Consider the following 96,229-nt stretch of genomic DNA (forward strand, 5'->3'; position numbering starts at 1 on the left):
ACCTGTTCATCAGCCACGACCTGGCGGTGGTCCAGGCCTTGGCCCATGACTTGATCGTGATGAAGGACGGCCAGGTGGTGGAGCGTGGCCAGACGCAGCAGTTGTTTGCCGCGGCGCGGCATCCTTACACCCGTGAGCTGCTGGCGGCGTCCGGCGTGGCGCCGCTGCCGGCTGGCGCGGGCTGAAAACGACGAATCCCGCCAGGGGGCGGGATTCGTGGATGGCCGGACCTTGCGGGGTCTTAGGCTGGGAACAGCTCGCTCAGTTTCATGGCCAGCATCATGTCGCCTTCGGTGCGCAGCTTGCCGCCCATGAAGGCCTGCATGCCGTCGGTTTCGCCGCTGACGATGCCGTCCAGGGTCTCGCCGTCCATCACCAGGGTGACCTGGGCGTCTGGGTTCTCGCCTTCCTTGAGTTCGCAGGTGCTGTCTTTCACTACCAGCGAGAAGTGCTTGGTGTCATCGATGCGGAAACCGAAAACCAGGTCCAGGCCGGCAGCGGCAGCTGGGTTGAACTTGGCTTGCATGGCTTTTACGGCGTCAGCTACGGAGGTCATGGTTCGATCCTTTTATGGGTGGTTACAGCAAGGGTTCACGGTAAGCCGGGCTCAGCGGAAAGTGATGAGCTCCGGTGCCTTCAACAGTTGCAGGTGCGTATGACCGTTGAAGGAGGCCAAGGACACTTCGCGACCGCGGAACTTCAGCTGGTTGAGCGAAGTGTTGACGATTTGCCAGTTCAGTTCGAAGGCCTGCTGGGCAGGCATCCGGGTGATCAGGTGGAGCAGGGCGGTGATGGTGCCGCCGGAGGTGAACACGGCGATCTTCTGCCGGTTGTCCGCCGCTTCGAGGATCCGCTGCAAGCCACCCTGGACGCGCTCGACGAAGCCCAGCCAGCTTTCCAGCCCGGGTGGGTCGTAGGTGCCGGCCAGCCAGCGCTGGATGATCAGGGCGAAGATGCGTTGGAATTCAGCACGATTTTGCGCGGCGTTGCGCAGGGTGTTCAGCGCCTCGGGTTCCTGGGACAACAGGTCGGGCAGCAATGCGCGGATGATGGCGTCGGCGTCGAACTCGTTGAATGCCGGGTCGATCTCCAGGGCCGGCGTGGCCAGGCCAGCGGCAGCGAGCTGTTCCAGGGTGGCCTGGGCGGTGTGCTGTTGGCGTTGCAGGTCACCGGACAGGCAGCGATCGAAGTTCACTCCGAGGGCGGCCAGGTGATCGCCCAGGACGCTGGCCTGGCGCACGCCGATGGTCGACAGCACGTCATAGTCGTCTGCACCGAAGGAGGCCTGGCCATGTCGAATCAAGTAGATGCTGCCCACGTCCGCGTCATCCCGGCACGTTGAAAGTTTTGCGAGGTTATGAGGATGCCGGTGAGCTGTCAATGAAAAAACATACGCTTGTTTGAAATGATTGTTGGAGCGTGGCTACGCAAGGTTTCGCGACTGGTGGCCGACCGGTCGCGCCGGTATGCTTGGGCCCATTGCGCCGCCGGTGGGTGGCGATCATGCGTAAGGAGTTTCCGTGGAGTTTTTCATCGAGTACGCCAGTTTCCTGGCCAAGACCGTGACCCTGGTGGTCGCCATCCTGGTGGTGCTGATCACCGCTGCCGCGCTGCGCAGCAAGGGCCGGCGCAAGGGAGCCGGGCAGTTGCAGGTCAGCAAGCTGAACGATTTCTACAAGGACCTGCGCGAACGCCTGGAGCAGAGCCTGTTGGACAAGGACCAGCTCAAGGCCTTGCGCAAGGCCAAGGGCAAGGCCGAGAAGAAGCAGAAGAAGCAGGCCGCCGAGGATAAGCCACGGGTGTTCGTCCTGGATTTCAACGGCGATATCAAGGCCTCGGCGACCGAGGGCCTGCGCCATGAGATCACCGCGTTGCTGAGCCTGGCCACGCCCAAGGATGAAGTGGTGCTGCGCCTGGAAAGCGGTGGCGGCATGGTCCACAGCTATGGCCTGGCCTCCTCGCAGCTGGCACGCATTCGCCAGGCCGGGGTGCCGCTCACCGTGTGCATCGACAAGGTCGCGGCCAGCGGCGGCTACATGATGGCCTGCATCGGCGAGAAGATCATCAGCGCACCCTTCGCCATCCTCGGCTCCATCGGCGTGGTGGCGCAGTTGCCCAACGTCAATCGCCTGCTGAAGAAGCATGACATCGACTTCGAGGTACTCACCGCCGGCGAGTACAAGCGCACCCTGACGGTGTTCGGCGAGAACACCGAGAAGGGCCGGGAGAAGTTCCAGGAAGACCTGGACGTCACTCATCAACTGTTCAAGAACTTCGTGGCCCGCTATCGCCCGCAACTGGCCATCGATGAAGTGGCCACCGGCGAGGTCTGGCTGGGCGTAGCCGCCCAGGAAAAACAACTGGTGGACGAGTTGCGGACCAGCGACGAGTACCTGGCCGAGAAAGCCAAGGCGGCCGAGGTATTCCACCTGCACTACGCCGAGCGCAAGAGCCTGCAGGAGCGGGTAGGGCTGGCGGCCAGTGGTTCGGTGGACCGCGTGTTGCTGACCTGGTGGAGCCGTCTGACCCAGCAGCGTTTCTGGTAAGGCTGCGCGAGCTTGCAGTGGGTACGCGCCTTGAGAACTATCGCGGGCAAGCCTCGCTCCTACAACGAAGCTCGAACCCAGGTTTCTGTGGGAACGTGCCCGCGATGACGGTCTAGAAGACGGCCGATGCAAAAAAGCCCTGGAGCGGGAAACCGGTCCAGGGCTTTTTGTTGGCGCAGGCCTAGCGGCGGCGGAACAGCGGCAGTGGCTGGTCCGTGGCGGCCTGGTAGGTCACCGAGAAGTCCTTGAGGCTTTCCAGGGCTTCGTAGGGGTCCTTGTCGGCCCGCAGTGCATAAGCGTCGAAACCACAGCGCTGCAGGTAGAACAACTGGTCGCGCAGTACGTCGCCGATGGCCCGTAGTTCGCCCTTGTAGCCATAGCGATCACGCAACAGCCGCGCGTTGGAGTAGTTGCGGCCGTCGGTGAAGGCCGGGAAGTTCAAGGCGATCACCTGGAAGTTGTGGACATCGGCACCGATCTCTTCGGCTTCTTCGTCCGCATCCAGCCAGACGCCCAGGCCGCCATCGCGGGCCTTGAGGGCGTGGCCGTGGTCGCGCCACAGTGCCAGCGGCACGATCAGGTCGTCGCAGTTGGAGATGCCATCGAGGGTCGCGTCCTTGGGCAGCAAGTGCCAGGTTTCGTCGACGACCTGGTTGTTCTTAATGATTCGCTGCATAGACGCGTTCCTTGAAGAGGTCGATGCCAATACGTTGGTAGGTGTCGATGAAGCGCTCGTCCTCGGTACGCTGTTCCACGTACACGTCGATCAACTTGGAGATCACGTCCGGCATGTCGTCCTGGGCGAAGGACGGGCCGAGGATCTTGCCCAGGCTGGCGTCGCGGCTGGCGCTGCCACCCAGGGAGACCTGGTAGAACTCCTCGCCTTTCTTGTCGACGCCGAGGATGCCGATGTGGCCCACGTGGTGGTGGCCACAGGCGTTCATGCAACCGGAGATGTTGAGGTCCAGCTCGCCGATGTCGAACAGGTAGTCCAGGTCGTCGAAGCGCCGCTGGATGGATTCGGCGATCGGGATCGACTTGGCATTGGCCAGGGAGCAGAAATCACCGCCAGGGCAGCAGATGATGTCGGTCAGCAGGCCGATGTTCGGCGTGGCGAAACCGTTTTCCCGCAGTTCGCCCCAGAGGGTGAACAGCTGGCTCTGCTCGACGTCGGCGAGGATCACGTTCTGCTCGTGGGAGGTACGCAGCAGGCCGAAGCTGTAGCGGTCGGCCAGGTCGGCGATGGCATCGAACTGCTTGTCGGTGACATCTCCCGGGGCCACGCCGGTAGGCTTGAGCGACAGGCTCACGGCGACATACCCCGGCTTCTTGTGGGCCAGGGTGTTGCGTGCGCGCCAGCGGGCGAAACCCGGGTGCTGCTGGTCCAGGGCGGCGAGGGCGGCGTCCTGGTTGTCCAGGGTCTTGTAGTCCGGATCGACGAAGTGCCGGGCCACGCGATGCACCTCGGCCTCGGTCAGGGTGGTCTGGCCGCCACGCAGGTGGACCATCTCGGCCTCGACCTTCTCGGCGAACACTTCGGGAGTCAGGGCCTTGACCAGGATCTTGATCCGCGCCTTGTACTTGTTGTCGCGCCGGCCATAGCGGTTGTAGACCCGCAGGATGGCGTCGAGGTAGCTCAGAAGATCCTGCCAGGGCAGGAACTCGTTGATGAAGGCGCCGACCACCGGGGTCCGGCCCAGGCCACCGCCCACCAGGACCCGGAAGCCCAGCTCGCCGGCGGCGTTGTAGTGCGGCTCCAGGCCGATGTCGTGCACCTCGATGGCCGCGCGGTCGGCGGTCGAGCCATTGATGGCGATCTTGAACTTGCGCGGCAGGTAGGCGAATTCGGGGTGGAAGGTGGTCCACTGGCGGACGATCTCGCACCACGGGCGCGGGTCCACCAGCTCATCGGCAGCGACGCCGGCGAACTGGTCGGTGGTGACGTTGCGCAGGCAGTTGCCGCTGGTCTGGATGGCATGCATCTGCACGGTGGCCAGCTCGGCCAGGATCTCTGGCACGTCTTCCAGGGCCGGCCAGTTGAACTGCACGTTCTGCCGGGTACTGATGTGCGCGTAGCCCTTGTCGTAGTCGCGGGCGATCTTGGCCATCATTCGCGCCTGGCGCGAGTTCAGCTGGCCATAAGGCACGGCGACCCGCAGCATCGGGGCGAAGCGTTGGATATAAAGCCCGTTCTGCAGGCGCAGGGGGCGGAATTCTTCTTCGCTCAGCTCGCCTGCCAGATAGCGTCGGGTCTGATCACGGAACTGCTTGACGCGGTCCTCGATGATCCGCTGATCGTACTCGTCGTATACGTACATATAGGTCCAGTTCTCAGGCTACAGGTGGCTTGCAGGCGCACTCGGCAAATACTGCGGTGAACAGGTTCATCAGGGGACTTTGACTGGCGTCGATCGCGGTCCGTCACCGCCTCCACCTCGTCTTGCCTTCGTTGACGCTCAACACCACCTACGTAAGCAAATCTGCGCGCACGGCCGCGCACTCCGATCGGAGCCGCCGAACGATACCAGTTTGCGGTTATGCGCAAAAGTGAAGTTTTAGTATATGTAAAGAACCAAAACGACTAACGCTAAGGCTTTATCAGTAACCACATTTGTGATGTGGGAAATCCTGGTCTTAACTGTGGGCGTGTCTTTGAGCAGTCACCGATAAAATCCACTAGAGGCGATGCTATGAGCCATCCAACCAAAGCCAGGAAAAGTGACAGCAGTGTCGACGCTTGGGCCATTCTCTTTCTGATCATACTGGTCGTGGGGACGGCCGTGTTCTGGGTCAGCCACCAGTAGTAGAGAGGCAGCGAAGAGCCTGGATTGTCGGACAATCACGACAATTTACCGCTATTGGCCAGCATCTTGCCAGTTATACTGCTGGGATCATTCTGGGGCTCTTTTCGTGATGTTCAAGCTGTTGTGCAAGTGTGTGGTGTGGTTGAGCCTGCCGTTCTGGAGCATGGCTCAGGCGACATCGGTGGTCTTCCTCAATCCGGGCCATTCGACCGAAACCTTCTGGGTCAGTTATTCGCATTTCATGCAGGCCGCTGCGCGCGACCTGGGCATGGACCTGCGTATCCTCTATGCCGAGCGCGACGCCGGCCGGACCCTGGAACAGGCGCGGCAGGTGTTCCAGAGCGAACATAAGCCGGACTACCTGGTGCTGGTGAACGAGCAGTACATCGCCCCGCAGATCCTGCGCTTGTCCCAGGGCACCGGGATCAAGCTGTTCATGGTCAACAGCGCGTTGACCCAGGATCAGCGCGAGTTGATCGGCCAGAGCCGGCACAAGTATTCCGACTGGATCGGCAGCATGCTCGGTAACGACGAAGAGGCCGGCTACCTGATGCTCAAGGAGTTGTTGCGCCAGCATGGCCCGGTGCCTGCTGGGCAGAGCGTCGAGTTGCTGGCGTTTTCCGGTCTCAAGGTCACGCCTTCGGCGCAACTGCGCGAGCAGGGCCTGCGCCGGGCCCTGGCCGAATTCCCGCAGGTGCACCTGCGTCAGCTGGTCTATGGCGAGTGGAACCGTGAGCGTGCCTATCGCCAGGCCCAGCAGTTGCTGCGGCGTTACCCGCAGACCCAGCTGGTCTGGGCGGCCAATGATGAAATGGCCCTGGGGGCCATGAGCGCGGCTCGCGAGCTGGGCCGCAAGCCCGGCAAGGACGTGCTCTTCAGCGGGCTCAACAGTTCACCGCAGGCGCTGCAGGCCTTGATCGATGGGCAATTGTCGGTCCTGGTCGCCGGGCACTTCACCCTGGGCGGCTGGGCCCTGGTGACGCTCCACGACGACGCGTTGGGCCTCGACACCCGGCGCCAGGGCGGGCCGGACTGGCGCTTGCCGCTATTGCAACCGCTGACCCCGGGCCAGGCGCAGCAACTGCTGCGCCTGGGAGACCGTGCAGGGGCCGGGGTGAATTTCCGCGCCTTGTCCGCCCAGGGCAAGCCGGACGGCTATCGCTATCCCTTCGGGTTGCAGTTGCTGCTGCACTAGCGCTTCAGACCCCTGCCAGATGCATCGCCAGCTTGGCGATGCCCAGCAGCACCAGGACGAACAAGGTGGTGAACAGGATACCCAGCGCGATGAAGTGGCTGGGCTTGCCGTGGGTGAAGTCGCGGGCGCGATTCTTCCCGCTTTGTACGCCGAAGGCTGCCGCCAGGACGCTTTGCAGCATTTGCAGGAAGGTCGGTGGCTGGTTGTTGCTTGGATCGTCCATAAATCCCTCGACACGGTTGGGTGTCAACAGAGCATAGACAATACCGGCGGGCATCAGGGGGGGCTGGTGCCCCCTGTACAAGCGGCTGCGATTAGTCGTCGTAGCCCAGGTTCGGCGCCAGCCAGCGTTCGCTCACGGCCAGGTCCTGGCCCTTGCGCTGGGCGTAGCTCTGCACCTGGTCCTTGTCGACCTTGCCCACGGCGAAGTACTGCGCCTGCGGGTGGGCGAAGTACCAGCCACTGACCGCCGCCGCCGGGAACATGGCGAAGTGTTCGGTGAGGAACACGCCGCTGCGCCCGGCCTTGCCTTCGCTGGCCTCGGGGTCGAGCAGGGCGAACAGGGTGCTCTTCTCGGTGTGGTCCGGGCACGCCGGATAGCCCGGGGCAGGGCGGATACCGCTGTACTGCTCCTTGATCAGCGCCTCGTTGTCCAGGTGCTCGTCCCTGGCGTAACCCCAGTACTCCTTGCGCACCTGTTCGTGCAGCCACTCGGCGCAGGCTTCGGCCAGGCGGTCGGCCAGGGCCTTGACCATGATCGAGCTGTAGTCGTCGCCTTTGTCCTGGTAGGCCTTGGCCACTTCCTCGGCGCCGATGCCGGCGGTGGTGATGAAGCCGCCGACGTAGTCGGTCACGCCGCTGTCCTTGGGCGCCACGAAGTCGGCCAGCGACAGGTTGGGCTTGCCGTCGGGCTTGATGGTCTGCTGGCGCAGGTGGTGCAGGGTGGCCAGGGGCTGGCCATGGTCGCCGTAGACTTCGATGTCGTCATGGTTGACCTGGTTGGCCGGCCAGAAGCCGAATACCGCCCGGGCGCTGATGAGCTTCTCGTCGATCAGCTTGTCGAGCATCTCGCGCGCATCCTTGTACAGCGCCGACGCTGCCTCGCCGACCACTTCGTCGGTGAGGATGCGCGGGAATTTCCCGGCCAGGTCCCAGGAGATGAAGAACGGCGTCCAGTCGATGTACTCGGCCAGCTCGCGCAGGTCGATGTTGTCGAGCATCTTCACGCCAGTGAAGGACGGGGTCGTGGCCTGGTAGGCCGCCCAGTCATATTGCGGCTTGGCCGCGATCGCTTGCTGGTAGCTCAAGCGCTCGGTGCGGGCGCTCCGGTTGGCGGTGCGCTCGCGCACTTCCACGTATTCCTGGCGGGTCTTGTCGACGAAGCCGGGCTTGAGTTCCCTGGACAGCAGTTGGGTGGCCACGCCCACGGCGCGGGAGGCGTCGGTGACGTAGATCACCGCGTCGTTGTTGTACTTGGGTTCGATCTTCACCGCGGTGTGGGCCTTGGAGGTGGTGGCGCCACCGATCATCAGCGGCAGGTGGAAATCCTGGCGCTGCATCTCGCGGGCGACATGGACCATCTCGTCCAGCGACGGGGTGATCAAGCCGGACAGGCCGATGATGTCGCACTTCTCGTCGCGGGCGGTCTGCAGGATCTTCTCCGCCGGCACCATCACGCCCAGGTCGACGATGTCGTAGCCGTTGCAGCCCAGCACCACGCCGACGATGTTCTTGCCGATGTCGTGCACGTCGCCCTTGACCGTGGCCATGAGGATCTTGCCCTTGGCTTCGGGCTTGTCGCCTTTCTCGGCCTCGATGAACGGGATCAGGTGGGCCACGGCTTGCTTCATGACGCGGGCCGACTTGACCACCTGGGGCAGGAACATCTTGCCGGCGCCGAACAGGTCGCCAACCACGTTCATGCCGCTCATCAGCGGGCCTTCGATGACCTCGATCGGGCGCGCGCATTGCTGGCGGCACTCTTCGGTGTCCTCGACGATATGGGCGGTAATGCCCTTGACCAGCGCGTGTTCCAGGCGCTTGTCCACTGGCAGCGAACGCCAGGCCTCGTCCTCGACTTCCTTGCTGGCGCCGCCGCCCTTGTAGTCGTCGGCGATGGCCAGCAGCGCGTCGGTGCCTTCCGGAGTGCGGTTGAGCACCACGTCCTCGACCTTGTCGCGCAGGGCCGGCGGGATCTCGTCATAGATCTCCAGCTGGCCGGCGTTGACGATCCCCATGGTCAGGCCGTTCTGGATCGCGTGGTAGAGGAACACCGAATGGATCGCCTCGCGCACCGGGTTGTTGCCACGGAACGAGAACGACACGTTGGACACCCCGCCGCTCGACAAGGCGTAGGGCAGGTGGTCGCGGATGTAGGCGCAGGCTTCGATGAAGTCCACGGCGTAGTTGTTGTGCTCTTCGATACCGGTGGCCACGGCGAAGATGTTCGGGTCGAAGATGATGTCTTCCGGCGGGAAGCCCACCTCGTTGACCAGGATGTCGTAGCTGCGCTGGCAGATTTCCTTCTTGCGCGCGGCGGTGTCGGCCTGGCCGACCTCGTCGAAGGCCATCACCACCACGGCGGCGCCATAGCGCTTGCACAGGCGGGCATGGTGCTTGAACTGCTCGACGCCTTCCTTCATCGAGATCGAGTTGACGATGCCCTTGCCCTGGATGCACTTCAGGCCGGCTTCGATCACCTCCCACTTGGAGGAGTCGATCATGATCGGTACGCGGGAGATGTCCGGCTCACCGGCGATCAGGTTGAGGAAGCGGACCATGGCGGCCTGGGAGTCGAGCATCCCTTCGTCCATGTTGATGTCGATCACCTGGGCGCCGGCCTCGACCTGCTGCAGGGCGACTTCCAGGGCCTCGGTGTAGTTCTCTTCGCGGATCAGCCTGGCGAACTTGGCGGAACCGGTGATGTTGGTGCGTTCGCCGACGTTGACGAACAACGACTGGCGATCGATGGTGAACGGCTCCAGGCCCGACAGGCGGCAGGCCTTGGGGATGTCCGGGATCTGCCGCGGCTTGTACTTGGCCACGGCCTCGGCGATGGCCTGGATGTGCGGCGGGGTGGTGCCGCAGCAACCGCCGATGATGTTGAGGAAGCCGCTGGCGGCGAACTCCTCGACCACCGCGGCCATTTCCGCCGGGGTCTCGTCGTATTCGCCGAAGGCGTTGGGCAAGCCGGCGTTGGGGTGGGCCGAGACATGGGTGTCGGCCTTGGTCGACAGTTCTTCCAGGTAAGGACGCAGGTCCTTGGCGCCCAGGGCGCAGTTCAGGCCCACGGAGATCGGCTTGGCGTGGCGCACCGAGTTCCAGAACGCCTCGGTAGTCTGGCCCGACAGCGTGCGGCCGGAGGCGTCGGTGATGGTGCCGGAGATCATGATCGGCAATTCGACGTTGTCCTCCTCGAACACCTGCTGCACGGCGAAGATCGCCGCCTTGGCATTGAGGGTGTCGAAGATGGTCTCGATCAGGATCAGGTCGGCGCCGCCCTCGATCAGGCCGCGGGTGGCCTGGGTGTAGTTGCTCACCAGTTCGTCGAAAGTGACGTTGCGGTAGCCCGGGTCGTTGACATCGGGAGAGATCGAGCAGGTGCGGCTGGTCGGGCCCAGGACGCCGGCGACGAAGCGCGGCTTATCCGGGGTCTCCAGGGTTTTCGCGTCGGCCACCTTGCGGGCCAGGCGGGCACCTTCTACGTTCAGTTCGTAGACCAGCGCCTCCATGCCGTAGTCGGCCTGGGACACTTGGGTGGCGTTGAAGGTGTTGGTCTCGAGGATGTCGGCCCCGGCGTCCAGGTAGGCTTTCTCGATCGCGCCGATCACGTCCGGACGGGTCAGTACCAGCAGGTCGTTGTTGCCCTTGACGTCGCTGGGCCAGTCGGCGAAACGCTCACCGCGGTAGTCCCGCTCCTCGAGCTTGTAGCTCTGGATCATGGTCCCCATGCCGCCATCGAGGATCAGGATGCGCTCCTTGAGGGCTTGCTGGAGAGCGTGGAGGCGAGTACTGCGGTCGGACATGGGGGCTACCTGGAAAGGCCATTACGGAGGGCGTGGAGAATAGCAAACCTGCGTGGTTTTGCGGCATGCGCCGGTTTTGCATGAATATCGTTCATGTTGGTTCGCCGGGCGGGCCGGTAGAATCGCGACGTTTTTACTTTCGGGACCAGGGACATGCCGTATCGTTTTGCCGTCAGCAGCGTGCTGCTGCTATTGAGTTCACTGTGCATGGCGCAAGGTCCGGCGCCGGCGATTTCCTATACCCGCGACATCCAGCCGATCTTCACCGAGAAGTGCGTGGCTTGCCACGCCTGCTACGACTCGGCCTGCCAGCTCAACCTGGGCAGTGGTGAGGGCGCTGCCCGTGGCGCCTCGAAGGCGCCGGTATACGATGGCGAGCGGAGCAAGGCCCAGGAGCCGACCCGGCTGTTCTACGATGCCAGCGGCAAGGCGGCCTGGCAGAGCCGCGGATTCTATTCGGTGCTCGACGCCCAGGGCAGCCAGGCGGCGCTGATGGCCCGGATGCTGGAGTTGGGGCACCGTACGCCGCTGCAACCCAATGCCAAGCTGCCCAGTGAGATCGTCCTGGGCCTGAACCGGGAAAACATGTGCCCGCAGCCGGCCGAGTTCGACGGGTATGCCGGCGCCCACCCCAAGGAAGGCATGCCCCTGGCGGTCACCGGCCTGACCAGCCAGCAGTACCAGACGCTACAACGCTGGCTGGCTTCCGGGGCTCCGATCGATGAGCAGGGCCTGGCCCCCAGTGCCCGGGAAAGCCTGCAGGTGGTGCAATGGGAAAACCTGCTCAACGCCCCTGGCGCCCGGGAAAGCCTGGTGGCGCGCTGGCTCTACGAGCATTGGTTCCTGGCGCACATCTATTTCGAAGGCGGTGAGCCGGGGCATTTCTTCCAGTGGGTGCGCTCGCGTACCCCCACTGGCCAGCCCATCGACCTGATCAATACCCGACGCCCCAACGACGACCCGGGCACCCAGGTGTACTACCGCCTGTGGCCGGTGCAGGGGGTGATCGTGCACAAGACCCACATCACCTACCCGTTGGGCGCGGCGAAGCTGGCCCGGGTCAAGACCCTGTTCTACAGCGGCGACTGGCAGGTCAACGCCTTGCCCGGTTATGGGCCGGCGCGCCGGGCCAACCCGTTCGAGACCTTCGAGGCGATCCCGGCCAAGGCCCGCTACCAGTTCATGCTGGATAACGCCGAGTACTTCGTGCGTACCTTCATTCGTGGCCCGGTCTGCCGTGGTCAGATCGCCACCGATGTGATCCGCGACAACTTCTGGGCGCTGTTCCAGGCTCCGGAACATGACCTGTACATCACCGACCCGGCCTATCGCGGCCAGGCTACGCCCCTGCTGGCGATGCCGGGGCAGAACGACGATGTCGGCAGCGTGCTCAGCCTGTGGCTGGCCTACCGCGACAAGCGCAACGAGTACGAAGTCCTGCGCCGCGACTCCTACGCCGAGGCCCCGGCGCCCAGTTGGTCGACCCTGTGGGCCGGCAACGACAACGCGCTGTTGAGCATCTTCCGGCACTTCGACAGCGCCTCGGTGACCAAGGGCCTGATCGGCGAGATTCCGCAGACGATGTGGCTGTTCGACTATCCATTGCTGGAGCGCACCTATTACCAACTGGCGGTGAACTTCGACGTGTTCGGCAACGTCTCGCACCAGGCCCAGACCCGGCTGTACTTCGACCTGATCCGCAATGGCGCCGAGCAGAACTTCCTGCGCCTGATGCCCGCCGGCACCCGCGAGGACTTCCTCGACGACTGGTACCAGAACAGCGGCAAGTTCAAGATGTGGCTGGACTACGAGTCCATCGACGACAGCAAGCGCAGCGCCCTGAAGCTGGACGCCAAGGATCCGAAAAAGGATTTCGCCAACCAGTTGCTGGTGCGCTACGGCGAGCTCAATGCCAAGCCGGACCCGATCAACCGCTGCGACAGCGCCTATTGCTCGCGACCCAACATCGACCCGGCCCTGCAGGATGCCGAGCAGGCCCTGAGTCGCCTGGCGTCGCGGCCGGCGGCAGGGCTCAAGGTCATCGAGCAGTTGCCTGAAGCGACCCTGTTGCGGATCCAGGCACCTGGAGGCAAGCGCGAGTTCTACAGCATGCTGCGCAACCGTGCCCACAGCAACGTGGCCTTCATGCTCGGCGAGTCGCTGCGCTACCAGCCGGGCCTGGACACCCTGACGATCTTCCCGGGTATCCTCAGCAGCTACCCGAACTTCATGTTCGACATACCGTCCGCCGAGGTGCCGGAGTTCGTTGCGGCCATGCAGCAAGCCCGCGATGCCGAAAGCTTCGAGAAGATCGTCGAACGCTGGGGCATCCGCCGCAGCCATCCGCAGTTCTGGCAGTACTTCCATGACCAGACCCGCTATCTGCAGGAAACCGATCCGGTCGAGGCCGGGATCATGGACATGAACCGCTACGAGAACCTCTGAGATAGAGCGGTTGCCGTCCCCGGATGCGCAGAGGTGTCCGGGGGCGTGTCAGACCAAGGTCTATCCCGACAAAAACACTAGGACTTTTTCCGTGGCATCGATTGGCGTAAACTGCGCCCACGTCTGCGAGGAACCACCATGAGCGCCATAACCATTACCGACGCCGCCCACGATTATCTGGCTGATCTGCTGTCCAAGCAGAACACCCCGGGGATCGGCATCCGCATCTTCATCACCCAACCAGGGACCCAGTACGCCGAGACTTGCATCGCCTATTGCAAGCCGGGCGAAGAAAAGCCCGAGGACAAGGCCCTGGGCCTCAAGAGCTTCACTGCCTACATCGACTCTTTCAGCGAGGCCTTCCTCGATGATGCAGTCGTCGACTACGCCACCGACCGCATGGGCGGCCAGCTGACCATCAAGGCTCCTAACGCCAAGGTGCCCATGGTCAATGCCGACAGCCCGATCAACGAGCGCATCAACTACTACCTGCAAACCGAGATCAACCCCGGGCTGGCCAGCCACGGCGGCCAGGTCAGCCTGATCGACGTGGTCGAAGACGGCATCGCCGTGCTGCAGTTCGGTGGCGGCTGCCAGGGGTGTGGCCAGGCCGACGTGACCTTGAAGGACGGCATCGAGCGCACCCTGCTCGAGCGTATTCCTGAGCTCAAGGGCGTGCGCGACGTCACCGACCACACGCAGAAAGAAAACGCCTACTACTAAGGCGTTCGCTGCGACACAAAAAAACGGCGCCCCGTGAGCGCCGTTTTTTTATGCCTGGGGCCAAGCCCTCAGGGTCGATAGAGGTGGGCGTGGCCGGCGCGGTACAGCGACGACTCACCGAAGGCATCGCTGGCCAATACCCGGCCCACCAGGATCAGCGCGGTGCGCCGGAAGCCCCTGGCGGCCACCTTGGCGGCGATATCCGCCAGGGTCCCCTGTACCCAGTCCTGGTCCGGCCAGGTGGCCCGGTGCACCACCGCGATCGGGCAGTCGGCGCCGTAGTGGGGCAGCAGTTCGGCAACGATGCGCTCGATGTGGTTGACCCCCAGGTGGATGGCCATGGTGGCGCCATGGGCCGCGAGGCTGGCGAACTCTTCGCCGGCCGGCATGCTGGTCTTGTCCGCGTAGCGGGTGAGGATCACGCTCTGGGAGACATCGGGCAAGGTCAGCTCCGCTCCCAGCAATGCGGCGCAGGCGGCGGTGGCGGTGACTCCGGGGACGATCTCGAAAGCAATCCCCAACTCCCGCAGGCAACGGATCTGCTCGCCGATGGCGCCGTACAGGCTCGGGTCGCCGGAGTGCACCCGGGCTACATCCTGGCCCTGGGCATGGGCTTCGCGGATGACCTCGATGATCTGTTCCAGATGCAGCTCGGCGCTGTTGATCACCCGTACTGCGCTATGTCCCTCGAGCACCGCCTGGGGCACCAGGGAGCCGGCGTAGATGATCACCGGGCAGCGATGGATCAAGCGCTGGCCCTTGACGGTGATCAGTTCCGGGTCGCCGGGGCCGGCGCCGATGAAGTAGACAGTCATGGCAGTGTCCTGTGAAAAAGGGGGGCGAGCGGACTTCATGATGAAGATCGCTCATGATCGAGGGCGGGGATTATCGGTGATTCTAAGGGCAAACAGCCAATGCCAGGGTGGCTTCGGCGGATTTTTGCCGGGGCACCAGCAGTTGCGCCGAGCCTGCTTGCAGGCGTTCGGCCATGGCCAGGGCGGCGCTTTCGGCGACGCCATGGCAGCCGGTACGTTCGAACGCGGCCTGCGACCTGTGGCTCAGGCGCGAGTCGTAGGGCGCCAGCTGGGCACCGCTGAAGAATGCCAGGCGCAGCGATAACTGCTGCGCCAGCTCCAGCAGGCCCGGTTCATCCTGCTTCAGGTCGATGCTGGCCAGGGCCCGTACCTGGCCCAGGTCCAGGCCATGGGCCTGCAGTACCTGGTCCAGCAGGGTGCGCAAGGCGCTGGCCGGGCAGCCCTTGCGACAACCCAGGCCGACCACCAGGGCCGGCTCGGTGATCATGCCCGCTGGCCATTCTCGCCCTTGCGCCGGAACAGCCAGGCGCTGATCAGGCCCAGGGCCAGCCAGAAGGCGGCATTGGTCAATTGCGAGGCAATCTTGAACTGTGCCTCCAGTGCCTCGGGGGCCAGCATCGAATGCACCTCCGGCTGGGGAGCGCCGATCACATGGGGTACGGCGATGATGGCCGCGCCCAGCAACTTCAGCAGCCAGTTGCCGGCGAACACGATCAGGGCCAGGCCCACGGCAGTGGACGCGGCGGCACCGACCCACCAGGTCTGGCGCTGTACCAGGTCGGCCGCCGCCGTGCCGGGCAGTTCCGGTGGCAGGCCTAGGGTGGGGGCCAGGCAGAAGGTGGCGTAGCCGGCCAGGCCCCAGAGCAGGCCCTGGGAGGTGCGGCTCGGTGCGCGCAGGGTGTAGAGGCCTGCCAGCATCAGGGCGAAGCCCACGGCGACCACCAGGTTGCCGCCGGTGGTGGCCAGCACTCGCTGCCAGCCATCCTCCGGTTCCCAGGCTTCTTCGTCGTGGACATGCCCGGCCATGGCGCCCGGGGCGTGTTCATGGACTGCCTCGGTGGCCGGGGCCTTTTCGTAGGTTTCCGCCTGGAGAATCAAGGGGGCGACCCACAAGCTTTGCAGCAAGGTCAGCAGCAGGGCGGCCAGCAGTCCGGTGAAGCCCGCGGTTTGCGCGATACGCTTGATCATCGGGGCAGGTCTCAGTGGCAAGGGAAGGCGGCGCTGTGGCGGGTGTCGTGGGCAGCGTTGTGCACCGCCTCGATATGCGAGAAGCCGGCGAAGTACACCAGGCAGGCACCGAGGATAGAGGCGCCGATGGCGACTACCAGGCGCTGGCCCAGGGTGGAGGTACTGCTGGCGGAATGGCTGGTGCTGCTGATGGTCGACATGGCGCGTTCCCTTGGGTTTGTCGGCGGGGGAGCGGCGCAGGAGAACCCCGCGCGGCGTTCACGCAGGGTTGGCAACAGCGCCCGCCCACCGCGGGTTTGTTATTCGTGTATGGCGGGCCGGTCTCCGGGCTCGCGAGGGACAGGGCGGGTCATGCCATGCCGGCAAGTGTCGCCTTCCCATGCCCGGGGGCACAGTGGATCTGACACTTCGCTCGCTTACCGTTGCGGGGGCAGCACCGGACTGGTCACCGCTGGCAAGCGCGTGATTCACCGGTTTCCCGTTTCACCCTGTGAAGGGCACCCGTAACAAGTTGTGTAGCAAATCATGGGCAAGGGAGCGCCGTCAATTGCCGGCTGGCACGGGAAACCGCCGCATATGCGCATTGACCGTCCTCCGCGCTCTGCGTAGCCTTGCGCCTTCGAGGTTCTTCGGCCGGCGGTCGAAGCTAAGACGGGAACGCGGTAGAAGCCGCGGCTGCCCCCGCAACTGTGAAGGGTTCCATTCCTGCAGGGCCACTGCCTGGCGCACATGACGCCGGTGGGAAGGCACAGGAAGCGTCAGTCCTGGGACTGGCAAGCCCCCAGCCAGGAGACCTGCCTCGACCCAGATTCTCACTACAACCGGGCGGGGTGATCCGGTGGCGAAATCAGCACCTGGCCCACGCCGGGCCTGTCGTCCCGTATGCCCGCCTCCTTCGCCAAAAGGGCATCCGATGAAAACACTGGCCAAACTTCCCGTCACCATCGTCACCGGCTTCCTGGGCTCGGGCAAGACCACCCTGCTGCGGCACATGCTGGACAACGCCCAGGGCCGCCGCATCGCGGTGATCGTCAATGAATTCGGCGAGCTGGGCATCGACGGCGAGATCCTCAAGCAGTGCTCCATCGGCTGCACCGAGGAGGAGGCCAGCGGCCGGGTCTTCGAATTGGCCAACGGCTGCCTGTGCTGCACCGTGCAGGAAGAGTTCTTCCCGGTGATGCGCGAACTGGTGGCCCGCCGTGGCGACCTGGACCATATCCTCATCGAAACCAGCGGCCTGGCCCTGCCCAAGCCCCTGGTGCAAGCCTTCCAGTGGCCGGAAATCCGCAGCGCCTGCACCGTCGATGCGGTGATCACCGTGGTCGACAGCCCGGCCGTGGCCGCCGGCACCTTCGCCGCCTTCCCGGACCAGGTGGACGCCCAGCGCAAGCTCGACCCCAACCTGGACCACGAGTCGCCGCTGCACGAGCTGTTCGCCGACCAGCTGTCCAGCGCCGACCTGGTGATCCTCAACAAGACCGACCTGATCGACCCGGCCGACCTGGCCAAGGTCCGCCTGGAAGTGGCCGAGGAACTGCCGCCGGCGGTCAAGGTGATCGAGGCCAGCAGCGGGCGCCTGCCCCTGGATGTGCTGCTGGGCGTGGGTGCCGGTTCCGAGGAGCACATCGACAGCCGCCACAGCCACCATGACCACCACCATGACGGCGACGATCATGACGACCATGACCACGACGCCTTCGACTCGATCTCCATCGAGCTGCCCGAGGCCGACGAAAGCTTGCTGCTCGATGCCCTGACCCAACTGGTGGTCAAGCACGGCATCCTGCGGGTCAAGGGTTTCGCGGCGATCCCCGGCAAGCCGATGCGCCTGCTGCTCCAGGGCGTGGGCACCCGTTTCGACAAGCACTTCGACCGCAAGTGGGGCGCTGATGAGAAACGCATCACCCGCCTGGTGCTGATCGGCCAGGAACTGGACGCAACCCAGCTGGAAGCGCAACTGCGCGCTGCCCTGGGCGCCTGACCCATGCACCTGCTCAGGACCCAGCCCGGCGGATTCGTGTCGGATGACAACATCGCCGACCTTGGACAAACCCCCGCCGAGCTGGTGATCCTGTGCAGCGGCGACTCCAGCCTGGCGCTGCTGGCCGAGGCCGCCGAGCAACTGCCAGCGGACTACCCCAGCTTTCGCCTGGCCAACCCGATGCAGGTGCAGAACCACGCCTCGGTGGACCTGTACGTCGACCAGGTGCTGCGCCATGCCAAGGTCATCCTGATGTCCCTGCACGGTGGCATCGCCTACTGGCGTTATGGCGTCGAGCAACTGGTGGAGCTGTCCCGGCGCGGGGTGCAGCTGATCCTGGTGCCGGGGGACGACCGGCCCGACCCGGAACTTAGCGACCTGAGCACCGTGTCGGCCGTGGAGCGCGACCGCCTGTGGCAGTTCCTGCGCCAGGGTGGGCGGGACAACGCGCTGAATTTCTACCGCTGCCTGAGCGGCCTGCTGGGGCGCGACTACCCCTGGAGCGAGCCGCAGGTACTGCCGCGCACGGCGCTCTATCACCCGGCCAGGAGCCAGGCCAGCCTGGCGGATTGGCAGGCTCACTGGCAGCCCGGCCAGGCGGTGGCGGCGCTGCTGTTCTATCGCTCGCACTTGCAGGCGGCCAACACCGCATTCATCGATCTGTTCTGCCAGCGCCTGGCGGCTGTCGGTCTCAACCCCTTGCCGATCGCCGTGGCCAGCCTCAAGGAGCCTGGCTGCCTGGCGCAGGTGGAAGACTGGCTGGATGAGACCGGCGCGGGAGTGATCCTCAACACCACCGGTTTCGCCCAGTCCAGCCCCGAGGCGCCGCACCTGCGGCCGTTTCGCCGCGACATCCCGGTGATCCAGGCGATCTGCGCCCAGGACAACGAGCCGGGCTGGCAGGCCAGCGAGCAGGGCCTGGGCCCACGGGACCTGGCCATGCACATCGCCTTGCCCGAACTGGACGGGCGCATCATCAGCCGCCCGATCAGCTTCAAGGACCTGGCCTGGCGCAGCGAGCGCAGCCAGTCGGACGTGGTCTGCTATCGCGGCCAGCCCGAGCGCATGGACTTCGTCGCCCGGCTGGCAAGCAACTGGGTCGAGCTGGGCCGCCTGGACAACCAGCACAAGCGCATCGCCCTGGTCCTGGCCAACTACCCGACCCGCGACGGGCGCATCGGCAATGGCGTGGGCCTGGATACCCCGGCGGCGGCGCTGAACATTCTCAAGGCCTTGCAGGCCGAGGGTTATCCGCTGCCTGGCGAGCTGCCGGCCAGCGGCACCGAGCTGATCCGGCAATTGCTCGGTGGCGTCAGCAACGATCTGGACAGCCTCGACCTGCGCCCTTGCCAGCAGAGCCTGGCCCTGGACGACTACCAGCGTCTGTTCCAGGCACTGCCCGAGGCCAATCGCCAAGCGGTGCTGGAGCGCTGGGGCGCCCCGGAGCAGGATCCGATGTTCCGCAACGGGCGGCTGATGGTCGCCGGCCTGCGCCTGGGCCTGACCTTCATCGGCATCCAGCCGGCCCGGGGTTACCAGGTCGACCCCAGCGCGGTGTACCACGACCCGGACCTGGTGCCGCCCCATGCCTACCTGGCGTTCTATTTCTGGCTGCGCCAGGTCTACGGCGCCCACGCAGTGATCCACGTCGGCAAGCACGGCAACCTCGAGTGGCTGCCGGGCAAGGGCGTCGGCCTGTCGGCCCACTGCTGGCCGGATGCCTTGCTGGGGCCGCTGCCGAACATCTACCCGTTCATCGTCAATGACCCAGGGGAGGGGGCCCAGGCCAAGCGCCGGACCCAGGCGGTGATCATCGATCACCTGATGCCGCCCCTGACTCGCGCCGAGACCTACGGCCCGCTGCGTAACCTGGAACTGCTGGCCGACGAATACTACGACGCCCAGTTGCTCGACCCGCGCCGCGCCCGCGAGCTGCAGCGGGACATCCTGCGCCTGGTGCGCGAGACCCAGATCGACCGCGAGCTGCAACTGGACGGACCACTGGAGGGCGAAGCCGATGCGGCGCTCTGGCTGCCACGGCTGGACACCTACCTGTGCGATCTCAAGGAATCGCAGATCCGCGACGGCTTGCATGTGTTCGGCGAGTCACCAGCGGGGCGCTTGCGCATCGATACCTTGCTGGCCCTGCTGCGCATCCCCCGGGGCGATGGCAAGGGCGCCCATGCCAGCTTGCTGCGAGCCCTGGCCAAGGCCTTCGAGCTGGGGTTCGACCCGTTGGATTGCGCCCTGGCCGAACCCTGGACCGGGCGGCGACCACAGCCCTTGCAACAGCTCAGCGATGCCTTGTGGCGCACCGCTGGCGATGTGCGCGAGCGTCTGGAAATCTACGCCGGGCGCTTGATCGAGGCGGCCTTGCAAGGTCCGGTGGCGCAACTGGACGAAGCCGGCTGGGAGCCGGTGCGCAGCATCATCGAGGGCTTGCGCGAGGTGGTGGCGCCGCGCCTGGATGCCTGTGGCCCGGCAGAGATGCGCGGCCTGCTCGAGGCCCTGCAAGGCCGCTTCGTGCCGGCCGGCCCCAGCGGCGCGCCCAGTCGCGGGCGCCTGGACGTGTTGCCCACCGGGCGCAATTTCTATTCGGTGGATGTGCGCAACCTGCCCACCACCACTGCCTGGCGCATCGGCTTCCAGTCGGCCAACCTGATCCTCGAACGCCATCTGCAGGATCACGGCGATCACCTGCTGCAACTGGGCTTGTCGGTGTGGGGCACGGCCACCATGCGCACCGGTGGCGACGATATCGCCCAGGCCATGGCGCTGATGGGCGTGCGGCCCGTCTGGGCCAGCGGCAGCCAGCGGGTCGACGACTTCGAGATCCTGCCCCTGAGCCTGCTGGACCGGCCCCGGGTCGACGTGACCCTGCGGATTTCCGGGTTCTTCCGCGATGCCTTCGCCAACCTCATCCGCTTGTTCGACGCGGCGGTGCAGGCGGTGGCGGCCCTGGACGAGCCGGCCGACCTGAACCCCCTGGCGGCCAGGGTCCGAGCCGAACGTGAAGCTTTGGAGGCCAGCGGCCTGGACCCGGAAGCGGCGGCGCGCCAGGCCGGCTGGCGGATCTTCGGGGCCAAGCCCGGGGCTTATGGCGCCGGGGTCCAGGGCGCCATCGACGGCCGGTTGTGGCAGAGCCGCGAGGACCTGGCCGAGGTCTACCTCAACTGGGGTGGCTACGCCTACGGCGGCAGCGATGAAGGCACCGCCGCCCGCGAGCAGTTCGCCGCTCGCCTGGGTCGGGTCCAGGCGGTAGTGCAGAACCAGGACAACCGCGAGCACGACCTGCTGGATTCCAACGACTATTACCAGTTCCAGGGCGGCATGCTGGCGGCGGTGGAAAGCCTGGGCGGGGCCAAGGTCGCCAGCTACCACGGCGATCACAGCCAGCCCGACCTGCCGAAGATCCGCAGCCTCAAGGAAGAGCTCAACCGGGTGATCCGTGCCCGGGCGGTGAACCCGAAATGGATCGAGGGGGCCAAGCGCCACGGTTACAAGGGCGCCTTCGAAATGGCCGCGACCCTGGACAACCTGTTCGCCTTCGATGCCACCACCGAACTGCTCGACGACCACCAGTACGCCTTGCTGGCCGATGCCTACCTGCTGGACGACTCGACCCGCGAGTTCGTTCGCCAGCATAATCCCCACGCCCTGCGCGATATGACCGAGCGCTTGCTGGAGGCCCAGCAGCGCGGCCTGTGGCAGGAGCCCGGCGCGTATCGCGAGGCCCTGGAACACCTGTTGCTGGATATAGAAGAAGACTCCTGAGGGCACCTCTGAAAACTACCTGCGTTGTTGTCATCGCTGCGTTAAAAACAGGCTGGTGCGCCAGCCCGGTCAAAATGCTCATTTACTCCTTGTAAACTGCGCTTTTTCGCCTGTTTTGCCTTGCGCTGACTGCCTCGCCTACGTTTCTAGAGGTGCCCTGAGGCGGCGAATGCTGTGCACTCGATCGCGAGCTGGCTCGCGAAATCGTCCTTCGGGACACCCCCGATCCAAGCGAGAACCCCAGATGAGCGACACCCCGCATTTCCCCTTGTCGGCCGTGGTCGGCGCCGATGCCCTGAAATTGGCCCTGTGCCTGACCGCCATCGACCCGAAGATCGGTGGCGTGCTGATCGAGGGGCCACGGGGCATGGCCAAGTCGACCCTGGCCCGGGGGCTGGCGGATTTGCTGGCCAGCGGGCAGTTCGTCACCTTGCCCCTGGGGGCCAGCGAAGAGCGGCTGGTGGGCACCCTGGACCTGGATGCGGCCCTGGGCGAGGGGCGGGCGCAGTTCTCCCCGGGCGTTCTGGCCAAGGCCGACGGCGGGGTGCTGTATGTCGATGAGGTCAACCTGCTGCCCGACCACCTGGTGGACTTGCTGCTGGACGTGGCGGCCAGTGGCACCAACCTGATCGAGCGCGATGGCATTTCCCATCGGCATTCGGCGAAGTTCGTGCTGATCGGCACCATGAACCCGGAGGAGGGCGAGTTGCGCCCGCAACTGCTGGACCGCTTCGGCCTCAACGTGGCCTTGAGCGGCCAGGTCCTGCCCCAGGAACGCGGGCAGATCATCCGTCGGCGCCTGGATTTCGACAATGATCCGCAGGGCTTCTGCAACCAATGGGCCCAGGCCCAGGCCGAACTGCGCCAGCGCTGCCAGCAGGCACGGACGCTGCTGGAAGGTATCGCCCTGGATGACCAGGCCTTGGCGCAGATCACCGAGCGTTGCTTCGCTGCCGGGGTCGATGGCCTGCGTGCCGACCTGGTCTGGCTGCGGGCCGCCCGGGCCCATGCCGCCTGGCGTGGCGCTTCGGCCATCGCCGAGGAGGATATCGACGCGGTGGCGGAATTCGCCTTGCGCCATCGGCGCGGGCAGGCGCCCGCGGCACCGGCGCAGCAACCCCAGTCGCCGGCACCGCAGCAGTCCGGGGCGCAGCGCGAGGCCAGCGAAGGCGCGGGCCAATGGGGTGACATGCCGGCCCAGGCACTGCCCACCGGCGCCCGGCGCGAAGTGCCCAGCTGGCCAAAAAAGCCCTAGGCATCCGTTCCCGCTCTGGCCCGGGGGCGGATGCCAAGCCCCGGCCGGGGCGCCTGGACCAGGGACGACAAGGCCGCAGCCGGGCGGCGAGTTGCGGTCGCATCAACTGGCCCGGCACCTTGCTCAAGGGGCGTCCACGCCTGGTCGAGGACCTGCTGTGGCAACTGCGCAGTCGCACGCCCCATGAGTTGTGGCTGGTGATCGTCGACGCCTCGGCCTCGACGCGCCGGCACCAGGCCCTGAGCGATGCCAAGGGCCTGCTGGCGCAACTGTTCGACGATGCCTACCGGCAACGGGCGCGCCTGGCCTTGCTCACCGCCAGCGGTCGAGCGCCTCGCTGGCAGGTCCAGGGGCTCAAGGCGTCCAGGGACCTGCGGCATTGGCTCGATGGCCTGGGCGCCGGCGGCGGTACGCCATTGCCCCAGGCCCTGGCCGAGGCCCGGCAGTGGCTGGAGCAGCGGCAACGGCGCTGGCCGGCGGAACAGCAGCGGGTGCTGCTGATCACCGACGGGCGCCTGAAGACCCTGCCGCCGGTCGACGCTCTGAATTGTCCGACCCTGTTGCTGGACATCGAGCGCAGCCCGATTCGCCTCGGCCGCGCCCGGGAACTGGCGCAACGCCTGGGCGCCGACTACCACCATATCGACCTGTAGCCCCCAAGCCCCGTGGCTCGTACGAGCCATGCGCAGCCTGCGGCAGCGGCTACACTGCCTGCGCCAATCAAGGGGAGCGACGCCATGCGGGTACTGGTGCACAACGACAAGGACGATTTTCGGGTCAAGGCCTACGCCGGCACCAATGGCGTACTCCTGGCCATGGACCTGGACGCCAGTCGCCGCCAGGGCTTGCTGGGGTTCGCCATCGAAAAGCAGACCGGTAGCAAACCCTGGTTGTTCCTGTTCAACAGCCTGACCTTTCCCGGCAAGACGCACACTTTCCCGCAGTACAACGCCACGCCCAGCGACCAGGCGCCATTGCAGAAGTTTCGCTGGGCCGACTATGCCGTCAGCCCGGGCGCCACCCTCAACTATCGGGTGTACCTGGTCTATGGCAGCGCCGCCGCGCCGCAGTTGGGAGAAATGCTGCCGCTATGCATCACCGCCGACAACGGCCAGCCTCCCGGGCAGCGGGTGATCTTCAATCGCGCGGTGGCCGCCAGCCAGGCGTTCTCGCGCAAGTTTCCCGAACTGGACACTTTGCTCAGCGCCAATAAGAACCTGCCTATCGAGGCCTGGCCAGAGGCGCCCCGGCAATGGCTGGAGAACGGCTTGCTGGAGCAGTTGCTGGGGTTCATCCAGCGCGCCAGCGACGCCACTTGGAGCCTGGATATCGCCATCTACGAATACCAGCTGCCGGCCATTGTCGATGCGGTCAACGCGGCCTTCGATCGCGGGGCCAAGGTCCGGGTGCTGTATCACGCCGGTCCCGGGGACGATGACACGGCGTTGAACCAGGCCAGCCTGCAGCACCTGCCCGAGGGCAGCAAGCGTGCACGGGTGACCCACGCCATCTTCCACGACAAGTTCATCGTCCTCGGCCGCCTGGATGCCGGTGGGCAGCGCCAGAATGTCGCGGTGCTGTGCGGCAGCACCAACTTCACCGCCAATGGCGTGTACCGCCAGGCCAACGTGCTGCACTGCCTGGACAACCCGGACATCGCCGACCGCTACCTGCAGGTGTTCGAGCAGATCTGGGCGGCGCCGGCGGAGGTCGGTGCCACCCGCCAATGGTTGACCCAGCACAACCCCATGCAGCCGGCGGCGGCGCTGTTCGCCGGTTTCTCGCCACGGACGGGGCAGGGCGACCTCGATGAGTTCGTGCGGATCATCAATGGCGCCCGCCGTGACTTGCTGTTCGTCACCGCCTTCGCCTTGCCCGACCGGATCCTCGATGCCTTGCTCGGCCAGCCCCACGACGACGTGTTGCGCTATGGCCTGCAGAACACCGCCAGCCGCATCACCGGTTTCCATGCCGATCGCACGGCGGAGTTCGCCGCCACCGCGTTGCTCAACAACGGCCTGGAAGGCTGGCTCAAGGAAGGCCTCAAGGGGCAGAAGGGCAACTTGCTGGTGCATACCAAGGCGGTGGTCACCGACTTCACCAGCGACGCCCCGGTGATCATCAGCGGCAGCCACAACCTCAGCGTCGGCGCCAGCCAGGACAACGACGAGAACTTCCTGATCATCCGTGGCGACACCGACCTGGCGGACCGCTACGGCCTGGAACTGCTGCGCTTCTACGAGCACTACCGGTTCCGCTACTTTGCCAGGCAGCTGGCGCTCAAGCAGGTCCAGCCCTTGGCGGCGGACGATAGCTGGAGCAACGATTACTACCTCGCAGGCGATTTGCGCATGCTTTCGCGCCTGCGCTTCTCCGGGCGCTGAAGCCAAGGTGTCCAGCCTGGCGGGAAGCTGGCGCAGGTTGCACATCGGCGGGTGACTGCGTAGGTTTCAGCGACTGCGCACAAGGACCCCGCCATGTCTCCGGACCTGACCTCCATCGAGTTGTTCCTCAAGGCCCTGACCCTGGGCAACCTGTCCCGGGCCGCCGAGCAGTCGCACCTGTCGCTGTCGGCCGCCAGCCGCCGGTTGTCCTTGCTGGAGCAGCATTTCAAGGTGGCGCTCCTGGTGCGCACGTCCACCGGAGTGCAGCCCACGCCAGCGGGCCAGGCCCTGGCCGATCACGCGCGGAGCATCCTGCGGGCCGTGGACGTGATGCATGCCGACCTTGCCGACTTCGCCAAGGGGGCCACGGGCCGGGTCAGCCTCTACGCCAACAGTTCGGCCATGAGCCAGGAACTGCCCAGGCAGCTGACCCAATGGAGCGAGCTGCATCCTGGCATTCGCATCGACATTCGCGAGGAGCGCAGTCGCGAGATTCTCCTGGCCGTGCGTGACGGGGTGGCCGACGTCGGCATCGTCACCACCTTGCCTGAGGCGCGGGACCTGTATTTCAAGGCGTATTGTCGCGACCGCCTGTGCCTGATCGTGCCCCAGGGGCATCCGTTCAAGATGAGCCATGCACGCTTCGAGGACCTGTTGGGCTACGACTTCGTCGGCCTGGAGGACAACGCCGCCATTACCCCGCTGATTACCGAGGCTGCCGCCGCCGTGAGCATGCCCTTGCGCCTGCGGGTGCAGGTGCGCAGCTTCGAGGCCGTGTGCCGGCTGATTGCCGCGGGGCAGGGCGTCGGTGTGTTGCCCCAGGGCGCGGTACAGATCTTCCGCAAGGAAATGGACTTGCGTTTTATCGAAATCGATGACCCCTGGGCCGATCGCCAGATGTACTTGTGTCGCCGCCGTGAGCCGCCGTCCCTGGCCAGCCACGCACTGTTCGACTACCTGGCAGGCTTCCAGCAGGACGGGGCAGCGGCCCGTGAGGGCGATCGGTAGCAGCCATCGCTCATCCGGCCTTCGAATTTTTCGAAGGCGGTTTCCGTAATGAGCAATTCCCACTGGCCCGGCTCCGTGGCCAGAATGGGCACGCCTGTCCGCTTGACCTGCCTCGCTAACAACAACACGTCAGACCAGGAGATATGGCTTGTCCAGGATCAATCCCCCTGTAAAACCCGTCCACCGCATCGCGGTGATCGCCGGTGATGGTATCGGCCGCGAAGTGGTGCCCGAAGGCCTGCGGGTGCTCGATGCGGTCGGTCGGCGCTTCGGCATCGATTGGCATTTCGATCATTTCAACTGGTGCAGCGAGCACTACCAGGCCCACGGCAGCATGATGCCCGAGGACTGGGCCGAGCAGATCGGCCATCACGAAGCGATCTTCTTCGGCGCCGTGGGAGCCCCGGATATCGTCCCCGACCATGTGGCGGTCTGGGACTCGCTGCTCAAGATCCGTCGCCAGTTCGACCAGTACGTCAACATCCGCCCCGTGCGCCTGATGCCCGGCGTGCCCTGTCCGCTGGCCGGGCGGGTGCCGGGCGACATCGACTTCATCGTGGTGCGGGAGAACACCGAGGGCGAGTACTCCAGTGTCGGCGGGCGCATGTGGCCGGGTACGCCTCGGGAGATCGCCTTGCAGGAGTCGGTGTTTTCCCGGCATGGCGTCGACCGGGTGCTCGAGTACGCCTTCGAACTGGCCAGCCGCCGGCCTCGGCGCAACCTGGTGGCGGCCACCAAATCCAATGGCATCGCCATCACCATGCCATTCTGGGACGAGCGCCTGGACGCCATCGCCAAGGCCTATCCCGAGGTCGCCAGCCGCAAGTTCCATATCGATATCCTCTGCGCGCACTTCGTCCAGCATCCGGACTGGTTCGATGTGGTGGTGGCCTCCAATCTGTTCGGCGACATCCTTTCCGATCTTGGCCCGGCCTGTACCGGCACCATCGGTATCGCCCCCTCGGCCAACCTCAACCCTGAGCGGCTGTATCCCTCGCTGTTCGAACCCGTGCACGGCTCGGCGCCGGACATCGCCGGGCTGGGCGTGGCCAACCCGATCGGCCAGATCTGGTCGGCAGCGTTGATGATCGAGCACCTGGGGCAGGGCGACGAGCTTTACCAACGGGCGGCCGCCGCCGTCGTACAAAGCATCGAGAGCGTACTCGCAGACGGTCCGCGTACCCGGGAAATGGGCGGTACCGCCAGCACCGTGGAAGTCGGGCGTGCCATCGCCGAATGCCTGGAGGGGAGCTGAACATGCAGCACAGACACTACATCGACAACCAATGGCAGGCCTCGTCCTGGAGCGAGGACATCCCGGTACTGGACCCCAGTAGCGGCGCCACTTATGCCCGCATCGCCCGGGGCACCGCCGAAGATATCGACCTGGCGGTGAGCGCAGCACAGCGGGCCCTGGGGGAGAACTTCGACGGCCCCTGGGGCGCTCTTTCGGCCCTGGAGCGCGGGCGCTTGCTGGCCCGTCTCGGTGCCGCGGTGCTGGAGCACCATGAGCAGTTGGCGCAGATCGAGGCCCGGGATACCGGCAAGGCGCTCAAGGTGGCCCGGGCCGATGCCACGGCCCTGGCGCGCTACTTCGAGTACTACGCCGGCGCTGCCGACAAGCTTCACGGCCAGACCTTGCCCTACCAGGCCGGTTACACCGTGCTGAGCGTGCGCGAGCCCCATGGCGTGACCGGGCACATCATTCCCTGGAACTACCCGATGCAGATCTTCGGGCGCAGCGTCGGCGCGGCCCTGGCCGCAGGCAATGCCTGCGTGATCAAGCCGGCCGAGGACGCCAGCCTGTCCCTGCTGCGGCTGGCGGAACTGGCCGCCGAGGTCGGGTTTCCCAAGGGCACGGTGAACGTGGTCAGCGGTTATGGCCATGAGGCCGGCGCAGCCCTGTGCGCTCATCCCGGGGTGGCGCATATTTCCTTCACCGGCTCTACCGGTACCGGCGCCCTGGTAGCCAAGGCCGCCGCCGAGCGCCATTGCCCGGTGACCCTGGAGCTGGGCGGCAAGTCGCCACAGATCGTCTTCGCCGACGCCGACGTGGAGCGCGCATTACCGGTATTGATCAACGCCATCGTGCAGAACTGCGGGCAAACCTGCTCCGCCGGCAGTCGCCTGCTGGTGGAACGCAGCTTCTACGAGCCCCTGCTGGAGCGCCTGGCCCAGGGTTTCAGCCAGTTGCGCGCCGGCCCCTCGGAGTTGGACCTGGACATGGGGCCGCTGATCAACCAGAAGCAGCTGCGACAGGTGCGTGAGTTCGTGCGCGAAGCCGAGGCCGCGGGGATTCCGGTGGCGGCCCGTGGCGTGGTAGTGCCCGAGGCTGGCAACGCTGGTTTTTTCCAGGAGGCCGTGCTGTTTCGCGATGTACCGGCCGACAGCCGCCTGGCCCGGGAAGAGGTCTTCGGCCCGGTGCTGGCGGTCATGCCTTTCGAGGACGAGGCCCACGCCATCCGCCTGGCCAACGACAGCGCCTTCGGCCTGGTGGCCGGGGTCTGGACCCGTGACGGCGCGCGCCAGATGCGCATGGCCCACAAGCTGCGCTGCGGCCAGGTGTTCATCAACAACTATGGCGCCGGCGGTGGCGTCGAGTTGCCCTTCGGAGGGGTCAAGGCCAGCGGTTATGGCCGGGAAAAGGGCTTCGAGGCACTGCTGGGCTTCACCACCTTGAAGACCATCGCTATCCGTCACGACTGAAAGCCGCCACCGCGGCACACAACAACAAGATCAGGAGTCACTCCCATGCGTCTAGCCAACAAGACAGCCATCGTCACCGGCGCCGGTTCCGGTTTCGGCGAAGGCATCGCCAAGACCTTCGCCCGGCAAGGGGCGCAAGTGATCGTCGCCGACTTGAATGCCACGGGCGGCCAACGGGTGGCGGACGAGATCCGTGCCGCCGGGGGGCAGGCCCATTTCGTCCAGGTCAATGTGGCCGAGGACGCCAGCGTCGCGGCGCTGTTGCGCGACACCCTGGAGCAGTACGGGGGCCTGGATATCGTGGTCAACAACGCCGGCACCACCCACCGCAACCGGCCGATGCTGGAGGTGGACGAGGCCGAGTTCGACCGGGTGTTCGCGGTCAACGTCAAGAGCATTTACCTGAGTGCCAGGCACTTCGTCCCGCATTTTCGCGGGCAGGGTGGCGGGGTGTTCGTCAACATCGCTTCCACCGCGGCGGTCCGGCCGCGGCCCGGGTTGGTCTGGTACAACGGCAGCAAGGGCGCGGTGGTGGTGATCAGCAAGACCATGGCCGCCGAGCTGGGGCCGGACAATATCCGGGTCAATTGCGTCAACCCGGTAGTGGGCGCCACGGCTTTGCTCAGTGAGTTCATGGGCGTGCCGGACACCCCGCAGAACCGCGAGAAATTCATGGCTGGCATCCCCCTGGGACGCTTCTCCACGCCCCAGGACGTGGCCAATGCCTGCCTGTACCTGGCCAGCGATGAGGCGGCCTTCATTACCGGCACCTGCCTTGAAGTCGATGGCGGACGTTGTGTATAGAGAGCATCCGGCGGTACCCACCCAAGCTACGGAGTGCAATCGATATGTGCGGGATCGACAACAACAACCAGCCCAACACCGCGAAACTCCTCGAAGGCCTGCCCAGGAATTGGGGCAAGTGGGGGCCTGACGACGAGGTCGGCGCCCTCAATTACCTGCAGCAGGCCGAGGTGTTGCGTGGCGTTGCCGCGGTGCGCCAGGGCAAGACCTTCACCCTGCAAGTGCAGATCGGCCATCCCGGTGGCGATCCCATGTGGCCGGCGCGCAGCCCGTCCATGCGCTTCAATACCCTGGATCGCAGCCACTACCAGGCCGGCAAGCAGCCCTCGATGACCGGTGGCGCCGAGTACTGCGACGATGTGATCTTCATGCAGTTGCAGGGCTCGACCCAGTACGACGCCCTGGGCCATGCCTGGTACGACAACCAGTTGTGGAACGGTTACGACGCCAACACCACGGTGGGCGGCATGGCCAAGGCCAGCGTGCTGCCGATCGCCGAGCGCGGGATCGTGGGGCGTGCGGTGCTGATCGACATGGCCCGCCACCGGGGCAAGAAGTACCTGGGCCGTGGCGAGACCTTCGACCACCGGGACCTGCTGGCCGCGGCCAAGGCCCAGGGCGTGGCCATCCAGAAGCGCGACATCCTGATCATTCGCACCGGTTCCATGGGTGCCTTCTACGAGTACGGCAAGACTGAGTTCTTCAAGGACCTGGTGGAGCCGGGGCTGACCTACAGCCGTGAGCTGGTGGAATGGTTCGACCAGATGGAGATCCCCAACCTGGTGACCGATACCATCGCCAACGAGGTGATCACCGACCCGGCGTCGGGGGTGCAGATCCCGCTGCACTGCGCATTGATGCGCAACCTGGGCATCGCCTTCACCGAGATCGTGCTGCTCGAGGACCTGGCCGAGGACTGCGCGGCCGATGGCCAGTGGACCTTTCTCTACACCGCCGCGCCGTTGAAGATCGTCGGTGGCAGCGGCGCCCCGGTAAACCCGGTGGTGATCAAGTAGCGCCAGCAAGGTGCTGGAGTCCGGGCGACCAAGGGTTTACCCTGCCGCCCGTTTTCCACCACCGATATGGATTTTCGACCTGTCATGAGCGATACCTGCCCGCCAGACTGTGCCCATTGTTCTCCCGACGTCGCTCATGAAACCGCCCACCGCGCCGTGCTCGATGCCCTGCAAGTCATGGGGGCCCACCCCGAGGCCGACGAGGACCGGATCGTCGAGCTGCTGCAGGAGCGGGGCTATTCGCCAATCGTGGCCGAAAAACTCAACGCCTTCGTGCCTGCGGCCCTGAGCTGGCCCATGCTCAAGCGCCTGGGGGTGGCATCCTTCGCCGGGCATTTCATCGTCTATGACGACAACGACGAAGAGGTACAGGTACCGGTTGCAAGCCAGCATTACTTTACCGCCGCGCTGACCCTGGCCTACTGGACCGTCGAGCAGGGCTTCACCGCCGAGTTGTCCAGCAGCACTTACCAGTTGGTCGCCGGCCGCAGCGCCGAGATGGATGCGGTGAACCAGATCCTGCACGAGGGTGGCAGTGTGCGGGGGGCCAGGGTCGGCCCGTTGCGATTGTTGCGCATCAGTGCCAGCCAGATGCTGGCCTAGCGCCTCAACCGATGAAGATGATCTTCGACACCAGCTCCGCACTGTTCTTGGCCTGAAGTTTCTTCATCAGCCGGGCGCGGTGCACTTCCACGGTGCGATGGGAGATGCCCAGCCGGCGCGCCACTTCCTTGCAGGTCAGGCCATTGACGATATGCAGGGATATCTCCCGTTCGCGTGGGGTCAGGCGGATCGACGGCGCCGGCTGGCGATCCAGGCGCTCGAAGTGCCAGACCATCAGTTCGAACGGGTCCAGCGGGGTCAGGGAGAACCCCTGGGCCCGGGCCCAGAACACCTCGCCATTGCGATGCTGCATGAAGCGTTCGTCGCTGTAGGAGTCGCTGGGGCCGCTGCGCAGCCAGTGTTCGCTGCGCTCGCCAATGCTCTGGTAGTCGGCGTGCGAGGGATACAGGAGCAAGGTCAGGTGGTTACGCAGGTGCTCGCGTTCATAGCCGAACAGGCGAACGAAGGCCTGGTTGCAGTCCAGGATCCGTCGGTGCCCGGTGATCAACTGCGGTGCGGGGGAAACCTGGAAAGCCAGGCGCTCGAGGTCCTGGAATCGCTGGGTATGTAGGGTCATTGGGCATCCTGCCTCAAGGGGGTCAGCGCACTTGCCGCGGGGCGGGCACTACTTACAGAAGTAGGTAGTTGCCCCAACTAGCTTGGGATTCGGGCGCTGGATCATTCTATGGAATCCTCGCTTCAAGGACAGAAGAAAATCACCATGACCCACGATTCCGTATCCATCGTCGCCGCCGCCCACAGTCCTTTCGGTCGCCTGGACGGCCTGAACCTCGAAGACCTGATCGTCAAGGTCACGCGCGAAGCCCTGGCGGACGCCGAGATCGACGCCGCCGAGATCGACGCACTGTTTCTCGGCCACTTCAACTCCGGCCTGGTCCCGGATGGTTTTCCCGCCTCGCTGATGCTCCAGGCCGATCCGCAATTGCGCTTCAAGCCCGCCACCCGCTTCGAGAACGCCTGCGCTTCCGGTTCGGCGGCAATCCAGGCCGGGATCAACGCGATCCGCAGTGGTGCCGCCGAACTGGTGCTGGTGGTGGGGGCGGAGAAAATGACCAGCAACAGTACCGCCGAGGTCACCCGGGCCCTGGCCGGTGCCGGTTACCAGAACGATACGCGGGAGGCTGGCCTGAGCTTCGCCCAGTTGTTCGGCCAGGTGGCGCAGCAGTACACCGAGCGCTACCACAGCCCGCTGGCCTCGATGGCGGCGATCGCGGTGAAGAACCACGCCAACGCCATGGCCAACCCCCTGGCGCAGATGCACCGGTTGATGGACTTCGAACACTGCAACAGCGTCTCCCAGAGCAACCCGCTGATCGCGCCGCCGCTGCGCCTGACCGACTGCTCGCTGATCAGCGACGGTGCGGCGGCGATCGTCCTGGCCTCGTCCCATCGCGCCCGCTCGATGCGGCGCCAGGTAGCGATTCGCGCCATGGTCCAGGTCAACGACCTGCTGCCCATGGCCAGTCGCGATGTGCTGGCCTTCGAGGGGCCGCAGCGGGCGATCCATGGCGCGCTGCGCGAGTCCGGGGTGACCCTGGGCGACCTGAGCTTCGCCGAGGTCCATGACTGCTTCACCATCGCCGAACTGCTGATCTACGAGGCCATGGGCCTGGCGCCCAAGGGCGAAGGGCACCGCGCCATCGACGACGGCATCGTGCGTCAGGGCGGGCGCCTGCCGGTGAACCTGTCCGGCGGGCTCAAGGCCAAGGGGCACCCGGTGGGGGCCACGGGGGTGTCGATGCATGCGCTGGGCTTTGCCCAGCTGGTCGGCGAACCCATTGGCCTGGGCGTGCCCGGCGCGGAATTCGGCCTGCTGTTCAACATGGGCGGCATGGCCGTGGCCAACTATGCCAGCGTGCTGCAAGCGGTCAGGACCTGAGGATGAATATCGCCCAATGGCTGCTCGACGCGGCCCAACGCTGGCCGCAGCGCGCGGCGCTGTTCGAGGGTAGCCGGCAGGTTGCCGACTACCAGGCGTTTGCCGCCAGGGCCCGCGACCGGGCCCTGGAGCTGCGCCAACAGCATGGGATCGTTCCCGGCGAACGGGTGGCGCTGCTGTTGAAGAACAGCTGCGCCTACCTCGAGCTGCTGTACGCCATCTGGTGGAGCGGGGCGGTGGCGGTGCCGATCAACCACAAGCTGCACGCCCTGGAGGCCGCCTGGATCGCCGGCAATGCCGGGGCACGCTTGATCTACACCGACGACGGCCGGGTCTTCGACGGTGCGTCGTTGCCAGAGGGCTGTCGCGAGCTGGCGGTAGCCGCGGCCCTGCCTGCGGAGGCGCCAGGTGCCGAGCTCCTGGAACCCTGCCCGCGACAGGACAGCGACCTGGCCTGGCTGTTCTATACCTCCGGCACCACCGGGCGTTCCAAGGGGGTGATGCTGTCCCACGGCAACCTGCTGGCCATGTCCCTGTGCTACCCGCTGGATGTCGACCCGGTCTCGGCGGACGACGCGGTGGTCTACGCCGCGCCGTTGTCCCATGGCGCCGGGTTGTACAACTTCATCCACGTACGCTGTGGCGCCCGGCACGTGGTGCCGGCGTCCCGGGGCTTCCAGGCGCAGGAGCTGTTCGAGCTGGCGCAGGAGCTGGGACAGGTCAGCCTGTTCGCCGCGCCGACCATGGTCAAGCGCATGGTGGAGCAGGCGCGGCAGCAGGGGTACGCCGGGCAGGGGATCAAGACCATCGTCTACGGCGGCGGCCCGATGTACCTGGCGGACCTGACCGCGGCCCTGGATACCTTCGGCCCACGACTGGTGCAGATCTACGGCCAGGGCGAATGCCCGATGACCATCACCGCCTTGTCCCGGGAGACCATCGCCGACCGTGACCAGGCCGACTGGCCGGCCATCGCCGCTTCGGTCGGGCGGGCCCAGGCCTGCGTCGAAGTGCGGGTCCTGGATGCCTCGGGTCAGCCCCTGGCGCCCGGCGAACCGGGAGAGATCGCCGTGCGCGGGGCGCCGGTGATGCAGGGCTACTGGAACAATCCGCAAGCTACCCAGGCCGCCCTGGTAGACGGTTGGCTGCGTACCGGCGATGTGGGTTTCCTCGATGGGCGGGGTTACCTGACCCTGACCGACCGCTGCAAGGACGTGATCATTTCCGGCGGCAGCAACATCTACCCGCGGGAAGTCGAGGAAGTGCTGATGCAGCACCCCGGCGTGTTCGAGGTCTGCGTGGTAGGCGAGGCCGACGCCGAGTGGGGCGAGTCGGTGGTGGCCTTCGTGGTCGCGCGCTCACCGGCGAGCCTCGATGAACTGGCCCTCGGCCAGTGGTTCGTGGAACGCATGGCCTCGTTCAAGAAGCCGCGCAAGTACCTGTTCTGCGCCGAGCTGCCGAAGAACAGCTACGGCAAGATCCTCAAGACCCGCCTGCGCCAGTGGCTCAAGGACCCTTCCCAGGCCCTGGCCGAGTTCTGACACAAGGTTTTTTCATGGATAGCACCACGACAGGAGTCCCCGACATGGGCGTGCCACCTTCCAACCCCCGGCGCCAGCGGCGCCGGGCCTTCATCGGCGCCACTTCCGGCCACTTGATCGAGTGGTACGACTACGGCGTCTACGGTTTTCTGGCCCTGTACATCGGCAAGGCCTTCTTCGTTTCCGACGACCCCACCAGCAGCCTGCTGGCGAGCTTCGCCGCCTTTGCCCTGAGTTTCTTCATCCGGCCCCTGGGCGGCCTGTGCTTCGGTCCCCTGGCCGACAAGATCGGCCGGCGCAAGACCCTGATCACCGTGCTGGTGCTGATGTCCGCTTCCACCTGCCTGCTGGGCCTGCTGCCGACCTACGCCAGCATCGGTATCGCCGCGCCGATCCTCCTGATCCTGATCCGCTGCGTGCAGGGCTTCTCCGCCGGGGGCGAGATCGGCACCATCACCAGCTTCATTTCCGAGTACGCCGGCCCGGGCCGCCGGGGTTTCGCCACCTGCTGGCTGATGGTCACCGCCGTGCTCGGGCTGTTGCTGGGCGGTGCGGTGGCCAATGGCATGACCTGGACCCTGGGCGCCGAGGTGATGCAGGACTGGGGCTGGCGTATCCCGTTCCTGATCGCCGGGCCATTGGGCGTGATCTCGCTGTACATCCGCCTGAAGCTGGAGGACAGCCCGGAGTTCCTGGCCCTGGTCGAAGCGGGGCAGACATCCAAGGCGCCGCTGCGCGAGGTCTGGCAGTGGAAGCGGGCGATCGCCCTGGTGTTCTTCATCATTACCCTGCACAGCTCGATCTTCTACCTGGTGCTGACGTTCGCCTCGACCTACATGTCCAACACCTTGAAGTTCGACAGCGGCACCACCTTGCTCTACGTGTTCGTCGCCAGCCTTGCCGCGGCGCTGGTGATGCCTTTCGGCGGCGCCTTCACCGACCGCTACGGGCGCAAGCCGTTCCTGATGGTGATCGGCGTGCTGGCGACCCTGGCCATGTACTGGTTCTTCAAGGCCGCGCCCACGGCAACGCCGGCTACGTTGTTCTGGCCGTTGATGGCGGTGGCGATCCTGTTCGGCTTGTATGCCTCCTCGACCTACGCGCTGATGAGCGAGTTGCTGCCGACGCGCGTCCGTTCCACCGGCATCGCGGTGGCCTACAACATCCCGGTGGCGGCGTTCGGTGGCAGTGCACCGCTGATTTCCACCTGGCTGATCAAGGTCACCGGCGACATCAGTGCGCCCTGGTACTTCTACGTGGCGACCGGGGTCGCTTCGCTGCTGGCCCTGGTGATCCTGCACCAGGAAGACTTCGTCGCCTGTACCCACGGTGCCCGTGAACAGCCGCGGCCGGCTTCTCGATTGCTGGCCAATTGAGGATATTGCCCACGGTTTTGCCAACGACTGCTTGAATTCACTTCGTGCCGGCGTGGCCAAGGCGCAAATACCACTAGGCTCTGGCGAGGCTCATATCCCGGGCCTTCAGGGCGGCAAGGGAGTCGGATAGACGCAATGGATGCATTGGCCGCAGCACGCCTTGGCGATGAAATCGCCCACGGTTTCGGGGTCGCGGCCATGGTGGCCGGGGCGGTGGCCGGTGCCTTGATCGGCGCGGCGATCATCGCCGCCACGGCGGCCACCGGCGGGGTGGCGGCGGTGATCCTCGCCGGTTCGATCGCCGCCGGCGGCCTGTCGATGTTCCAGATCGTCAAGGGCCTGAGCACCCTCTTCAACCTGCCCGAGCCCACCACGGGGGTGCTGGTGGAGGGCAGCTTCAATGTCTATATCAACCGGCGCCAGGCGATGCGCGCCGGCCAGGACAGTTCATCCTCGTGCAATGGCCTGCCGTTCAACCATCCGCCCTGGCCGTTTCCGGTGCTGATCGCCGAAGGCAGCGCCAAGGTCACCATCAACGGCAAGCCCGCTGCGCGACTGCAAAGCAAGATGGTCTGTGGCGCGCATATCAAGAGCGGCAGCCAGAACACCCTGATCGGTGGTCCGAGCGTGCAGGTGGTGTTTGTCTTCGACCTCGAAGGCTGGATGCATACCGGCTTGGAGCTGCTGGGGCTGGGGGCGTTGATCGGGGCCGGGGTCCTGGCGGCTTTCGCCGGTCTTGCGGCCTTTGCCGGATTCGCCGCGCTGACCGCTGCGGGATTCCTCGGCATGGCCTTGCTGGGCGATCTGGGCGACCGCCTCGGTCCAGGTTACCGCGACCTGTTGCAAGGCGCGGCGGGCATGCTGTTGCTGGGGCTGGGGCCGAAGATGGCCGGGGGCAAGCGGCCGCCACCGCCTGCCGAAGCCTCGGTGTATCACGTCACTGACAGTCCGAAGAAGATCGACGGCGTGCTCAGCGGCATCGATCCGAAGTACCTCAACCCCAACAGCCGTTTCGGCGCGGCCTTCTACGTCGGCGAGAGCCCCAGCACACCCTTGGCCGAAATGGCCCACCACGGCGTCAAGCCGACCCATGGGATCCGTTTCAAGGTCGATGCCAGCAAGGCCAAGGTCCTGGACCTCACCGATCCGGCGATCGCCAAGGAGTGGGGCTACAACGGTGGCCCCATCACCTCCAAGACCCAACAGATCGGCATGGACGCCAAGGACCAGGGCTACAATGTGATCCGCTTCGGTTCCGAGCGCGACCCTGGTGGGGTCAACCAGGCGGTGCTGGACAATTTCAACGAAATCCTTACTCCCCAGATAGTCACTCCGGTAGAACCATGAAGTTTTATTTGTACACCTACGTTTGCGCCGACTGCGGCCACCGCTTCAAGGCTCCCGAGGTCATGCCCGGCAGTTATGGTGAATTCCTGATGCGCAGCATCAACGGTGAGACGGTATGGCTCGATGGGCCGAACGACGAAACCTATAGCGAGGTCGATGGGTTGCTGGAGCAGTTGCTGCAAGGGCAGGGCGTCAGTGCCACGCGCCGTGCCGACCTGCTGCGCCGGGTGTTCGGCGTGGCCTGCGACCCCGACTCCCAGGGGCAGCCCTTCAGCCTGCTGATCAAGCCCAGGTGCGGTCAGTGTGCCAGCGTGAACATGGACTACTGGGAGGGCACCGAGCCACCGGAGTACGTCGATCGCGATTTTGCGCCGGTGCAGCATCGCCAGTGGCGGCAGTTGAGCCAGGCACAGAAGCTCGACCTGCTGCGCCAGATGTTGCCGGCGCCCAGGCCCTAGGCCGGCGCCACAGGCCGTACGTCGCGACCAGTCGGCAAGGGCCGCGGTCCTGGTTTATGGTGTGCGACGGCGCTGGACCCGCCCGGGTCCGGCAGCCTGAGCCTCCAGCCAGGGACAGCGGCCTTGAACCCCCATCTTTTTCATTTCTCCAGCCAGGCCTATCCGCCGGCGCAACGCTTCGAAGTGTGGCGCGACGAGGTCAACGCGATCTTCCAGATCGGTATCGAGCAGGCGCTGGCGCCGCGCTTCAACTACCAGTTGAGCACCGGCTACGCGGGCTCGATCCTGATCGGTTGCGGCTCCTGGGTCGGGGCTGGCGAGCCGGTGGCCTATGGTGTCCGCCGCCCGCAGCAGATGATTCGCCGCGATGGCCTGGACCACCTGTACCTCTGCCTGGGATTGAACCATTCGTTGCACGGCATGGCTGGCCGGACCCCATTGCAGGCCGGGCCTTCGAGCATCTATGTGCTGGACCTGGCCCGCGAGCTGGACTCGCAGATCATTGCAGGCGACACGGTGATCCTGACCCTGGCCCGGGACCTGCTGAGCCCACGCATCCGCGCCGCCAACCTGCACGGCAGCCTGGTCCAGGGCCCCTTGGGCAGCCTGCTGGGTGACTACCTGCGTAGCTTGCGCCGGCAGTTGCCGCTGCTGCGTGGCGAGGAGCTGGTGGAGGTCGAGCAGGCGACCCTGGCCATGGTCACGGCGGCGCTGGCGCCCAGTGCCCAGAGCCTGGCGGAGGCCGAGGGACCGATCAATCGCACGTTGTTGCAGCGGGTGCGGCGGTTCATCGAGGCGCACCTGCGCTCGGCCGAGCTGAGCCCGCAGCTGATCTGTCGCGAGGTGGGCATTTCCCGGGCCCAGTTGTACCGGCTGTTCGCCGAGGAGTCGGGCGTGGTCGCCTATATCCAGCAGTGCCGCCTGGACCGGGTGCGGCGGATTCTGGAAAGCCCCCTTGGCGCCCACCAGCGTATCTCGGCCCTGGCCTTCGACCATGGCTTCAAGAGTGAGTCGCACTTCAGCCGGGTGTTTCGCCAGGCCTTCGGCTATTCACCCCGGGATGCCCGGGACCGGCGCCCGGCCACGCTACCTGCCAAGGCTGGAGCCGTGAGCGTCGAAGGCCCGGGATCGCTGCTCGAGGTACTTGATCGACTCGACACCCAGGCGCGTTTGAGACGCTGAGCACAGTGTTGGAGACCCACAGGACAATCGGCCCCGAGGGCCGCTGATAGCATCTTTTTCGCCCATTCCCCAGGCCGGGCCGCGCCGTGCGGCCGACCGCGAAAGGAATCCCCTAGGTGAGCCGTTCATGGGACATGAAGGCTCCTGGATACGTGAAGAGGATGTTATGAAACTTCGACTGATGTGCATCGCCACCCTGGCCCTGGTCTCTGCATGCAATGGCAATGGCGGCCTGAATATCCCTGGCATGGCCCAGGGCACCGGACCCCAGGCGCAGATCTACGATGCATCGTTCGCCAAGCGCAACTTCGTGGTCGGCAAGACTTCGCTGGACGATGTGCAACGCCTGTGCGGCGATACCCCGGAAAAGCGCTATGCCTCCGATGGCAGCGAGTACTGGACCTACCGCAGCGATGTGAACAGCGGCGGCTATGCACCCGGGCGCTCGACCATGCAGCAGATGCTCGCCAAGGCCTGGAGCCATGTGCCGTCCAATGAGGTGACCGGCGCCGCGGCCAACGAATACAACCTGGCCACGGGGGGCAACGGAGTGGTGGCCGGCATGACCAACCAGCTCATGGGCAAGCCCACTGGCCCGGCGCACATGCTGCAGCTGTACTTCAAGCAAGGCGTGTTGCAGTCCTACAGCTTGAATTGAGGTCGCTGCTTGCCAGGCTGCCCCGGGAGTGAATTATCATACGCCGTATGTTTATTCCCCAGAGGCACCGCGACATGGCATTCGGCAAGGTATTCATCGCCACTTCGGTGGACGGCTTCATCGCCCGCGACGATGGCAGCATCGATTGGCTGCCGCCTGGTGAACCTGGGGAAGACCATGGTTATGCGGCCTTCATCGACTCGGTGGATGGCATCGTCATGGGGCGCAGCACCTACGACACGGTGCTGGGGTTCGAGCCCTGGCCGTTCACCAAACCAGTGGTGGTGATGAGCCGCACCCTGGACCCCGCCGATGTGCCGGCGCACCTGGCCGATCGGGTGCGCATCAGTGGTGCCGAACCGGTGCAACTGGTGGCGCAGTTGCAGGCCGAGGGCTGGCGCCAGGCCTATATCGATGGCGGTATGTTGATCCGGGCCTTTCTCCGGGAGGGGCTGATCGGCGAGATGGTCCTGACCCGGGTGCCGGTGCTGATCGGCAGTGGCCGGCCGTTGTTCGGTCCCCTGGAGCAGGACCTGCGCCTGCACTGCCTCGATACCCGGCAATACGCCAATGGCCTGGTCAGCAGCCGCTACCGCGTGCAATCCCCATCCCGGGGCGATCGCCATGACTGAGGTACGCAAGCGCAGCGGGCGCCCGGCTGCCGGCCGGGCCCTGAACCTGGACCAGGTGCTGGACTGCGCCCTGGTATTGCTCGAGGAGCTGGGCCCCCAAGGCTTCGGGATCCGCGCCCTGGCCCGGCAACTGGGCATCACCCCGATGTCGGTGGCTTACCACGTGGGCGACCAGCAGCAATTGCTGCGCCTGCTGGTGGAGCGGGTGCATGGCGTGCCGCTGCCCGAGCCGGCGGCGCAGGCCGCGCCGATGGAGCGGGTCCGATGGCTGCTCGGGCACTACATGGACCGGGTGCGCCGGCACCCGGCGCTGACGTTGTGTGTCCTCGGCGATCCGCAGCTGTTCGGCGGCTCGCTGGCAGCCTTCAGCGACCAACTGCGTGTTGAAGTGCAGCGCTTCGACGCCGAGCCCGAGCTGCTGTTCGATCTGCTGGTGGACTACACCCACGGCCACGCCCTGGCGCTGGCCTTGGCCGGGGAGGGCGCGCCACCGCTTGCCGGGGCCTTCGAGGCCGGCCTGCGGCGCCTGTTGCGCTGAGGCCCAGGCGTGACCGGGAGCGGCCGTTCCTGGCACGGGTGTCTGGCCTGCGCATCGATGCACTCTTCTTCACAGAAAATCACTGAGTTGCGACAGATTGCAACGGATGCCCTGGGGATACTGGCCAGGCTCCGAAGGAGCATGAAGGACCGCCACGTGAGAAGAGGAAGACATCCATGCGTTCAATGCTTGCAACCTTGTTGCTCTCCCTGGGGAGCACGACGCTGGCCAATGCCGCGGCGACCCCGGCGTTTGACCAGGTGTTCCGCGATTTGAAGCCGGACCAGCCCGGCTGCGCTGCCGGGGTCATGCGTGATGGCAAGGTTATCTGGAGTGCCGGTTACGGCATCGCCAACCTGCAGACCGGTGCGCCGATCAGGACCGATACTCTCTTCAACCTGGCCTCGGTGTCCAAGCAGTTCACCGCCTTCGCCATACTCCAGCTCGAGGCCCAGGGGCGCCTGAGCCTGGACGATTCGGTCCGGCGCTTCTTCCCCGAGTTGCCGGTGTACGCCCAGGACATCAAGATCCGCCACCTGCTGCACCACACCTCGGGCCTGCAGGACTACATGTTCCTGGCCGAACTGGCCGGCATCGGCTACTCCCAGCGCTTCACCCAGCAGCAGGCGCTGCAGATGCTGTTCAAGCAGAACACCGCGATGTTCCCGTCCGGGGTCGAGTTCAGCTACAGCAACAGCGGCTACATGCTGCTGTCCAGTATCGTCGAGCGGGCTTCGGGCATGCCGCTGAAGAACTTCTCCCAGGCCCATATCTTCAAGCCTCTGGGCATGACCCGCACGAGCATCGTCGACCAGTACCCGCTGCAATTGCCGAACCTGGCCGAGAGCTACGAGCAGGACCCCAAGACCAAGGCCTACCAGTTCGCGGATGTGCGCTGGGAGCAGACCGGCGATGGCCAGGTGCATAGCACCGTGGTGGATGTGATGCGCTGGATGCGCAACTTGTCCACCGGGCAGGTAGGAGGCCAGGCGCTGGTGGGCAAAATGCGCCAGACCGAGCCGTTGGCCGACGGCGATCCCGGCTACTACGGCATGGGTGTCGGCATCACGCGTTATCGCGGGTTCGATGAGGTCTCCCACAGCGGTGGCTGGGCCGGCTATAACACCCATGTCGCCTGGTACCCGAAGATGGAGCTGGCCACCGTGGTGCTGTGCAATTCGCCGGTCCCGGATGCTTCGGCGCGTGGCTATGCGCTGATGGACGCGGTGCTGGGCTCGCCCAATCCGTCCCCGGGTCACGATATCCCGCCACCGGTACCCAGCATCAGGGCCGTTCCACCGGCTCCGTTGAACACCCTGGTGGCCGGTACCTACCTCGACGACTCGGGGCATCAGTTCCAGCTGCAACGCACCGGCAACGGCTTCAAGCTGGACACCTTCTCGCAGTCCCTGGCGTTGTCCAGGTTGAGCGATCACCTGCTGGCCGCCGATAACGACGGCTCGCCGATCTACCTGGCCGCGACCAGAGGCGCGCGCATCGTCTCCACCAACCCGGCCTCGACCTATACCCTGGCTGCGGCGTGGAAACCTGCGGACCTGCAGCGCTATGTGGGCCGCTACCAGCTAAGGACCACGCCCGGGCAGCTCGAGGTGTTCCTGCGCCAGGGCAGGCTGTACATCCGCACCGGCGAGCAGAGCTACCCAATGCAGCCGTTGGCGCTGGAGCGTTTCCGTGCCGGCGACCTGGGGGTGATCCGCTTCGAGCAGGATGGCCAGGTGCTGACCAGCAGCCTGGCGCGCAACCTGCGCTTCGTGCGCGCCAGGGCCAAGTGACCCTGGGGACTGCCGGCCGGCGCATCCCTCAGATGCGCCGGCTGCGCACCAGCAGCCAGGGCGGATAGCAGCCGCCCACCTGGATTTCGTGTTCCGTTCCGGCGCCAGTCAGTTGCTTGAATAGGCGGCGCTTGGAAAGCGGCTCGGGTTCTGCCACCTCGGTGGCCTGCCTGGTGTCCGGGCAAAGGGCCGTCCTGGAACTGCGTCACCACCTGTTCCGGCGCCATGGAGGCGCTTTCATCGCCGCGCCGGGCCGTTCGGCCAGCGCCATGCATCTTCATGGAGCGCTTGCAGGAGCCGGGCCGAGGCCGGGCGGTTACCAGCGGTCGAACAGGCACTTGACCTGATGAGCATCGTTGCAGCCGTGCAGGGCTTGCCGAAAACGCTGGTCGGCGAACAGCCGGGCAGTTTCGGCCAAGAGGTCCAGGTGCGACTGCTCGGCGGGAGCCGGCACCAGCAGCACCAGGATGTCGCGCACCGGCTGCTGGTCGGGGGCGGCGAAGGCCATGGGCGCCTGGGGGCGCAGATACAGGACATGGATCGCGTCCAGTGCCTCCAGCCGCGCATGGGGCAGGGCTACGCCCGCGCCGATGGCGGTACTGCCGGCCTCCTCGCGACGGGCCAGGCTCGCGGCCACCCAGTCGCCCGGCAACTGCCAGGTATGTTGCATATGCTGGCCGATCTGCTGGAACAACCGGTGCTTGTTCGACGGATTGACGGCAAGGAGGATGTCCTCCTCCTGCAGGTGCATGGCCAAGTTACCCATGGGCTTCTCCAGGACAGGCGGGCGCCAGCGGCCCGGCTCAGCTTCCATTCAAGCGTATTCACGGCCGGCTGGCAGCCCGGAGGCGGCAGTCTTTACGAAGTCTTTAGGTCGCCACGAATCCACACGGCTGCCCATGAACCTTCGAAGAGGGGCTGGTCGCGTTGCCCTATGAGGCGCCCTACGCGCAATTCTCGCGAGTGGTCCAGGCCGGCCTGGTCAACCTCTACGAAGGCGCCGGGGCGGTGGCGGCGTGCCCGCTGGTGATGACCGATGGCGCGGTACGGTTGTTGTCGCTGCACGATGCCGATCTCGCCGCACGCTACCTGCCGCATCTGTTGGCCCGTGACCAGGGATGGACTTGCGGCCAGTGGATGACCGAGAAGGAGGGCGGTTCCGACATCGGCCAGGCTTCCACCCTAGCGCGCCCCCTCGGCGACGGCACCTGGGCATTGAGTGGCACCAAATGGTTCACTTCGGCCGCGACCTCGCAGGTGGCGCTGGCATTGGCCCGGCCGGAAGGCGAAGCGCCCGGCAGCAAGACCCTGGCGCTATTTCTGCTGGAGTTGCGCCAGCCTGATGGCCAGTGGAACCACATTCGTGTCCGGCGCCTGAAGGACAAGCTCGGCACCCGCGCCCTGGCGACCGCCGAGGTGGATCTGCAAGGCACGATCGCCCGGCCGGTGGGCGGACTCGACCGGGGCGTGGGCAAGATCGCCGACCTGCTCAACGTTGCGCGGTTGTGGGCTTCCTGGGGCGGCCCAGCGGGGGTTGGGCATCTATTGATGATGGCTCGCGACTACGCGGGCAAGCGTCGGGTATTTGGCCAGTGGTTGCGGGACCAGCCGTTGCATCGCCAGTGGCTCGCACGGATCGGCGCCGAGTACGAAGCGATGCTCGCGCTGAATTTTGAAACTGCGCTGGCCCTCGGCCGGCATGAACAGGGCCAGGATTCATCCGGCCTGGCTCGCCTGCTGGCGCCATTGAGCAAGCTTGCCTGTGCAAGGCAGAGTATCTGGGCCGCTAGCGAGCTGGTCGAGAGCTTCGGAGGGGCTGGTTACCTGGAAGACACGGGGATTGCCCGAGTGCTGCGCAATGTGCACGTTCACTGCATCTGGGAAGGCACCACGTCGGTGTTGGCCCACGATGTGCTGCGGGCCTTGCACGGTACTGATCTTGGCGCGGTCTTTCTGGACGATATCGAGCGGCGCCTGGGATCGGCCGGTGCTGCTGCGGCGCCTGTCGCAGGGCCGATTCGCCAGGCCTGCCAAGCACTGCGGCAATTGGCCGGCGCAGCCGAAGAAAGGGATGGCCGGCGCCTGGCCTGGGGCATGGCGCGAACCTACCAGGCGGTGTTGTTGCTGGAAGCGGCGATATGGCGCCAGGCCCACAAGGCGGACGCCAGCGGCTGGACTGCGTTGCAGTTGTTCATCCTGCAACCGCTGGTGCCGCCGGCATTACCGGTGAGCGAAGCCGAGCTGGGAGACCTGGCTTTCGGTGCCGCCTGCTAGCGACCAGAGCCGTCCAGGCCCAGCTTGCGGCTGAGCCAGTTGCCCTTGGGCCAGTTGGTCCGTGCCAGCTCCACCACCTCGTCGCCGCGACCACTCATCACCGCCTTGAGCATGTACAGGCTCATGCCCTTGGCCTGCTCCAGCTTGATCGCCGGTGGGATGACCAGTTCCTGGGTCGCGGTGACCACGTCCACCAGCACCGGGCCGTCATGGTCCAGGGCGGTGCGCAGGGCGCCTTCCAGGCTTTCGGAGTCCTCGACCCGCAGGCCGAGGATGCCCATGGCGTTGGCCATGGCGGCGAAGTCCGGGTTGTGCAGGTCGGTGCCGGTGTCCAGGTAGCCGGCGGACTTCATCTCCATGGCGACGAAGCCCAGGGCCGCGTTGTCGTAGACGATGATCTTCACCGGCAGCTTGAGCTGGACCAGGGAAATGAAGTCCCCCATGAGCATGCTGAAGCCGCCGTCGCCGGCCAGGGCAATGACTTGGCGTGCGGGGCAGGCGGCCTGGGCGCCGATGGCCTGGGGCATGGCGTTGGCCATGGAGCCGTGGTTGAACGAGCCCAGCAGGCGCCGCTGGCCGTTCATCTTCAGGTAGCGCGCGGCCCATACCGTGGGTGTGCCGACATCGGCGGTGAAGATCGCATCGGCGTCCGCCAGTTCGCTGACCATCCGGGTGAGGTACTGCGGGTGCACCGGCCGTCCCTGTGCCGCAGGTTGGGCCAGGTCGTCCAGGCCCTGGCGGGCCTTGGCGTAGTGCTCCAGGGAGGTGTCCAGGAAACGCCGGTCGCCCTGGTAGGGCAAGCGTGGCAGCAAGGCGGCGAGGGTCTCGCTGACGTCGCCGACCACGCCCAGGTCCAGGGGTACCCGCCGGCCCAATGCCTGTGGATCGCGGTCGATCTGGATCACGCAAGCATCCGTCGGATAGAACTGGCGATAGGGGAAATCGGTGCCCAGCAGTACCAGGGTGTCGCAGTTGAGCATGGCGTGATAACCGGAACTGAAGCCGATCAAGCCGGTCATGCCGACATCGAAGGGATTGTCCCATTCCACATGTTCCTTGCCGCGCAGGGCGTGCACCACCGGCGCGCCCAAGGCATCGGCCAGGGCCACGACCTGGTCATGGGCCCCGGCACAACCGCTGCCGCACAGGAGCGTCACGGCCTGGCTGTGGCTGAGCAGTTCCACCAGGCGGTCCAGGTCATGGGGCGCCGGCAGGGTGCGTGGGGCGTGTAACGGTGGCCATGGCTTGCTGGTCGTCGGCACTTGCTGCAAGGCCACGTCCCCGGGGATCACCACCACGGCCACGCCGCGCTCGAGGATCGCACTGCGCATGGCCCGGTGCAGCACCTCGGGCATCTGCGCCGGGTGGCTCACCAGCTCGACGAAGTGGCTGCATTCCTTGAACAGTTCCTGGGGGTGGGTTTCCTGGAAATAATCCAGGCCGATCTCCGAGGATGGGATCTGCGCGGCGATGGCCAGCACCGGCACCCGGCTGCGGTGGCAGTCGAACAGTCCATTGATCAAGTGCAGGTTGCCCGGGCCACAACTGCCGGCGCACACCGCCAATTGGCCGGTGACAGCAGCTTCGGCGCCAGCGGCGAAGGCCGCCACTTCCTCATGGCGCACGTGCATCCATTGGATGCTTTGCATGCTCTGCAGGGCGTCGGTGAGGCCGTTGAGGCTGTCGCCGGTCAGCCCCCAGATACGCTTGACCCCGGCCTGTTCGAGGGTCTGGGCCAGTTGTCGGGCAATGCTGATGTTCGCCATGGGGGGTCTCCTGCCGTGGGATGGGAAATCGTCGCGATCAACAGGGGACAGCGGGCGAGGGCGGATGATTCCATGAGAATGTGCGAATGAGAATTAATGCTAATATCGCCGCCCGACTTTCTCTCTGCGAGCACCGGCCTTGCATCCGATACCCCGATTGGACCAACGCTACTACCTGCGCGACTTCCGCCAGCTTGGCGAACGTCATGCCGTGCGCTATAGCCTGCCTGGCGCAGGGAACGAGGATGACGCTACCTGCCTGATGCAGGGACTCATCGCCGAGCATCGCCTGCCCGGCGGCCTGGTCCTGGTGAGCTCCGACGTGCTGCCGTTCCACAACTACCGGGCCGATTCGCTGCGCATGCCATGCCTGGGCCTGGCGCTGCTGCTCGAAGGAAGCGCGGCACTGAGCTTCACCCGGGACCAGTCGCTGCTGCCCGGTCATTGCGTCACGAGCTTGTGCGCCGATGGCCGGCCCATGTCGGCCTTGCACTTGGCCGGAGCGCGGTTGCGAGGCCTGAACCTTGCGCTCCAGACTCCGGAACAACTGTCCGATGAACGACTGGCGCAGTTGCTGCACGACGCCTTGCGCCGCCGTGGCTCGCAAATGAACGGCATGTCGCTGCCGATGAACGTGCGCCTGGCTATCGATGACCTGCTCGGCGGGCGCTGGCAAGGCAGCCTGCAAAACCTGCTGTGCCAGGGCGTGGCCCTGCAATTGCTGGCCCATGCCCTGGCTGGCCTGGAGTCTGCCCGCGAGCAGGCCGGCCACCTCGGTTCCCGGGACCGCCGACTGCTGGAGCGGGTTCGCGAGCGCCTGCACCAGGCTCCCGGCGAGGAACACTCGCTCACTGAGTTGGCACAGCTGGCGTGCATGAGCAGCAGCTCGCTGCGCAGCAAGTTCCGAGCGGCCTATGGGCAGACGGTCTTCGGCTACCTGCGCGAACGGCGCCTGCAGGTCGCCCATGGGCGGTTGCAACAAGGCTGGTCGGTGCAGCAGGCGGCGCATTTCGTGGGTTATCGCCACGCCAGCAATTTCGCCACGGCCTTTCGCCAGCGCTTCGGCGTGGCCCCCGGCAGCTGCGGTTGAACGCCAGTGACGGCTTGGCGGCGCTTATCCGCGTCGGAACCGGCAGCCCCCATAACATCCTCGGCATCCGGCAAAACCTGGGCAGGATACAGATGTGAATAATGCGCATCCGACAATAGTGTTCATCGGATAACCATTCCCATGTATTGCCCAGACTCCCGCGCTTTCCCGCGTCGTGCCCACTGCCTACCCGCCGCCGTGTTCGGTGGCTTGCTGGTGTCCCTCTCGGCTTCGGCCGAAGAACCTGACCGCCGTTCCAGGTCGAACGCTTCATTGGTGCTCCCCACCCTGAAAGTGCAGGGCCGGCAGGAGCTGGGCGAGACCACCGAAGGCTCTGGCAGCTACACCACTGGCGCCATGTCCACGGCCATCGGCCTGCCGCTGTCGATCCGCGAAACCCCGCAATCGGTCAGCGTCGTCACCCGCCAGCGCATCGAGGACCAGGGCCTGGCCACCACGGCCGAGATCCTGGCCAGCGCCCCGGGGATTTCCTATACCCGCAGCGACAGCAATCGCCTGGCGTTTTCCGCCCGGGGCTTCGCCATCGACAACTTCCAGTTCGACGGCCTGGCATCGCCCATCAACAATCTGTGGAACTTTGGCGCCACCGACATGGACTCGGCCATCTATGACCGGGTGGAAATCGTGCGCGGTGCCACGGGGCTGCTGACCGGCGCCGGCAATCCCTCGGCGGCGGTGAATTTCGTGCGCAAGAAGCCGTTGGCGGATTTCGCCATCAGCGGCTCGGCCGGCGCCGGGCGCTGGGGCGAGCGACGTGGCGACTTCGACCTGTCGCTGCCCTTGGCGGCGGATGGGAGGGTGGCGGCGCGGCTGGTGGCGGCCTATTCGGAAAAAGACAGCTACACCCGCTTTCTGGAAAACGACTCACGCACGCTCTACGGGGTGGTCAGCGCCGAGCTGACCCCCAGTACGCGGTTGACCACCAGCCTGGAGTACCAGCGCAGCCGGGTGCGGGGCATGGGCAGTGGTTTTCCGTTGTTCTACAGCGATGGTTCGCGCACCGACTTCGGCCGTTCGACCGCCAACAACACCCGCTGGAGCCGTACCGGCAGTGAGTCCACCACGGCCTTCGTCGACCTGGAGCACACCCTGGCCAACGACTGGAAGCTGCGTACGGCCTACAGCCGCTACGAGGGTGGCTATGACATGCACTCGCTGTTTCGCGGTGGTTTTCCGGACCGTGCCACCGGCCTGGGCATGAAGGTCAATTTCCTCAATTACGATGGCGAGCGCAGCCGCGATACCTGGCACCTGACGGCCAGCGGCCCGTTCCAGTTACTGGGACGCCAGCATGAACTGGGCCTGGGCTGGATGAGCATCGACGACGACCTGAACATCGACCAGTTCCAGCCCGCTGGCAAAACCCCGGCAATCGGCAGCTTCACCGACTGGCGCAACGGGCGCATTCCCGAGCCGGTGTGGTCACGCACCCGGTCCTCGGGCGACGCCACCCATACCCGGCAGACCGGTGGCTACCTGGTGACCCGGCTGTCCCTGGCCGATCCATTGCACTTGATCCTCGGGGCGCGGATCAGTGACTGGCGGATCGACCAGGATTACTACGGCGCCCAGCGCCAGTACCGCTACAAGAATGAAGTCACGCCCTATGCCGGGTTGATCTACGACATCGATTCGACCTACAGCGCCTACGCCAGCTACACCAGCATCTTCAACCAGCAGAACGCCCGTGGCGCCAACGGCAGCATCCTCGATCCGGTGACGGGCGACAGCTACGAGGTGGGGCTCAAGGCGGCCTACCTGGAGGGACGGCTCAATGCCGCGCTGGCGGTCTACCGTACCCAGCAGGAAGGGCTGGCCGAGGCCATCCCCGGGGTGAACGTGCAAGGGCGGCCCAACGAGCAGGCCTACAAGGCCGGCACCGGGGCGCGGGTCGATGGTTTCGACCTGGACCTGAGCGGCCAACTGAGCGATGCCTGGAACCTGTCCGCCAGCTATACCCACTTCATCGCCCGCAATAGCGATGGCCGGGCGATCAACACCGAGTTCCCCAGGACCCAGTTCAAGCTGTTCACCACCTATCGCCTCTGGGGCCCCCTGGAGCGTCTGACCCTGGGCGGCGGCACCACCTGGAACAGCCGCACCTCGCGCAACCGGGTGTCCAGCCCGCGGGGCTTGACCGATGTGGGCCAGGGCGCCTACGCCTTGACCAGCCTGATGGCGCGCTACCAGGTCAACGACAACCTGTCGGTCAGCGCCAACCTGGATAACCTGTTCGACAAGCGTTACTACGAGCAGCTGGGCTTCTACAGCCAGGGTTTGTGGGGCGAGCCGCGCAGCTTGCGCCTGAGTGCCAAGGCCAGCTTCTGACCTGCGCTCCGGCGCCGTTCGTGGCCCGGCTCAGAGGCCGAATCGGCTGGGGCGGCAGGGCGCGAGTTCCGCGCAGCCGTGCCCCGAAAGCTCCTGGCTGACCAGGCGCCCGACGATCGGTGCCAGGGTCACCCCGGCGTGCATCACCGCCAGGTACAACCCGGGGTACTGGGCGAGCGGGCCGATGATCGGCACCTGGTCATCGGGCATCGGCCGCTGGCCTACTTCGACGCTGCGCAAGGTCACCGCCTCGGCACCACGCAGGGCCTGGCGGATGCTGGCCAGTGCCTGGCGGGCGATGGCCTCGGGCGTTGCGTCATCGAGAGGGTCCTCGGCTGCCAGCAGGCTGCCGTCAGGGGCTTCGCGCACTTCCAGCTGGTCGTTGGAAATCAGGGTCTTGACCAGCCCCCGGGGGGCGTCCAGGCGTAGCAGGATCGATGGCGAAGCGTGCATGGGCAGTTCGATGCCCAACGACTCCAGCAGGGCCGGGGTGCCGCAGCCGGTGGCCAGTACCAGATGGTCGGCCTGATAGACCCCGGTGGCGGTGGCCACGCCGATCCCTTGCTGGTCTTCTACTTGCAGCTCCAGCACCGAGACCTGGGTCAGCACTTGCGCGCCATGGGCGCGGGCGCCCTCGAGCAGGCACAGGGTGGTGGCCACTGGGTCGAGGCTGCCTTCGCCGGGGGCGAACTGCGCGCGTTCCGGCACGGCCCGCAGGTTGGGCTCGAGTTGGGCGATCCGCTGGCGATCCAGCCACTGGCGCGTCGACCCGCAGGGCATTGCGGTGGGTTGCATGGCGTTCGCCTGGTAATAGCACAGCGCGCCGGACCAGTTGATCCGCAGGCCCGGCAGCTCCTGCTCCAGGCGCCGGTATTCGGTCAGCGCCTGTTCGCGCAGGGGCTTCACGGGGCTGGGGTATTCCCCGTGGGGGTTGATCCAGGCGAAGGAGTGGCGCGTGACGCCCGAGCCAGGGGTGGCCTGCTCCAGGACGGTCACCTGGGCGCCCTGGCGGGCCAGGTGGTAGGCGATGGCGGCGCCGACGATCCCGGCGCCCAGCACTATGACCCGTGGATGTTGCATAGCTACCTCGTGGATGGGGTCAGTGGCGGCGCTGGCGTTCGATCAGGGCCTGGGCCTGTACCTGCTGGATCCAGGCGTCCTTGCAATCGCCGTAGGCATGGGAGTCGTCGGGGTGCAGGGCCTGGCAGCGAAGTTTTTCCCGCTGGTAGGCCTGGGCGATATCCGGGTGCCGGCGCAGGTGATCGCGAAACGCCAGGTGGCGCTCGATCTCCGGCGAGCCCTGGGCATAGCAGTGCAGTTGCACCAGGCGGCGACCGCTGGCCGGTTCATCCAGGCTGCAATAGCGCCGTCCGGGCAGGCCCAGCTCGCCGCGCCAGAGGTACCCCAGCGCCTCCAGCGCCGCCTGGCGTTCGTCCAGCTCGGCCAGCGAGCGGACTGTGGGCAGCAGGTCGAGCACCGGCTTGGCGACGATGCCGGGAATCGCGGTGGAGCCGATATGGTGTACCTGCAACAGGTTATCGCCCAGCACGGCATGCAGGGCCTGGGCGATCTGCCGCGCCTGTTCGGCCCACTGCGGGTCATGGGGCAGCAGCTCGACCTTGATCGGGGCCGGCGGGGGAGGAGCAAGTGATTCGCGGTGCATGGCCAAGGTGTCTCCTGACGGTGAAGCCGATTGCAGGGCGCACCTTAACCGTGGGTTCTCAGCCCCGGCAATTGGCTCAATGTTATGAAATTGCAAGCGCCCTCCAGGTGCTGGCCAGGCACCTGGAGGGCGCTGCCTAGCGGCTTTCCAGGGCCAGGCCCCGGGCCTGCGGCAAGGGGTTGCGCATCAGCCGTCCGACCACCAGCGCCCCCAGCAGGGCCAGGCCGCCAGCCACCGCCAGGACCAGGCCGAAGCCACCGGTGAAGGCCTGCAGGGCCAGGGGCTCGACCAGTACCCGGGCACTCTCGGGCAACCCGGCCAGGGCGCCTTGCAGGTCGCCGGCCACCACTCGCGAGGCGATCTCCGGGGCCTGGGCCAACCAAGGCCCGGGGATCCGTCGCAGGTCGTCTTGCAACAGTTGTCGGGTGTGGTTGCCCAACAGTGCGCCGAACACGCCGATGGCCAGCATGATGGCGCTGAAACGCATGGTGGTGCTCAGCCCCGAGGCCATGCCGGTACGTTCCCGGGGGACGCAGGCCATGATGTTCTTCTGCGTGTCGCCGTTGAGCAGGCCGGCGCCGGCGCCGGTCACCGCGATCGCCAGGGCGAAGGCCGGGTAGCCGCCGACCTGCACGGTCCAGGCGCTGAGCAGGTTGCCGCTGCCCACCAGGGCCAGCCCGGCGGCCATCAGTGTGGCGGGCCGGTAGCGCCCGGCCAGGCGTGCGCCGATCCGCGGGCAGACCAGCATGGTCAGGGCGAAGGGCAGCATGCCCAGCCCCGAGGCGATCGCCGAGAAACCCAGGCCGTTCTGCAGGTAGAACGGCAGCAGGGTCATCATCACCTGGGCGCAGCCGGCGTAGGCGAACATGCCCAGCAAGGCGCCGATGAAGCGTGGATGGCGCAACAGCTGCAAGTCCACCATGGGCCTTTGTTGCAGGCGCTCGACCAGCACGAACAGGCCCAGCAGCGCCAACCCGGCCAGCAGGCGCAGGACCGTAGCCGGATGGCCCCAGCCGATGCGGTTGGCCTCGATCAGTCCCCAGATCAGGCACAGCAGGCTGGCGCTGAACACCAGGCTGCCCCAGGGGTCCAGGCGTGCCGCCCGGGTATCGCGGGATTCCGGCACCTGGCGCAGCACGCACCAGAGCAGCAGGGCGCCCACCGGCAGGTTGAAGTAGAAGATCCAGCGCCAGCCCAGGTACTGGGTGATCAGGCCGCCGATCGTCGGCGCGGTGGTCATCGCCAAGCCCATGCAGCCGCCCCAGAAGGCCCAGGCCCTGGCGCGTTCCGTCTCGTCGTGGAAGACATGGCCGATGGTCGCCAGGGCCGAGGTCAGCAGCAGCGCCGCGCCTATTCCCTTGAGTGCCCGCGCCAGGTCCAGCCACAGGGCCGTGGGCGCGGCGCCGCAGCCCACGGAGGCGAGGATGAACAAACCCAGGCCGCACAGCAGGGTGCGCTTGCGGCCGAAGCGGTCGGCCAGGCTGCCGGCCGGGAGCAGCAGGGCGGCGAAGGCCAGCATGTAGGCGCTGACCACCCATTCGATATCGGCGAAGTCGGCGCCCAGGTCGCGGGCGATGCTGGGCAGCGCCACGGCGACGATGTTGGTGTCCAGGATGATCAGCGAGCAGACACCGGAGGCGGTCAGCAGGGTCAGGCGCGGGTTGCCGGAGGTGCTCATGGCGCACTCTGCCGGCCAAGGCCGGCCAGGGCGGCGAGGGCGATTTCATCATCGTGGGCCGGGGTGTCGGCGCTGACCCCGATGGCGCCCACCACCTGGCCCTCGAGCACGATCGGCTGGGCGCCTTTCATCATCAGCAGGCCGGCACTGAGGGCCGCCGGGCGCCCGCCGTTGATGGCGTTTTCCAGGTCGCCCGAGGGGCGGCGAAACAACGCCGAGGTGCGCGCCTTGCCCTGGGCCAGTTCGATCCCGGCGACCACCGGCGCGCCATCCATGCGTGCGCCCAGAACCGGCCAGCCGCCGTCGTCGACTATCACCACGGCACAGGGCCAGCCCTTGGCCCGGGCGGTTTCCTGGGCGGCCTTGAGCAGGACCTGGGCTCGGTCCAGGGTAAGGATTGCCTTGTGGGCAACGGAGGCTTGGGTTTCTGCCGCTACCGCCCCTTGCAGGCTGCAGCAGGTGATCAGGGCCAGAAGCAGGGGTTTGACGCGCATGGCATGGACTCTCTAGTGTGGAGGTCCTGGGAGCTTATCCCGGCCATTGGCGCAGTTCGTTAGCCTCTGGCGGCAAGTTCATTACCTTTTGGCTAACACATCCATGGACATCCGACACTTTCGCTATTTCCTGGCGGTGGCGCGCCAGCGCAACTTCACCCGGGCCGCCGAACAGCTGGGCATCGCGCCACCGACCCTGAGCCGGCAGATCCAGGACATGGAGCAAGCCCTGGGTACGCGGCTGTTCCTGCGCCAGCAGCGCGAGGTCAGCCTTACCGAGGCCGGCGCCACCTTGCTGCTGGAGGCCGAGGCCACGGTGCGCCAGTTCGAGCTGGCCCAGCGCAACGCCCAGCGCGCCGGTCGCGGCGAGATCGGCCATATCGAATTGGGCTACGTGGCCTCGGCGGTGTACTCGGGGGTGCTGCAAAAGCAGGTACAGGAGTTCGTCCGCGACTGCCCGGATGTCAGCCTCAATGTGCGCGAGTGCCCCATGCCCACCTTGCCGGCGCGGATTGCCGACGGTCGCCTGGACATTGGCTATATCCGTTCGCCCATGACCTTGCCGGAAGGGGTGGAGGCGATCCGCCTGGAGGCCGAGGGTTTCGTCCTGGCGTTGCCGGCGCAGTCCTGGCTGTGCCGCCTGCCGCAGATCGCTTGTGAACACCTGATCAATGAAACCTTCATCCTGCCGGAACAGATCAACGGCACCTTGCAGGTGGCCGCCGAAGGCGGTTTTGCCCCCAGGCTCGGCGCCCAGCCCGGAGGGCTGGTGGCGGTCATGGCCCTGGTGTCCCTGGGCCAGGGCGTGGCGGTGGTGCCGGAATCGGTGGTGGGCCACCTGGGCCTGCCCCAGGTGTTGTACCGACCGATCGTCGGAAGTTCGGCTGCATCCTGGCTGTCGCTGATCCATCGCCGTTTCGAACAGGCGCCGGCGGTGGCGCGCTACATTGAGCAGGTACGCCGCGACCATCGCGCCGGCCAGCGCTGATCGTAGCCGCTGTCGAGCCTGCGAGACTGCGTCCGGGCGCGCAGCGGCCGCCATGGTGGTCGGCGGGCTATCCTGGAGACATCGCGAACCGTAAACCGGGCGGCTCATGTTGATTTGTACGCAGTTTGCGGTAGCGACGATTCGCAGCATCTCGCAGGGCTGCGGATAAAATCTTGTAATGATTTGCCGCTGGGGCTACGAAGCCCGGGCCTTGTAATCTCCCAATCCGTTTTTTCACTCAGGACTTGCATGAACACGCTCTCGGAGCCTCCCAGTCGGTGCTCTCATCCCGCCTTACCCCCTGCTTTCCCACGCCACTGCGTCATCCTGAGGCGCAGGCGCCCAGGCTGCCCTGCCAGTAGCCACGTTTTCCCGGCATCCGCCGCTTCCCACCCTTGCCAGAACGTCCCCGAGGCCTTGCGCCTTGGCGTCGTGTCGCGCCTGGCCGCTTGAGGAACCTGAATCGTATGGAATGGATCGCAGACCCCACGGCCTGGCTTGGCCTCTTGACCCTGATCATCCTGGAGCTGGTGCTGGGCATCGATAATCTGGTGTTCATCGCCATCCTCGCCGACAAGCTGCCGCCCCATCAGCGCGATCGGGCGCGGATCATCGGCCTGTCCCTGGCTCTGCTGATGCGCCTGGGCCTGCTGGCCAGTATTTCCTGGATGGTGACCCTGACCCAGCCGTTGTTCGAGGTATGGGGCAAGAGCTTCTCGGGCCGTGACCTGATCCTGCTGTTCGGTGGTGTGTTCCTGTTGTTCAAGGCCACCATGGAGTTGCACGAGCGCCTCGAGGGCCATGTCAGCCAGCGGGCCAGCAACGCCGGTTATGCGCTGTTCTGGCCCATCGTGGCGCAGATCGTGGTGCTCGATGCGGTGTTCTCCCTGGACGCGGTGATCACCGCCGTGGGCATGGTCGATGAACTGGCGGTGATGATGATCGCGGTGGTGGTGTCCATCGGCGTGATGATCGTGGCCAGCAAGCCGCTGACCCGCTTCGTCAACAGCCACCCGACGGTGATCATGTTGTGCCTGGGCTTTCTGATGATGATCGGCTTCAGCCTGACCGCCGAGGGCCTGGGTTTCCACATTCCCAAGGGCTACCTGTACGCGGCCATTGGCTTCTCGATCCTGATCGAGCTGTTCAACCAGATCGCCCGGGCCCGGCGCAAGAAGTCCATGCAGGGCCTGCGGCCCATGCGCGAGCGTACGGCCCACGCGGTGATGCGCCTGCTGGGTGGGCGCAAGCTGGCAGCGGAGGAGGTGGGCGAGGATATCGCCGACCTGGTGGAAGGCGACGAGACCGCGCCCAACGAGCTGTTCGACCGCCGCGAGCGGGTGATGATCAGCGGCGTACTGCAACTGGCCGAACGCCCGATCCGCAGCCTGATGACGGTACGTGCCGACGTCGACTACATCGACCTGGCCGACGACGCCGAAAGCATCCGCGAGAAACTGATGCATTCGTCCTACTCACGCCTGCCGCTGATTCGCGACGGCGCGGTGGAGGAGCCGCTGGGCTTCGTGCACAAGAAGGAACTGCTCAAGGAGTACCTGGCCGGCAACCCGCCGAACCTTGCGCATCTGGCGCGTACGACGATCAACCTGCTGGACAGCTTCACGGTCCTCAATGCCCTGGAGCAGATGCGCAAGGCCTCGACCCACATCGCCTTCGTGATCAACGAGTTCGGCGATTTCGTCGGCGTCCTGAGCATGACCGACATCCTCGAGTCCATCGCTGGCGAGTTGCCTGACGCCAGCGAAATCGAAGGTCCGGACATCGTCGAGGAGCAGGGCGGGTTCCTGGTCAGCGGTGCCTTGAACCTGGCGCAGATCCGCCAGCGCACCGGCTTCGCCGCCGAACCGACCGAGGACTACCAGACCCTGGCCGGACTGGTCATGAGCCTGCTGGACCGCTTGCCGGTCAAGGGCGATTGCCTGGAGTGGCAAGGCTGGAGCCTCCGGGTGATGACGGTCGAGGAACGGCGGGTGACCCGGGTCTTGCTGCTGGCTGGGGAGCGGGTTGACGATCGCGGCTCCCAGGCTTGAGCCGGGCAACACAGATCGGCGCCTGGCCAAGGCTCACAAGCTGGCGTGGAAGGTATAGCGATCCTTGCCGCTGTGCTTGGACTGGTACAGGGCCTGGTCGGCCTTGACCAGCACCTGGTTCAGGCTGTCGTCGTCCTCGACCCGGGCCAGGCCGATGCTGATGGTCACCGGCGGCCCAGCCGACTGCTCGCGCACCCGCTGGCACAAGCGTGCGGCCAGCAGTTCCACGGCTTCGCGCCGTACCCCCGGCAGGTAGACGGCGAACTCCTCGCCGCCCAGGCGCGCATAGTCGAAATCCACCATCACCGACTGGATGTCGGCGGCGACGCGCTTGAGTACCTCGTCGCCGCTGTCGTGCCCATAGCGGTCGTTGATCTTCTTGAAATTGTCGATGTCGATCATCGCCAGGTAATGCTCGGGTTCCCGGGGCCGGACCTTGAGGCGCTGGTCGGCGCGGGCCATGAATGAGCGGCGGTTGGGAATCTCGGTCAGGGCGTCGACATAGGCCTGCTCCAGCAGGCGCTTGGCCATGATGTAGTTGTACAGCCGGGCCTGGCGCAGGGTGATGAAGCTGTACAGGGTCAGCGCGGTGAGGAACAGCGAGTAGGCCAGGACGATCAGGCCCTTGAGTTCGCTGATCGAGGTGCGGGTCATCCAGTAAGGATTGAGCACGCTCCAGGTGATCAGCACCGCGACGAAGAACGACCAGCGCCGCAACGGCATCACCGAGGCGCTGTAGAGAATGCTCGAGGCGCCGAGGATCAGCCAGACCGGGTGCAGCTCCATGGGCAGGCCCTCGATCACCAGGCGCACGGCCAGGGCAATGACCAGCACGAACAGCAGGTTGACCCATTGGAAGTGCCGGGCTTTGTGGGTGAAGCCCAGGATGATGGTGTCGATCACCAGTAAGGTCAGGAATACCAGCGAAAGGAAGGTGAAGCCCTGCTGGCCGGGAAAGCTGACGATCAGGTCGAAGATCAGCCAGATGCTCAGGCTGGCGATGTAGGTCAGGATGCAGAAGCTGTGCAGGCGTTCGAAGTCGTACTGGGCGAATTCGTTTTTCAAGGCCGCCGGGGCGGCCTGGCTGAGTACCTGTTCTTCAATGGTCCTGAACATCGCCGGCCCTTGAGTGAGCTAAGGAGTGCGCAAGGCCTGGCCCCAGGGTCGGTAGCGCAGGGAGAACACCGCGCTGGCATGGCAGCCGGCCGGTCGTGCATCGGGAGTCGCAGGTTCCGCGCGAAACGGCTGGCCTTCGCCGCTGGTCTGGCGGAAGGCCTCGTGGACGATGCCGACCCCACAGGGCAGGGCGCTGGCATAGCTGTCGCGCACCATGGGGGCCAGGCGTGCGGTGCCGGCGCCATCTTGCCACCAGACCTGCAGGCCGGCGCTGGCCAGTTCGCCGAGCCAGGCGCCATTTACCTGCGGTGCCAGGTGTCCGGCGCTGAAGGCGCTCAGGTGCAGTGGCGCGTCGAGCTGGCGGGCGAAGTCCTTGAGCTGGCGTTGCAGGGTGGTCCGGCGCTGGGCATCGAGAAAATGCAGGTCGTCCAGTTCCATGGGCAGGTACCAGCCGCTGACCGGCAGTTGCCAGTCCTCGCGCAGCTTGCGCTGGCGCGCCAGGGAAGTGCCCAGTTGGGCCTGCCAGTAGGTTTCCAGGCCGGCGCTGTCCAGTTGCTCGATGCGCGGGTAGTAGGCCGGGTCCATGTACAGCCCCAGCACCAGTTGCAGGCCCTGTTCGCGGGCCTGGCGCAGGCTGTCGGCGAGCCAGCCATGGGCGCCGCCGAAGTGCGAGTCGCCGTAGGCGGTCCACTGCACGATCAGGGTCTTTACGCCGTTGCGGGCGCTGTCCTGCCAGATCTTGCGCCATTGTTCGCGGCCCAGGGCCGAATCGCTGTTCAAGGGTTGGTAGAACAACCGTTCCTCGGCCTGGGCGTGCAGGCCCAGGCCCAGCCACAGCAGGGTGATGTACATCAGTCGTTTCATCAGAAATTCAGCTCCACGCCCACCAGGATGCCATTGCCGCCTTCATACAGATTGCCGCCAAGGGATTGCTGGTACTCGGTGCGCACGGTCAGGCGCGAGCGATAGGCGTTGTATTGGTCGTCATCGAACCAGTATTGCCAGCGCAGGCCGAGTCCGGTGCGCAGGTCCTGGCGCCAGTCGTTGCTCGGGTCCTGGGCGGCGAACTCGAGAAAACCGTAGGGCATGATGGTCTGTGGGCTGCCCACCGGCAGCTTCCAGGCATGGCCCTGCTGGTAGCGCGACAGCCATTGGTGGTCGCCGGCCTTGGTCCACCAGGCCGCATCCAGGTAGAGGAAACGTTCGTCCCAGTCGCTTTCGTCGATGCGCCAGTCGTTGCGGTAGCGGCCCTGGTCGAGGACCGAGGCGGTGGCCCGCAGCAGGTAGTCGGTACTGGTGTGGCCACGCTTGCGATGGTCGTTGAGCTGGTCCAGCAGTCGCCCGGGGTCGAGCATCTGGCCCAGGCTCAGGCCGTGGTTGTCGTGGTCGTCGAACTGGCTCTGCTTGTAGATCTCGCCGTAGAAGTTGACGTTGGCGTTGCCCCAGGGCTTGTAGCGCAAGCCGACCCCGGCCGCGGCCGATTCGCCATAGGACGAGCGCCCCTGGCCACCCAGCAAGGTGCGGCCGTAGACCGACAGGCTGCTGCCGTTGCGGCTCGGTTCCTCGCCCAGGGCGTGATCCCACAGGGCCATCTGTACGTTCTGCGACTGAGGGTGGCGCCGGCTGCCCTTGACGCTGTTGTCCGGCAGTAGGTTGTTGTTGGTCGATACCCCGCCTGGTGACCAGGTGCTGGCGATGGTCACGCTATCGCGCCGGGACAGGGCCTCGTGGGCGCGGCGCTGGCGATAGCGGCGCGCTTCCAGGCTGCCGTTCTCGTCGTCGCCGGCCACCGGGTTCTGCTCCAGGTCGATGACCCGGCGCAGCTCCTGGCGGGCGGCGGTGCTGTCTTCGGCTTCGGCGTAACGCCAGGCCAGGGCTTCGCCCAGGCGATAATCCTCGGGGAAATCACCGGTGGCCCGTTGCAGGTGGGCAATGGCCAGGCGCCGTTGCTCCGGGGTGTCGGTGGCGGCCAGGCGCATGCCGTAGTCGGCAGCAAAGCGCGAGTTGTCCGGTTGCCGGCGCACGGCCTCGGCCAGCCACTGGGTGCTTTGTTCCGGCTCGCCGGCCTTTTGCGCGGTAATCGAGGCCGCGTAGTAGTGCCCGGCGTCGGGTGACTGGGCCAGCGCCTGGTGCTGGCGTTGCAGGGCTGTCGGGTAGTCGCCGCGTTGCTCGGCGATCGCCGCGCCCAGTGCCCACTCGTTGGCACCACGGCTGCTGCTTTGCTGCCAGTAGCGTTCGGCGCTGGGGTTGTCGCCGACGTTTAAGGCGCTGCGGCTGGCGGTGAGCCGGGCGTTATCGCTCAATTGCGCATCCGGGACGCTACGCCAGGCGGTCAGGGCCGCGGCCGAGTCGCCAGCGGCCTCCAGGGCATAGGCCAGGGGCAGGCGGCTGCCACGGTCGCCCAGGCGTTCGGCGGCCTGGTACCAGGCCACGGCGGCGCCGGGTTGCCCGGGCATGGCGCAGCGCCCCAGTGCGCGATATTCGCTCGCATCCCGGGGTTGCTGGCCAATGCTCTGCCGTACCACATCGCAGTGCCCGTTTTCGGCCAGCTGGGCCAATAGCTGGCTGCGGGTGGCGGGGGCGGTCCGCTTGATCAGCCCTGTCATGCGCTGCAATTGCAGCGGGTTCAACTGCGGCGTGGCGGCATAGAGCCCGGCCAGGCGCTGCAGCAGCGGGGCGGGCAGGGCGCCCGCGTGGCGGTCGTAGGCTTGCTCCAGCAGGGCCTGGGCATGGGGCTGGCGTCCAGCGGCCAGGGCCAGGTAGGTGGCCTGGTCCAGGGCCGTGAGGTTGCCGCCCTGGCGGTACTGGCGCTCCCACAACTCGGCGGCCTCGCGGTTGCGGCCCTGGGCCTGGAGCAGCTCGGCGCGCTTTTTCAGCACTGGCAGCGTCTGCGGTTGCTGGCCCAGCCATTGCAGCGCCCGGGCGCCCTGGCCCTGTTCCTGCCAGACCTCGATCAGCCGCTCGCGCCGGGCCGTGTCCCAGGGTTCGGGCAGGCTCTGGTTTTGCAGCAGGTCGCTGGCCTGCAGGCGCTGGGCCAGCACCAGCCAGGCTTGGGGATCATCCTGGGGCGAGCACTGGCGCAGTTGCTTGAGGGCCGCATCCGGGTCGTGCCGCGAGAGCCATTCGACGGTCTCCAGGCAGGGGCGGCGCAGTTCGTCGCTGAGGCGGCGCACGGTGTCGCTATCGTTCTCCTCGCGGGCCAGTTCCCAGTGCTGCAGGCGGATCGCCGGGTCGGCCTGCTCGGCCGGCGACAGGCGCAGGATCCAGCGTTGGGCCTGGTTGTTGCGGCCCAGGGCGATGGCCCGCTGGATCATCGCCCGGTGTACCTGATGCGCCGCTTGGGGGCTGGGCGCCTGCTCGAGCAGTCGTTCCAGCTTGGTTTCGTCCAGGTGCTGCATGTAGGCGTTGGCCAGGCGTTGCCAGCCTTCGGCGTCCAGCTGCCTGCTGGCGGCCAGCGGTTCGAGCTGAGCGATGGTGTCGCCGCTGTTGCTCAACTGCTCGGACCAGTTGGCCCGGGCCTGGCGCAGTTCGGCGTCGTCGCCCTTGGCCGGCAACTGTGCCAGCCAGTCGTAGGCGCGCTGGGGGCCGCCGGAGGTGGCCAGGCTCAGGCTATAGGCCTGCCACAACTGGGTGCGCTGGGCCGGGGGAGCGCTGTCGAGCCAGCGTTGCACTTGCTCCGGGGCGGGCGGGTCCTGGTCGATCCAGGTCAGGTGCAGGTCCAGTAGCGCCTCGCTGTCCTGGGGGGCGTTGGCCATGGCTTGCACCGCATCCTTGTAGCGCCGCTGCTTGGCCAGGGACTGGGCCAGCAGGCCCTGGGCTTCCTGGTTCCTGGGCACGCGCTGCAGCAGGTGCCGGGTCAGGCGCTCGACTTCCTTCCAGTTGCCCTTCTGTGCTTCGCGGTAGCCACGGTCGAGGTAGGGATAGCTGCGAAAACGCTCGAACTCGGTCAGTTCCTGGGCCAGGACCGTGCCGGACAGGCCCAGCAGCAGGCTGCCCAGCAGCCAAGGGGTGCGCTTGTTCATGGGGCCACCTGCGCCACGATGCTGTAGGCCGCCTGTTGTTCCTCGGCCTGGTCGGCCAGGGCCTGTTGCAGCACCTGGGCGGTGATCATGCCGCGTTCGACCAGGTGCTCGCCCAGGGAGCCGCGGTCGGCGTCGTAGTCGATCATGGCCTGGTTGAACAGGCTCGCCGGGACCAGGCCGTGTGCTTGCAGCAGGCGGCCGATCTGCACCTGGTGATGGCTGACCCGTTCGAGCAGCGCCTCGTCATCCTGGTGCCGTTCCAGGGTGGCGAGCATGCGCCGGGTTTCCTCGCCCTGGTGCTTGCCCGGGTACCAGTGGCGGATACCCAGGGTCACTCGGCCCTGAGGCGCCAGGCGGCATTTGACCGGGCGCTTGAGCTGGCGGCTGATGGCCCCCAGCGAGACTTGGCTGACCGGGTCCTCGGAGGCCAGGACCAGCGTGCCATCCTCGTCCATGACCGGCAGCACGCCGTACTGCACGGCGATGCGCCGGGGCACGCTGGCGATCAGTTGGGGATCGAGCTTGAACGGATTGAGCGGTGCCCACTCCAGCTCGAACTGCGCGGCCAGCTCCTGTACCAGCTGGAGGCTGTCGATGTAGCCGCGCACCAGCAGTTCGCGTCCCAGGCGCCGGTGCAGCGGGCTGGTGAGCACGGCTTCGAGCTGTGCTTCGCTGAGCAGGCCCTTGTCCACCAGGCGATGGCCCAGGGGCGTGCGCTGTGCCTTGGTCAGGGCCGGGAATTCATGGGTGGTCTTGTCCCAGGCGACCCGTCGCGAGTCGCCCATCTGCAAGACCTGGCGCAGTGCCCGCAGGTTGGCGAAGAAATTGACGAAGTTGCTCCACATCATGCGTGGAGCCGAGAGCAGGCCCTGGCCCAGGCCATAGAAACGGGTGACGAACCAGGCGCGCTGGAACAGGCGGTTGGCCAGCATCAGGCCGTTGAGCCAGAGCAGCGCCGCCAGCAGCGGGCTGTCGCTGAGGATCGACTGGAAGTGCCAGGCGTCCGGGGACAGCACGGTGATCAGCCACATGCCCAGCAGGACCAGGAGCAGCAGGTTCACCAGGAAACTCAGCAGGTAGGCGATCAGCCCGCGGCGATCGCGCCAGAGGAAGTAGTTGAGCAGGTTCTTGCGGCTCCAGCCCAGGTTGGTGGTGCCCTGGAACACGATGCCGACGATCCAGCGCGACTTCTGCCGGACGGCGTGCTGCCAGTCCCGGGGGAAATGCTCGCGCACGCAGATCACCTGGGCGAACTGGCGGTTCATCCCCGGGGCCCACTCATAATCCAGGGCCAGCTTCGGATCGTTCACCGAGTAGCGGGCGAAAATGCACTTCATGCCCTTTTGCTTCAGGCGAAAGCCGATGTCGTAGTCCTCGGTCAGGCTCTGCACGTCGAAGGCGATGCCGTCGCCGTCTTCCAGCAGGGCGCTGATGGCCCGGCGGCTGAAGCAGGTGCCGACCCCGGCGCTGGGCACCTGGCCGGTCAGGGCCTCGCGCACGATCACGTCCTTGCCGTGGTTCTCGGCGAACTCGTCGACGTAGTGGCCGGCGGTGAAGCCCTGCCATTGCGGTGCGTAGGGATAGACCGGGATCTGGATCAGGTCCTTGTTGGGCAGCAGGTAGTTGAACAGGCGCAGTTCCATGGGCGAGATCACGTCTTCCGTCATGCAGGATGAATCCGGCGAATTCGATCTTCGCCTCGCTCTCGAAGCGCAGGATGGCGTCGATGATGTTGTTCAGGCAGTCGGCCTTGCTGGTGGGGCCGGGGCGCGCGCAGACCACCTTGTGCACATTGGGGTAGTGCTGGCACACCGCGTCGACGTCGGCCTGGGTCTCGGCGTCGTTGGGGTAGGTGCCGACGAAGATCTGGTAGTTCTGGTAGTCGATGGTGGAGGCGGCCAGGCGCGCCATCTCGCCCACCACGCCGACCTCGTTCCAGGCCGGGACCATGATCGCCAGGGGTTTTTCCGCGGCCTCGAACAGCCGTTGCTCGTCTGCCCGCTGGAACTTCTCGTAGATGCGCCAGCGCCGGATCAGCTTGCGGGTCCAGTACACCAGGTCGATGAACAGGTCATCCAGGCCCAACAGGAACATCAGCAGGGCCAGGGTGATGGCCAGGTACTTCAGGCCATAGAGGATGTAGATGAAAAAATCGATCAGCTCCAGGTTCATGCGGGGCCACCCGCGGCTTGAGCCTCCAGCCAGGCGCTCAAGCGGCGGGCGATGTGTTCGCTGGCGTGGCCATCGCCATAGGGGCTGTGGACCCGGCTCATGCGTGCATACACCTGTTGATCGTCCAGCAGTTCGCTGGCGTGGCGCACGATGCGCTCACGGTCGGTGCCCACCAAAAGCACGGTGCCGCCTTCGAGCACGGCGGGGCGTTCGGTGACCTCGCGCAGCACCAGTAGCGGCTTGCCGATGGCCGGGGCTTCCTCCTGGATACCCCCGGAGTCGCTGAGAATGAAGTACGAGCGTCCCATCAGCCAGACAAAATGCTGATAGTCCTGGGGCGGGATCAGGTAGATGTTGGGCTTGTCCGACAGCAGGCCGTATACCGCGCTCTGTACCTGGGGATTGAGGTGGACCGGGTACACGAACTGGACGTCCGGGTAGCGCTGTCCCAGTTCGGCCAAAGCTTCGCAGATCTGCTGGAAACCATCGCCGAAGTTTTCCCGGCGGTGGCCGGTGACCAACACCATGCGCCGGCTGTCGTCGAGGATCGCCAGCGGTGAATGGGCGCTTGGCCGCCAGTGCAGTTCTTCCTGGTGGCCGCGCATCCACAGCAGGGCGTCGATCACGGTGTTGCCGGTGATCTCGATATTGGCTTCCGGCACGCCTTCACGCAGCAGGTTGGCCTCGCATTTGGCAGTAGGGGCGAAATGCAGGTCGGCGATCACCCCGGTCAGGCGGCGGTTGGCCTCTTCCGGCCAGGGCGCCTTGAGGTTGCCGGTACGCAGGCCGGCCTCGACGTGGCCGATGGGGAGCTGGCGGTTGAACGCGGCCAGGGCGGCGATGAAGCTGGTGGTGGTGTCGCCATGCACCAGTACCATGTCCGGGCACAGGCGCTCGTAGGTGGCATCCAGGTTGATCAGCAATTGCTGGGAAAGGCCATTCAGGGACTGGCCCTGGGTCATGACCTGCAGGTCTTCGTCGACCTCCAGCTCGAACGAATCGAGCACCTGCTTGAGCATCTCCCGGTGCTGTCCGGTGGAGCAGATGTGCAGTTCGATTCCTGGCCATTGACGCAGGGCTCGCGCCAGGGGCGCCATCTTGATTGCCTCTGGGCGTGTTCCGAAAACCATCATGACTTTGAATGGCATTGACCCCTCCTGGGTAGTGATGCAACCGGGCCTGGTCCTGAATGAAAGCAGTGGGCTCCACTCTTGTCCAACCAGGAGGCGGAACCCTGGCGGCCGCTCAAGGGCGAGGTTGCAAAGAAAAGAGGGCGTCTGGCAGTGGGACGAAATCGAAGTTCCGGGAGCCTGGGATAAATCGTTCGGAAAATGCAAAAGGATGTGTCGGCCAGTCCCCGGTTCCAGGGCTGAAAGTCAATCTTTGGTGATATTTCGTCATAAAAATGACGCTGATCGCCATTTATCGGGATGTCTGAAAAATGGCGGTGAGGATCGTGTCAATATGACGGCGCGCGCTGCTAGAATGCGCGCTATTGGTCGTTCGTCGAACGACTGCAAGTCATGAGTCTGTTGCGTGGGGTGGTTGCGTGGGGCGTGCGTTGGCGGTGTATGTGATGGGAATGGCGTTGGTCTTGACGTGCTTCGCTTGGGCGGCGTCTTCCCTGTTCCATTGAGACGCCCTTGTGGCGTGTCCAATTCTGGTGCTCGCCGACCGGTGGGCGCTTCAGTCATCCAGGACCGATGCCCGGGTCCGTGACGGCAATCAGCAAATGCTCCTGGCCATGACCGCCAGGGCCTGCTCCAGCATCTGTGGTACCGATACCGAACCGTCGATATGCCCCTGGGGCCGCTCGAGCCGTGCCAGCCAGGCCTGGTGTCGTGGGCGGTTGCGCCCTTCCCGGGTGCCGTTGTCGTAGGCTGCCGCCCATTCGAGGAAGGCCAGGTGTCGGGCATGCATGTCGCCGCCGGGCAAGATACGCGGGCCGAAGCGCTGGCGTTCCCGGGCACGGATGCCTTGGCGGCCCCGGCCCGCCGAGTATTTCGAGGATCGCTTGTCCAGCGTCTACCTGGCCTGCACCTCCACGGCCTACGAGTGCAGCCGCTGCGGGCGGTTGTGGTTGCAAAAGCCCGGCCTCGAGGACTTTGTCTCCTTCGCGCCTGTCAGCGGGCACTACGAAGCGGTGCTGGCGGTGGATAACCCGCTGGCCGACTAGCCTTGCCGGCGGTGTTGCGCAGCGTGCAGGGCGATGTAGTCCCGCAGGTTCTGATCGTCGATACCCAAGGTGCGCAGGATCTGTTCCAGGAAGCTCACCGGGGCGCTGCCCGGCGCGGTGATCACGCGCTGGTCGGCCACGGCGTGGGCTACGTCCTGGTAATGCGCGGCGCCGCCGTAGTTCACCGCCAGCAGGTTGGCCGCCGAATTCGAGGTGTGCCGCAGGTGATCGAGAACCCCGGCCTGGGCCAGGGCCCGGGTGCCGTCGCAGATTCCGGCGAGCACGATGCCACGTGCCTGGGCGTCACGCAGCAGGGCGCCGATCTCCAGGGGCTGGCCGCTCTGCCAGAAGGTTCCGCCGCAGATCATCAAGAGGTCGAGTTGCTCCAGGTCGATGTCCTCCAGTGCCAGGTCGGGCGTCACTCGCAGGCCCCCCATGGACGTGACGAGCGTGCCGCCGGGGCTGGCGTAGCGGCAGTCGAAGCCGTAGTAGGCCCGGACAGTGGCGTTGACCAGGGTGGTTTCCCAGTCGGCGAAGTTTTCGGTGAGCAGGGTGATGGCGCGGGGCATGGGCAATCCTTGCGATAGTCAATGGAGACAGGGAGGCATCGGTGTAGCTTGCTACATGTTACATCGTGGCCGCGGTGTCCCTGCCGGTTCTGCCGTCTCGTTTTCATGACGCTTGAAGAGGCGATCTTCAAGGGAGTCTCCAGTGCGGCCGATGTATGCGCGGCCTGGTAGAAAGAGGCCAACGACGAGGTCGGCAAAGCTTGTTCGATGGAGGAGCACCAAGGTGCCCCGGGACGTGATCGGCGACTGCGCCGATTGGCCTCAAGAGAACCATCGGCGCCGGGCCTGAGCACCTTCCAGGCCAAACGGTGGCAGGGTCGGCCTGTAGGGCGAGCTACAAAAAAGTGGCTGGCGGGTCTTTACACGGAGCTGCGGGCTCATCACCATACGCGCCGTCTAAGTTTCGCTGCTGACCAGACAATTCCAGCCACCAGAAGGGTGGTTGTTTTGTTGCGTCCAAGAAAAGCAGTCGAATATGACCCACGTACCGTTCAAGAGAATTCAGCACAAGCTCGCCCGTTCCGGGGTGGCCATCGAACGCCTGAATTCCAATTCCCTTTCCATCTCCTCGATCAATGACGCCGGGCTCAAGGCGGATCTGCTGCTGCCCGAAGGGTTTGCCATCGAAGAGAAGGCCATCACCCAGCTCATGGATTTCGCCCGCGTCGCCCACCCCCATGGCGGTGAGGTGAAGTGCGCTTGCGCCACGCCTGACTTCCACACCGGCAGCTCGATTCCGGTGGGCAGCGTGATCGTCACCAGCCACGACCTGGTGGTGCCCCAGGCCATCGGCACCGATATCAATTGCGGCATGCGCCTGCACAAGCTGGGCCTGGACTATGAGCAGTTCATGGCGCAGAAGGCCAAGTGGACCGCCCTGGTGCGGGGTGACCTGTTGGAAGGCACGCGCAACATTCCCACCAGCCCGCAAGCCATGAGCGCGTTGTTCGAGGCGGGCCTGGGCGACTTCTGGGCCCAGGTCCGGCAGCAGGCCCCGGTGGGCTTGTTCGCCGGGGCGGATTTCGCCCAGTTGCAGCGTGAGCTGGCCGGCCTGCATGAGTCGTCCTTTGCCCGTGGTCGCGCCGCCTATGGCCCGGAGGCCTTGCAGGACCGGTCGCGGCAGGTCTTGCGGGATCCGGGCCTGGGCTCCCTGGGCGGCGGCAATCACTTTGTCGAGATCCAGGTGGTCACCGAGCTGGTGGATCGCCAGGCCTGCTTTACCCACGGCCTGGCGGTGGGGCAGGTGGTGATGATGATCCACACCGGCTCGCGGGATGTCGGGTTCTATGTCGGCCGGCGCTGGATGGACAAGGCCAAGGCCTTGTGGCCGGCGGGCCTGAAGCATCCGCAATCGAAGATCTTCGCCCTGTTCGGCGAGATGGCCGACGAGTACCTGCTGGCGATGCACAGTGCTGCGCATTACGCCGATGCCAACCGCGCGCTGATTGCCGAGATGGTGCGCCAGCGCACGCGGCAGGTGTTCGGCGCGGGGATCGAGGCACCGCTGATTGTCGATGTGCCGCACAACATCGTGTTGCGCGAGGAGGTGGGCAACGTGCACCGCAAGGGCGCGACCCCGGCCTATGCCGGGCAGCCGCTGCTGATTCCCGGGAGCATGGGTCACGATTCCTACCTGCTGACCGGCCTGGGCAACGAGCGCTGGATGCGTTCGGCCAGCCACGGCGCCGGGCGTTCGATGTCGCGTGGCGACGTGATCGTGCGGGCCAAGCGGGACAAGGCGTTCCTGGGGTTGCAGGGGGTGGAGTGCATCACCACCAAGGAGGAGCGGATGATCGAGGAGGCGCCGGGGGCGTACAAGGAGATCGGGCAGGTGATTCGTTCCCAGGTGGAGGAGCGGACGGTGTCGGTGATTGCGCGGTTTTCGCCGGTCCTTACGTTCAAGGCGTAAGCACGGTGGGCTCTTGGGGCACGATGGCTTGCGGATTTGCCGTTCAGGTAGGCGGCCGCTACATTGTCGCCCCCTCTGGCCTGTTCGTTCTGAGCGCTGCCGTTGCAGTCATCGGCGGCCGCCAACGCCCGAGACGCGTTAGCCGCCAGGGCGATTGCCTGTTTGCGTTGAAAGTCGGGTATCCAGCATGAGTCAAGATCAGAACCTGAAGCACGAGGCGGGAGCGCCTTTGACCGGTGCCAGCGAGTTCGTCGTCGACAAGCCGCCCCTTGCCGAACTGCTGGCGGTGCTTGCCCAGTGTGGCGAGGTGGTTTCCAGCTTCTTCAAGCCAGATCCATGTATCAAGGTACTGGGTGAGGGGCGGCGACTGGCCGAGTTTCTGGAGCGTTTCAGCGACTTCGCCGGGTCGACGGCGATCGGGCAGGTCGAGCCTGAGTTCGGACCTTTTTCCCTACTGAATCGATACGAGTTCGAGGGCTCGCTGCTGGCGGTGGTGCTGCGGGGCGGCTGTCATCACTCGACCCGCGGGTTGAGCCTGGCCAATGCTCGGAGGTTGGTGGGAGAGGCGCTGGAGGCCGTGTTTCCGGCGCCGTTTTCCGAGCTTGTGGTGTATCGGTTTGACAGCCTCGATTGGTGTGAATTGACCCGGGGGTCGACGATTTCTTCTGCTTATGTGGTGTGTCAGGGGGCTCGGAATCTCTGGTGGGTGTTGTGCGTTTCCGACTTTGATTGATGCCTTCGCCAAAAAAGTAAGCAAATACGCTTGCCCCTCCACTCGGTGCCTCGCCTAGGCTCGACATACTCTCTCTCTGGCATTGATCCATGGGCCGCGGCAATGAGCCATCCATGGCCCAAGGCGGCTAACCCGGCGTCCTGCCGGGTCACCCACGGCTCAATGCCTGCGTTCGGCCATCGTGGTCAACGGGGCCTTCAGGATCAAAAGCCAAAGCAAGTCTAAGCAGAGCGAAAGCCCTGGCGTCGCCTTGTATAGCCGCTGCCGCAGGCTGCGCACGGGCGCGTAGCGGTCGGTGGGATCGTCAATCCGCTGAAGGGCCCTTGTCGCAGCCTCGCCCGGGCTCGACAGCGGCTACAGGGCTGAGAGGGCGCGTTCGATTTGCCTCTGTTGTCGCCGTTGGTTTGTGTGGCAAACTTCGCAAATATTCCGTTATTACGATTTTAATTCCGTTATAGCGGAAATTTACTTGGGGTCTGTCGCTGCTGCGACGGGTTCCGAAGCTCTCAGGCGTGGTCGTGGATGGCCACCTTCAATCAGGAGAAACCCCATGAGCATCACCCGTTATGGCACTGGCAGCACCGCAGGCGGTGGCCAGCCGCGTCCTTTCGCCCGCGCCGTGGAGGCCGATGGCTGGTTGCATGTGTCCGGCCAGGTGCCGGCGCTGGAGGGCGAGATCGTCCATGGCGGGATCGTCGAGCAGACGCACCAGGCGATGCGCAACCTGGTGGCGATTCTCGAGGAGGCCGGTTATGGCCTGGAGGACGTGGTGCGCGTTGGCGTGTGGCTGGATGACCCGCGGGATTTCTGGAGTTTCAACAAGGTCTTCGGCGAGTACTTCAAGCCCGAGCATGCGCCGGCCCGGGCCTGTGTGCAGGCCAGCATGATGGTGGACTGCAAGGTCGAGATCGACTGCGTGGCTTACAAGCAGCGGTAAGCGGCTAGCTGCAAGCGGCAAGTCGAGGTGTGAATGGGAGTGCTTTGGGGGAATGGTTCGAAGATGACTGAAGACAACATCAAGCGCCGGGCCAGGGGCCTGGACCGGGCGTTCGATATCCTCGACTTCCTCAAGGAGGTCGGCCAGCCGCTGCGCCCCAACGATATCGCCAAGGGCGTGGGCAGCCCCAAGTCCACGGTCTACGAGCTGGTGGAGTCGCTGCTGGAGCGGCGCATCCTGGAGCCGGTGGGGCGCGACGGGCATGTGTACCTGGGGCGCCAGTTGTACTTTCTCGGCCAGGCGCACTTGCGGCATTTCGACCTGAGCCGCGAGGCCGGCCAGGCCCTGCAAGACATCGTCGCCCAGACCGGCGAAACCGCGCAGATGTGCCTGCTCAATGGGCGCAAGTACACGGTGGCGCTGATGAAGGAGGGCGAGCGGCACTTTCGCATTTCCTCGGACATCGGCGAGAACGCGCCCATTCCCTGGACCGCGTCCGGGCGCTTGCTGCTGGGGCACTTGAGCGATGAGCAGATTGTCGAGCTGATCGACGAGCAGGACTTCATCCTCCCCGATGGCCAGCGCTTGTCGCTGGAGGTTTTCCTCAAGGAAATCCGCCAGGCCAGCGCGGAAGGTTTCTTCTCTTTCGACAGCGTCGCCGACACCTTCACCCATTGTTTTGCCGCGCCGGTGCGCGACGAGCATGGGGTGTGCGTCTGTACCCTGTGCATCGTCGCGCCCCGGGCCGATGCCCAGGCCAACTACCGCCACTATCGCCAGGTGCTGCTCGACAGCGCCGATCGCCTGGCCCGGCGGATCAACGACTAACCTGTACCCCCGCGGCCGTCGCTGGCCGCTTTGCCAAGGAGTCGCCACATGTCTTCTGTTTCGAACCTGCCGCTGGTGCAAAAGGGCGCGGCCGCCATCGGCGCCAGCTTGCTCAAGGACGTCAGCCTGCCGGCCCTGGTGCTGCATCGCCAGGCCCTGGAACACAACATCCGCTGGATGCAGGCTTTCGTCAGCGCCAGCGGCGCCGAACTGGCCCCCCATGGCAAGACCAGCATGATGCCGGGGCTGTTCCAGCGGCAGCTGGACGCCGGCGCCTGGGGCATCACCCTGGCCACCGCCGTGCAGGCGCGGGCGGCCTATGCCCATGGCGTGCGCCGGGTGCTGATGGCCAACCAACTGGTGGGCGCGCCGAACATGGCGCTGGTGGCCGAGTTGCTGGCCGCCGGGGATGTCGACTTCTATTGCATGGTCGATCACCCGGACAACGTGGCCGACCTGGGGGCGTTTTTCGCCCAGCGCGGCGTCACCCTCAAGGTGATGATCGAGTACGGCGTGGTGGGCGGGCGCTGCGGCTGCCGCAGCGAGCAGGAGGTGGTGGCACTGGCCCGGGCGATCCAGGCCCAGCCGGCGCTGGCCCTGTGCGGGATCGAAGGCTACGAGGGGGTGATCCATGGCGATCAGGCGGTAGCGGGCATTCGCCGCTTCGCCGACTCCCTGGTGCGCCTGGCGGTGGACCTGCAAGACGACGGCCTGTTCGCCATCGAGCGGCCGATCATCACCGCTTCGGGGTCGGCCTGGTACGACCTGATCGCCGAGTCTTTCGAGACCCATAACGCCAAGGGCCGGTTCCTCAGCGTGCTGCGCCCGGGCAGCTATGTGGCCCATGACCATGGGATCTACAAAGAGGCCCAGTGCTGCGTGCTGGACCGGCGCAGCGACCTGTACGAAGGCCTGCGCCCGGCGATGGAGGTCTGGGCCCATGTGCAGTCGCTGCCGGAGCCGGGCTTCGCGGTGGTGGCCCTGGGCAAGCGCGACGTGGCCCATGACGCCGGCTTGCCGCTGCCATTGCGGCGCTACCGGGCCGGGGCCGAGGCGAGTGCCGGGGATGACGTCAGTGGCTGCAAGGTCACCGCGGTCATGGACCAGCATGCGTTCCTGACCGTTGCCCCTGGGGTACAGCTGCGGGTGGGGGACATCCTCTCCTTCGGCACCTCCCACCCGTGCCTGACGTTCGACAAATGGCGCACCGGGTTGCTGGTGGACGAGCACTTGCGGGTCTTGGAAAACCTCGAGACCTGCTTCTGATTCTGGCACCTGCTGCGCAGGTGATGATGTCCTCCCCCGACAACACACATACTCGCCAGAGATGCCCTCATCATGAACACCGCCAACCCGCGCATCGCCTTGATCGGCGAATGCATGATCGAACTGCAACACCGTGCCGACGGCAGCCTGCAACAGAGCTTCGGTGGCGATACCTTGAACACTGCGGTGTACCTGGCCCGCGAGCTGGGCGAGGGCGCCCGGGTCGATTACGTCACCGCCCTGGGCGACGACAGTTTCAGCGAGGCCATGTGCCAGGCCTGGGCCGCCGAGGGCATCGGCCTGGACAAGGTCCAGCGCCTGCCCGGGCGCCTGCCGGGGCTGTATTGCATCCAGACCGACGCCCAGGGCGAGCGGCGTTTTTTGTACTGGCGCAACGAGGCGGCGGTGCGCGACTGTTTCACCACCCCGGCGGCGGGGGCGATCCTGGAGCAGTTGCAGGGCTACGACGTGCTGTATTTCAGCGGCATCACCCTGGCGGTGCTGGGCGAGTCCGGTCGTGCCCGGTTGTTGGAACTGTTGCCCGAGGCCCGTCGGCGAGGGGCGCAGGTGGTGTTCGACAACAACTACCGGCCCAGGCTCTGGGCATCCGTGGAACAGGCGCGGCAGGCCTACCGGCAGGTGCTGGAGCAAGTCGACCTGGCGCTGCTGACCCTGGATGACGAACAGGCGCTGTTCGGTCATGCCGATGCTGAAGCGGTGCTGGCCGCCTATCCCGGGCTGGCCGAAGTGGTGGTCAAGTGCGGTGCCCAGCCGTGCTGGGTGCGCTGTGGCGAGGGCCTGTACCAGGTGCCGGCGCAGCAAGTGGGCAAGGTGGTGGATACCACGGCGGCGGGGGATTCGTTCAGCGCCGCCTACCTGGCTGCACGTTTGTCAGGGCAGGAGCCGGTGTCAGCCGCCGAAGCCGGGCATCGCCTGGCGGCACGGGTGATCCAGCACCCAGGCGCCCTGATTCCTCGCCACTCGGTGTAGCCGCTGCCGCGGGCTGCGTAGGGGCCGCGGGGCCGGGGCGATCTTAAGGTATTGAAGGTCCCGCGGACCTTGGCGCAGCCTTGCGGGCTCGGCAGCGGCTACCGGTCAGTCGCGGAAGAAGACTTGCACCAAGTGGTAGCCGAACTTGCTCTTGATCGGGCCGTGCACGGTGCGCAGGGGTTTCTTGAAAATCACCTGGTCGATGGCGCCGACCATCTGTCCCGGGCGCACTTCGCCCAGGTCGCCGCCGCGCTTGCCGGAGGGGCAGGTGGAGTATTTCCTGGCCAGCACGTCGAAGGCTTCGCCCTTGGCGATGCGTTGCTTGAGCTGTTCGGCTTCTTCGGCGGTTTTCACCAGGATATGGCGGGCTTGGGCTTTCATGGGCGGGTGACCTTGTCGCGGGAATACGGCGGTCGCGGATTATGCCTGAATTGCGTCTTCGCGGCCGATCATCTGGCGAATCTTCTGCGCCAGTTCCTCGATGGAAAACGGCTTGGCCATCAAGTCCATGCCCGGTTCCAGGAAACCCTGGCGCTCGGCGGCCTTTTCCGCGTAGCCAGTCATGAACAGCACCTTGAGCCCCGGGCGATGCTGGCGGGCGATCTCCGCCAGTTGCCGGCCGTTCATCCCCGGCAGGCCAACATCGGTCACCAAGAGGTCGACCCGCATGGGCGACTCCAGGAAGGGCAGGGCACAGCGGGCGTCTGCGGCCTCGAAGGCGCGGTAGCCCAGTTCGCTCAGCACATCGAGCACCAGCATGCGCACCGCCGGGTCATCCTCGACCACCACCACGCATTCCCCGGCGATGGCCTGGGGCGGCTCGCCGCCGGCCTGCGGTTGTTCCGGCTCCAGCGGCGCGGTGTGCAGGCGCGGCAGGTACAGGCGCACGCAGGTGCCGTGGTCCGGTTCGCTGTTGATGGTTACGTGGCCGCCGGACTGCTGGGCGAAACCGTAGATCATCGACAGGCCCAGGCCCGTGCCCTGGCCGATGGGCTTGGTGGTGAAGAACGGATCGAAGGCCTTGGCCAGGATCCGCGGGCTCATGCCCGCGCCGTTGTCACTGACGCCGAGCATGACGTAGTCGCCGGCCTGGACCGGCTCCAGGGTGCTGATGTCGCTGCCGTCCAGGTAGCTGTTGGCGGTCTCGATCAGCAGCCGGCCGCCGCCGGGCATGGCGTCGCGGGCGTTGATCACCAGGTTGAGCAGGGCGTTTTCCAGCTGGCTGGCGTCGGTACTCACCGGCCAGATGCCGTCGGCCAGTTGCAGTTGCAACTCGATGTGCTCGCCCTTGGTGTGGTTGAACAGGTCCTGCAGCGAACGCACCAGCTGGTTGGGGTCCAGGGGCCGGCGATCCAGGGACTGGCGGCGGGAGAAGGCCAGCAGGCGGTGGGTCAGGGACGCGGCGCGCTTGGCCGAGGACATGGCGGCCTCGGTGAAGCGGCCGATCTCGTCGCCGCGGCCGTTGTCGATGTAGCGCTGCATCAGGTCCAGGCTGCCGATGATGCCGGTGAGCATGTTGTTGAAGTCATGGGCGATACCGCCGGTGAGCTGGCCCACGGCCTCCATCTTCTGCGCGTGGCGCAGGGCGTCTTCGGCGCGCTCGCGCTCGAACATCTCGTTTTGCAGGCGCTGGTTGGCCGTGGCCAGGGCCTCGGTACGGCGGTTGACCCGTTCTTCCAGGGTTTCGTTGAGGTTGCGCAGGGCTTCCTCGGTCTGCCGGCGCTCGGTCTCGTCGTTGACGAAGATATAGAAACCGTTGACCGCCCCATCGGCGCCGTGGCGTGGCAGGAAGCGGGTCAGGGCATGGCGCGGGCGGCCGTCGCGATGGGGCGAATCGGCCTCGAAGCTGCACGGCTTGCCCGCCAGGGCGGCGGCGATCTGCTCGGCGCGGCTGGCGTAGATCTCTTCGCCCATCACCTCGCGGAGGGTCTTGCCGTACAGCTCTTGTGGCGTGAGGCCGTACCAGTCCAGGTAGGCGCTGTTGTTCAGGCGAAAGCGTTCCTCATGGTCGACGTAGCCGATCAGCGCCGGCATGGCGTTGATGATCAACTGCAGTTCGGTCTGGCCCTGGCGCAGTGCCTGTTCCATCTGCTTGCGTTCGGTGAGGTCCAGGGCGGCGCCGAGAAAGCGCGTCGGCCGACCGTGGTGATCCTTGTAGCAGCGGCCCCGGGCGAAGACCCAGCGCAACTGGCCGTCGGCCAGTTGCAGGCGGTATTCCTCGGCGTATTCGCTGCCGTGGGTGATGCAGTGCTTGATGCTGCGGGCCACCATGCCACGGTCCTCGGGATGCACGCCCTTGAGGTATTCGCTGATGGGCAGTTGCCGCGAGCGTTGTGGATCGACGCTGTGCAATTGGGCGAAATGCGCATCGGCGATGAAGCGATCCTCGCCGATGTCCCAGTCCCAGGTGCCCACCGCGTCGGTGGCGGCCAGGGCCAGTTGCAGGCGTTCCTCGGTCTCATGCTGGGCGCGCAGGCTGTCGTCGGAGCGCTGCTTGAGCTCCAGGGCGATGCGCCGGCGCTCGTTGGTCTCGATGGCGGTGACCAGGATCCCGGCGACGGCCCCGTGTTCGTTGCGGATCGGGCTGTAGGTCAGGTCCAGCCAGACGTCATGGGCCGTGCCGTTGGTGCGCTGCAGGTTGAAACGCTGCTCGCTGAAGCTGCGCACCTGGCCGTTGAGCACGGCGTGGTAGATCGGGTCGGTGAAGTCCTTCAGCTCTGGCCAGGTCAGGTGCGCTGGCAAGCCGAAGGCCTTGGGGTGCTTGTTGCCGGCCAGCAGGGCGAAAGCATCGTTGTAGATCTGCGTCAGCTCGTCGCCCCAGAGCAGCAGCATCGGCATGGGGGAATGGATCACGATGTCCACCGCGGTACGCAGGCTCTGCGGCCATTGCCGGGCGTCGCCCAGGGCCGTGGTCGCCCAGTCCAGGCGGGCAATCAGGGTGGCGGCATCGCTGCCGGGGTGGGAACCATTCATGTCGAGGGAGTCCTGGGTGCTGCGATATGACGCAATGACCGGCAGCCTGTGAAGCGTGCTGCCTATGCAAACGGATGGAGTGTAGGCGGTTCTGGCGTGGTCATTTTCACCCGCTTTGGCGGCGGATGACCAGCGCCGAGCATCGCGCAGCGGCCGCGATCTCGCTTGGCGCGGTGTGCCAGGCGCGGCGCGGAGTCAGGTTTGGCGGCCCGTGCCGGGCCGTGCGCAGCCTGCGGCAGCGGCTACACCAAGCGCAGCCGATCCAGCTCGGTGCTGTTGTTAGCCGCTGCCGAGCCTGCGAGGCGGCGCACGGGCGCGCAGCGGCCGCAGGAGCGGTCGGCGCGGTGGATCAGCTGCGCAGTTCCTCGCGGTCGCGGAACTGTTCCAGGGCCTCGGGGTTGGCCAGGGCGTCGGTGTTCTTCACCGGCAGGCCGTGGACCACGTTGCGCACCGCGAGCTCGACGATCTTGCCGCTGATGGTCCGGGGGATGTCGGTCACCGCAAGGATCCTGGCCGGCACGTGGCGTGGCGTGGTGTTGCTGCGGATCACCTGGCGGATGCGCTCGCGCAGGGCGTCGTCCAGCGCCACGCCCTCCTGCAGGCGCACGAACAGCACCACCCGCACGTCCTGCTCCCAGCTCTGGCCGATGGCCAGGCTCTCCACCACTTGCTCAAGCTTCTCCACCTGGCGGTAGATCTCCGCGGTGCCGATGCGCACGCCGCCGGGGTTGAGCACCGCGTCGGAACGACCATGGATCAGCCAGCCGCCATCGGCCAGTTGTTCGGCGTAGTCGCCCTGGGCCCAGACCCCGGGAAACAGCTTGAAGTAAGAGTCGCGCAGCCGGCTCTGGTCCGGGTCGTTCCACAACCCCACCGGAATGCTCGGAAAGTGCCGGGTGCAGACCAGTTCGCCTTTCTCGCCGAGCACCGGCTGGCCCTGGTCGTTCCAGACTTCGATGGCCATGCCCAGGCCCTTGCCCTGCATTTCGCCACGGCGTACCGGCTGCACCGGGTTGCCGGCGACGAAGCAGGCGACGATATCGGTGCCGCCGGACATCGAGGCCAGGCACAGGTCGGCCTTGATCTCTCGATATACGTAGTCGTAGCTCTGGGGCGACAGCGGCGAGCCGGTGCACAGCAGGGTCTTGAGGCTGTCCAGGCGATGGCTCAGGCGTGGCCGGCTGCCGGCTTTCTCCAGGGCGGCCAGGTACTTGGGGCTGGTGCCGAAGGCATCGATCGCCTCGCTGTCGATCAGGTCCACCAAGCGCTCGTTATGCGGGTGGAACGGCGAGCCGTCGTAGAGCACCAGGCTGGCGCCGGTGGCCAGGGTCGAGACCAGCCAGTTCCACATCATCCAGCCGCAGGTGGTGTAGTAGAACAGCCGCTGGCCGGGGCCGAGATCGGCGTGCAGGCCGTGCTCCTTGAGGTGCTGCAACAGCACCCCGCCGGTGCCGTGGACGATGCACTTGGGCACCCCGGTGGTGCCGCTGGAGTAGAGGATGTACAGCGGGTGGGCGAAGGGCACCGCGACGAACACGGGGTCGCCGCCGCTCCGGTAGAAGTCCTGCCACAGGCTGACCCGGGCCTGGGTCCGGTAGTCCTCGGCACGGGCCTGGGGGCGGGTGCCGGGCACGATCAGCAGTTGCTCCAGGGAGGGCAGGCGCTGGAGGATCTGGTCGATCTTTTCACCCTGGTCCACCTCCTTGCCGGCATAGCGGTAGCCGGCGCAGGTGATCAGCACCTTGGGCTCGATCTGGCCGAAACGGTCGATCACGCCCTGGGTGCCGAAGTCCGGCGAGCAACTGGACCACACCGCGCCCAGGCTGGTGGTGGCGAGCATGCCCACCAGGGTCTGCCAGGTATTGGGCATGCAGGCCGCCACCCGGTCGCCCAGGCCGACCCCGATGGTCCGCAGGCTGGCTTGCAGGCCGGCGACCTGGGCCGCCAGCTCGGCATAGGTCAATTGCTGGCGCTGGCCGTCTTCGGCGATCGCCACCACCGCCACACTGTCGTCGCGGCGCTTGAGCAGGTGTTCGGCGAAGTTCAGGGTGGCCCCGGGAAACCACTGGGCGCTGGGCATCTGCGGCCCTTCGCGCAATACGCACTCGGCGCCTTGGTGGAAGCTGACCTCGAAGAAGTCGACGATGGCCTGCCAGAAGGCTTCGCGCTGGTCGATGCTCCACTGGTGCAGGCCGGGGTAGTCGCCGATGTCCAGGCCGTGGCGCTGGTTGATGAAGCGGCGGAAGGCGTCGATGCGCGTCTTGCCGATGCGCTCGGCGCTGGGTTGCCAGAGTATGTCGGACATGCAAGGGCTCTCTTGTTGTTCTTCTGATCTGCTGTTGCTTGCGGCTCACCGCTTACAGCTTGTCGCTACCGTTATTGCGCCAGCCAGCCGCCATCGATGTTCCAGGCCGCGCCGCGGACCTGGGCTCCGGCATCACTGCACAAAAATAGCACCAGCTCGCCCAGCTGCGCCGGGGTGACGAACTCCAGGGAGGGTTGTTTTTCCGCCAGCAGGTCATGGCGCGCCTGTTGCGGATCGATGCCGCTGGCCGCGCGGTCGTCGATCTGCTTCTGCACCAGCGGGGTCAGCACCCAGCCCGGGCAGATGGCGTTGCAGGTGACGTTGCTGGTGGCGGTCTCCAGGCCCACCACCTTGGTCAGGCCGATCACCCCATGCTTGGCCGCGACATAGGCGGCCTTGCCCACCGAACCCACCTGGCCATGCACCGAGGCGACGTTGACGATCCGCCCCCAACCCTTGGCGCGCATGCCCGCCAGCCCCAGGCGGGTGCTGTGGAACACCGCCGACAGGTTGATGGCGATGATCGCGTCCCAGCGTTCCACCGGGAACGCCTCGACGGTGGCCACGTGCTGGATGCCGGCGTTGTTCACCAGGATGTCGACGCCACCGAATTCGCGTTCGGCATAGGCGAACATCTCGGCGATCTGCGCCGGGTCGCTGACGTCCGCCGGATGATGGCCAACCTTGACGCCGTGCTGCCGGACCTCGGAGATGGCTTGGGAGGCGTCGCCGAAGCCATTGAGGATCAGGTTGGCCCCGGCCCGGGCCAGGACCTGGGCGATCCCCAGGCCGATACCGCTGGTGGAGCCGGTGACCAGGGCGGTCTTGCCAGAGAGAGTGGTCATGAATACCTCACACGATGCCAGTGGCGTAGAAAGTGGCGATGACGACGAAGACCGCCAGGGTCTTGATCAGGGTAATGCAGAAAATGTCCTTGTAGGCCTCGCGGTGGGTCAACCCGGTGACCGCCAGCAGGGTGATCACCGCGCCGTTGTGGGGCAGGGTGTCCATGCCGCCGCTGGCCATGGCGGCCACCCGGTGCAGCACGTCCAGGGGAATGTTGGCGGCGTGGGCGGCGCTGATGAAGGTCTCGGACATGGCCGCCAGGGCGATGCTCATGCCGCCCGAGGCAGAGCCGGTGATGCCAGCCAGCAGGGTCACGGTGATGGCCTCGTTGACCAGCGGGTTGGGGATGCCCTTGAGCCAGTCGGCCAACACCAGGAACCCCGGGAGGGAGGCGATCACCGCGCCGAAGCCGTACTCCGAGGCGGTGTTCATGGCCGCCAGCAAGGCGCCGCCGACCGCGCTCTTGCTGCCTTCGGCGAGCTTGCTGCGAATGGCGCCGAAGCCGCACGCCAGCACCATCAGGATGCCCACCAGCAAGGCGGCCTGCACCGCCCAGATGGCGGTGAGCTTGGCGATCTCGGTGGTCACCGGCGCTGCCATGCCCGGCAGGGCCAGGCTGTGGGTCTTGCCATACCACTGCGGGATCCAGTGGGTGAACAGCAGGTTCATGACCCCCACCAGCAGCAGCGGCGACAGGGCTACCCAGGGGTTGGGCAGCTTGAGGTCGGCGGCGGTCTCCGGTTCGTTGCGCAGGTCGCTGCCGTAGCCTTCGCCGGCCTGTTGCGCCTTGCTGCGCTGGCGCTGGAGGAACAGCATGCCGGCGCAGAACACGAACAGGGTGCCGATCAGCCCCAGCCAGGGCGCGGCCCAGGCGGTGGTGTTGAAGAAGGTGCTGGGGATGATGTTCTGGATCTGCGGGGTGCCGGGCAGGGCGTCCATGGTGAAGGAGAACGCGCCCAGGGCGATGGTCGCCGGGATCAGGCGCTTGGGAATGTCGCTCTGGCGGAACATTTCGGCGGCGAACGGGTAGACCGCGAACACCACCACGAACAACGACACGCCGCCGTAGGTCAAGAGGGCGCAGACCAGCACGATCACCAGCATCGCCTGGCGGGTGCCCAGCAGGCGGATGGCGGCGGCGACGATGGAGCGGGAGAACCCGGACAACTCGATCAGCTTGCCGAACACCGCGCCCAGCAGGAACACCGGGAAGTACAGCTTGATGAAACCCACCATCTTTTCCATGAACACCCCGGTGAAGGCCGGGGCCACGGCGGACGGGTCGGTGAGCAGGACGGCGCCGAGGGCGGCGATGGGGGCAAACAGGATGACGCTGTAGCCTCGGTAGGCGGCCAGCATCAGCAGCGCCAGGGCTGCCAGGGCAATGATCACACTCATGGTGTGTCTCTCCAGGATTGTTCTTGTTGTGGGTACTGCGTGTGGAGAGCGCTATAGCGAGTTTTGTGCCATTTTCATAACTTATTGAAATATATGGATTTTTTATGTTTCTTAGGGGGTGGTAGGGAATTTTGTCTCTGTTTTGAGACTTTTGTCGATTATTGGGGCGTTTTCGCGGGCAAACCTCGCTCCTACAGGAGCCACGCATGCTTCTGTAGGAGCGGCCAGTCGACGCTCGATTGCCGGCGATCAGCGCAAGGTAGTGGTTCTTTCTCCAAATGGAGATGAATGTCTCTTTATAGAGACTCTTCGATGCCCAGTGCGGCCATTTTCTTGTACAGGGTCGAGCGACCCAGGCCGAGGCGCCGGGCCGCTTCGTCCACCTTGCCAGCGCATTGGCCCAGGGTGGAACTGATCAATTGCCGGTCGAAACGTGCCCGGGCCTGGGCGAAGGTTTCTGGTTGCTGCGCTGTGCTGGGCATGGGTACTTCGCTGCGCGGCAGCGGACTGAAGTTGCCGATGGCCGCGCGGATATCCCCGGCGCCGAGCAGCAGGTCGTCGCTGAGCAGGGCGGCCCGTTCCAGCACGTTGCGCAGTTCGCGGATGTTCCCTGGCCAGGCGTGCTGGCCCAGCAGCGCCAGGGCCTCGGGTGTCAGTTCGTGCTGGCTGCGCAGTTCTTCGAGGATGCCTTCGCTCAGCGCCGGCAGGTCGTCCAGGCGCTCGCGCAGGGCCGGCACCTGGATCGGCAGCACATTGAGGCGGTAATACAGGTCGGCGCGGAACTCGCCGCGCTTGATCGCCGCCTCCAGGTCGGTGGAGGTGGCGGCGATGATCCGCACATCGCTGTGGATCACCTCGTTGGAGCCCACCGGCTCGAACTCCTTTTCCTGCAGCACCCGCAGCAGCTTGCTCTGCAGGGGCAGCGGCATGTCGCCGATTTCGTCGAGGAACAGGCTGCCGCCCTGGGCGATCTGCAGCTTGCCGGCGCGGCCCTTGCGGTCGGCGCCGGTGAAGGCGCCGGGGGCGGTGCCGAAGAACTCCGCTTCCAGCAGGGCTTCGGGAATCGCCGCGCTGTTGATGCTGACGAAGGGCTTGTGCGCCCGTGGCGAGGCGGCGTGGATGGCCTGGGCCAGCAGTTCCTTGCCGGTGCCGGTCTCGCCTTGCAGCAACACCGGCGACTCGGTGCTGGCGCCGCGCCGGGCCCGGCGCTTGACCTCCAGGCTGGCGCTGCTGGTGCCGATGAAATGGGCGAAGTTGTACTTGGTCTGCCGGGCCCGCAGCAGCGAGCGGGTGGAGGCCAGTTCTTCCTGCATGCTCAGGTAGCGCTTGAGCATCGGCGAGAGGCTGCGCAACTCGTCGTACAGGGCAAAACCGATGGCGCCGATCACCAGGCCCGCGGCGTCGTGGATCGGCAGGCGCATCACCACCAGCGGTTCCTTGGGGGTGTCCTGCATGTCCAACAGGATCGGCCGGCCGGTGCGCACCACTTCACGCAGCAGGCTGCCGGGGATCACGCTCTCGCAGGGCTTGCCGATGGCGAACGCCGCCGACTCCAGGCCGAAGCGCCGGGCATAGCGCTCGTTCATCCAGACGATATTGGCGTCGCGGTCGACGATCACCGTGCCTTCGCTGGATTGCTCGATGATCTCGAACAGCGAGCGGATCGCCAGTTGGCGCACGCGCTGGTAGTCCTTGAGGTTTTCGCTGTCGTTCATGGGCTGGGGTCCTGGGGCTGGCGGCGCCGATTATGCAGGGAATCCCCGCGCCCACGCGACCATCACTGCCGACGCCCACCCTGTAGAAGCGAGGCTTGCCCGCGATAGGCCTTACGCGGTGCACCTGCAAGACCGCGGCGCTTGGATCGCGGGCAAGCCTCGCTCCTACAAAGGGGTTAGCCGGGTCAGGCCGGTTGGGCGGCGGCCAGCAGTTCCCGGGTGTAGGGGTGCTGCGGGGCTTCGAATACCTGGTGGCTGGCGCCGCTTTCCACTACCTGGCCGTCCTTGATCACGATCATGTCGTGGGCTAGGGCGCGGACCACCGCCAGGTCGTGGCTGATGAACAGGTAGGTCAGGCCGTATTTCTCCTGGAGCTGGCGCAACAGGGTCACCACTTGTTTCTGCACCGTGCGATCCAGGGCCGAAGTGGGTTCGTCCAGCAGGATCAGCGCCGGCTTGAGCACCAGGGCCCGGGCGATGGCGATGCGCTGGCGCTGGCCGCCGGAGAACTCGTGGGGGTAGCGGTGGCGGCTGTCCGGGTCGAGGCCGACTTCCTCCAGGGCGCAAATCACCTGTTCCTCGCACTGGCGGGCGTCGTACTGGCCATGCACCTCCAGGCCTTCGCTGATGATCTGCGCCACCGACATGCGCGGGCTGAGGCTGCCGAAGGGGTCTTGGAACACCACCTGCATCTGCTTGCGCCAGGGCCGCAGTTGTTTCTGGTTGAGGCCGTCCAGCGCCTGGCCCTGGAAGCGGATGCCGCCTTGGGAGTCCAGCAGCCGCAGGATCGCCTGGCCCAGGGTCGACTTGCCCGAGCCGGATTCGCCGACGATGCCCAGGGTCTTGCCCTGCTGCACGCGCAGGCTGATGCCGTCCACCGCCCGCAGGTACTGCTTGCGGCGCAGCAGGCCGCCGCCGACCTGGAACTCGACGCGGAGGTTGTCCACCTCCAGCACGGTGTCGCGGGCGTCGCGGCACAGTGGCAGGCCCTCGGGTTCGGCGTGCAGCAGCTCGCAGCTATAGGGGTGCCGTGGAGAGTTGAACAGGGTGTCGCAGTCGGCCTGCTCGACGATTTCCCCGGCCTTCATCACGCACACGCGCTGGGCGATGCGCCGCACCAGGTTGAGGTCGTGGCTGATCAGCAGCAGCGACATGCCCAGGCGTTGCTGCAGGGATTTGAGCAATAGCAGGATCTTGCGCTGCACGGTGACGTCCAGGGCGGTGGTGGGTTCGTCGGCGATCAGCAACTCCGGTTCGCAGGCCAGGGCCATGGCGATCATCACCCGTTGGCGTTGGCCGCCGGACAACTGGTGCGGGTAGGCCTTGAGCCGTTCCCGGGGGTTCTGGATGCCCACCAGCTCCAGCAGTTCGAGGATGCGCGCCTGGGCCGCCTTGCCGCCCAGGCCGCGGTGCAGCAGCAGGGTTTCGCCGATCTGCTTCTCGATGCTGTGCAGCGGGTTCAGCGAGGTCATGGGTTCCTGGAAGATCATGGCGATGCGGTTGCCCCGCAGCTTTTGCAGGGTGGCGCTGTCGGCGCCGATCAGCTCCTGGCCGCGGTAGCGCACGCTGCCGCTACTGCTGCAGCCGGTCTGGGGCAGCAGTTGCAGGATCGAGTGGGCCGTCACCGATTTGCCGGAGCCGGACTCGCCCACCAGCGCCAGGCACTCGCCGGGACGGATGTCCAGGCATAGGTCGCGGACCGCCGGGCGGCCGCCGAAGGCCACGTTGAGCTGGCGGATTTCGATCAGGTTTTCAGTCATTTCTACAGTCCGCTTCATAAGCGTGGATCAAGATCGTGGATCAAAGGCATCGCGCAGCGCCTCGCCGATGAACACCAGCAGCGAGAGGATCAGCGCCAGGGCGAAGAACGCCGTCAGCCCCAGCCATGGCGCCTGCAGGTTCTGCTTGCCCTGGCCGATCAACTCGCCCAGGGAGGCGCTGCCGGCGGGCATGCCGAAACCGAGGAAGTCCAGGGCGGTCAGGGTCGAGATGGCGCCGGTGAGAATGAACGGCAGGTAGCTCAGGGTGGCGTTCATGGCGTTGGGCAGGATGTGCCGCAGGATCACCTTGCGATCGCCCAGGCCCAGGGCCCTGGCGGCCTTGACGTACTCCAGGTTGCGCCCGCGCAGGAATTCGGCGCGGACCACGTCCACCAGGGCCAGCCAGGAGAACAGCGCCATGATCCCCAGCAGCCACCAGAAGTTCGGTTCGACGAACCCCGAGAGGATGATCAAGAGGTACAGCACCGGCAGCCCCGACCAGACTTCCAGCAGGCGCTGGCCCAAGAGGTCGACCCAGCCGCCGTAGTAGCCCTGCAGCGCCCCGGCGGCAATGCCGACCAGGGCGCTGATGGCGGTCAGGGCCAGGGCGAACAGGATCGACACCCGGGCGCCGTAGATCACCCGCGCGAGGACGTCCCGGGCCTGGTCGTCGGTGCCCAGCCAGTTGGTCGCCGTGGGCGGGCTGGGGGCCGGCCGGGTCAGGTCGTAGTTGGGCGTGTCTTCGCTGAAGGGAATGGGGGGAAACAGCAGCCAGCCGCCGTCCTTGCGGATCAGCTGCTGCACGTAGTCGCTGCGGTAGTCGGCCTGGAACGGCAGCTGGCCGCCGAACTCCTGCTCGGTGTAGCGCTTGAACACCGGGAAGTACAGCGAACCCTGGTAGCTCAGCACCAGCGGCTTGTCGTTGGCGATCAGCTCGCCGCCCAGGGTCAGGACGAACAGGCCGATGAACAGCCACAGCGACCACCAGCCCCGGCGGTTCTGCTTGAAACGGTCCAGGCGTCGACGCGCCAGTGGGGAGAGCTTGAGCATCAGGCGTTCCTCGCGGCGAAGTCGATGCGCGGGTCGACCAGGGTGTAGCACAGGTCGCCGATGAGTTTTATCAAGAGCCCGAACAGGGTGAAGATGAACAGCGAGCCGAACACCACCGGATAGTCCCGGGAGACCGCGGCTTCATAGCTCATGCGCCCCAGGCCATCGAGGGAGAAGATCACCTCGATCAGCAACGAGCCGGCGAAGAACACGTTGATGAAGGCTTGGGGAATGCCCGAGACCACCAGCAGCATGGCGTTGCGAAACACATGGCCGTACAGCACCCGGCGTTCGCTGAGGCCCTTGGCCCGGGCGGTGACCACGTACTGGCGGGTGATTTCGTTGAGGAAGCTGTTCTTGGTGAGGATGGTCAGGGTGGCGAAGCCGCCGATTACCAGGGAGCTGACCGGCAGCACCAGGTGCCAGAAGTAGTCGGCGATCTTGCCCAGGGTGCTCAGCTGGTCGAAGTCGTCCGAGACCAGGCCGCGCACCGGGAACCAGTTCAGCGAGGTGCCACCGGCGAACAGCACGATCAGGAACATGGCGAACAGGAAGGCCGGCATGGCGTAGCCGATGATGATCGCGGTGCTGCTCCAGACATCGAAGTGGCTGCCATGGCGCACCGCCTTGCGAATCCCCAGGGGGATCGACACCAGGTAGGTGATCAGGGTCGCCCACAGCCCCAGGGAAATGGTCACCGGCATCTTTTCCAGGATCAGGTCGGTGACCGTGGCACCACGAAAGAAGCTCTTGCCGAAGTCCAGTTGGGCGTAGTTCTTGAGCATCAGCCACAGGCGTTCATGGGCCGGCTTGTCGAAACCGTACTGTTTCTCGATGTCCTGGATCAGCTTGGGGTCCAGGCCGCGGCTGGCGCGCGAGCCGCCACTGCTCATGGCGTCGGCGGAGCCACCGACACCGCCGCCGCCAATGCCCTGCAAGCGGGCGATGGCCTGTTCCACCGGGCCGCCGGGAGCGGCCTGGACGATGACGAAGTTCACCAGAAGGATGATCAGCAGGGTCGGGATGATCAGCAGCAAGCGCCGCAGGATGTAGGCCGGCATCAGGGGCGTCCTCCGGGTTGGCCACGGCGCGCGAGTTCGGCGGCCATCTGGTCATTGGTCAGCGGGGTGGGGCTGACTTCCCACCAGGTCTCGATGGCTTCGTCGTTGCTGGCCGGCACCTTGGGCCTGCCGAAACGGTTCCACCAGACGGTGGAGGTGCCGGGTGGGTAGTAGTTGGCGATCCAGTAGTAGTTCCATTGCAGCACCCGGTCCAGGGCATGGGCGTAGCGCAGCATTTGCGGCTGGCTGGTGGCCTTGACCAGGCCGTTGACCAGGGTGTCCACCGCCGGGTTCTTGAGCACCATGAGGTTGTTCGAGCCCGGGTCGTTGGCCGCGGCCGAACCGAAGTAGTTGTACAGCTCCAGCCCGGGCGAGGTGGTCACCGGGTAGCCGGTGACGATCATGTCGTAGTCGCGGGCCATCAGCCGGTTGACGTACTGCGCGGAATCGATGCGGCGGATGTTCAGGGTGATGCCGATCTGGGCCAGGTTGCGCTTGTAGGGCAGCAACAGGCGCTCGATGGAGCCCTGGGTGATCAGGAAGGTGAACGCCAGGGGCTCGCCCTGGGCATTGACCAGCTTGTCGCCCTCGGGCTTCCAGCCTGCCTGTTCCAGCAGGGCCAGGGCCTGCAATTGTTTGTCGCGCAGTACGCCGCTGCCATCGGTCTTCGGCGCTTCGAACACCTGGGTGAAGACCTCGTCGGGAATCTGCCCGCGCAATGGCTCGAGGATCTTCAGCTCCTCGGCGTCCGGCAGGCTGCGGGCCGCCAGCGGGGTGTTGGAGAAGAAGCTCTGCTGGCGGATGTACAGGTTGCGCATCATCTGCCGGTTGCTCCACTCGAAGTCCCAGAGCATGGCCAGGGCCTGGCGGGTGCGGCGGTCCTGGAACACCGGGCGGTCGAGGTTGAACACATAGCCCTGGGCCGGTTGCGGTGCGGCCTGGGCCAGGTGGGCCTTCTGCAGGCGCCCGTCGTTCAGGGCCGGGCTGTCGTAGCCGATGGAGTAGCCGGTGGCGGAGAACTCGCGGTTGTAGTCGTAGGCCCCGCCGCGCAGCACCTGGCGGGCAACGTCGATGTCGCCGAAGTACTCGACGCTGAAATGATCGAAGTTGTACAGGCCACGGCTGACCGGCAGGTCCTTGCCCCACCAGTCGGGGTTGCGGATGAAGGTGATGCTGTTGCCCGAGTCCACCTTGCCCACGCGATAGGGGCCGCTGCCCAGGGGTGCTTCATAGCCGCCACCGCCGGCGAAGTCGCGACTCTTCCACCAGTGTTCGGGGAACACCGGCAGGGTCGCGATATCCAGGGGCAGGGTACGGTTCTCGTTGTTCTTGAAGTCGAAGCGGATCACCCGTGGCGACTCCACGGTGACGCCGCTGACATCGGCGAACTGGGTGCGATAACGCATGCTGCCCTGGGTCATCAGCAGGTCGTAGCTGTAGCGCACGTCTTCGGCAGTGATGGGGGTGTCGTCGGCGAAGCGCGCCTTGGGGTTGAGGTAGAAACGCAGCCACAGGCCGTCTTCGCCGCGCTCCATCTTCTCGGCCACCAGGCCGTAGACGGTATAGGGTTCGTCCAGGGAGCGCTGGGCCAGGGGGGCATACACCAGGCCATCCAGCTGGGACACGCCGATGCCCTTGTCGATATAGGGCAGCACATGGTCGAAGCGGCCGATCTCGATGGCCGAGCGGCGCAGGGTCCCGCCTTTGGGGGCCTGGGGGTCGACGTAGTCGAAGTGGCTGAAACCCTGGGAATACTTGGCCGGTTCGCCATAGACGGTCATGGCGTGCTGGGGAGCGGCCTGGGCACTGGCGGCGCCCAGCAACAGGGTGGTGAGCAGTACGGAAGGGAAAAGCAGTCGCATTGTCAGCCTTGCAAGCCGGGTGATCGATGACCACGATTTGTACGCGAGCCGCGCGTGACTGGCCAGCCGCACCCGTTGTCGCGCATCTTGGGGCATAAAGGCAACGGCCCACCGAGTGGCGGGCCGTTGGGGCTGGCGTGATCGCCGGGCGATCAGTCCTGGCGGCTGGTGACTTCCAGCAGGTGATAGCCGAACTGGGTCTTCACCGGGCCCTGGACCACGTTGATCGGGGCGCTGAACACCACGGTATCGAACTCCTTGACCATCTGGCCCGGGCCGAAGGAACCCAGGTTGCCGCCGTCACGGCTGGAAGGGCAGGTGGAGTGCTGCTTCGCTACGTCGGCGAAATCGGCGCCGGCTTCGATTTCGGCCTTGAGTTCGTTGCACTTGGCTTCGCTGGCAACCAGGATGTGACGGGCAGTGGCTTTGGCCATGGGAATCGCTCCTTTGAAGAAAGTGCAGAGACTACCGGATTCAGGTGGCCATTTCTTGTCAAAGTTCCTTCAAGCCGTTACCGCCACGACTGCCGGCGTGGCGGTAACGGCCGATGCTCAGGCGCTGGCTGCCAGTGCCCGCAGTCGCTGGGCGGCGTTGCCCAGCAGGTGCTCTGTGGTGTCCCAGCCCAGGCAGCCGTCGGTGATCGAGACGCCGTAGCGCAGGTTGCCGCTCAGCGGTTGGCAGCCTTCGAACAGATGGCTTTCGAGCATCACCCCCATCAGCGAGGCGTCGCCTTGCAGGCGCTGCTCCAGCACTTCGTTGAACACTGCCGGCTGGCGGGCCGGGTCCTTGCCACTGTTGGCGTGGCTGCAATCGACCATGATCCGTGCCGGGATCTTCAGCTTGTGCAGGTCGCGCTGGACCTGGGCCACGCTCTGGCGGTCGTAGTTCGGCCCTCGGTGGCCGCCGCGCAGCACCAGGTGGGTGTCGGGATTGCCCGCGGTCTGGATGATCGCCGGATGGCCCTGGCTGTCGACGCCGAAGTGGCGGTGCGGATGGGCCGCCGAGCGCATGGCGTCGCAGGCGATGGCGACGCCACCGTCGGTGCCGTTCTTGAAGCCCACCGGTATCTCCAGGCCACTGGCCATTTCCCGGTGGATCTGCGATTCGGTGGTGCGCGCGCCGATGGCGACCCAGCTCAAGAGGTCGTCGAAGTAGCCGGCGGCCATGGGTTGCAGCAACTCCGTGGCGATCGGCAGGCCCAGGCGCAACATCTCGCGCATCAGTTCCCGGGACAGGGCCAGGCCACCGGCCATGTCATCGCTGCCGTCCAGGTGCGGGTCGTAGGCCAGGCCTTTCCAGCCGACGGTGGTGCGGGGTTTTTCCACGTAGGCGCGCATCACCAGGAGCATTTGGTCGCTCACTTGCGCGGACAGCCTTGCCAGATTGGCGGCATATTCCAGGGCCGATTGCGGATCGTGGATGGAGCAGGGGCCGACCACTACCAGAAGGCGTGGGTCCTGGCCTTGGAGGATGGCGCGAATGGCTTGGCGATGGGTGGCGACTTGCTGGCTCAGGGCCGTGGATAGCGGCAGGTGCTGCTTGAGTTCCAGGGAGCTGGGCAGGCGCTGGCTCAGGGGTTCGTTGGCGCTGGCTTGAGCGGACAGGGACAGAGCGGATACGGACGAATTCATGTGCGGTCTTCCTGGGCGGGCGGCGGGCGATGTCCCGCGCGCGGCCCTACTGGGGTGTTCGACAATTGGCCGTACTGGCCATGAGTGTGCAATTGCCACCGGTAGGTGACCGATCGGAGGCGGCAGGCTGTCCCGAGCGGAGGCTGCTAAATCGCCAGGTGGAAAACATGTCGTAACGGTAATAGGTGGCGTAGTTCATGGTGCAATCCTCGGTCAGTTCGGTGTGTCGCAAAAATCGTGGTTGAAAATCCAAGTCCCGGAAAAACAAAACCCCCGGTCGGGAGGCCGACCGGGGGTAGAGATTTCTCTGGTGGGCGACCCGTTTTTATGGGCGCCGGTTGGGTATCAGGCGCGCCAGTGGCTAAACCAATACCCAAAATAAAAGCTCGCCGCCGCGCTGCCAGTGACCCAGGCAGCCGCAACCGAGCGCAGGGCGCGGATGGTGTGGCGATGCAGGGAAAGGGTCTGGAGCAGCATGGGGTTTCTCCGTGAAGTGCAGCGAGCTTACTAGAGGCCGGGGCGGCGATTCAATCAGTAATTTCCATGGGGCAGGGGGCCCCGCGACTATGGGTTAGTCCAATGGGGATTGTGTGCGACACTCGCGGCGCCTGCCTGGCTATCTCCATCGCTGCCTAAAAAGGACCGCCCATGACCTTGTTGACCCTTGCTGCCGCCCAATCGGTGTCCATTGCTGGCGACCTGCCGGCCAACCTCGCCGGACACCAGCGCTTGATGCGGCTGGCGGCGGAGCAGGGCGTGCAGTTGCTGGTGTTTCCCGAGTTGTCGTTGACCGGCTACGAGCCACAATTGGCGACCGAGCTGGCTTTGGCTCCGGATTCTCCGGTATTGCACCCCCTGCGCGACCTGGCTCGGGAGCTGCAGGTGACTACGGTGGTGGGGTTGCCGATTCGCCTGGTCGATGACGGGCCGGTGTTGATCGGTGCGCTGGTGCTGGGGGCCGATGGTTCGCTGGCGGTCTATAGCAAGCAGCATCTGCATCCCGGAGAGGAGCGCGTTTTTGCCGCAGGCAGTGGCGGCGCTCCCTTGGTATTTGCCGAGCACCAGGTTGCCCTGGCGGTTTGTGCGGACTTCAGCCATGCCAGCCATGTGCAGGCGGCTGCGCAGGCCGGGGCCGATGTCTATGCCGCCGGCGTGCTGGTCAGCGAGGGTGGGTATGCCGTCGACAGCACGCTGTTGCAAGGGTATGCCGGCAAGCATGGGTTGCTGGTATTGATGGCCAATCATGGCGGACCCAGTGGCGGCTGGGCCTGCGCCGGGCGCAGTGCGGCCTGGGGCCCCGGGGGAGAATTGCTGGCAGCGGTGGACGGTATCGGTGAGGCGTTGCTGTTGGTTCGAGGCGGTGCCGGGCAGTGGCAGGCCCAAGTGCTGCTGGTTCGATGAGCGGCTTCGAACTGCGCCCTGCCCGGGAGACCGACCTGGCCTTCGCCCGGGAGCTGACCTGCTGCGGCATGCTGCGCTACTACATCCGTCATGACCTGCTGTGGCTCGATGAGGCCTTCGACGTGGCCTGGGCCGGCCGCGAGAACCTGCTGATCTGCCAGGGGACTCAAGTGCTGGGTTTCGTCAGCCTGAGCCGCGACCAGCGGGCGCTCTACGTCCGAGAGCTGCATGTGCTACCGGCCTGGCGCGGGCAGGGCGCGGGGAGCTGGACCTTGCAGCAGGTGTTCGAGATGGCGCGAAAGGAGCGTCGGGGCTTGTTGCGCTTGACGGTATTCAAGGACAACCCGGCACAACGCTTGTACGAGCGGATGGGTTTACAGGTGGTGGGAGCCGATGATTGCTTCTGGCGCATGGAGCGCTCCACCGCTGCGGTCAGCGCTGTGCCAGGCAGGAATGAATAAGGGTCGGGGCAGATAGGTCAGCCCAGTGCCGGATCCACTGCCGGAACTTCGTCGAGGATGATGCCGTCCTTCATGCCCAATAGCACCGCGACCTTGTGGGCTTCCCCTCGCTTGCCTTTCTTGCGGCCGGCCAATACCTGATAGGTGGTGGCTGGATCGACTCCATGTTCGCGCGCGAACTGTTGAACCGATTTTCCTTGGTGTTCCAGCCAGGCCTTGGCTTGTGCGGCAGTGCGTATACCGGGCATAGTTCAAAACCGTTCAATTTTGTTCAAAGCTTGAAGAGTATGACACCCCTTGGGGTGTATCTGATGGGATCATACATCCAAATGAGTGGAATCGGTTCGCGGTTGAGGCAGGAGCGGGAGCGCCTTGGACTGTCGCAAAAAGTTTTTGGTGAAATCGGCGGGGTGGAAGCCAACGCCCAGGGTAAATACGAAAGTGGTGATCGTGCGCCCAAGGCTGACTATCTATCGCGGGTAGCAGCCAGGGGAGTGGATGTGCTGTATGTGCTGACCGGTAGCCGGACGCCGGTCCAGGCCGGCAGGTTGAGCCGGACCGAGGAAAAGGTGCTTGACTGCTTTCGGGCGCTGTTCAAAGGCGATCAGGAGGCAATCTGCCGCTTGAGCGTCACCCTGGCCGAGTTGTCTCAGAGCCAGGGCTCCAGGAAAAAGCCCCAGCCCGCCGAGCCCTGAGGCCCGCGCCTGTCGTAGAGGCAGGCCGGGCGTACGCTGTTATCGCGACGGATGTGTTTTTAATAGCGCATGTGATTAGGTTTGTACGGCGCTTTTTTGCTAAGGTGTCGGGCAACCTGTAAAGACCATTTCGCGAGGTGTCTGCTTGATTAGGGTGCTAGTAGTCGATGACCACGATCTCGTTCGTACGGGCATTACACGAATGCTGGCTGACATCGATGGCCTGCAAGTAGTCGGGCAGGCGGAGTCGGGAGAGGAATCCCTGCTCAAGGCGCGGGAATTGAAACCCGACGTAGTCCTGATGGACGTCAAGATGCCAGGGATCGGTGGGCTTGAAGCCACGCGCAAGTTGCTGCGCAGTCATCCGGACATCAAGGTCGTGGCCGTGACGGTCTGCGAGGAAGATCCATTCCCTACCCGATTGCTGCAAGCGGGAGCGGCGGGTTACCTGACCAAGGGCGCGGGACTCAACGAAATGGTCCAGGCCATTCGGCTGGTCTTCGCCGGCCAGCGCTACATCAGCCCGCAAATCGCCCAGCAGTTGGTCTTCAAGTCGTTCCAACCTTCCAGTGAATCGCCATTCGATGCGCTGTCGGAACGGGAAATCCAGATTGCCCTGATGATCGTCGGTTGCCAGAAGGTACAGATCATCTCCGACAAGCTGTGCCTGTCGCCGAAAACCGTGAACACCTACCGTTATCGGATTTTCGAGAAACTCTCGATCAGCAGCGATGTGGAGTTGACGCTGCTTGCGGTTCGCCACGGCATGGTCGATGCCAGCCTCTGAAAAATGACCGACCTGTTTGATGCCAGCGCCTTTCTTTCTACCTGCAGTGGCCGCCCCGGTGTGTATCGCATGTTCGACAGCGATGCGCGCCTGCTCTACGTCGGTAAAGCCAAGAACCTGAAGAACCGCCTGTCCAGCTACTTCCGCAAGACCGGCCAGGCGCCGAAGACCGCCGCCCTGGTGGCGCGTATCGCCCAGATCGAGACCACCATCACCGCCAACGAGACCGAGGCGCTGCTGCTGGAGCAGACCCTGATCAAGGAGTGGCGGCCGCCTTACAACATCCTCCTGCGCGACGACAAGTCCTATCCCTATGTCTTTCTCTCCGACGGCGCCTTTCCGCGCTTCAGCATCCATCGCGGGGCGAAGAAGCAGAAGGGCAAGTATTTCGGGCCTTATCCCAGCGCCGGCGCCATCCGTGAAAGCCTGAGCCTGTTGCAGAAGACCTTCCTGGTCCGCCAGTGCGAGGACAGCTACTACAAGAACCGTACGCGGCCTTGCCTGCAATACCAGATCAAGCGCTGCAAGGGGCCGTGCGTCGGCCTGGTGGAGCCCGAGGTCTATGCCGAGGACGTGCGCCATTCAGTGATGTTCCTCGAGGGGCGCAGCAATGCCCTGACCGACGAGTTGTCCGGTGCCATGGAAGCCGCCGCCAGCACCCTGGACTTCGAGAAGGCCGCCGAGCTGCGCGACCAGATCGGCCTGCTGCGTCGGGTCCAGGACCAGCAGAGCATGGAAGGCGGTACCGGCGATGTCGACGTGCTGGCGGCTTTCGTCAACCCGGGCGGGGCTTGCGTGCACCTGATCAGCGTGCGTGGCGGGCGAGTGCTGGGCAGCAAGAACTTCTTCCCCCAGGTGGGCATCGAGGAAGACGTGGCGGAAGTCATGCTGGCGTTCCTGGGACAATATTTCGTCAGCAGTCCTGAGCGCGACCTGCCGTCCGAGTTGATCGTCAATGTGACCCATGAAGACTTCCCGACCCTGATCGCCGCCATCGATGAGTTGCGCGGTCGCGAACTGACCATCAGCCACAGGGTGCGTGGCACCCGGGCGCGCTGGCAGCAACTGGCGGTGACCAATGCCGAACAGGCCCTGGGCGCGCGCCTGGCCAACCGTCAGCATGTGGCCGCGCGTTTCGAGGCCCTGGCCGAAGTGCTGAGCCTGGACGAGCCGCCACAGCGCCTGGAGTGCTACGACATCAGCCATTCCAGCGGCGAGGCCACCGTCGCCTCCTGCGTGGTGTTCGGGCCCGAGGGGCCGCTGAAGTCCGACTATCGCCGCTACAACATCGAGGGCGTCACTGCAGGTGACGACTACGCGGCCATGCACCAGGCCCTGACCCGACGCTTCAGCAAGCTCAAGGACGGCGAGGGCAAGCTGCCGGACATCCTCCTGGTGGACGGCGGCAAGGGGCAGATGGCCATGGCCCGTGATGTGCTCAACGAACTGGCGGTGCCGGACCTGATCCTGCTTGGCGTGGCCAAGGGCACGACTCGCAAGGCCGGTTTTGAAACGCTATACCTCAATGACGCGGCCCACGAGTTCACCCTCAAGGGGGATTCGCCGGCGCTGCACCTGATCCAGCAGATCCGCGACGAAGCCCACCGCTTTGCCATCACCGGCCATCGCGCCCGTCGCGGCAAGGCGCGACGTACCTCGACCCTGGAAGGGGTGGCGGGGGTCGGTCCGACACGCCGGCGCGACCTGCTCAAGCATTTTGGCGGATTGCAGGAATTGTCCCGGGCCAGCATCGACGAGATCGCCAAGGCACCGGGAATCAGTAAAAAGCTCGCAGAGTTGATTTATGCAAACCTGCACAGCGAGTAGAATGCCCAATCACCTCGTAGCCAGTTGTGCCGATGAATATCCCTAATCTGATCACCGTCCTACGCGTCCTGCTCATCCCGATCTTCATATTGCTGTTCTATATGCCTTATAGCTGGAGCTATATGGCAGCCAGTTCAGTCTTTGCCTTCGCGGCCGCTACCGATTGGCTGGACGGCTACCTGGCGCGACGCCTGCAGCAGAGCACGCCGTTCGGTGCGTTCCTCGACCCAGTGGCCGACAAGCTGATGGTGGCGGTGGCCTTGGTGCTGCTGGTGCAGGAACACGCCAACCTGTGGCTGACCCTGCCGGCGGCCGTGATCATCGGGCGCGAGATCGTGGTCTCGGCCCTGCGCGAATGGATGGCCGAACTCGGCGCCCGCGCGCAGGTGGCGGTGTCCAACATGGGCAAGTGGAAAACCGCGGCGCAGATGCTGGCGCTGGTGATCCTGCTGGCCAATCCCTCGGTCTTCAGCTTCTGGGTGTTGCTGGGCTACACCCTGCTGATGGTAGCGGCAGGCCTGACCTTGTGGTCGATGCAGCAATACCTGCGGGCCGCCTGGCCGCACCTGAAAATCGACGGCGAGAAAAAATAAGTTTTTTTGAATCAAGGGGTTGACGTAGATTCTGATTTCTATAGAATGCGCAACACCAAGACGTTGCGGGAATAGCTCAGTTGGTAGAGCACGACC

Annotated in this window: 81 protein-coding genes, 2 pseudogenes and 2 riboswitches; of the genes and pseudogenes, 44 read left to right on the forward strand and 39 right to left on the reverse strand. The window is 65.7% G+C overall.

The window, feature by feature from the left end:
• Positions 1-185, forward strand: a pseudogene (locus H7A76_RS25820) (microcin ABC transporter ATP-binding protein); the annotation flags it as partial.
• Positions 186-241: 56 nt separating this feature from the next.
• Here the strand turns inward: H7A76_RS25820 and H7A76_RS25825 are convergent.
• Together H7A76_RS25825 and H7A76_RS25830 are read right to left on the reverse strand one after the other, a co-directional pair.
• Entirely contained in the window at positions 242-556 is a 315-nt protein-coding gene (locus H7A76_RS25825; protein ID WP_068581441.1) for an SCP2 sterol-binding domain-containing protein, read from the reverse strand.
• Between the two features lie 51 nt (positions 557-607).
• A complete protein-coding gene (locus H7A76_RS25830) occupies positions 608-1,318 on the reverse strand; it encodes a histidine phosphatase family protein (protein WP_185701126.1) in 711 nt (236 codons plus the stop codon).
• Between the two features lie 202 nt (positions 1,319-1,520).
• Between H7A76_RS25830 and sohB the strand changes: the two genes are divergently transcribed.
• Entirely contained in the window at positions 1,521-2,546 is a 1,026-nt protein-coding gene (gene sohB / locus H7A76_RS25835; protein WP_185701127.1) for a protease SohB, read from the forward strand.
• A gap of 181 nt (positions 2,547-2,727) precedes the next feature.
• Here the strand turns inward: sohB and H7A76_RS25840 are convergent, their stop codons facing one another.
• On the reverse strand, positions 2,728-3,222 hold the full coding sequence (locus H7A76_RS25840; protein WP_185701128.1) for a DUF934 domain-containing protein: 495 nt from the start codon (positions 3,220-3,222) through the stop codon (positions 2,728-2,730).
• Positions 3,206-4,864, reverse strand: a complete 1,659-nt coding sequence (locus tag H7A76_RS25845) for a nitrite/sulfite reductase (RefSeq protein WP_185701129.1) — start codon at positions 4,862-4,864, stop codon at positions 3,206-3,208. Before H7A76_RS25845 ends, H7A76_RS25840 begins: the two co-directional genes overlap by 17 nt.
• Positions 4,865-5,459: 595 nt before the next feature.
• On the opposite strand from H7A76_RS25845, the gene H7A76_RS25850 reads away from it, so the two are divergent.
• The gene (locus H7A76_RS25850) at positions 5,460-6,545 is read left to right on the forward strand and encodes an ABC transporter substrate-binding protein (RefSeq protein WP_185701197.1); all 1,086 of its coding nucleotides are present in this window, start codon (positions 5,460-5,462) and stop codon (positions 6,543-6,545) included.
• 4 nt (positions 6,546-6,549) lie between these two features.
• On the opposite strand, the gene H7A76_RS25855 is transcribed toward H7A76_RS25850, so the two are convergent.
• Both H7A76_RS25855 and metH read right to left on the reverse strand, forming a co-directional pair.
• The gene (locus tag H7A76_RS25855) at positions 6,550-6,768 is read right to left on the reverse strand and encodes a DUF2970 domain-containing protein (protein WP_022639447.1); all 219 of its coding nucleotides are present in this window, start codon (positions 6,766-6,768) and stop codon (positions 6,550-6,552) included.
• 91 nt (positions 6,769-6,859) lie between these two features.
• A complete protein-coding gene (metH, locus tag H7A76_RS25860; RefSeq protein WP_185701130.1) occupies positions 6,860-10,570 on the reverse strand; it encodes a methionine synthase in 3,711 nt (1,236 codons plus the stop codon).
• 153 nt (positions 10,571-10,723) lie between these two features.
• Here metH and H7A76_RS25865 point away from each other — a divergent pair, with 153 nt between their 5' ends.
• A complete protein-coding gene (locus tag H7A76_RS25865) occupies positions 10,724-13,015 on the forward strand; it encodes a fatty acid cis/trans isomerase (RefSeq protein ID WP_185701131.1) in 2,292 nt (763 codons plus the stop codon).
• Positions 13,016-13,153: 138 nt separating this feature from the next.
• Entirely contained in the window at positions 13,154-13,738 is a 585-nt protein-coding gene (gene nfuA, locus H7A76_RS25870) for a Fe-S biogenesis protein NfuA (protein ID WP_185701132.1), read from the forward strand.
• A 68-nt stretch (positions 13,739-13,806) separates the two neighbouring features.
• Here nfuA and cobM read toward each other — a convergent pair whose 3' ends face one another.
• From cobM to H7A76_RS25890, 4 genes are all read right to left on the reverse strand, one after another.
• On the reverse strand, positions 13,807-14,553 hold the full coding sequence (gene cobM / locus H7A76_RS25875) for a precorrin-4 C(11)-methyltransferase (RefSeq protein ID WP_185701133.1): 747 nt from the start codon (positions 14,551-14,553) through the stop codon (positions 13,807-13,809).
• An 82-nt stretch (positions 14,554-14,635) separates the two neighbouring features.
• On the reverse strand, positions 14,636-15,040 hold the full coding sequence (locus H7A76_RS25880) for a cobalamin biosynthesis protein (protein ID WP_185701134.1): 405 nt from the start codon (positions 15,038-15,040) through the stop codon (positions 14,636-14,638).
• Positions 15,037-15,741: a CbtA family protein gene (locus tag H7A76_RS25885; RefSeq protein ID WP_185701135.1), complete on the reverse strand. Its 705-nt coding sequence runs from the start codon at positions 15,739-15,741 to the stop codon at positions 15,037-15,039. The genes H7A76_RS25880 and H7A76_RS25885 overlap by 4 nt, the downstream gene beginning before the upstream one ends.
• 11 nt (positions 15,742-15,752) lie before the next feature.
• Positions 15,753-15,941, reverse strand: a complete 189-nt coding sequence (locus tag H7A76_RS25890) for a CbtB-domain containing protein (RefSeq protein ID WP_185701136.1) — start codon at positions 15,939-15,941, stop codon at positions 15,753-15,755.
• 97 nt (positions 15,942-16,038) lie between these two features.
• A riboswitch (cobalamin riboswitch) is annotated at positions 16,039-16,261 on the reverse strand.
• Between the two features lie 85 nt (positions 16,262-16,346).
• Positions 16,347-16,558, forward strand: a riboswitch (cobalamin riboswitch).
• 96 nt (positions 16,559-16,654) lie between these two features.
• Between H7A76_RS25890 and cobW the strand changes: the two genes are divergently transcribed.
• From cobW to H7A76_RS25945, 11 genes are all read left to right on the forward strand, one after another.
• The gene (gene cobW, locus H7A76_RS25895) at positions 16,655-17,722 is read left to right on the forward strand and encodes a cobalamin biosynthesis protein CobW (protein WP_185701137.1); all 1,068 of its coding nucleotides are present in this window, start codon (positions 16,655-16,657) and stop codon (positions 17,720-17,722) included.
• Between the two features lie 3 nt (positions 17,723-17,725).
• A complete protein-coding gene (gene cobN / locus H7A76_RS25900; protein ID WP_185701138.1) occupies positions 17,726-21,496 on the forward strand; it encodes a cobaltochelatase subunit CobN in 3,771 nt (1,256 codons plus the stop codon).
• 244 nt (positions 21,497-21,740) lie between these two features.
• Entirely contained in the window at positions 21,741-22,751 is a 1,011-nt protein-coding gene (locus tag H7A76_RS25905; RefSeq protein WP_185701139.1) for an ATP-binding protein, read from the forward strand.
• Between the two features lie 53 nt (positions 22,752-22,804).
• Positions 22,805-23,404, forward strand: a complete 600-nt coding sequence (locus tag H7A76_RS25910; RefSeq protein ID WP_185701198.1) for a VWA domain-containing protein — start codon at positions 22,805-22,807, stop codon at positions 23,402-23,404.
• Between the two features lie 84 nt (positions 23,405-23,488).
• The gene (locus H7A76_RS25915) at positions 23,489-25,135 is read left to right on the forward strand and encodes a phospholipase D-like domain-containing protein (RefSeq protein ID WP_185701140.1); all 1,647 of its coding nucleotides are present in this window, start codon (positions 23,489-23,491) and stop codon (positions 25,133-25,135) included.
• A gap of 93 nt (positions 25,136-25,228) precedes the next feature.
• Positions 25,229-26,143, forward strand: coding sequence for a LysR family transcriptional regulator (locus H7A76_RS25920; RefSeq protein ID WP_185701141.1), 915 nt, complete (start codon positions 25,229-25,231; stop codon positions 26,141-26,143).
• A 148-nt stretch (positions 26,144-26,291) separates the two neighbouring features.
• Positions 26,292-27,398, forward strand: coding sequence for a tartrate dehydrogenase (locus H7A76_RS25925; RefSeq protein WP_185701142.1), 1,107 nt, complete (start codon positions 26,292-26,294; stop codon positions 27,396-27,398).
• Positions 27,399-27,400: 2 nt separating this feature from the next.
• Positions 27,401-28,849 (forward strand): aldehyde dehydrogenase family protein, encoded by a 1,449-nt coding sequence (locus H7A76_RS25930; RefSeq protein WP_185701143.1) that lies wholly within the window; start codon positions 27,401-27,403, stop codon positions 28,847-28,849.
• 45 nt (positions 28,850-28,894) lie between these two features.
• A complete protein-coding gene (locus H7A76_RS25935; protein WP_185701144.1) occupies positions 28,895-29,653 on the forward strand; it encodes an SDR family oxidoreductase in 759 nt (252 codons plus the stop codon).
• A gap of 44 nt (positions 29,654-29,697) precedes the next feature.
• A complete protein-coding gene (locus H7A76_RS25940; protein ID WP_185701145.1) occupies positions 29,698-30,669 on the forward strand; it encodes a cyclase family protein in 972 nt (323 codons plus the stop codon).
• Between the two features lie 84 nt (positions 30,670-30,753).
• Positions 30,754-31,272: a hypothetical protein gene (locus H7A76_RS25945; RefSeq protein WP_260498080.1), complete on the forward strand. Its 519-nt coding sequence runs from the start codon at positions 30,754-30,756 to the stop codon at positions 31,270-31,272.
• Positions 31,273-31,276: 4 nt separating this feature from the next.
• On the opposite strand, the gene H7A76_RS25950 is transcribed toward H7A76_RS25945, so the two are convergent.
• Positions 31,277-31,849, reverse strand: coding sequence for a LuxR C-terminal-related transcriptional regulator (locus tag H7A76_RS25950; protein ID WP_185701147.1), 573 nt, complete (start codon positions 31,847-31,849; stop codon positions 31,277-31,279).
• Positions 31,850-31,993: 144 nt separating this feature from the next.
• Here H7A76_RS25950 and H7A76_RS25955 point away from each other — a divergent pair, with 144 nt between their 5' ends.
• The 10 genes from H7A76_RS25955 (at position 31,994) to H7A76_RS26000 (ending at position 42,697) form a co-directional block, all read left to right on the forward strand.
• The gene (locus tag H7A76_RS25955) at positions 31,994-33,172 is read left to right on the forward strand and encodes an acetyl-CoA acetyltransferase (protein WP_185701148.1); all 1,179 of its coding nucleotides are present in this window, start codon (positions 31,994-31,996) and stop codon (positions 33,170-33,172) included.
• Positions 33,173-33,174: 2 nt separating this feature from the next.
• Positions 33,175-34,713 (forward strand): class I adenylate-forming enzyme family protein, encoded by a 1,539-nt coding sequence (locus H7A76_RS25960; RefSeq protein ID WP_185701149.1) that lies wholly within the window; start codon positions 33,175-33,177, stop codon positions 34,711-34,713.
• Between the two features lie 44 nt (positions 34,714-34,757).
• Positions 34,758-36,089, forward strand: a complete 1,332-nt coding sequence (locus H7A76_RS25965) for an MFS transporter (RefSeq protein WP_185701150.1) — start codon at positions 34,758-34,760, stop codon at positions 36,087-36,089.
• Between the two features lie 135 nt (positions 36,090-36,224).
• Positions 36,225-37,436: a PAAR domain-containing protein gene (locus H7A76_RS32640; protein WP_185701151.1), complete on the forward strand. Its 1,212-nt coding sequence runs from the start codon at positions 36,225-36,227 to the stop codon at positions 37,434-37,436.
• Positions 37,433-37,894 carry a hypothetical protein gene (locus H7A76_RS25975; RefSeq protein WP_185701152.1) on the forward strand — a complete coding sequence of 154 codons (462 nt, stop codon included), beginning with the start codon at positions 37,433-37,435 and terminating at the stop codon, positions 37,892-37,894. The genes H7A76_RS32640 and H7A76_RS25975 overlap by 4 nt, the downstream gene beginning before the upstream one ends.
• Before the next feature lie 123 nt (positions 37,895-38,017).
• Positions 38,018-39,076 carry a helix-turn-helix domain-containing protein gene (locus tag H7A76_RS25980; RefSeq protein WP_185701153.1) on the forward strand — a complete coding sequence of 353 codons (1,059 nt, stop codon included), beginning with the start codon at positions 38,018-38,020 and terminating at the stop codon, positions 39,074-39,076.
• Positions 39,077-39,242: 166 nt separating this feature from the next.
• Positions 39,243-39,734 carry a hypothetical protein gene (locus H7A76_RS25985; RefSeq protein ID WP_124421342.1) on the forward strand — a complete coding sequence of 164 codons (492 nt, stop codon included), beginning with the start codon at positions 39,243-39,245 and terminating at the stop codon, positions 39,732-39,734.
• A 74-nt stretch (positions 39,735-39,808) separates the two neighbouring features.
• Positions 39,809-40,366 carry a dihydrofolate reductase family protein gene (locus tag H7A76_RS25990; RefSeq protein ID WP_185701154.1) on the forward strand — a complete coding sequence of 186 codons (558 nt, stop codon included), beginning with the start codon at positions 39,809-39,811 and terminating at the stop codon, positions 40,364-40,366.
• Positions 40,359-40,904 (forward strand): TetR/AcrR family transcriptional regulator, encoded by a 546-nt coding sequence (locus tag H7A76_RS25995; protein WP_185701155.1) that lies wholly within the window; start codon positions 40,359-40,361, stop codon positions 40,902-40,904. The genes H7A76_RS25990 and H7A76_RS25995 overlap by 8 nt, the downstream gene beginning before the upstream one ends.
• Positions 40,905-41,080: 176 nt before the next feature.
• Positions 41,081-42,697: a serine hydrolase gene (locus H7A76_RS26000; RefSeq protein ID WP_185701156.1), complete on the forward strand. Its 1,617-nt coding sequence runs from the start codon at positions 41,081-41,083 to the stop codon at positions 42,695-42,697.
• Positions 42,698-42,725: 28 nt separating this feature from the next.
• On the opposite strand, the gene H7A76_RS32475 is transcribed toward H7A76_RS26000, so the two are convergent.
• Positions 42,726-42,854, reverse strand: a complete 129-nt coding sequence (locus H7A76_RS32475; protein WP_260498081.1) for a hypothetical protein — start codon at positions 42,852-42,854, stop codon at positions 42,726-42,728.
• Positions 42,855-43,013: 159 nt separating this feature from the next.
• Positions 43,014-43,463 carry a PTS sugar transporter subunit IIA gene (locus H7A76_RS26005; RefSeq protein WP_185701157.1) on the reverse strand — a complete coding sequence of 150 codons (450 nt, stop codon included), beginning with the start codon at positions 43,461-43,463 and terminating at the stop codon, positions 43,014-43,016.
• A gap of 161 nt (positions 43,464-43,624) precedes the next feature.
• Between H7A76_RS26005 and H7A76_RS26010 the strand changes: the two genes are divergently transcribed.
• Positions 43,625-44,971, forward strand: coding sequence for an acyl-CoA dehydrogenase family protein (locus H7A76_RS26010; protein ID WP_185701158.1), 1,347 nt, complete (start codon positions 43,625-43,627; stop codon positions 44,969-44,971).
• Here the strand turns inward: H7A76_RS26010 and poxB are convergent.
• A complete protein-coding gene (gene poxB / locus H7A76_RS26015) occupies positions 44,968-46,737 on the reverse strand; it encodes a ubiquinone-dependent pyruvate dehydrogenase (protein WP_185701159.1) in 1,770 nt (589 codons plus the stop codon). The two genes, H7A76_RS26010 and poxB, sit on opposite strands and share 4 nt — an antisense overlap.
• 157 nt (positions 46,738-46,894) lie before the next feature.
• Here poxB and H7A76_RS26020 point away from each other — a divergent pair, with 157 nt between their 5' ends.
• Both H7A76_RS26020 and H7A76_RS26025 read left to right on the forward strand, forming a co-directional pair.
• Positions 46,895-47,827, forward strand: a complete 933-nt coding sequence (locus H7A76_RS26020; protein ID WP_185701160.1) for a helix-turn-helix transcriptional regulator — start codon at positions 46,895-46,897, stop codon at positions 47,825-47,827.
• Positions 47,828-47,968: 141 nt separating this feature from the next.
• Positions 47,969-50,176 (forward strand): TonB-dependent siderophore receptor, encoded by a 2,208-nt coding sequence (locus H7A76_RS26025; RefSeq protein WP_185701161.1) that lies wholly within the window; start codon positions 47,969-47,971, stop codon positions 50,174-50,176.
• Positions 50,177-50,206: 30 nt separating this feature from the next.
• Here H7A76_RS26025 and H7A76_RS26030 read toward each other — a convergent pair whose 3' ends face one another.
• The 4 genes from H7A76_RS26030 to H7A76_RS26045 form a co-directional block, all read right to left on the reverse strand.
• Complete coding sequence (locus H7A76_RS26030) at positions 50,207-51,256, reverse strand: NAD(P)/FAD-dependent oxidoreductase (RefSeq protein WP_185701162.1); 1,050 nt, start codon at positions 51,254-51,256, stop codon at positions 50,207-50,209.
• Between the two features lie 19 nt (positions 51,257-51,275).
• Positions 51,276-51,839, reverse strand: coding sequence for a GrpB family protein (locus H7A76_RS26035; protein WP_185701163.1), 564 nt, complete (start codon positions 51,837-51,839; stop codon positions 51,276-51,278).
• Positions 51,840-51,975: 136 nt separating this feature from the next.
• Positions 51,976-53,517 (reverse strand): MFS transporter, encoded by a 1,542-nt coding sequence (locus tag H7A76_RS26040; protein WP_185701164.1) that lies wholly within the window; start codon positions 53,515-53,517, stop codon positions 51,976-51,978.
• Positions 53,514-54,011 carry a heme-binding protein gene (locus H7A76_RS26045; protein WP_185701165.1) on the reverse strand — a complete coding sequence of 166 codons (498 nt, stop codon included), beginning with the start codon at positions 54,009-54,011 and terminating at the stop codon, positions 53,514-53,516. Before H7A76_RS26045 ends, H7A76_RS26040 begins: the two co-directional genes overlap by 4 nt.
• A gap of 103 nt (positions 54,012-54,114) precedes the next feature.
• On the opposite strand from H7A76_RS26045, the gene H7A76_RS26050 reads away from it, so the two are divergent.
• Positions 54,115-54,999 carry a LysR family transcriptional regulator gene (locus H7A76_RS26050; protein WP_185701166.1) on the forward strand — a complete coding sequence of 295 codons (885 nt, stop codon included), beginning with the start codon at positions 54,115-54,117 and terminating at the stop codon, positions 54,997-54,999.
• A gap of 467 nt (positions 55,000-55,466) precedes the next feature.
• Complete coding sequence (locus H7A76_RS26055; RefSeq protein ID WP_185701167.1) at positions 55,467-57,050, forward strand: TerC family protein; 1,584 nt, start codon at positions 55,467-55,469, stop codon at positions 57,048-57,050.
• Positions 57,051-57,083: 33 nt separating this feature from the next.
• Here the strand turns inward: H7A76_RS26055 and H7A76_RS26060 are convergent, their stop codons facing one another.
• The 6 genes and pseudogenes from H7A76_RS26060 to H7A76_RS26085 all read right to left on the reverse strand — a co-directional run bounded on the left by H7A76_RS26060 (position 57,084) and on the right by H7A76_RS26085 (position 66,280).
• Complete coding sequence (locus tag H7A76_RS26060) at positions 57,084-58,166, reverse strand: GGDEF domain-containing protein (RefSeq protein ID WP_185701168.1); 1,083 nt, start codon at positions 58,164-58,166, stop codon at positions 57,084-57,086.
• 18 nt (positions 58,167-58,184) lie between these two features.
• Complete coding sequence (locus H7A76_RS26065) at positions 58,185-59,030, reverse strand: DUF4434 family protein (RefSeq protein ID WP_185701169.1); 846 nt, start codon at positions 59,028-59,030, stop codon at positions 58,185-58,187.
• Entirely contained in the window at positions 59,030-62,188 is a 3,159-nt protein-coding gene (locus H7A76_RS26070) for an NfrA family protein (protein WP_185701170.1), read from the reverse strand. The genes H7A76_RS26065 and H7A76_RS26070 overlap by 1 nt, the downstream gene beginning before the upstream one ends.
• Positions 62,185-64,360, reverse strand: a pseudogene (gene nrfB, locus H7A76_RS32645) (cyclic di-3',5'-guanylate-activated glycosyltransferase NrfB). Before nrfB ends, H7A76_RS26070 begins: the two are co-directional and overlap by 4 nt.
• Positions 64,357-65,508: a non-hydrolyzing UDP-N-acetylglucosamine 2-epimerase gene (wecB, locus tag H7A76_RS26080; protein ID WP_185701171.1), complete on the reverse strand. Its 1,152-nt coding sequence runs from the start codon at positions 65,506-65,508 to the stop codon at positions 64,357-64,359. The pseudogene nrfB and the gene wecB overlap by 4 nt, the downstream one beginning before the upstream one ends.
• Positions 65,509-66,085: 577 nt before the next feature.
• Positions 66,086-66,280, reverse strand: coding sequence for a hypothetical protein (locus H7A76_RS26085; protein ID WP_185701172.1), 195 nt, complete (start codon positions 66,278-66,280; stop codon positions 66,086-66,088).
• On the opposite strand from H7A76_RS26085, the gene H7A76_RS26090 reads away from it, so the two are divergent.
• Positions 66,279-66,536: a hypothetical protein gene (locus H7A76_RS26090; protein ID WP_185701173.1), complete on the forward strand. Its 258-nt coding sequence runs from the start codon at positions 66,279-66,281 to the stop codon at positions 66,534-66,536. The two genes, H7A76_RS26085 and H7A76_RS26090, sit on opposite strands and share 2 nt — an antisense overlap.
• Here H7A76_RS26090 and H7A76_RS26095 read toward each other — a convergent pair.
• Positions 66,533-67,105: a type 1 glutamine amidotransferase family protein gene (locus H7A76_RS26095; RefSeq protein ID WP_185701174.1), complete on the reverse strand. Its 573-nt coding sequence runs from the start codon at positions 67,103-67,105 to the stop codon at positions 66,533-66,535. The genes H7A76_RS26090 and H7A76_RS26095 overlap by 4 nt on opposite strands.
• 475 nt (positions 67,106-67,580) lie before the next feature.
• Between H7A76_RS26095 and H7A76_RS26100 the strand changes: the two genes are divergently transcribed.
• From H7A76_RS26100 to H7A76_RS26125, 6 genes are all read left to right on the forward strand, one after another.
• Positions 67,581-69,014 (forward strand): RtcB family protein, encoded by a 1,434-nt coding sequence (locus H7A76_RS26100; protein WP_185701175.1) that lies wholly within the window; start codon positions 67,581-67,583, stop codon positions 69,012-69,014.
• A gap of 187 nt (positions 69,015-69,201) precedes the next feature.
• Positions 69,202-69,747 carry a hypothetical protein gene (locus H7A76_RS26105; RefSeq protein WP_185701176.1) on the forward strand — a complete coding sequence of 182 codons (546 nt, stop codon included), beginning with the start codon at positions 69,202-69,204 and terminating at the stop codon, positions 69,745-69,747.
• Between the two features lie 550 nt (positions 69,748-70,297).
• The gene (locus tag H7A76_RS26110) at positions 70,298-70,684 is read left to right on the forward strand and encodes a RidA family protein (protein WP_185701177.1); all 387 of its coding nucleotides are present in this window, start codon (positions 70,298-70,300) and stop codon (positions 70,682-70,684) included.
• 63 nt (positions 70,685-70,747) lie between these two features.
• Positions 70,748-71,512, forward strand: a complete 765-nt coding sequence (locus H7A76_RS26115; protein ID WP_185701178.1) for an IclR family transcriptional regulator — start codon at positions 70,748-70,750, stop codon at positions 71,510-71,512.
• 48 nt (positions 71,513-71,560) lie between these two features.
• Entirely contained in the window at positions 71,561-72,778 is a 1,218-nt protein-coding gene (locus H7A76_RS26120; protein ID WP_185701179.1) for an amino acid deaminase, read from the forward strand.
• A 72-nt stretch (positions 72,779-72,850) separates the two neighbouring features.
• Positions 72,851-73,768 (forward strand): sugar kinase, encoded by a 918-nt coding sequence (locus H7A76_RS26125; RefSeq protein WP_185701180.1) that lies wholly within the window; start codon positions 72,851-72,853, stop codon positions 73,766-73,768.
• Positions 73,769-73,873: 105 nt separating this feature from the next.
• Here H7A76_RS26125 and H7A76_RS26130 read toward each other — a convergent pair whose 3' ends face one another.
• The 13 genes from H7A76_RS26130 to H7A76_RS32490 form a co-directional block, all read right to left on the reverse strand.
• Entirely contained in the window at positions 73,874-74,149 is a 276-nt protein-coding gene (locus H7A76_RS26130) for a peptidylprolyl isomerase (RefSeq protein WP_185701181.1), read from the reverse strand.
• Between the two features lie 39 nt (positions 74,150-74,188).
• Positions 74,189-76,741 (reverse strand): PAS domain-containing sensor histidine kinase, encoded by a 2,553-nt coding sequence (locus H7A76_RS26135; protein WP_185701182.1) that lies wholly within the window; start codon positions 76,739-76,741, stop codon positions 74,189-74,191.
• 349 nt (positions 76,742-77,090) lie between these two features.
• Positions 77,091-79,046 carry an acetoacetate--CoA ligase gene (locus tag H7A76_RS26140; protein WP_185701183.1) on the reverse strand — a complete coding sequence of 652 codons (1,956 nt, stop codon included), beginning with the start codon at positions 79,044-79,046 and terminating at the stop codon, positions 77,091-77,093.
• 71 nt (positions 79,047-79,117) lie between these two features.
• Positions 79,118-79,891 carry a 3-hydroxybutyrate dehydrogenase gene (gene hbdH, locus H7A76_RS26145; protein ID WP_185701184.1) on the reverse strand — a complete coding sequence of 258 codons (774 nt, stop codon included), beginning with the start codon at positions 79,889-79,891 and terminating at the stop codon, positions 79,118-79,120.
• Between the two features lie 7 nt (positions 79,892-79,898).
• A complete protein-coding gene (locus H7A76_RS26150; protein WP_185701185.1) occupies positions 79,899-81,290 on the reverse strand; it encodes a GntP family permease in 1,392 nt (463 codons plus the stop codon).
• A 296-nt stretch (positions 81,291-81,586) separates the two neighbouring features.
• On the reverse strand, positions 81,587-83,005 hold the full coding sequence (locus H7A76_RS26155; RefSeq protein WP_185701186.1) for a sigma-54 interaction domain-containing protein: 1,419 nt from the start codon (positions 83,003-83,005) through the stop codon (positions 81,587-81,589).
• Between the two features lie 185 nt (positions 83,006-83,190).
• Positions 83,191-84,765 (reverse strand): ABC transporter ATP-binding protein, encoded by a 1,575-nt coding sequence (locus H7A76_RS26160; RefSeq protein WP_185701187.1) that lies wholly within the window; start codon positions 84,763-84,765, stop codon positions 83,191-83,193.
• Positions 84,766-84,792: 27 nt separating this feature from the next.
• Positions 84,793-85,815, reverse strand: a complete 1,023-nt coding sequence (locus tag H7A76_RS26165; RefSeq protein ID WP_103324527.1) for an ABC transporter permease — start codon at positions 85,813-85,815, stop codon at positions 84,793-84,795.
• Entirely contained in the window at positions 85,815-86,876 is a 1,062-nt protein-coding gene (locus H7A76_RS26170) for a microcin C ABC transporter permease YejB (protein ID WP_185701188.1), read from the reverse strand. The genes H7A76_RS26165 and H7A76_RS26170 overlap by 1 nt, the downstream gene beginning before the upstream one ends.
• Positions 86,876-88,738, reverse strand: coding sequence for an extracellular solute-binding protein (locus tag H7A76_RS26175; RefSeq protein WP_185701189.1), 1,863 nt, complete (start codon positions 88,736-88,738; stop codon positions 86,876-86,878). The genes H7A76_RS26170 and H7A76_RS26175 overlap by 1 nt, the downstream gene beginning before the upstream one ends.
• A 152-nt stretch (positions 88,739-88,890) precedes the next feature.
• Positions 88,891-89,172: a peptidylprolyl isomerase gene (locus H7A76_RS26180; RefSeq protein ID WP_185701190.1), complete on the reverse strand. Its 282-nt coding sequence runs from the start codon at positions 89,170-89,172 to the stop codon at positions 88,891-88,893.
• A gap of 117 nt (positions 89,173-89,289) precedes the next feature.
• Positions 89,290-90,369: a 3-deoxy-7-phosphoheptulonate synthase gene (locus H7A76_RS26185; RefSeq protein WP_185701191.1), complete on the reverse strand. Its 1,080-nt coding sequence runs from the start codon at positions 90,367-90,369 to the stop codon at positions 89,290-89,292.
• 345 nt (positions 90,370-90,714) lie between these two features.
• Positions 90,715-90,846 carry a hypothetical protein gene (locus H7A76_RS32490; protein ID WP_260498082.1) on the reverse strand — a complete coding sequence of 44 codons (132 nt, stop codon included), beginning with the start codon at positions 90,844-90,846 and terminating at the stop codon, positions 90,715-90,717.
• Positions 90,847-91,017: 171 nt separating this feature from the next.
• On the opposite strand from H7A76_RS32490, the gene H7A76_RS26190 reads away from it, so the two are divergent.
• Together H7A76_RS26190 and H7A76_RS26195 are read left to right on the forward strand one after the other, a co-directional pair.
• Positions 91,018-91,770 carry a carbon-nitrogen hydrolase family protein gene (locus H7A76_RS26190; protein WP_185701192.1) on the forward strand — a complete coding sequence of 251 codons (753 nt, stop codon included), beginning with the start codon at positions 91,018-91,020 and terminating at the stop codon, positions 91,768-91,770.
• Positions 91,767-92,231, forward strand: a complete 465-nt coding sequence (locus tag H7A76_RS26195) for a GNAT family N-acetyltransferase (protein ID WP_185701193.1) — start codon at positions 91,767-91,769, stop codon at positions 92,229-92,231. The genes H7A76_RS26190 and H7A76_RS26195 overlap by 4 nt, the downstream gene beginning before the upstream one ends.
• 17 nt (positions 92,232-92,248) lie before the next feature.
• Here the strand turns inward: H7A76_RS26195 and H7A76_RS26200 are convergent, their stop codons facing one another.
• Positions 92,249-92,479: a DNA-binding protein gene (locus tag H7A76_RS26200; RefSeq protein ID WP_185701194.1), complete on the reverse strand. Its 231-nt coding sequence runs from the start codon at positions 92,477-92,479 to the stop codon at positions 92,249-92,251.
• 81 nt (positions 92,480-92,560) lie between these two features.
• Between H7A76_RS26200 and H7A76_RS26205 the strand changes: the two genes are divergently transcribed.
• The 4 genes from H7A76_RS26205 to pgsA all read left to right on the forward strand — a co-directional run bounded on the left by H7A76_RS26205 (position 92,561) and on the right by pgsA (position 96,133).
• Positions 92,561-92,926, forward strand: a complete 366-nt coding sequence (locus H7A76_RS26205; protein ID WP_185701199.1) for a helix-turn-helix domain-containing protein — start codon at positions 92,561-92,563, stop codon at positions 92,924-92,926.
• 145 nt (positions 92,927-93,071) lie between these two features.
• On the forward strand, positions 93,072-93,713 hold the full coding sequence (uvrY, locus tag H7A76_RS26210; RefSeq protein WP_031320037.1) for a UvrY/SirA/GacA family response regulator transcription factor: 642 nt from the start codon (positions 93,072-93,074) through the stop codon (positions 93,711-93,713).
• A 3-nt stretch (positions 93,714-93,716) separates the two neighbouring features.
• On the forward strand, positions 93,717-95,540 hold the full coding sequence (gene uvrC / locus H7A76_RS26215; RefSeq protein ID WP_185701195.1) for an excinuclease ABC subunit UvrC: 1,824 nt from the start codon (positions 93,717-93,719) through the stop codon (positions 95,538-95,540).
• Between the two features lie 32 nt (positions 95,541-95,572).
• Positions 95,573-96,133: a CDP-diacylglycerol--glycerol-3-phosphate 3-phosphatidyltransferase gene (pgsA, locus tag H7A76_RS26220; protein WP_185701196.1), complete on the forward strand. Its 561-nt coding sequence runs from the start codon at positions 95,573-95,575 to the stop codon at positions 96,131-96,133.
• The last annotated feature ends 96 nt before the right edge of the window (positions 96,134-96,229 follow it).

Origin of the sequence: Pseudomonas sp. MSSRFD41 (assembly GCF_014230245.1) — a bacterium.
In the GTDB taxonomy this organism is placed as follows: domain Bacteria; phylum Pseudomonadota; class Gammaproteobacteria; order Pseudomonadales; family Pseudomonadaceae; genus Aquipseudomonas; species Aquipseudomonas piscis.

Coding starts and splice junctions, on each gene's coding strand:
- H7A76_RS32490 (WP_260498082.1), bottom strand. CDS start 90,846: ATGCTGCTCCAGACCCTTTCCCTGCATCGCCACACCATCCGCGCCCTG.
- H7A76_RS25935 (WP_185701144.1), top strand. CDS start 28,895: ATGCGTCTAGCCAACAAGACAGCCATCGTCACCGGCGCCGGTTCCGGT.
- metH (WP_185701130.1), bottom strand. CDS start 10,570: ATGTCCGACCGCAGTACTCGCCTCCACGCTCTCCAGCAAGCCCTCAAG.
- H7A76_RS26055 (WP_185701167.1), top strand. CDS start 55,467: ATGGAATGGATCGCAGACCCCACGGCCTGGCTTGGCCTCTTGACCCTG.
- H7A76_RS26115 (WP_185701178.1), top strand. CDS start 70,748: ATGACTGAAGACAACATCAAGCGCCGGGCCAGGGGCCTGGACCGGGCG.
- H7A76_RS25855 (WP_022639447.1), bottom strand. CDS start 6,768: ATGGACGATCCAAGCAACAACCAGCCACCGACCTTCCTGCAAATGCTG.
- H7A76_RS25960 (WP_185701149.1), top strand. CDS start 33,175: ATGAATATCGCCCAATGGCTGCTCGACGCGGCCCAACGCTGGCCGCAG.
- H7A76_RS26180 (WP_185701190.1), bottom strand. CDS start 89,172: ATGGCCAAAGCCACTGCCCGTCACATCCTGGTTGCCAGCGAAGCCAAG.
- H7A76_RS25990 (WP_185701154.1), top strand. CDS start 39,809: ATGGCATTCGGCAAGGTATTCATCGCCACTTCGGTGGACGGCTTCATC.
- H7A76_RS26110 (WP_185701177.1), top strand. CDS start 70,298: ATGAGCATCACCCGTTATGGCACTGGCAGCACCGCAGGCGGTGGCCAG.
- H7A76_RS25950 (WP_185701147.1), bottom strand. CDS start 31,849: ATGACCCTACATACCCAGCGATTCCAGGACCTCGAGCGCCTGGCTTTC.
- wecB (WP_185701171.1), bottom strand. CDS start 65,508: ATGCCATTCAAAGTCATGATGGTTTTCGGAACACGCCCAGAGGCAATC.
- H7A76_RS26070 (WP_185701170.1), bottom strand. CDS start 62,188: ATGAACAAGCGCACCCCTTGGCTGCTGGGCAGCCTGCTGCTGGGCCTG.
- H7A76_RS25965 (WP_185701150.1), top strand. CDS start 34,758: ATGGGCGTGCCACCTTCCAACCCCCGGCGCCAGCGGCGCCGGGCCTTC.
- H7A76_RS26065 (WP_185701169.1), bottom strand. CDS start 59,030: ATGAAACGACTGATGTACATCACCCTGCTGTGGCTGGGCCTGGGCCTG.
- H7A76_RS32640 (WP_185701151.1), top strand. CDS start 36,225: ATGGATGCATTGGCCGCAGCACGCCTTGGCGATGAAATCGCCCACGGT.
- H7A76_RS25880 (WP_185701134.1), bottom strand. CDS start 15,040: ATGATCACCGAGCCGGCCCTGGTGGTCGGCCTGGGTTGTCGCAAGGGC.
- H7A76_RS25915 (WP_185701140.1), top strand. CDS start 23,489: ATGCGGGTACTGGTGCACAACGACAAGGACGATTTTCGGGTCAAGGCC.
- H7A76_RS26000 (WP_185701156.1), top strand. CDS start 41,081: ATGCGTTCAATGCTTGCAACCTTGTTGCTCTCCCTGGGGAGCACGACG.
- H7A76_RS26170 (WP_185701188.1), bottom strand. CDS start 86,876: ATGCCGGCCTACATCCTGCGGCGCTTGCTGCTGATCATCCCGACCCTG.
- H7A76_RS26190 (WP_185701192.1), top strand. CDS start 91,018: ATGACCTTGTTGACCCTTGCTGCCGCCCAATCGGTGTCCATTGCTGGC.
- H7A76_RS26005 (WP_185701157.1), bottom strand. CDS start 43,463: ATGGGTAACTTGGCCATGCACCTGCAGGAGGAGGACATCCTCCTTGCC.
- H7A76_RS26040 (WP_185701164.1), bottom strand. CDS start 53,517: ATGAGCACCTCCGGCAACCCGCGCCTGACCCTGCTGACCGCCTCCGGT.
- H7A76_RS26150 (WP_185701185.1), bottom strand. CDS start 81,290: ATGAGTGTGATCATTGCCCTGGCAGCCCTGGCGCTGCTGATGCTGGCC.
- H7A76_RS26130 (WP_185701181.1), bottom strand. CDS start 74,149: ATGAAAGCCCAAGCCCGCCATATCCTGGTGAAAACCGCCGAAGAAGCC.
- H7A76_RS26095 (WP_185701174.1), bottom strand. CDS start 67,105: ATGCCCCGCGCCATCACCCTGCTCACCGAAAACTTCGCCGACTGGGAA.
- H7A76_RS25905 (WP_185701139.1), top strand. CDS start 21,741: ATGAGCGACACCCCGCATTTCCCCTTGTCGGCCGTGGTCGGCGCCGAT.
- H7A76_RS25850 (WP_185701197.1), top strand. CDS start 5,460: ATGTTCAAGCTGTTGTGCAAGTGTGTGGTGTGGTTGAGCCTGCCGTTC.
- H7A76_RS26125 (WP_185701180.1), top strand. CDS start 72,851: ATGAACACCGCCAACCCGCGCATCGCCTTGATCGGCGAATGCATGATC.
- H7A76_RS26175 (WP_185701189.1), bottom strand. CDS start 88,738: ATGCGACTGCTTTTCCCTTCCGTACTGCTCACCACCCTGTTGCTGGGC.
- pgsA (WP_185701196.1), top strand. CDS start 95,573: ATGAATATCCCTAATCTGATCACCGTCCTACGCGTCCTGCTCATCCCG.
- H7A76_RS25840 (WP_185701128.1), bottom strand. CDS start 3,222: ATGCAGCGAATCATTAAGAACAACCAGGTCGTCGACGAAACCTGGCAC.
- H7A76_RS26200 (WP_185701194.1), bottom strand. CDS start 92,479: ATGCCCGGTATACGCACTGCCGCACAAGCCAAGGCCTGGCTGGAACAC.
- cobN (WP_185701138.1), top strand. CDS start 17,726: ATGCACCTGCTCAGGACCCAGCCCGGCGGATTCGTGTCGGATGACAAC.
- H7A76_RS25865 (WP_185701131.1), top strand. CDS start 10,724: ATGCCGTATCGTTTTGCCGTCAGCAGCGTGCTGCTGCTATTGAGTTCA.
- H7A76_RS26035 (WP_185701163.1), bottom strand. CDS start 51,839: ATGCACCGCGAATCACTTGCTCCTCCCCCGCCGGCCCCGATCAAGGTC.
- H7A76_RS26205 (WP_185701199.1), top strand. CDS start 92,561: ATGAGTGGAATCGGTTCGCGGTTGAGGCAGGAGCGGGAGCGCCTTGGA.
- H7A76_RS26100 (WP_185701175.1), top strand. CDS start 67,581: ATGACCCACGTACCGTTCAAGAGAATTCAGCACAAGCTCGCCCGTTCC.
- H7A76_RS25930 (WP_185701143.1), top strand. CDS start 27,401: ATGCAGCACAGACACTACATCGACAACCAATGGCAGGCCTCGTCCTGG.
- cobM (WP_185701133.1), bottom strand. CDS start 14,553: ATGACTGTCTACTTCATCGGCGCCGGCCCCGGCGACCCGGAACTGATC.
- H7A76_RS26155 (WP_185701186.1), bottom strand. CDS start 83,005: ATGAACGACAGCGAAAACCTCAAGGACTACCAGCGCGTGCGCCAACTG.
- H7A76_RS26090 (WP_185701173.1), top strand. CDS start 66,279: ATGTCGCCGCCGGGCAAGATACGCGGGCCGAAGCGCTGGCGTTCCCGG.
- H7A76_RS26165 (WP_103324527.1), bottom strand. CDS start 85,815: ATGCTCAAGCTCTCCCCACTGGCGCGTCGACGCCTGGACCGTTTCAAG.
- H7A76_RS25975 (WP_185701152.1), top strand. CDS start 37,433: ATGAAGTTTTATTTGTACACCTACGTTTGCGCCGACTGCGGCCACCGC.
- H7A76_RS26085 (WP_185701172.1), bottom strand. CDS start 66,280: ATGCATGCCCGACACCTGGCCTTCCTCGAATGGGCGGCAGCCTACGAC.
- H7A76_RS26135 (WP_185701182.1), bottom strand. CDS start 76,741: ATGAATGGTTCCCACCCCGGCAGCGATGCCGCCACCCTGATTGCCCGC.
- uvrC (WP_185701195.1), top strand. CDS start 93,717: ATGACCGACCTGTTTGATGCCAGCGCCTTTCTTTCTACCTGCAGTGGC.
- H7A76_RS26185 (WP_185701191.1), bottom strand. CDS start 90,369: ATGAATTCGTCCGTATCCGCTCTGTCCCTGTCCGCTCAAGCCAGCGCC.
- H7A76_RS26120 (WP_185701179.1), top strand. CDS start 71,561: ATGTCTTCTGTTTCGAACCTGCCGCTGGTGCAAAAGGGCGCGGCCGCC.
- cobW (WP_185701137.1), top strand. CDS start 16,655: ATGAAAACACTGGCCAAACTTCCCGTCACCATCGTCACCGGCTTCCTG.
- H7A76_RS25955 (WP_185701148.1), top strand. CDS start 31,994: ATGACCCACGATTCCGTATCCATCGTCGCCGCCGCCCACAGTCCTTTC.
- H7A76_RS25985 (WP_124421342.1), top strand. CDS start 39,243: ATGAAACTTCGACTGATGTGCATCGCCACCCTGGCCCTGGTCTCTGCA.
- H7A76_RS25845 (WP_185701129.1), bottom strand. CDS start 4,864: ATGTACGTATACGACGAGTACGATCAGCGGATCATCGAGGACCGCGTC.
- H7A76_RS26030 (WP_185701162.1), bottom strand. CDS start 51,256: ATGCAACATCCACGGGTCATAGTGCTGGGCGCCGGGATCGTCGGCGCC.
- H7A76_RS26105 (WP_185701176.1), top strand. CDS start 69,202: ATGAGTCAAGATCAGAACCTGAAGCACGAGGCGGGAGCGCCTTTGACC.
- H7A76_RS26060 (WP_185701168.1), bottom strand. CDS start 58,166: ATGTTCAGGACCATTGAAGAACAGGTACTCAGCCAGGCCGCCCCGGCG.
- H7A76_RS25920 (WP_185701141.1), top strand. CDS start 25,229: ATGTCTCCGGACCTGACCTCCATCGAGTTGTTCCTCAAGGCCCTGACC.
- H7A76_RS25825 (WP_068581441.1), bottom strand. CDS start 556: ATGACCTCCGTAGCTGACGCCGTAAAAGCCATGCAAGCCAAGTTCAAC.
- H7A76_RS26160 (WP_185701187.1), bottom strand. CDS start 84,765: ATGACTGAAAACCTGATCGAAATCCGCCAGCTCAACGTGGCCTTCGGC.
- H7A76_RS26195 (WP_185701193.1), top strand. CDS start 91,767: ATGAGCGGCTTCGAACTGCGCCCTGCCCGGGAGACCGACCTGGCCTTC.
- poxB (WP_185701159.1), bottom strand. CDS start 46,737: ATGGCGAACATCAGCATTGCCCGACAACTGGCCCAGACCCTCGAACAG.
- H7A76_RS26050 (WP_185701166.1), top strand. CDS start 54,115: ATGGACATCCGACACTTTCGCTATTTCCTGGCGGTGGCGCGCCAGCGC.
- hbdH (WP_185701184.1), bottom strand. CDS start 79,891: ATGACCACTCTCTCTGGCAAGACCGCCCTGGTCACCGGCTCCACCAGC.
- H7A76_RS25885 (WP_185701135.1), bottom strand. CDS start 15,741: ATGATCAAGCGTATCGCGCAAACCGCGGGCTTCACCGGACTGCTGGCC.
- H7A76_RS26045 (WP_185701165.1), bottom strand. CDS start 54,011: ATGCGCGTCAAACCCCTGCTTCTGGCCCTGATCACCTGCTGCAGCCTG.
- H7A76_RS25890 (WP_185701136.1), bottom strand. CDS start 15,941: ATGTCGACCATCAGCAGCACCAGCCATTCCGCCAGCAGTACCTCCACC.
- H7A76_RS25945 (WP_260498080.1), top strand. CDS start 30,754: ATGAGCGATACCTGCCCGCCAGACTGTGCCCATTGTTCTCCCGACGTC.
- H7A76_RS26025 (WP_185701161.1), top strand. CDS start 47,969: ATGTATTGCCCAGACTCCCGCGCTTTCCCGCGTCGTGCCCACTGCCTA.
- H7A76_RS26140 (WP_185701183.1), bottom strand. CDS start 79,046: ATGTCCGACATACTCTGGCAACCCAGCGCCGAGCGCATCGGCAAGACG.
- H7A76_RS25995 (WP_185701155.1), top strand. CDS start 40,359: ATGACTGAGGTACGCAAGCGCAGCGGGCGCCCGGCTGCCGGCCGGGCC.
- H7A76_RS25940 (WP_185701145.1), top strand. CDS start 29,698: ATGTGCGGGATCGACAACAACAACCAGCCCAACACCGCGAAACTCCTC.
- nfuA (WP_185701132.1), top strand. CDS start 13,154: ATGAGCGCCATAACCATTACCGACGCCGCCCACGATTATCTGGCTGAT.